A 115,343-nucleotide genomic window follows, 5' to 3' on the forward strand; every position below is an offset into this window, starting at 1 on the left:
CCTTTATTGGGTTATTCAAGCTTTTTAAACACTTTTTTTTGACCTTTTCTTAACTTTATCTTTAACTAACTGATATCATGTTTTTTGAAAGAACAAGTTTTTTAAACAAATCTACAATCTAATACACCTTAAACTCCTTTTCTTGTCAAAATCCCCTATTTCATTGCGGACAGATCGCTTTTTACTATCCATTACTATTTATACAATCTTGATGAATTCAAGCTTTATTGCCTTTTTTCCTATTTATGACTACGCTTTGCGACTTCAGATGTTACTTCCGTGCTATTATTCAAAAACATGATTAAGCTAACTAATGGTTTTGTCCGATACATTATATTGTACAAAATTGTACTGTTACTTTTTCACTCCTATATATAAGGTATTATAATATATCGTAAAAACAACAAAAAGCTATAGATTACATAGGTTTGCGTTAGGGATAGCAGCGGAAAGCCCACAGTCTCGCCTTTTTTTGGCGGGACGAGGACTTGAAGCGAATAGCCCGACCGTTTATATAAAAAGAGGCAATTACCCTGTAAGATAATTGCCTCTCTTTTATAAACGGTAACGCACAAATGAAAATCTAGTCGAAACGTATGGCTTTGACAGGTGAAATTTTGGTTATTATAAAGGATCTACTTTTCAAGGGCCAGAAACTTCAGGAACACAAAATCTCACCTTTACAGAAAAACCAGATTACGGAACAATACAAATATTGCTGGTTCCGATCAGTTATTATTGCTATGTAATCCGTATTCATCATCATTGGACGCTAATAAATTTATTAATGATAACATTGGTTCTGTAGAAACATCTATTACCAATGGAGCTAAAGACCAAGCAATCTATTTCTGGGAACATTACTCAACCAATAATACGCACAATTTAGGTGTTTACCAAGATGGCTGTAAAGTTTATAATAAAGCTGGAGGTGTAAAACCAAGTGCTACAAGAGTTGATTTCATAAGTGGTTCTAGATCTTCCTCAAAATTACTTCCGAAAAGATATATTCCAGTAGGACAAGGATTCTTTGTAATTGGAAAAATTGAATCTGCTAGAACTGTAACTTTTTATAATAGGCAACGAAAATTTATTAAAGAGGATAATGCCAGCCTTTCGCAGACTGTGTATAGAATTCATTCAATAGTTAAAGATTCAAATCATTGGACTGATAAAAGTGATGCTAAAATAGCAAATGACACATACGATGGAGTACGTTTACGCTTCAATTTTTACGATCAAAATTTTATCAGACAAGTACTTTCAGCTTTTATGGATGAAAAAGAAAATAATGAGATGAATGATGGTTCCGATGCCTGTAATATCGATGATTCTCCAAATAATATGCATTTGTTGAACGGGGAAAATGAGCGAACAATACAACGTGAAGATTATTTTGATATAGAAGCCTCCTACGCTATTGGTGTTCAATCTAACACAAAAGGAAAAATATCATTTGTTTTAGATGGTTTAGAAAATTTTGACGAAAGTCACAATATTTTTATTCATGACAACGAAACTAATACCTACAGTAGGATCAAAGAGCAAGTCTACGAAATAGAACTTCCGCAAGGAACCTTCAACGAGCACTTCTCATTACGTTTCACCGATAAAAGTCTTGCTACAAAAGATCAAATGTATGATAACGCTACTACCGTATTCTTTCTACGTTCAAATAATGTGATATATATTAAAAATAATGCCAATAATAACAACGTGTTAACTGCTTCATTATACAACATTCAGGGAAAATTAATTTCTACATGGGATGTGAAGGAATAAGAGCAGTCCAACATTAAAATACCTATTCAGGACAAAACTTCAGCTGTGTATTTTGTGAAACTCAAAACAGCTAAAGGAAACATTAGCAAGAAAATTATCGTAAAATAATTTTTACTCCGCTTTAATTTCAAAAAGATTTCTTTTAATCGGAAAGTATTTTTTTTTGTAAAATACAGTCCTGATACAAGCAAATCGAAAGCAGGAATGTTATTAAAAAATAGAAATAAAATCATCTGAAAAATGGTAGTTTCATTCTTTAATTAAATATTACACAACAGTAAAATGACTTTTATATTAATTTAAAAATAAACTTACATTTTTTTATTATTTATGTATTTCATCGACTTTATCTGTATTTAAACCGATTATTTCAAATGATTAATTTAAATTTAGTTTTCGAAAATATTTATGTTACGGCGCTTAACATTTTAAAACGAAAAATTAAACCATAATTAATTAAATACTGTGATTGAATTATGAAGAAAACTACTCCAATAAATAAAAAGCTGTTTTTTACAATCAATCTGCTATTTATTATAATTTACGGTTATTCCCAAACAACACAAACATACAGCACTTCTGGAACTTTTACAGTTCCCACAGGTGTTACCAGCTTAAAAGTTGAAGCTTGGGGAGGAGGGGGAAGTGGAGGTACTAGAACAACAAATGGAGTTAGCGGCGGCGGCGGCGGCGGTGCTTATGCTAAAAAAACAGTATCCGTCGTACCTGGAGAACAATATACTTATATCGTAGGTACTGGAAGCACATCAAATACATCTGGTGGCGATTCTTCATTTTCTTCACTTGCCCCAACAATTCTTTTACGAGCAAAAGGGGGTAATAGTGTAGCAGATAATACAACAACTGGAGCAATCGGAGGCTTAACTTCAGGTTGTATTGGCGATTTAAGCTTTAATGGCGGTAGCGGTGCAACAGGTAATGGTGGAACATTTAGCGGAGGAGGTGGTTCATCAGCAGGGACAGCTTCTAATGGTACTACTGCTACAAATCAAACCGGAGCAACAGCTCCTTTGAATGGAGGAAATGGTGGCTCAGGCACAAATACCAGTAATAATGGATTACCAGGAATTATTCCTGGCGGTGGCGGTGGTGGTGCGTTTCGTACATCATCAGTTAACAGAACAGGCGGTTCTGGCGCTGATGGAAAAATAGTTATTACTTGGGTGGCGCCTCAAGAAATAAACATTCTTGGAAATACTATAGCTATAACTGACGATGACGTCACTCCGAGTCCCACAGATTGGACAGATTTTGGGTCAATGGAAACCAGTACGGGAACTATCACAAAAAAATACACCATTCAAAATAAAGGGAATCTTGCCCTATCTATTGGCTCCATAACTATTTCTGGAACTAATGCTGCTAATTTTACACTTACCGCAAGCCCTAGTACTTCAATTGCTGGAGGAGCAAGTTCTACATTCTCTATTGCTTTTGACCCTGAAACTGTAGGAACAAAAACTGCCACAATTTCAATTATAAACAATGACTCTGATGAAAATCCATACAATTTTGCGATTAAAGGAGTGGGGATCCAAACCTTTTTTGACAGCGATGGAGATGGCGTTTACGACAATTTTGATATTGATGATGATAATGACGGTATTATGGACGCTACCGAGGAAATAAATTGCAATAGTTCAAAGGGACGTAAAGTAGATTATAAGTTTCTTAATGAAACCTTTGGAACAGGCGGTAGAACTTCAGACTTTACTGCAGCCTATAATGCAACAACAACCTATTGTTATGAGGACGGAATAGTTGGTTCTAATACAGCAACATGTCCTTTTCAAACAAGCAAAATATTAGATGATGGAGAATACACAGTGGTTTCCAAAATCACGGGAGCCGTAGCGAGCGATCCTGAAAATATTCATGGCGATTTAGCTTGGTACAATGGAGAAGATCATACCACAGGAGATATTAATGGAAGAATGGCAGTATTTAATGCCAGTTTTGAACCGGGTGTGTTTTATGAAACTACAATTACAGGCATATTGTCAAATCTGCCCATAACATACAGTTTTTGGGCGTTAAACATCATGGCATCATCTACGTACCCTAATTCAATTTTGCCCAATATAACCGTTGAATTTTTTGATTTGTCCAATAATCCGCTAGCTTCTTTCAATACTGGAGACATTGGGAGATGTTCCTCTAATACTTTAGACAATAGCTGTTCTCAAGGAGTCTGGCAACAATTCACCACTAGCGTTAATCTGGGAAACATCAATGCTTTTATCATCCGATTCAAAAATAATGCTCCCGGGGGTGGCGGTAATGATCTCGCTTTAGATGATATACTTATCTCACAAACCTTATGTGATTTAGACAATGATGGCGTTGCGGATATGTTTGATTTGGATGCCGATAATGATGGAATCGAAGACATTATTGAAGTGGGTTTAGGAAATTTAAGCGATGGTAAAGGTAAGATTGCTGTGGCTTGGGCCGATTCAAACGGAAATGGATTGCATGACAATGCCGAGCCAAGCGCGGCATTAGTAGCACTTGATTCGGATGGAGACAGCATTCCAAATTACTTGGATTTAGACAGTGATAATGATAGTGTTTTTGATGTGGATGAATCCGGTGCAGGAAATACTAGTGCAGCTGCAAGCTTTGTTAATGGGGATGGGGATATCAACGGAGACGCGACAGGAGACGGATTAGATACGGAAACTTTTAGGAGCAAAGACACTGACGGCAACGGAACTTCGGAACTTTTTGGCGATGGAATACTAGACATTTACGATTACGGTACCGGAGTCAATCAATACGGGAATTTGGGACAAGGAAGTACAGTTGCTCCTTTTCTGAATTATCTTTTGGATACTGATGGTGATGGAATTCCGAATTATATTGATGTAAAATCTAACGGACTAATATTTGATATCTCAAATACGTTGTTAATCTATGATTACAAAATTTTGGACAGTAACGGTAATGGTATTATTGACGGTGCTACTGATATTGATAAAGACGGAATTATGGATGCTTTTGATACCAATACCGCATATTTTGGTTCTCCTAGGGATTTGCGTACCAAATTATTTCTTGATTTTGATGGTCGAAACGATTACGGACAAAGTACTTCTATTCTTGGTGGTTTAACCAATGCTTCTTTAATGGCATGGATCAATTTGAATCCTGCTTTTTCAACAGATGGTGTTGTTGTGGGTCAGGATAAATTTCAAATTCGCGTTACTGCTGCCAAAAAACTGGAAGCAATAGTTAATGGGACAACAGCGACTTTTATTACAGCGCTGAATGTTTCTCAATGGTACAATGTAGCCACGATTTATGACGGAAATAATTTGAAACTATATCTTAATGGAGCTTTGGTGGCAACCCAAGCCGCGTCAGGAAGTATCGCTGCTGATCCATCAGTTCTCACTTTAGGAAAAAATCCAGTTGCAAACACAAATTATTTTAAAGGAAAAATAGATGAAGTACGTGTATTCAATATTGCGCTGACGGATCCACATTTACAAAGAATGGTGTATCAGGAAATTGAGGATAATAGTTCACAAATTAGAGGAACGATCGTGCCTAAAAACATTGCCTCTACTCCTGCTTCCCTGCCTTTTGCAAACGTACTTCGATATTACAGAATGGACAATTATAAAGATGATATTATTGATGATTTGACAACTCCTACAATTGATATTAGTGGAACAAAAATCTACAATCATAAAAATATTTATCTTCAACAAGCTCCATTACCTTTTTTAACGGAACGAACTGGAAGTTTTGCAACAGCAGTCAATAGCCCTTCCAAAGAAATTCGAGGAAATGACATTATGGAGAATGACTGGTCCATCGTAAAGGTTCAACATGATATCACCGAAACGGCCAACAACATTGATTTAGGAATGCTGGTAGCTACCGAAAAAAAAATTGTTATGAATAACAATACCAAGATACAAAATGACTGGTATCTAAAATTAGACGGAACAATCGACTTAACCGGAATGTCACAATTGGTGCAAACAACGGAGAGTACCTTAGACGTGGCCAGTACAGGTTTTATCGAAAGAGATCAGCAAGGACAGTCCAATTTGTACAATTATAACTATTGGAGTTCCCCTGTAAGTCCTGTAAATACCATGGCTAACAACACGAACTATACCGTAAATGGGGTATTCAAAGACGGAACAAATCCAGCAACACCAGCAAATATTACATGGATTGCAGGATACAACGGAGCTCCTTCAAGCCCTGTTAGTCTGGCACGTTACTGGCTTTATAAATTTGACAATTACGCCAGTGCTTATGCCAGTTGGGTCCAAATAAATGAAACCAGCCCGTTACGTGTAGGTCAAGGGTTCACCTTAAAAGGAAGCGGCGCGGCATCGGGTACACAAAATTACACCTTTGTAGGAAAACCGAATAATGGAACGATATTGACCAATACCGTCAGTGCCGAACAATTGTTGCTGACCGGAAATCCTTATCCATCCGCCCTAAATGCGTATGCTTTTATAAACGACAATCTGAATTCAGTGGACCGAGTTCAAGACGTTGGTTTAGATGGAACCATTTATTTTTGGGAACATTCCTCCAATAATAATACACATGTATTAAAAGATTACTTAGGTGGCTACGCCGTACTCAATTTGTCAGGCGGTTTACCACCTGTAGTGCCAGACTTGATCAGTGGTGTTGGGTTGAGTAATAAAATTCCAAAGCAACATATTCCAGTGGGACAAGGATTTTTTGTCTTTGGAAAAACAGGCGGTGGCGGAACAGTAATTTTTAATAATGGACAACGGGCGTTTCAGAGGGAAATTGATTCCACTTCCAATACCCTTTTTAAAATAAAAGCTAAAGCCAAAGCTGAAAACGCATGGGATACAAATACCAATGATCCAATACAAAAAGACACGTTAAAAAGAATTCGTTTGGGATTCAATTCTACTAATAATTTCCATCGTCAAGTATTGTTAGCGTTCATGCAGGAGAAAGCGACCAGCGCAATTGATTACGGTTATGACGGATATATTCTGGATAACTTCCCTAACGATATGTATTTTTTAAACGGAGCCGATCAACTGGTAATTCAGGGAGAAGGCTATTTTGATATGGAATCCTCCTTCCCTATTGGGGTAAAAAGCGACATAGAAGGAACCATAAAATTCATGATTGATGATGCAGAAAATTTTGAAACCAACCAACCTATTTTTGTGTATGATGACGAAACAAAAATGTACCATAACATCAGGAATAAAACTTTTGAAATCAATATTCCTAAAGGGGAATTCCACAACCGATTTTCATTGCGTTTTAAAGATAAAACCCTTGCTACAAATGAAGAAATCAGTAGTACAAATGATATTGTAATTCTGCATTCACAAAACAAAAATACGCTCGTAATCAATAATAAATTACTGGATACAACAGTTCAAGATGTCACCTTATTTAATATTCTTGGACAGGCCGTTGCCAATTGGGAGATTGAAAATCAAGGTCAGGAAAACATCCAGCTTCCTATAAAAAAAATAAGTTCAGGAGTGTACATTGCACTACTTAAAACGTCAACAGGAGTTCTCAGCAAAAAGATAATTATTAATTAATTCGTTTTTTCTGCGAAAAAATCAAATACAATTAAATACATATTAATGTAAATCGTATCGATTAATTTGAATTATTATTTATATTTGAATTGATATTCGATGTAAAATAGAAACCGATTTTAAAATTTAGATAATGAAAAAAATAGTAACATTTGTAGCAATAGTATTCCTTATCCTAAATGGTAGTGCACAGGAAGTCAAAACTGTAACTAAAGATCAAACGAAAAAAGAATCCTGTTGTACAAAAAAAGACTCAAAGTCAAAAGATATGACTGCAGCAGAACTTGAAAAATGCAAAACAAAATGCAAAGCTGAAGGAAAAAAATGCGATGCCACAATGGCTAAAGCAAGTGGAAAAAAATGTTAATCTAAAAGATTCTTATTTTATCTAACAGAAAATGCCTCTAAAATTTAGAGGCGTTTTTTATTGAAATATTTCGTGAGGGAATCCGCTTTTATTTTACCCTTACACTCCATTCAAAATCCATTTCAGATACCTGAATTCCTTTTTCATCGGTTCCTATGGATTTCATCCAGAAAGTTTGTCCTACTCCAGTGGTTATGGTTTCTTGAATTGCTTTTTCTATCAAATGCCCGTCATTACAAGTAAAAGTTATTCTGCCAGTCGCTTTTTTCGTAAAATTACCTTTATTATTGGCTACCAACATTGAGATTTTCCTCCCGCTTTTTTGAATTTGAAACATTACCAAAGCTCCTGTAGCAAGTTCAGCAGCCATGGCTTGTACTGCAAAATACATCGAGTTAAATGGATTTTGGTTGATCCAACGGTGTTTTACAGACACCACACATTTTTTCTCATCAATGGTTTTTACACGTACACCACAAATAAATGCCGACGGTAATTTGAACAATAGAAATTTATTAAGTTTTGATGCGGTAAGATTCATAAGTAGTAACTGTTTATTTTTTAAAGAAATATAATTTTGCCATTGCTTCTTATTATTGGGTTTTTAAATCCTGGCGGGTTCATAATCAATGGTTTTTTTGCTAAAATACAAAAAAATAGTATGCGTACATATAAAATTGTTTTGTTAATTTTATGTTAATTTTAGGTACTATGTGAAACAAGATACTGTCTTTTAGATATATATTTGCATAAGAAATTACTAGGTAACATATTTAGTAATTGCGCTGAAAGTTTTAATCATCATCAAAATCAAAAAAAATGGAAACAACTACTGAAAAAAACATCGCAACATTTACACATTTGAGTTCACTTACTCAATATTTCATTCCTTTTGGAAATTATATTTTTCCAATAATTCTTTGGAGTACCAAAAAAGAGGAATCCGAATTTGTAGATCATCACGGAAAACAAGTTCTGAATTTTCAATTGAGTTTATTACTCTACTCCTTAGTGCTGATTATGATTGCGATTCCTTCGTTTCTTATTTCAGCTTTCGAAAATGTTTCTTTCCAATCATTGGTACATCATAATGACATTACATTTTCGAATTTCAACTTCGAAGACAACATTGCACTATTAACGGTTGGATTAATTTGCGTTTTGATTTTCGGACTTTTGAAAGTGGCTGAATTCTTTTTAATTATTTATGCCTCGATCAAAACATCAAACGGAGAAAGATACAAATATCCAATAACGATTCCGTTCATTAAATAAGGAAGCAATCAGATTAAAAGAGAAAAAACGTAATACATAAAGCGAACAAACTAGCCCTGATTGCAATGGAAATCCTTTTATATTTTTTCTTTAAAAATATAAAAGATTGAAATGGAAAGCAGGAATTAGCTCCAAAAAAATTAAAAGAGTATCAGGCAATAGGAGATTGCTTCGTTCCTCACAAATACAAATCATCATCCGAGCCAGAAAGGCGAACTGGCAAAACAATCAAAAAATGAACGGTTTAATCAACACAAAATCAAAAAAAAGAAATTATGAACATTGAAAACACGAAAGCTCAAATGCGAAAAGGTGTTCTCGAGTTTTGCATCCTATCTGTTTTAAAAGAAAAAGATGCCTACACATCGGAAATATTGGACACTTTGAAAAATGCAAAATTATTAGTTGTGGAAGGAACCATATATCCGCTATTGACACGACTAAAAAACGATGGATTACTCAACTACCGTTGGGAAGAATCCACTTCAGGACCGCCAAGAAAATATTACGGTCTGACAGAAATTGGACAAACTTTTTTAAACGAATTAAATGGTACCTGGACTGAATTATCCGATGCCGTAAACCTAATAACCAACCAAAAACAATAGTCATGAACAAAACTGTAAATATAAACCTAGGCGGAATGTTTTTTCACATCGATGAAGATGCATACCAAAAATTGACACGCTATTTTGACGCGATAAAACGTTCTTTATCCAATTCATCCGGACACGATGAAATCATCAAAGATATTGAAATGCGTGTTTCGGAATTATTAAACGAAAAGCAAAAAACGGATAAATATGTTATCGGTTTAAACGATGTAGACGAAGTGATTGCCGTTATGGGTCAACCGGAAGATTATATCATTGAAGATGAATTGAAAGGAACAAATACCTATAACAGCACCGCAACGAGAGCTACAAAAAAATTATATCGTGACAAAGAAAAAGGAATGATTGGCGGAGTTGCTTCAGGATTGGGGCATTATTTTGGTATTGACTCCGTTTGGATCAGAATCGTACTTATTTTATTGGTTTTTGCTGGATTTGGAACTGGAATCCTGGCGTATATAATTCTTTGGATTGTGACTCCAGAGGCTCTCAGTACTACAGAGAAACTGGAAATGACCGGTGAACCTGTTACGATTTCCAACATTGAAAAAAAAGTGCGTGAGGAATTTGAAAATGTTTCTGATAAAATAAAAAATGTCGATTATGACAAATATGGCAATCAAATAAAAACAAGTGCCGGGAAAATAGGAAGCTCTTTTGGTGATTTCATCATGACTGTTTTCAAGATTTTCGCAAAGTTCTTAGGAGTACTTTTAATACTTGGAGGAGTAACTGTATTATTTTTTCTTTTAATTGGAATTTTTACCCTAGGTTCAGGTGCATTTATTGATTTCCCATGGCAAGGTTTTATAGAAGCGGGGAATTTTACAGATTATCCAATATGGGCCTTTGGACTTTTAATGTTCTTTACCGTTGGAATTCCGTTCTTTTTTCTAGCATTATTAGGTTTTAAACTTTTAGCCCCTAATATGAAATCAATAGGAAACATTGCTAAATACACCTTGCTGGCTCTTTGGTTAATCGCAGTTGCATTAGCAATATCAATTGGAATAAAACAAGCCAGTGCGTTTGCAGTTGATGGACGAGTGGTTAAGAAAGAAACTATCAATTTGAATCCGAATGATACGCTTTACATAAAATTCAAACACAATGATTATTTTGCTAAAAATGTGGAAGACCGTAATGATTTCATGGTAACACAAGATTCTACCGGAACTGATATTATTTATTCGAATGAAGTAAGTATCAAAATCGAAAAAACAGATAAAAAACTGCCTTACCTTCAGATTGAAAAAGAGGCGAGAGGAAAATCATTATCAGAAGCAAAACAAAGAGCTGAACAAATTAAATACGGTTATAAAATAATTGGCAATCAATTGATTTTAGACAACTATTTACTTACTGATTTAAAAAATAAATACAGAGATCAAGAAATAGAAATAACATTATACTTACCTGAAGGAACACTATTAAAACCAGATACTTCAATACAAAATTATGATAGATCTGATGATGAATATTTTAATTTGCACTACAGTTCAGGTAATTACATTTACAAAGTTGAGAATTCTCAAATAAAATGTTTAAATTGTCCTGCAAATGAAAACGAGTACAATGATGTGGACAGTGATACTGAAAACGACAGTACAGATGTGACAGTTACCATTAACAACGACGGAGTTTCAATAGAAAATGATACTATAAAATCAAACAATAACAATAAAGGATTGAAAATAAATAAAGACGGTATAATCATTAAAACGAATTAGTCATGTTAAAAATCATCACATTAATTACAAAATTCATTCTGGTTGTATTCAGTGCTTTGTTACTCGCTTCGTGCAACCACACTATCGAATTGAATTCAATAGAAGGAAGTGGAAATGTAACCACCGAGAGACGAAATGTTGAAGGTGATTTTAAAAGCATAGAAGTCAACAACGGCATAGACCTGGTTATTGAGCAATCAGATAAAACGGAAATAGTGGTTGAAGCTGATGATAATTTACAAAAACACATTACCACCACAGTAGAAAATGGAACCCTTATTATTTCTTGTAATAAAAATTATTTTTCTAATATAGGATCTAAAAAAGTTACTGTAAAAATGCCAATTATTGATGAGCTAGAGGCCACAAGTAGTGCAACGATAACGAGTAAGAATACACTGAAAGGGGAAAACATCCGATTAAATACTTCTAGTGCCGCCTCCATCGATGTGAGTATTGAATCTGACAATATTACTTGTGACACCAGTAGCGGAAGTAGCATCACGATTAATGGGAAAGCATTACAGATGAAAACGACTGCATCAAGTGGTAGCGAAATCAACGCTGATAAATTATTTGCAAATGAAGTTAGTGCCGATGTTTCCAGTGGAGCTTCCATAAGTGTTCATCCTATAGTCAGCTTAACTGCAAAAGCATCCAGCGGAGGGGATATTAATTACGATATACAACCAAAATCAATTCAGAAGAATACCAGTTCTGGAGGCAGTATTAGCAGACAGTAAAAAAAAATTCAAATTTTAAAAATAAACATCCACCAATCATGGGTGTTTTTTTCGCTTTAGTTAATCAAAAAGACCTAATCAACTCTTTATTTACAGTAAAATTTAAAACAAGTGGGCATTTTATAAATTAATGTCACTTCCTAAAAAAACAATACAGCACTTTTACCAATCATCAATCAAAATCAATAAAATCATGAAAAACAATCTCTTGAAGGCTGCATCCTTTGCCGCATTATTTTTTGGAGCTACGACGCTACAGGCGCAACAGAATCCAGCTACTACCCTATCGAGCAAGGCCGTATCAAAATACAATTATCACGATACTTTTGGCCCTAATTTTTACGCTAAAAACGGTACCGATTCCCGCTCCGCCAGTGGACAGCCCGGTCCAAAGTACTGGCAAAACAAAGCCGATTATAAATTATCAGCCACATTAAACGATAAAAACAATGAAGTTATCGGCTCGGAAATTTTAACCTACACTAACAACAGTCCAGATAAAATTTCTTTTTTATGGATGAATGTAGATCAGAATTTATTTAAAAACAATTCTCGCGGAAAAACCGTAATTCCAATAACTGGTAGTCGTAATGGAGATAAAGGACAAGTTTTTGACGGCGGTCACAAAATAAAATCGATCAAAATAGTTTCTGGGAAAAATGGAAAGACTGTCGAAACGGAAGCCAAATTTGAAATAATTGATACACGAATGCAAGTATTCCTTCCTCAGGATTTGAATCCAAATGGAGGAAGTATTAAACTTAAAATTGACTTTTCATTTATTTCTCCAGATTACGGATCAGACCGAATGGGGGTTTTAGAAACCAAAAACGGCAAGATATTTACAATGGCACAATGGTACCCTAGAATGTGTGTTTATGACGATGTCAAAGGTTGGAATACCTTACCTTATTTAGGCGCTGGTGAGTTTTATCTTGAATTTGGTGACTTTGATGTAACCATAACAGCTCCTGCAAATCATATCGTAGTTAGCTCCGGTGAATTAATGAATGCATCTGAGGTATATTCTGCTGAACAGCAAAAACGATGGGTAACTGCTTCTCAAAGCGACAAAACAGTAACAATTCGTTCTGCGGAAGAAGTAACAAATATTGCTTCAAGACCTATTGGAGAATCTACTTTAAATTGGCATTTTAAAATAAAAAATGCTCGCGATGTTTCTTGGGCATCTTCGGCAGCGTTTATTATTGATGCCGCAAAAATTAATTTGCCAAGTGGTAAAAAATCATTAGCCATTTCAGCCTACCCTGTTGAAAGCGGTGGTCAAGATGCTTGGAGTCGTTCAACAGAATACACAAAATCATCGGTTGAAAATTATTCTAAACGATGGTTTGAATATCCTTATCCCACAGCAACTAATGTAGCAGGAAACGAAGGCGGAATGGAATATCCCGCAATTGTGTTTTGTGATTGGCAATCAAAAGGCAAAGAGTTATGGAGAGTTACGGATCATGAATTTGGACATGGATGGTTCCCCATGATTGTGGGCTCTAACGAACGTTTATTTGCCTGGATGGACGAAGGATTTAATACTTTCATCAACTCATTGAGTGCCGAAGATTTCAATAAGGGAGAATATAAACCCAGACGACCTTCAGATATGCAAAGAATGGCAGATATGTTAACCAATCCGAAATTAGAACCTATTATGACCGCTCCAGACGGGATGAAAGAACATAATATGGGATTACTCGCTTACGAAAAACCGTCCTCAGGATTAGTTATGTTGCGTGAGCAGGTGCTAGGCAAAGAACGTTTTGATAAAGCCTTTAGAGTTTATACCGAACGTTGGGCTTTTAAACATCCAACGCCAGATGATTTTTTCAGAACTATGGAGAATGTTTCCGGAGAAGATTTAAATTGGTTTTGGAGAGCTTGGTTTGTAAACAATTGGAGTTTAGACCAAGGCATTTCTAAGATAAAGTATTTAAAAAATGATCCTAAATTGGGAGCGCTTATTTACATCGAAAATCTGGAAAAAATGGCTATGCCTGTCGTATTAGAAATTAAAACCAAAAGCGGAACTATTAGTCGTGTGCAACTACCGGTAGAAATATGGCAACGCAATACTTCCTGGTCATTTAAACATGCTTCTACTGAAGAGATTGACACCATTACTTTAGATCCAGATCACACTTTACCTGATACAAATACAACAAATAACGTGTGGAGTTCAGAGAAAAGTGAGCTGGAAAAAGCAGTTATTTTAGATGAATATTTGGGTGATTTTGTAAGTAAACAGATTTCAGTAAAATTAGCTTTTAGCGAAGATAATGGAATACTTGTAGTAACTCCAGAAGGCGAAACATCAATTCATTTTGACTCTATTGGTAAAGATACGTTTGGTGCTGATCAGGAAGGAGGGATTGAAATTCAGTTTAAGGAGAATAAAACAGAATTTACCTTAAAAATGGAGGGTCAGGAATTCTTGTTTACCAAGGCATAAAGAAAATGCGCTAAGAAAGAAGTTGTCCATAAAAAAAATCATTTTACTAAAATCAAAAAATCATCCATCACAAGCGGATGATTTTTTTATATTTGTGTAGACTCTAATCCAAATGACTATGAAAAAATATACGGCTATACTCCTGCTCCTTTTATCAACCACATTGACATTGGCACAAAATAAGGAAAAAATAAAAGGATCAAAAACGGTAACTGTGGAACAAAGACAAGTTGGTAATTTTGAAGCATTAATAGTCGAAGACAATCTCGAAGTTCATCTGGAAAGAGGAGAAAAAACAGAATTAAAAATCGAGGCCGACGAAAACTTACATGACATTATTTCTTTAGATTTAAGTGATAAAATATTGCGAGTTTATACTACAAAGCAAGCCACAAACTATAAAAAAATGATAGTCCGAGTGACGTATACGAATGATTTGAATCTGATTACTTCAAAAGATGAATCGACCGTCAATGCGATACAGGAACTTTTATTGAAAACCATTACTTTAAAAGCCCATGATGTTTCCAAATTATTTTTGAACGTTAACACCAAGGATTTCTTACTTCAGGCAGACGATAAATCAAAAATAGAACTCAATTTAAAATCAGAAAATACTATAATCGAATTAAGTAAAAATGCATCGCTGAAAGCCTTAGTTAACACTACCGATTTGAAAGTGGATATGTACCAAAAATCAGGTGCTACTCTTGAAGGAAACGCTGTAAATACTATGCTTCGACTGGACAACAATGCCTCATTTACTGGCAACAAGTTGACTACAAAAAATGCGGATGTAACGACCCAAAGTTATTCCAACTGCAGTCTATTTACTGAAACAGCCGTGATTATTGATGCGGCTGATAAATCAGAAATCCAACTGCTGGGCTCCCCAAAAATTGAAATACGAAAATTTGCTGATGAAGCTAAATTGATAAAAAAGTTGAAATAGGGAATCCTCTCTCTCCCGCGACCCCTTTAAAGGAGGGGAAGAAAAACTATTTTTGATTATTTAAAAGTTCAATCAAATGGTTTGGTATTTTTAGGGAACGATTCTTTTTTGCAGTTTTGTGAATTAGGGAAATACAATCACGGATTACAATATCGCTGTAAATAAAGGGGCAGAGCCTACATTTTTATCCGCACTAAATTGCAATTATGAAAGGCGCAGAGATTATGTTATCCAAAATAAATGAGATGGACAATACATTGAAATTTCAAGAGAAGGGAAATAGTCGGATGCAATCCCAACTTTTTTTGTCTAAAGCTTTAGATTATGAAACTATTCAATCAAAAATGAAAAAAATAAGATTGTATATGGTAATCAAAAAATCAAAACCATCTTTTTCTTTTGAACAAAAACACACCAAAAGCAGATAACAAAACGGATCCAGAAATGACAATCCAGATTCCATAGCGATTGTCTTGTAAATCATTGGGAACGTTCATTCCGTACAAACTTGCAATCAATGTTGGAATCATAAGAATTATCGAAATCGAAGTCATCTGCTTCATAATCGTATTCATATTGTTAGAAATCACAGAAGCATAAGCATCCATAGTCCCCGTTAAGATATCGCTGTAAATATTCGTAGTTTCTTGCGCCTGACGCAATTCAATTTCCACATCTTCCAGCAGATCCAAATCAAAATGCTCTTTTTGGGATTTTATATTCTTAATTCGGTGTAACAAAATATCATTCCCCTTCAACGATGTCATAAAGAATACCAAACATTTTTCTATTTGAAGCAACGCTTGTAATTCTTCATTCTTTATTGACTTCTCTAAATTGTCCTCGGCTAATTTTATTTTTTGATTGACTTGCTTTAAGTATTTCAAAAACCAAACACTGGACGACAGCAATAACTTCAGCACTAAATCGAAGTTATCTTTTATGTTGATATTTTTGCGTTTCGTGTAGGTTACAAAGTCAGTAATCATTTCCGTTTGATGGAAACTGATGGTGATGCAAACTTCTTCCTTAAAGACAACCCCGACAGGAATCGTATGAAAAGGCAACTTCACATCGTTGCTCTTTACAGGAATTCGCATGATAATTAAAGTCCAACCATTTTCAATTTCTATCCTTGGTCTTTCGTCAATATCTTCAATGTCATTATAAAATGCTTCAGGAATTTGTAATTCGTCGAGTAAATATTTTTTTTCTGCTTCGGTAGGGCATTCAATATTTATCCAACAGTTAGGAATCCATTCAGGAATGGCAATTAACCCGTTATTATTTTTGTAAAAAGCTCTCATTTCAAAATTCTATAGGTTTATTTACAGCGTCTTGAAAACAGTGCAAGAGCTGTATTAGTTTAATATTTCCGAATAATAATCGTCCATTTTAAAGGTCATTTTTAAGTGATGCAAAAGTATTCTTTAAATTCCGTTTTAGCATCAATCATGATAAATTTAAGCGTTTTTTAAGATAAAAAAAGCCTTAAACGTGTGTTTAAGGCTTTTAATCAAAACTATTTTCTCTATTTGTTTCTTTTCATTTCTCTTGCTAAAAGTGTATTTTTCAACAACATTGCAATGGTCATTGGTCCTACTCCACCCGGAACTGGAGTAATAAAAGATGATTTTTTACTTACTTGTTCAAAATCAACATCACCGGTGATTACATATCCTTTTTCATTAGTTTCATCAGGAACACGAGTAATACCCACATCAATTACAACAACTCCTTCTTTCACCATGTTCGCTTTTAGGTAATTAGGAACACCCAGAGCCGTAATGATGATATCCGCCTGAATGGTTATTTCTTCAATATTTTTAGTGTAACTGTGCGTTAGAGTTACCGTTGAATTTCCAGGAAATCCTTTTCTTCCCATCAAAATACTCATTGGTCTTCCCACTATATGGCTGCGACCAATTACTACAGTATGTTTTCCTTTTGTTTCTACTCCGTACCTTTCTAATAATTCTAAAATTCCGAAAGGAGTTGCAGGAATAAAAGTAGTCATGTCTAACGCCATTTTTCCAAAATTTTCAGGATGAAATCCATCCACATCTTTGCTTGGATCAACCGCCATCAAAACTTTCCGCTCGTCAATTTGCTCGGGAAGCGGCAACTGAACAATAAATCCATCAATAGCTTCATTCTCATTTAATTCCTTTATCTTTTTTAGCAATTCAACTTCAGTAGTTGTACTTGGCATTTTCACTAAGGTAGATTCAAAACCTACTCTTTCGCAAGCTTTTACTTTACTGCCCACATAGGTTAAACTCGCTCCATCATTTCCAACAATCAGCGCTGCTAAATGCGGAACTTTCTCCCCATTGTCTTTCATTTTTTGTACTTCTGCAGCGATTTCACTCTTAATATCTTCCGCTGTTTTTTTTCCGTCTAGTAGTTGCATTGTTATTTAGTTTTATGTATTAAAGCCGAAAGTCTTAAAATCATTACAATTTTAAGACTTTCGGCTTTTGACTCATTTTTATTTCATTCCTGGCATTCCGCCTTTCATGCCGCCCATCATTTTCATCAGGTTTTTTCCTCCAGGTCCTTGCATCATTTTCATCATCTTGCTCATTTGGTCAAACTGCTTCATCAACTGATTCACTTGTTCGATTTTAGTTCCGGAACCTTTTGCAATTCTGGTTTTCCTTTTTACATCGATTAACGCCGGCTTGCTTCTTTCAATTGGCGTCATCGAATGGATTATCGCTTCAATATGTTTAAAAGCATCATCTTCTATCTCAACATCTTTCATGGCTTTTGATGCACCTGGTATCATTCCAACCAAATCTTTCATATTACCCATTTTTTTTACCTGTTGAATTTGAGAAAGGAAATCATCAAAACCGAATTCGTTTTTAGCAATTTTCTTTTGGATTTTTCTTGCTTCTTCTTCGTCAAATTGCTCCTGAGCTCTTTCTACCAAAGTCACAACGTCTCCCATTCCCAAAATTCTTTCAGCCATACGAATTGGATAGAACACATCAATCGCATCCATCTTTTCCCCTGTACCTACAAATTTAATGGGTTTATTAACAACCGATTTAATCGAAATTGCAGCTCCACCACGAGTATCTCCATCTAATTTGGTTAAGATAACCCCATCAAAATTTAATCTTTCATTGAAGGCTTTTGCTGTATTTACAGCATCTTGACCTGTCATTGCATCCACAACAAATAATGTTTCTTGCGGCTGAATGGCTTTATGAACGCGTTCTATTTCGTTCATCATTTCCTCATCGACTGCTAAACGACCAGCTGTATCGACAATCACTACATTGAATCCGTTCGCTTTCGCATGTTTGATTGCATTTTGAGCAATTTCAACAGGGTTTTTATTTTCTGGCTCTGAATAAACCTCAACTCCTATTGAATCTCCAACAACATATAATTGTTGAATTGCCGCAGGACGGTAAATATCACACGCTACTAATAATGGTTTTTTATTTTTCTTTGTTAAAAGGTAATTTGCCAGTTTTCCTGAGAAAGTAGTTTTCCCTGATCCTTGCAAACCTGCCATCAAAATAACCGACGGATTTCCCGAAAGATTGATTCCGGCAACATCACCACCCATTAATTCTGTCAATTCATCTTTTACTAACTTCACCAATAATTGTCCCGGTTGAAGTGTCGTTAATACATCCTGACCAATCGCTTTTTCTTTTACCTTGGCGGTAAAATCTTTGGCAATCTTAAAGTTAACATCCGCGTCAAGTAAAGCTCTCCGCACCTCTTTGAGCGTTTCGGCTACATTTATTTCGGTGATTTTTCCGTGACCTTTAAGTACATGAAAGGCTTTATCTAGTTTATCGCTTAAATTATCGAACATAGTATTGATTTATTTTGAAATGCAAATTTAAGCATTTGATTTTGAAGTTGTATTCATAATATTATAAAAAAAACAGTCTTTTTTGAGACTGTTTTTAAAGTTTTACGAAATCGTGAAACACCATAAATTTATTTTTTTTTGAAAGTCAAATAATTGATTCCATCCACATTGACCGATTTACTTTTCAGCCGAACCTTAGTTTCTTCAATTTCAGTAACATCCCACTGCTCCGATAACTTCATTAATGTTTCAGAACTTGAAAATGAAATATCAAAATCCAAATCATCATTTGGATTATTATTGATATTGTTTGATTTTACGACAGACCACTTCCCAGAAAACGTATTGGCAGCATCGTTAGAAGTCAAAATTTCATTCGTTCCAAAAGTGAAATTAAATCCTGAATATTCACTTGTTAGATTACTATTTTTATCAATAAAATAGCTCACTTTCCAAGTGCCTTCACTTAGTATACCATTTACTTTTACCAAATCATTTTTTGCATTAGACACTATTTCGGGATCGTCAGCACAGCAAGTTCCGGCTACATTTAGCAAAAAAACACCAAACAAAAGTGGATATAAAAACAGTTTTTTCATGACTAAAGTGTTTATTTGATACTAAATGTATTAAAAAAACATTGTTTTCACAAAAAATAAGCCAAAAAAATTACATTCTTTCCGGAACATTAATTCCCAACAATTTAAATGAAGCAGCAATAGTATCGGCTACTTTTTTAGACAATTGAACTCTAAAAATTTTCTTTTCTAAATTCTCTTCACCGAGAATAGGAACCGCCTGATAGAATGAATTGTATTCCCGAACTAAATCATAGGTATAATTAGCAAGCAAAGCAGGACTGTGATGCTGCGCAGCATTTTGAATAACGTCAGGGAATAACTCTAATTGTTTCACCAATTCTTTTTCTTTTTCATGAAGCGTTGTAATTTTTGATTTATTCGAAAAATCAAAATTTGCTTTACGAATAATCGACTGGATTCTGGCATACGTATATTGAATAAACGGTCCAGTATTTCCAGCAAAATCTACCGATTCCTCCGGATTGAAAAGGATTCGTTTTTTTGGATCTACTTTTAAAATATAATATTTTAAAGCCCCTAAACCAATCGTGTTGTATAATTTTGCTTTTTCATCAGCAGAATAGGAATCTAATTTTCCTAAATCTTCTGCAATTTTTTGTGCTGTATCTGTCATTTCCTGCATTAAATCATCGGCATCGACAACCGTTCCTTCGCGGCTTTTCATTTTCCCCGAAGGTAAATCAACCATTCCGTACGACAAATGAAATAGATTTTTAGACCAGTCAAAACCTAGTTTTTTCAGAATTAAAAACAACACTTTAAAGTGATAATCCTGCTCATTTCCTACGGTATACACCATTCCTCCTACATCCGGATAATCTTTTACACGCTGAATGGCAGTGCCAATATCTTGTGTCATATATACCGCGGTACCATCTGAACGCAATACAATTTTACGGTCTAAACCTTCGTCTGTTAAATCAATCCAAACGGAACCGTCAGGATCTTTTTCGAAAACGCCTCTATCCAAACCAATTTGAACCACATCTTTCCCTAACAAATACGTATTGCTTTCATAATAAAAACAATCGAAATCAACACCAAGATTTTCATAGGTTTTGGCAAAACCATCATAGACCCATTGATTCATGGTTTTCCAAAGGGTAATTACTTGTTCATCTCCAGCTTCCCATTTTAGTAACATTTCCTGAGCTTCCAAAATGATCGGCGCTTGTTTTTTAGCTTCTTCTTCCGTTTTGCCGGCGCTCATTAATTGCGCTATTTCTTCTTTGTATGCTTTATCAAAAGCAACATAATAATTCCCAACTAATTTATCCCCTTTTAAACCTGTTGATTCTGGAGTTTGTCCGTTTCCGAATTTTTGCCAAGCCAACATTGATTTGCAGATATGGATTCCTCTATCATTAATAATTTGAGTTTTATACACTTTTTTACCGGAAGCTTTGATGATTTCCGCCACTGAATATCCCAAAAGGTTGTTACGCACGTGACCTAAATGCAAGGGTTTGTTCGTATTTGGTGAGGAATACTCTACCATAACCGCTTTATCATCTTCCGAAGGCGTTACAAAACCAAATTTAACGTCATCTTTTATTTCTCCAAAAAAATCTAAATAATAATCATCTGAAATAACAATATTTAAAAATCCGGAAACTACATTGAACCGATTTACCTCAACTAAATTTTCAACAAGATAGGCTCCTATTTTATTCCCTAATTCCACTGGATTGCTTTTCACTACTTTCAACAATGGAAAAATAACCATCGTTATATCCCCTTCAAATTCCTTGCGTGTAGTTTGAAATTCAGCTTTATCAATAGTAACGTCAAATAAAGCTTTTACAGCTTTTTTAATGGAGGGCGTAAGAATCTGTTGTAATGTCATGATGTAAATTTAAAAGTGCAAAGATAATTCTAATTCCTTAATTTGGTTAGAAAAGTTACTCAATTACGTCTTAAAAACACTAACAAATAAAAAAAGCCGTTGTACTGCTATATTTAGGATTGAGTTAACAAAAATTTAGTATTTTTTAAAAATGATAATTCAATTTTCACTATTTTTACTCTGCAAATTAACAACATAAGACATGAAAAAGACTCTTATTTTTATATTGTTGATGGCTTCATATGCTATTCATTCCCAAGCAGTTACCGTAAATACTACAAAATACACGATTGACCAATTGGTGAATCAGGTACTAGTGAATTCGCCATGTGTTCAGGGTACCAATGTAACTTCAAGAACAGGAACATTTTACGGATCGTCCAACGGAATAGGCTATTTTGAAAATACTAATTCTGCCTTTCCATTTTCCAACGGAGTTGTATTAAGTACGGGAGATGTTACTAAAATTCCGGCACCCAATACAACTATTTTAAGCGATGGTATTCCAGCATGGTCAGGCGATTTAGATTTGGAAGCTAATTTACTTTCGCAGTCGGGAATAACTCTTAATTCAATAAATGCCAGTTTTATTGAATTTGATTTTCAACCCAAAACACCCAATTTCGATTTTTCTTTTCTTTTTGCTTCTGAAGAATATGGGACTTCCCAATGCAGCTTCTCGGATGCTTTTGCTTTTCTTTTAAAAGATGTAACAGCCGGCGGTGCTAATGTAAATTTAGCCGTAATACCAAGCACAGCCATCCCGGTATCTGTTGAAACCATACGAGACACGGCTTACAATCCTAACTGTCCTTCCGCCAATCCAAACTATTTTGGTGCTTTTAACGGAGGTGGATTTGGCCCTGCCATAAATTTCAACGGACAAACAGTTTCAATGCTAGCTTCGGCAACTGGGTTAGACATTACGCACGTGTATCGCATTAAATTAGTTATTGCTGACGGAGGAAATAATACGGGTTATGATTCTGCTATTTTTCTACAAGCCAATAGTTTTAATATCGGGCAAGATGTTGTAGGACGGGATTATATAACGGCAAACAATGCTGCAATTTGTCCGGGAAACACGTTACCAATATTATCCGCCGCAGGTTTAGATTCCGGAACTACTTTCGAATGGAAAAAACAAGGAGTAGCATTCTCACCACCACAAACAGGGGTAACATTAGACCTCAACACAGTTATTCCACTGGTTAGTTCTGGAATTCATATTTACAGTGTTACATACAAAGAACCCGGTTGCAGCGAAGTCACAGATGATATCACGATAGAAATTTTTCCGAAGATCGGAGTAATTACATCTGTTCCCAACATTTATATGTGTGATTCAGGGCCTTCCTCTTATGATTTTAATCTCAGTAAAAACAGTTCAATCATTCTGGCTGGAGTTAACCAATCTACTAGCACAACTGGTGTTTTAGATGATTTACCCGCAAATACAATTATCACGTATCACTTTACTGATTCAGATGCTAGGAGAAATACTGCCGCAATCTCAATTCTTCAGACTATTTCGAGTACGGAAAGTGGCAAACAAATTTTTGTCAGAATTCAAAACCCTAACACGTTGTGCTATGAAATTAGATCTTTTCAATTGCTGATTGTCGCATCGCCACTAATTGCAAATATTCCTATTGATAATACATTGTGCTCCAGAAATTTATCTGAAACTCCTTTGAAAGCTAATTTTAACTTAACGTCACAAATTGCGTCCATTACTGGTTCCCAAAACACCTCATACAACATCCTCACTTTTCACTCCTCGGAAACGGGAGCAAATAGCAATACTAATAGTATAACTTTAAATTCGAGCAACCAATTATTATCGGCAAGCACAACATTATGGGTCCGATTACAAAATATTTCAAATCCCAGTTGTTTTGTTATTACCAGTTTTAATTTGATTGTCTCGCCTTTACCAGAAGTAGATATATTACCAGATGTATTTGTATGCACCTCTTACAAACTCCCACCATTAACAAAAGCTGGAGCGCAATACTGGACTGGAAATAACGGAACTGGAACACAACTTTTTGCCGGGGATGTTATTACCACTACCACAATGAACCTTTATGTTTTTAATCAATCTGGACTGTGTACCAACCAAGATTCTTTTAATGTTACCATTGCTGATTTAGACACAATCACACCAGCTTCTGAAACCTATTGTATACAATATTCCCTTCCAGCTTTACCGTATGCAAAATATTTTACTCAAAGCGGAGGTCCCACTACTCCGGGAAATATCCAGTTACCAGCTGGATTTATAGTAAATACTGCAGGAGTAAACAGAATATATGTATGGTTTGAAGATACTACTGTTACACCATCCTGTACGCAAGAAAACCCATTTGCTATAACTATAATTCCATTTAGTCTATTGCCTAATTACCCAAATCAATTTGCATGTACTTCTTACACGCTGCCCGTTGATCCAAATGGTGGTGTTTATTATACTGGTACTAATAAAAGTGGATCCCTTTTGTCAGCAGGAACAGTAATAAATACGACGACCATTATTTATGTGTATAAAGAGAGTGGTACGGTTCCAAAAAATTGTGTTGACGAAAAAACCTTCACGTTTTTTATTAGCGTGGGAAGTATTACACCTCCAACAGATGTAAATTCCTGTTCTGCCTACAGTCTCCCTGCATTGACCGTTGGAGAATATCGAACTGCTGCTGCCGGCAGAGGAAATATTGTTCCTGCTGGAACATTAATTAATGCAACTACAACTCTTTGGTTTTATGTCACAGGACAAACATGCACCGATAATTTAGACTTTACTGTTACTGTAAATATTGCTCCTTTACCAGTAATACCAGACACCACCCCTCAATGCGATGTCTATTATTTACCTACGGTGGCACATTCAGGCAACTATTATACCGGACCTTTAGGGACTGGACAACTTCGTCCAGTGGGATTTCCGGTTACCACAACTCAAAAAATGTACTTCTATGATAAAGCTGTAAGTGGACCTTGTTATGTTGAAGAAGAATTCCTAATTACCATTAATAGATCCCCTGTAATTGATGCAAAACCTGTAGAAGTTATTCGATGTGGTCAAAGTTATATTTTAGATGATTTAAGAAATGGGGAATATTACGAATTTGCCGGTGGTCCATCGCCAACGAATCCTGTTTTACCGGCTGGTACCGTTTTGACAACCTCAAAAATAATCTATGTTTATGTCGCAGCTACAGCACCAAATACCTGCGTTTCAGAATACAGCATAGACGTTTTGGTTACTTTTGTAAATGACAAAGAAGATCCGTATGCTTGCAATAGTTTTAACTTACCAGCCATCGTAGGTATGGGAAGTTATTACACCGCTCCAAGTGGTCCAAATGGAACTGGAGTACGATTGCTCCCTCCTTATTCCCCAATAACTACCACGACAACGATATATGTTTACGCAGAGAATAACAATAGAGTTAATTGTACTGATGAAGACCCTTTTACTATTACCATTTATAATAGCCCAACGATAACAACTATTGCGCCTGTAACAAGATGCGAATCTTATGAACTGCCATCCTACACAGCACCTGTAACAAGATATTTTACAAATCCAGGTGGTCCGGGAAGCAACAACACTGAAAAATTTCCGGGGGATTTCATCACTGCTTCAACCACTATTTATGCGTATGCCGAATCAGGAACATCTGCAACAGTTATTTGTCCTGTTGAAAGACCAATGGTAATTACTATCACCGCAAAACCAAAACCAGTACTTAACATTCCAGCCATTTGTATTGATATTGATACCGGAATCACGACTGATGCTTTTATTAAAAGTGGATTTACTACACCTCAATTCTCTTTTGAATGGAAAAGCGAAGACGGGACGTTAGTAGGTACCGAAGAAAATTTTTCAACAAGTGAACCTGGTAACTACACACTCACTGTTACCAACTTATCTATTTTTGGTTGTACCTCTGACATCGCCCCTTTTACGGTTATTGAATCTTCGATACCCGCTTCCGTAACATTTACAACCAGCGGATGGTTCACGGATAACCAAACCATAACTGTCAATGCCGTCCCATTTGTAGGAGATGGGAGTAATTTTCTGTATTCTTTAGATGGAGGTTCCCCTCAAATTAGTAACGTATTTAACAATGTAAGTTCCGGACTTCACGAAATATCGGTTAGCGATGCCAATTGCGGAACCTTCACCAGTCCAATATCGGTTAAGCTGATTAACAGTCCTAAATTCTTCACTCCTAACGGAGATGGTTTTAATGACACTTGGAATATTACTGGAATACCAAATAGCGAAAATTTAAAATTATATATTTTTGATCGCTATGGAAAACTGCTAAAAGAATTATTCCCAAATGGCTCTGGTTGGGATGGAACTTTCAATGGTTATGCGCTACCAGCGGATGATTATTGGTTTTCAATCTCGTATACTGAAGACACTGTCACCAAAGAATATAAATCCCATTTTTCTCTAAAACGATAAATATTACTCTATTCTCTAGAAGGGCTTTTCTAATCGAAAGCCCTTTTTTTGTTATTTAAATAAATAAAAATGCAGAATGTATGTAACAAAACTGAGCCTCATCAGTCTATTATGTAGATTCAAAATCAAAAAAATTATATTTATGTATAAAATAGTACTTTGTAATACATAATATTAAAATAAATATTTACCTTTGCATCATCAATCAATTAAATCACAATCAATCATGAAACTTAAATTAATCTTAATCTGCTTTATTGGAACATTGTTTTCAATGCAGGCGCAAACTTCGGTCAAACCGACACTTCTTAATAATTCCGGAAGTATTTCAGGAAAAATCACTGATAAAAAAACTAACGAGCCATTGCCATATGTGAATGTTGTGATAAAAGAAAACAGCAAAGTAATTACTGGCGGAATTACATCTGAGAAGGGAACTTTTCAAATCAAAAATTTAGCATTGAAAGATTATATCGTAGAGATCCAATTTATGGGATACAAAACGATTTCAAAATCGGCTAAATTAACGTTAGACAATAGCATCAACTTTAACACCATTGCTCTTGAAGAAGATGCAATTAAGCTGGAAGGAGTCGAAATTGTAAAAGAAAAATCTACCATTGAACAAAAAATTGACCGTAAGATTATAAACGTGGGAAAAGATTTAATATCTGCCGGAGCAACAGCTGCAGAAATAATGAACAACATTCCATCTGTGAGTGTTGATCCGCAAACAAACGCCATCAGTTTAAGAGGAAATTCAAATGTTCGGATCCTAATCGATGGAAAACCAACAAATATGGATGCCGCTCAAGTTTTGCAACAAATTCCATCCGCATCCATCAAACAAATTGAGTTAATCACCAATCCGTCGGCTAAATACAATCCGGAAGGAATGAGCGGAATCATCAACATTGTTTTAAACAAAAATAGCAGACTCGGATTTAACGGAAGTATAAATAACGGGGTAACCTTTGGGATAACACCAAAAGTAAATTCATCTCTTGACTTAAATTACAGAACAGGTAAATTCAATTTTTATGGGAATTATGGCTTTAATCATGGGAAATATTCGAACAACGGTTTTATAAACAGCAAGGAGTTGAATAATGAAAACACACAGACTTTTGACATGAATTCTAAAAATACGTCTCACTTAGCTAAACTTGGATTTGACTTCAATATTAATGACAAAAACACATTCTCTTTTTATACCAATCAAAATATTTCTCAAGGAAAAGATTTTGGAAATACAAAAGTCGATTACGTTTCGTCGGCTACCAATGGCCGCTTCCAATTATTTGACAATAAAAGCAAAAACAACTCTGAAACCTACAATTTTGACTACAAATTAGACTTTAAAAAGGAAGGACATAATTTAGAATTAGAAGTTAATTACAATAAAAATGACAGTCCTGAAAACGCATTGTACACTAATGTAAATGGCACTACTAATTCGTTTACAAACGATGTAAAAACGTTGGGAAAAAATACGATTATAAATCTTGATTATGTAAATCCGCTTTCTGAATCGACAAAATTAGAATTAGGTTTAGAAAGTAGAAATGAAAATACGGACAACAACTTGTTTTTGAATAATGCCTACAACTCTGATTTCACCTACGAAAGAACATTATATTCAGCGTATGCCACTCTTGGAAAACAATGGAAAAAATGGAATTTTAAGGCAGGAGCACGGTTAGAACAGTACAATGTTGAAGCTTTATTTAGAAAAGTAAGTGAAGTTGATTCGAAGTTTGAAGATGATATTTTAAGCATTTATCCATCGGCTTTTATAACTTACAACCCAAGTGACACTAACTCGTTCAGTTTAAATTACTCTCGGAGAGTGGACAGACCAAGCATATCTCAGGTAAATCCTATTAGAGAATGGAGCACGCCAACGATAGATTCTGAAGGAAATCCGTTTCTCGTTCCTCAATTTACCAATTCATTTGAATTAAATTATACCCGGAAAACTAAAATTGGTTCGATTACTTCTGGAATTTTTTACAGAAGAATTCAAGACGAAATCACACGTGTGATTTTTACGAATCCAAATGATTCCAACAAACAAATTATCTCTTATGATAATTTTGATAACAACAATGCTTATGGTGTTGAAGTTTCAGGAAACCTCGATTTCAAAAAATGGTGGAGTGCCAATATTAGTTTTGATGCTTACAATAAGAAAACCAAAGGAACAATTGAGGATACGCCGGGAAATTATGAATTTGTAGAAATCGATGTTACAACCTTCAACGCCCGAATCAACAATACTTTTAAAGCGACAAAAGACTTGCGTTTTCAATTATTCGGAATGTACAGAGGAAGAGATTTAAGTCTTCAGTTGGACAGAAGCCCAATGTGGAAAATGGATATTGGGACGAGTTATAACGTATTGAAAGGTAGCGGAACCATCAGTGCGCGATTCAGTGATATTTTCAAAACCATGCGATTTGCTTTTGATGGAGAACGTCCTTACAAAACAAATGGAGAATTCAATTGGGAAAGCAGAACCGTTTATTTAGGTTTTAATTACAGATTTGGAAGCGGAAAAAACAAAGCAGCCGCAAGAAAGCAGAGAGACAAGAACGAAACCCAAGGAGGCGGAGGGCTTTTGTAAAATTAGTATTAATAGTTAGTTAGTTAGTTAGTTAGTTGCAAAAAGAAAAACTCGGAGTATGCCAACTCCGAGTTTTTTGATTTCACAAAATTATGCGAATTATAAATGTGCCTTTATGGCTTGTATTTCTTCCTCATTTGCTATTTCCCCAACATCAATAATTGCTGATGAATGATAGAAAACAGCTTTTATTTTTTCTTTTAATAATTCAATATTTGATGAACGCAATCCGCCGCCTGGCATAATTACAATCCTATTATTCGCCTTTTCCACTAATCTAGCCAAAACATCAATACCGTCAACCACATCGGTCTCTTGGCCAGAAGTCAAAATAGTTTTAAAATCACATTCTATTAGAGATTCAAGTGCTTTCAATTTGTTTTTTATTCCATCAAAAGCGCGATGAAATGTGCAAGGCAATGGGTTTGCCAAAGCTACTAATTCCGCATTTTGTAGTTCATTTACATTACCGTCTTCTTTTAGAATTCCAAAAACAAAACCATCAACCTGAAGTTTTTTGAATGTCAAAATTTCTGATTTCATTTGTTCGAATTCAAAATCAGAATAAATAAAATCCCCACCACGAGGCCGAATCATAACATTCAAATCTATAGCTATTTTTTTACGAACAGTTTTAGTGAGTTCATAATCTGGCGTTATTCCGCCCTCTTTCATACTGGCACATAATTCTACTCTATCGGCACCATTTTTCTGTGCGATAATCGCCGATTCTAAATTAAAACACGCAATTTCCAGTTGTGCTTTTTTCATTTACTTTAAAAAATAATCGGCATCAATTAATCGATTTCCCATAGCATCATTGACAGCATAATTGAAACCGCCCTGAATACAATATGAACCATATTCTCCTTTTTTATTTAAAGCAATAAAACCAACTTGAATATCTTTTAAATTTTTATTCCTTTTTTTAGTCAAATTCACTATTCGAGCAACTGCCTCTTCGCAGGCTTTCTGTGGCGATTTCCCTTGTCGCATCAACTCTACCACCAAATGACAGCCGGAAATCCGAATTACTTCTTCTCCATGGCCCGTAGCCGTTGCCGCACCAATTTCGTTATCGACGTACAATCCTGCCCCAATAATTGGCGAGTCCCCTACACGTCCATGCATTTTAAAAGCCATTCCGCTTGTAGTACACGCACCGGAAAGATTACCTTCAATATCCAAAGCAATCATTCCAATAGTATCATGATTTTCTATATTAGCGATAGGCTTATAATTACTGGTTTTCAACCATTCCTTCCATTCTTTTTCGGATTCTTCCACTAACAAATTTTCTTTTACGAAACCTTGAGACAACGCAAACTGCAAAGCTCCATCACCAACCAACATGACATGCGGCGTTTTCTCCATCACTGCACGAGCCACAGCAATAGGATGTTTGATAAATTCTAAACATGCTACTGAACCAATATTTGCATTTTCATCCATAATGCAAGCATCTAGTGTGACGCGACCATCTCGATCCGGTCTTCCGCCATAGCCCACGCTTCTTTCAGTTGGATCGGCTTCAGGAATTTTTACTCCAGCTTCGACAGCATCTAGGGCTCGACCGTTAGCCCGTAAAACCTCCCAAGCAGCTGCGTTGGCTTGAATTCCAAAATTCCATGTCGAAAGCACAATGGGTTTTGTTCCTTTTTTAGATAAAAAATCATTTTCTTCCGCTGGTTTCCCTTCGAATGAATGCAACGCCACAGCTGCTGAAGCAAAAGCTGCTGTTTTCAAAAAATTTCTACGGTTTGTCATTTCGATTGTTTTAATATTGGCTGCATCTCATTTAAACTATAAATATAAAGGTTCCGCTTTAAATAAAAAAGCCTGCACAATAATTTGCGCAGGCTTAGAATATTTATCTTGAATCAACTGGAATCGACAACCGATTTATTAGACCATTTTTTACCATTTAATAATAGCACTTCCCCAAGTAAAACCACTGCCAAAAGCTGCCAAAACCACCGTATCTCCTAATTTTATTTTGCCTTTTTCCCATGCTTCAGTTAGCGCAATAGGAATAGAAGCTGCGGTAGTATTTCCGTATTTTTGAATATTATTGTACACCTGATCATCGGTCAAGTTGAATTTCTTTTGAATAAACTGTGAAATTCTCAAATTTGCCTGATGCGGAATTAACATATTAATATCTGAAACCTGCAAATTATTTGCCTGCAATCCCTCATTAATTACTTCGCTGAAACGAACCACAGCATTTTTAAATACAAACTGTCCATTCATGTACGGGAAATAACTTTCATCATCCGGATCATTATCCGCCAAAATATCCGTTATCCAGCGGCCTCCCATTCCTGGAGCTTTTACGATTAATTCTTCGGCGTGCTGCCCTTCAGAATGTAAATGTGTGGACAAAATTCCTTTTGTCAAATCTTCTTCTCTGCTCAAAACAGCTGCTCCGGCACCGTCTCCAAAAATTACCGAAACGCCACGTCCACGAGTCGTCATATCCAATCCGGTCGAATGAACTTCAGATCCAATAACCAATATGTTTTTATACATTCCGGTTTTGATATATTGATCTGCCACTGATAACGCATAAATAAAGCCTGAACACTGATTCCTGACATCTAATGCACCAACGGTTCGTAAACCCAAATCACGTTGTACTAAAACTCCAGGGCCAGGAAAATAATAATCAGGACTTAACGTGGCAAAAACTATAAAATCGATATCTTCTTTCGCAATGCCAGAACGTTCAATCGCAATTTTGGCCGCTTTTACACCCATAGAAGTGGTTGTGTCTTCTCCTTTTATAATATGTCTTCGTTCCTGAATTCCTGTTCTTTCCTGAATCCATTCGTCATTGGTGTCTATGATTTTGGATAAATCGTCATTAGTTACTACGTTTTCGGGAACATAATAACCCAATCCTGCTATTTTTGAATGATACATACAATTGTTATTTTATTATAAAAAGAGTTCAAATTTAAAACATTCTTAAAAATTTGAGCCGACAAATTACTAATTTTTTAGCAATTTACAAGTTTTATGGCTTTTGTCATCCTTTACAGCTTGCTTCAGTACTAAAATTATGACAGAACATAAATCAAAAACATAATCACAAGAAAGCAAACTGAAACCAACGCAAAAGTTAAAAAGAGATATTTATTTCCAAATGTAACAACATTGAATTATTTTAGACCAATTATTGACAATACCAACGCTAATTTAAAATCATTCAAATTATGAAATTAAAAATTCCATTTTTTTTATTTCTTGGACTAAGCTTAACCACTTTTGCACAAGAAAACTTAACCTATCAAAGACCATCTCAATCCATATTGGATTTGGCGGATTATGAAAGAGCGCCTTCGGTATCGATGGATACCAAAAAAGAATACATGCTGTTGACGTATAGAAATACCTATAAATCATTGGACGATTTAAACCAAGACGAACTTCGTTTGGGCGGATTGCGAATTAATCCAATTACGAATATTTCAAGTACAGTTACGTATGTGAACAACCTGAAATTACGTAAAATAAAAGACAAAAATGAAGTACAGGTTGCAGGTTTGCCAACGAATCCTCGCATCAGTAATATTGCTTGGTCACCAAATGATAAAAAAATCTCATTTTCCCACACCACAGCTTCAGGTGTTGAACTTTGGTTTATCGATGTTGCTTCGGCGAAAGCCACAAAATTAACAGAAGCGACAGTTAATGCCAATATAGGAAGTCCGTTCAGCTGGATGAATGACAACGAAACTATTTTGGTGAAAATGTTACCAAAAAACAGAGCGGCACTTTTGGATGCCAAAAAAGATTTGCCAACCGGTCCTATAATTTCGAATGCTGATGGTGCGAAATCCCAAAACAGAACGTATCCGGACATGTTGAAAAACAAGAATGATGAAATCAATTTTGAAAACATCATGACTTCTGAATTGTACAAAGTAAACTTGAACGGAACAACAACTTTATTCAAAAAAGCCGATATGTACGCCGGAGAAAGCTTTTCCCCGGATGGTAATTATTTGATGGTGACTACGATTCAAAAACCATTTTCATACATTGTTCCATTAAGTCGTTTTCCATCAAAATCTGTTATTTATGACATGGCTGGTAACGAAGTGAAAGTGGTTAATGAAGTACCGCTTACTGAGATTATCCCTAAAGGATTTATGGCAGTTCGAAAAGGAAAAAGAAACATGAGCTGGAGAACAGACAAACCGGCAACATTAGTGTATGCTGAAGCTTTAGATGGTGGTGATCCTGCAAACAAAGTGGAATTCAGAGATGAAGTTTTTCTTTGGAGCGCACCGTTTGATGGAGCAGCTACTTCATTGGTAAAAACTCCGCAACGCTACGATCAAATCATTTGGGGAAATGACAACACCGCCATAATTACAGATGAATGGTATGATACGCGTAATACCAAAACGTATGTAATCAATCCCTCGAATCCAAGTCAGGCGCCAAAAGTAATTTTCGACAGAAACTCACAGGATGTGTATGCGGATCCGGGAAATTTCGAAACTAGAAAAAATCAATACAACAGGTATGTTTTGGCGATCGAAAATGACAATGCGTATCTTATTGGGGACGGATTTACTAAAAACGGTCAATTCCCTTTTATCAGTGAATTTAATTTGAAAAACTTTCAAGCAAAACGTTTGTATACCTCAACGTACAACGATAAAAAGGAAGACGTTTTGGAGATTGAAGACTACAAAAAAGGAACTGTTTTAGTCCAAATCCAGTCTAAAAATGAATACCCTAATTATTACCTTAGAAATATCAAACAAAAAAATAAACTGACACCAATTACCTCGTTCAAAAATCCTTTTGAAAGTATCAAAAACGTGAGTAAGGAAGTGATAAAATACAAACGTAAGGATGGTGTTGAATTATCCGGAACTTTGTATTTACCAGTTGGTTATGACAAAGCAAAAAAAGAGAAAATGCCCTTATTGATTTGGGCATATCCAGCAGAATACAAAGACAAAAATTCAGCGGGACAAAGTACACAAAATCCGAATGAATTCACGTTTCCCAGTTATGGTTCGTTCGTATATTGGGTAACCAAAGGCTACGTAGTTCTTGATGACGCTGCTTTTCCCATTGTTGGTGAAGGAACAACGGAGCCCAATGATAATTTCATGACCCAATTAGTAGACAATGCAGAAGCCGCAATCGATGCCGTGGATGCTTTAGGATACATCAACAGAAAAAAAGTAGCTGTTGGAGGTCACTCGTATGGTGCTTTTATGACCGCTAATTTATTGACGCATTCTAATCTTTTTGCGTGTGGAATCGCCCGAAGTGGTGCTTACAACAGAACGTTAACTCCTTTTGGTTTCCAAACAGAACAACGCAATTACTGGGAAACTCCTGAAGTTTACAACACGATGTCGCCATTCATGAATGCAGATAAAATGAAAACGCCAATGCTTTTAGTTCACGGTGAAGCCGATAATAATCCAGGAACGTTCACTTTGCAAACCGAACGTTATTTTCAAGCTTTGAAAGGTTTAGGCGCACCGGCAAGAATGGTAATTCTTCCAAAAGAAGCGCACGGTTATGTAGCCAAAGAGAATATTTTACATTTACTTTGGGAACAAGATCAGTTCTTAGAAAAATATTTAAAAAATTAACGCTGAAAGTAGTGATCAGTGACCAGTTAAGAAGTGGTCAGAAAGCTGAACATAGCACAAAACCCCAAAATCAAAATGATTTTGGGGTTTTGCTTTTTTACTGAAAAACTTTTATAAAAATTAAAAGTGACTTAAGGTCCCTACCGTGATCAGAACTGGAAATCACTGAGAATTGATTACTTATTACTGAACACTTGTCCTCAGGATAACATCAAATATACCTCTTGATTTAATGCTAATTCCGAATCGTGTTCGAAAAAAATCGCTCTTCTTTCAAAAGCTGCTTTGACTAAATAATGACTTCCTTTGAAATAACATTGTTTAACGACCGCTTTCATAATGGCGTTGTCCACCACTTTCAATTGATGCGGATACAACAAAAGCGAGGAATCTTCGTCATCTTCAAGTGCTATTAACTGAGACAATTTTAACTCATTTACTTCCCCAAAAAGTGAAGCAATATATTTGTTAGCGGGGTTTTCATACAAGGATTTGGAATCACCTTTTGCTACTACTTTTCCGTTTTGAACCACTATAGTTTCATCCGAAAACGACAAAGCATCAGTACTGTCATGTGTGGCAATAATGCAGGTTACGCCTTTGTCTTTTAAGTAACGGAATAAATTGCGACGCAAAGAATTCTTTCGGAAAGAATCAATTTGACTGAAAGGCTCATCCAGCAAAATAATTTCGGGTTCCAAAGCTAAAACTCTGGCTAAAGCCACTCGCTGTTGCTGTCCACCACTTAGAAATTTCGCTTTTACTTTTGCGAAAGCGGTCATTTCGACCATTTCCAACAATTCTTGAACGCGGGCTTTCTTTTGTTCAGGATACATATTCGACAAGAACTTACCGACATTTTCTTCAACGGTTATGTACGGCATCAAATCGAAGTCCTGCGCTAAATATTTAATGTAATCTTCTCCCGGAACCAGGTTGTATTTAGGACCCAGAATAGATTTATCATTATAAGTAATTACTCCGCTATCCAAATCATATAATCCATAGATCAGTTTTAGCAACGTACTTTTACCGCAGCCGCTTTCTCCAATAATAGCGGTGTTCTGACCTTTGGCAATAGTGAAACTAACATTTTCAATTACGGACTTGTCAATGTAAGTAAACGATATGTCTTTTATCTCTAGCATCATCTTTATTTAAGTATGCAAATTTACAATGTTTAGTTTAAATAAAGACACAAAAAAAGGCTGCTTCTTAACGAAACAGCCTTTATTACCTAGTGTTTTTTGCTTAGTTTTTCACTTCAGCTTCTGCATCTTTAATCATTTTATCGTTTGCAGTGATAGCAAATTCAACACGACGGTTTTGGCTTCTGCCCTCAACCGATTCATTAGAAGCAATTGGATCAGCAATTCCTAAACCAGTAACTTGAAATCTACTTGAAGAAACACCTTTGCTAGCTAAATAATTTTTAACTGCCGCTGCTCTTGCTGCTGAAAGTTTCAAATTGTAAGCCGCTGCACCCGTATTATCAGTATATCCGTAAATTGTGATATCAGTATCAGGGTATTCCGCGAAAACTGGAACTAATTTATCCAAATTTGCTTTTGCACCAGCAGTCAAAGAAGACTTGTTGGTATCAAAACGCACTGCATTTTCATTTAAAACTAATTTGATTCCTTCTCCAATACGAACCACTTCAGCTCCTGGAAGAACAGCATCAATTTCTCTTGCTTGTTTATCCATTTTGTTACCAATAACTCCACCGGCAACTCCACCAATAACACCACCCAGTACTGCGCCCATTGCACCTTTTCCACCTTTCCCAAGATTGTTTCCAAGAACACCTCCAAGTACAGCTCCGGCAACTGCACCGATTCCTGCTCCTCTCTGTGTTTTATTTGTATTTTTCACAGCCTCACAGCCAGTAAACATTGAACCTATAACCATTATTGTTGCTATTGCAACTATCGAAATCTTTTTCATATCTTTTTTTTTACTTATTAATTAACTTTTTGAAACTGATACACAACGTCAGTCATTTTTCCACCTACATTAATTTTATCTATCAATTGAAAAGAAGATTCTGTTTGATTGGCTACATTTAAAACATATCCTTCTCTAACTTTTCTAGCTTTTTCTCCAGCATTAAGTACTTTAAGTACAAATTGCCCCTCTTTATTAATAAACCATGTAATTGGTGAGCTGAATGTCATACAATTCGCTTTTGTCAAAGCCATAGTTCCTTTATTGTTATTCGAAACAAACTTCCAATTACTTCCTACGAAACATTCTGAATCTGCAATTTGAAAAGTATTCACTTTTACATATTGTGAACCTGGGTAGGTTACAGAACTAATAACCCAATTTCCTTTAATAGCAACCTGAGATTTTCTATCTGTGTTTGTACCTGTCGCTGACGTAGACTTACATGCGAACATCAGAACCGCTAGCGTGCACAATAAAATAACTTTTTTCATTTTCTTAAATTTAATGAATTAATACTTACACAAAGATACAATTGGATCTAACAAGTTTGTTTCAGAATTAAATTATTTTATATCATAATTAACGCTTGCGACAATTTGTCACTACATTTATAATTGGTATTCTATTTGAAAGGCTTATGGATATTCAAATAAACTAAAAAAAATCAAAATATGACAACAGGTAAAATTAATGTTTCGGTAGAAAACATCTTTCCCTTAATCAAGAAATTCTTATACAGCGATCACGAAATTTTCTTGCGTGAATTAATTTCTAACGGAACAGATGCGACACTCAAATTAAAGCATTTAACAAGCATTGGTGAAGCCAAAGTAGAATACGGAAACCCAATCATCGAGGTGAAAATCGATAAGGAAGGCAAGAAACTGCACATCATCGATCAAGGTTTGGGAATGACTGCTGATGAAGTAGAAAAATACATCAACCAAGTGGCGTTTTCTGGTGCTGAAGAATTTTTGGATAAATACAAAGATTCAGCTAAAGATTCTGGAATTATTGGCCATTTTGGTCTTGGTTTCTATTCAGCTTTTATGGTAGCCGAAAAAGTGGAAATTATCACTAAATCTTTCAAAGATGAACCTGCTGCGCACTGGACTTGCGACGGTAGTCCGGAATTTACCTTAGAGCCTGCTGACAAAACTACTCGCGGAACAGAAATTATCTTGCATATTGCTGAAGATTCTCTGGAATTCTTAGAAGATTCAAAAATCAATCAGTTATTGAACAAATACAATAAGTTCATGCCAATTCCAATTAAATTTGGAACTAAAACGGAGAAAATTGAACAAAAAAAGGGTGAAGAAGTCGCTGTAGAAGATAAAGACAAAATTTTTACTGAAGTAGAAGTTGACAACATCATCAACAACCCAAACCCGGCTTGGACGAAACAACCAACGGAGTTATCAGATGAGGATTATAAAAATTTCTATAGAGAAGTATATCCAATGCAGTTTGAAGAACCGTTATTCCACATTCATTTAAATGTAGATTATCCGTTCAACTTAACCGGTATTTTATATTTTCCAAAATTAGGTTCTGATCTACAAATTCAGAAAGACAAAATCCAATTGTACCAAAATCAGGTATACGTAACGGATAATGTGGAAGGAATTGTACCTGAATTTTTGACTATGTTAAAAGGAGTTATAGACTCACCGGACATTCCGTTGAACGTTTCTCGTTCTGGATTGCAAGCGGATGCTGCGGTAAAGAAAATCTCCAATTACATTACACGTAAAGTAGCCGATAAATTAAAATCCTTGTTTACTGAAAACCGTGAAGATTTTGAGCAAAAATGGAACGACATCAAAATCGTTTTGGAGTACGGAATGCTTTCTGAAGATAAATTCTACGAAAAAGCAGGAGCGTTTGTCTTGTATCCAACAGTTGATGGGAAATATTACACGCTGGAAGAATTAAAAGAAAATCTTGCTGCGAATCAAACGGATAAAGACGGGAAATTAGTGGTTTTATATGCTGGAAATAAAGAAGCGCAACACTCTTATATCGAAATTGCAAAAGACAAAGGATATGAAGTATTGTTACTTGATTCTCCTATTATCTCGCATTTAATTCAAAAAATTGAAGGCGATAACAGCAACATGACATTTGTACGTGTGGATTCAGATCATGTTGATAATTTAATAAAGAAAGAGGAAACTACTATTTCTAAATTATCGGAGGAAGAGCAAACCAACCTGAAAACCGTTTTAGAAGCCATTGTTCCTAAACAAACGTATTCCGTACAACTGGAAGCTTTAGATAGTAATGCTTCCCCATTTATCATCACGCAACCGGAATTCATGCGTAGAATGAAAGAAATGAGTCAGTCTGGCGGCGGTGGAATGTTCGGAATGGGAAATATGCCCGAAATGTACAATTTAGTAGTAAATACTAATTCTGAATTGGCAACAAGCATTCTAAACAACAAAGACAAAGACGCTCAGGAAAGTTTGGTCAAACAAGCGCTTGACTTAGCTAAATTATCACAAAACCTATTAAAAGGAGAAGCATTGACTGCTTTCGTGAAAAGAAGTTTTGAGTTGATTAAATAAGCAGAGAAACCATTTTATGAAGTAAGTGTGAATCTTTTATTCTAAACTTGCTTCGGAATATCCAAAATATTAAAGCTGTCCAACCTTGGGCAGCTTTTTTTTTGGAGCAAAACGATTGTTTTCCAGAATCACTTTCGTCCCGCTATGCGCTGCAATCTTTGCTTTTAGCTCACGCTAAAGCAAAGGATTTCCACTCCTATCGGGGCTATTTACAGCTTTTTAAGGTTATAAGTTCGTTTAGCAAAAGGACTAACCAATTGATAATTTGTAAAGGATTATTTATATATTTATATTTAAACCGCTATTTAATAGCGACAATCTACCCAATTTTGGGTGCATACTGGCTATAGAGTAACGGGTATATACAAGTTATGGGTTACTTTAAAGGACAGACGATACATATGAGAAAAAATATATTGATTCTAATTTTGGCTTTCTTACTTTTTGCTTGTAATTCACAGACCGAAAAGAAAACAACGATAATTAAAACTGCTGACAGTTCTGCGGTGGTATTGGTTAATAAGAAATCAGAAAAATTCGTTCCTGAAACAAAGGGAACTGTAAAATTTGACACAATAATAGCCGACAGGAAGATACAAATTATTATTAAAAGAACAGACCTTGACAGTTACGTAATCAATGAATATGAAGAAGATGGTAACAAGCAAATTGACAAATACAGAGACGCTGAAATATCTCTGACAATTAAACAAAATTCGCAAATACTTTTAGACACTATATTTACAAAAAAACAGTTTTCGAAATATGCTGACAAAGGATTTATGGACATTGCAATTTTTCATAATTATTGGTTTAACAAGTTAGACAAAGAAAAAATTGAACTTTTAGGAGTAATTACGGAACCAGAAACCGACTATACAATGGACTTTTATCATTATTTTGATTTGACAAAAAGAAAACTAACTTTTGTTCAAAAAACTGAAGAAGATGAAGACTAAAAAAGCAACCCATAACAGTTAGGGTTTCGTTGCGTGCGCAGCACCAACAATGAAAACCGATCGCGCCGATATACCATAATTAGTTAGCGCAGTTTTGCAAACTGTGCCCATAATAGTGAGCAAACAATACAAATAATACAAAAAATGTCTACAAAGTATAAAGCCACAACAACCGAAGATGCTTATTTTATTTCTATTACTACAGTGGGTTGGGTAGATATTTTTACACGATTAAATCAAAAACAAATTATTATACAAGCGTTACACTATTGTCAAGATCAAAAGGGCTTAGAAATCTACGGATATTGTATTATGCACAGCCATATTCATCTGCTTTGCAAAGCAACAAACGGTTTTATACTATCCGATGTCATGGGCGATTTTAAAAAATATACATCTAAAAAAATTATATAGGCTATTATTGAACAGCCGGAAAGCAGAAGAGAATGGATGTTGGATTATTTTAAAAAAGCTTGTCAGCATTTAAAACAAGAACAACAATACAAAGTTTGGCAAAACGGCTATCATGCAGAACATATTTACAGCAATAAATTTATTAGACAAAAAATGGATTACATACACAACAATCCTGTAAATGAAAAAATTGTAACGATGCCGGAAGATTATTATTTCAGTTCTGCAAGAAATTATGCTACATTAGAAAATGAATTAGAGGTGGTTTTATTAGATTTATTTTAGTTGCCAATTGAAATGGGCACCGTTTGCAAAACTGCGCTAACGATTGTCTTTAAATAAGCGATCTGACAAAGGAAATTCGCAATTTAAAAATTTCAAAAAAAAGGATCGTAAAACATATTTAATTGATCACTGGAATCAGGTATTGCATCTCCGATTTAACGAAAGTTTCGAGATGGTTAGATAAAATTTCACCTTAAACTCTGGCGAAAAGAATTGAAACCTGCAAGCGCAAACTTGCAGGTTTTTTGTTTAAAAAATTACCATATTATGCGCTGCATTTAAACAACAATTAGTATGCTAAACTACACCGGATAAAGCACCATATTAAATATGACACAGCACAATTGAAAAATAAATAGGCATTCCAAAAGTAATGTTAAAAGGAAACGTTACCGCCAAAGCCATAGGCAAAAAGATCCCTGGATTCGCCTTTGGAACTGCTATTTTCATCGCGGCCGGAACGGCAATATAAGAAGCACTCGCCGCCAGGACAGCAAAAATAAAACGATTCCCAACATCATCGGTAACGAATTGACTTAAAAAAGCAACAATACATCCGTTTAGCAATGGGAAAACAATAGCAAAAAAGACGCTAAACCAGCCACTTTTGAAAAAATCATTTAATTTTCGTCCACTAACAATTCCCATATCCAATAAAAATAAAGCCAAGAACCCTTTAAAAATATCAGTAGTAAATGGCTTAATTCCTAAAGCCTGTTGCTCACTGGCCAAAAACCCGATAACCAAACTTCCAAGAATTAAGAGTACGCTTCCGTTGGTAAACGAGTGTTTAACAATCGTACTCATTTTAGTTTTCTGAACTTTTTCCTTACTAAATAATCGGATTAAAATTACTCCAATAATGATTGCAGGGGCTTCCATCAGCGCCATAACAGCAACCATGTGGCCGCTAAAATTGTAATTTTGAATTTCTAAGAAAGAGATGGCCGTTACAAAAGTAACTGCACTCACAGATCCATAAGCGGCGGCTATGGCACCGGAATTCTCAATGCTGTACCTTTTCTTTAAAATAAAAAATGTATAGAATGGAATTAATACCGCAATCAATACCCCAAAAACAATAGACCAAAGTATGTCAACAGTAAAGTGACTGTGCGCTAGTTCCTGTCCGCCTTTAAAACCAATGGAAAAAAGCAGGTACAGCGATATAAATTTAGAGGTATTCTCGGGAATTTCTAAGTCGCTTTTTACGTAGACTGCTATAATTCCCAACACAAAAAACAATAAGGCTGGATTAGTTAAATTATCCAGTAATAAACTAAGATTCATATTTTAATTATTTTAAAATTATTTTAAACATTTTGATTATCTTATCTTTTCAAATCGCAATCTTTTTCCTTTTATATCTGTCTTTACAAGTCCTTTTTCATACACCAAATTTCCATTTACAAAAGTTGAATTGATGCTACTTGTAAAAACCTGCCCTAAAAAAGGAGACCACTTGCATTTATATAAAAGAGAATCTGTAGTTACTTCCTGTTTTTTACTTAAATCGACTAAAACTAAATCGGCAAAATAGCCCTCCCTTATATAGCCTCGTTCTTTTATTCTGTAAATTTCGGCTACGTTATGGCTCATTTTTTCCACTACTTTCTCCAAAGGAATTTCGCCGCGATGAAATAATTCTAACATTGCTAAAAGAGCATGTTGCACTAATGGTCCGCCTGAAAGTGCCTGAAAATAATTCCCTGCTTTTTCGGCGATAGTATGGGGAGCATGATCCGTTGCAATAATATCTATTGAGTTATTGAGCAAATACTGCAGTAAACCTTTTCTATCTTGCTCTGTTTTTATGGAGGGATTCCATTTGATTTTGGAGCCCAGTCTATCATAATCGGCGTCTGAAAACCAAAGATGATGGACACAAGCCTCGGCGGTGATTCGTTTATCTCGAATGGGTACCGTATTATCAAATAATTTGGCTTCCGCCAAAGTTGAGATATGAAATAAATGTAAGCGAGTGTGGTATTTTTCAGCAATAGAAAGTACTCTCTTGGTAGCTTTTAGGCAAACTTCCTCATCCCGAATAAGGGAATGATAAAAAAAAGGAATTTCAGTTCCGTAAAGTCGTTTATAATCCTCCGTGTTCTTTTTTATCAGTGAATCATCTTCGCTGTGCAAAGCCACCAAGGTGTCGGTTCTTGAAAAAAGTTGCTCCAAAAATTCTGGATAATTGGCTAAAATCCCCTCATCATTATTAAAATAAAGCCCATCATCCGTAATTCCACATACATTTTCGGTATTTGTTTTTAAAGCTTCTTCCAAGTTATGCTTAGAAATTCCCATAAAAAATGAATAATTAGCAATTGATTTTTCAGCCGCCATCGAGTATTTTTCTTCTAATAACTCTTGAGTCAGCGTATTGGGAATCGTGTTGGGCATATCCATAAAAGAGGTAATGCCACCAGCCACAGCTGCCACAGATTCCGAGAAAAGAGAGCCTTTATGAGTTAGTCCGGGATCTCTAAAATGAACTTGATCATCAACCACGCCTGGCAACAGATAAAGTCCAGTTGCGTCAATTTCGATGATTTTTTTAGCTGGGTTTAAGACAATCGATGGAGCTATCTTTTCAATTCTTTCTGCTGATATCAACACATCCAAAACACGTATTTGACCTTCGTTAACTACAGTTCCGTTTCTTATAATAGTATCCATATTTTATTTTTGCGTGGCTCTTTTTAACCGGTCATTTATCGTTTTGCCTAAGCCAATATCTGGAAATCGTTCCGCTATAATGCAGTCGAGATGGCAATTATCCAATCGATGCAAAGCAGCATACAATTGTGAAGCTGCTTCTGCTAAATTTCCTGTTGGAGATAAAATTTCCTGTTGCACAATTTTTGGATCATCAATCCCTTTTTGGAATACTAAAACTCCTATTTTCTGATCCGGGAACGTTATCAGCTTCTTCTTCACATCAGCTGTCAAAAAAGTCGATGTCAAAGGCGCATAGTGCTTAGAAAACATTCCTGGTGCCGCTGGAGCAATATCATCATGGGTAATCATTTTTACCGGCCCTACAATTGCTTCAATATCCTCTATTGCCAAAGAACCCAAGCGGTATGCTACAGGCTCTCCGTTTTCAAATCCTATGATGGTCGATTCTATTCCCCTTTGACAAGCTCCCCCATCTAAAACCATAGGCAACACCTCTTCAAAGTAACCGGCGACATGTGTTGCCGTAGTGGGACTAATAGCGCCAAAAGGATTAGCGCTTGGAGCCGCGAGAGGATAGGCTATTTGATTCAGTAGTGCTAAGGCTACAGGGTGATTTGGAACTCTGACTGCTACTGTATCTTTACCAGCGGTAACTAAATCCGGAATGGCAATTTGCTTTTTTAAAACCAAAGTTAAAGGTCCCGGCCAAAAAGTTTTCGCTAACAAGGCAGCTTTTTCAGGAATGTCTCTCGCTATTTCAGAAAGAGAAGCTGCAGATTTTATATGAACAATTAACGGATTAAAAAACGGCCGTTTTTTAATCGAAAATATACGCTCTACCGCCTTAGAACTATAAATGTTGGCGGCTAAACCATAAACCGTTTCGGTAGGAATTCCTATGATTTGCTCCTGATTTAAAAGCGCAACAGCTTTTGAAATCGAACTACTGATTATATTCATATATTAAGGGTTACAGGAATCGCAGAATCCTGGTTCTTCGGCTATTTTTTGATGGGGATGCATTTTTTCAGAACTAAAAAAGCACTTTTTACAACTGTAAATAAAACTCAAGGTAGATCGTGTGGGCGCTGAACACCAGGAACAAGGTAAGCCCTGTTTCATATCTGTAACACTAAAACCTGGAGTTTTACAACTGGGACATTCGGTTTTTATAGTTTCCAGTAATTTTTGTGCCGCTACTTTTATCACACCCATACGAGTGGGGTTGTACAGGGCACGCATATCGGTTTCAGCATAAACACTACCATATACGTTCATAAGTTGCTGAAAAGTATCCTCCAATTGACTCATTACAGTAATCCCTTTACTTATCGCAGTACAGTCCTCCGCCTCGGTTCTCAAAATTATGGCATGTGACGGAAATTGAATCCTATTTGCAAAATTTAAAAGCATTTCTCTATTGTAGATTTTTTCTCCATAAAAATTAGTCTCCAAACTGAGTTCTCTGTCAATGATTTCTAAGTCGTTTTTTTTATCGATGAAAATTAAAAACTCATCATCGGCCTGCGCAAAAAAAATCGAGGGATGCGACCCAAAGGAACCTTCGCTGGCTATACCCAAATCGCAATCAAATTCCTCCATTGCAGCCAAACATTTAGCTCTGACAGTTTCCACTGCCGTGTTTTTTCGCTCCACTTCACCTGAAAAAGTGCCGAAAATATCCGAATCATAATTTTCAGGAACAAAACAGTGAACACCTAAACCTTTTTCAAAAATTGGAGCAATCACCTGCTCTTTGTGATGTTTAGTTGCAATAAGCAATTTCCTGTCTTTAAACATCCACTTCGGTTTTGCTTTTGGGTAGGAGCATTATTTGAATCACACCTTCAATTTTTAGCTCCATATTTTTTAAGGATGCTTCGCTGATGAGATCTTTGATATAATCTGAGGCCTCAGAAAGAGTTTCGAGCCTTGTTTTTGAATGCGAACTGTCTTCTTCAAATCGAATTTGATTACTAAATTTTTCTAAATTATGATAATTAATCTTATTATTGATTAACGAAAACAGTACTTTACCGGCTTCTGATGGTGCAAATTGACCTTCAACTAGCTTAAATTGATATTCTTTTTCCATAGCTATTTTATAATAATTTTTGAATTTTTGGTAATTTGTAAGTAGTAAAAAATATTCCGATTCCCAAAAACAAAGTAAAAAAGATGTTTTGAGGCTCAAGGAGAGTCAAGAGGATTCCACAGATGAGCCATATCGCTCCAATGAACAAACTAATATTTTTATTTTTCATAATAATTATTTTTTTTTCTTTAGCGAAAAGACTAGCAAAAACCTACTCCTATTAAATTCTTTCCCTATTTAATGATATATCCTTTCTCAAATAAATAGTGGCTAAATCATTTTTTATTGACCCTGACCCAATGAAAATGCAATTTTACCATCAAACTTATATAAATTTTCAGTTTTGATACTATCAATATCCGCGTCTATAAATTGCTGTAACAATTGAATAATTTCATTCTTACTAACTATTTTGCCATCCTCAGCTTTAAAACGACATCTCCAGTGATCCGTACAAAATGTTTGTTTAAATCCTTCTGGCCAAACTTTGATTCCTCTATTGGTAATCATATTCAGTTTTAAGTTTACAGTTCCTATATTTTTAAGCATCTCTGCTAATACATCAGGTTCAGTTCCATTCCAATGCACAAAAACATCATGACCGACCAATTCTTTTTTAGCAGCTGGTCTTTTCTTATATTTTGGTAGATGTAGCGGTTGACCATTTTTATAATCTACCGCAGCAAGCTGTTTCGGTTTTTGCCCTAAATTTAAGATAACTGCATCCGCAAATTCTGCAGTTCCAACTTTTAAACTACTTACCCCTTCTTTAAATATATCGTACGTATGGATACCGTCTTCAAGAGTTTTTAACCATGCGTTCTGTATTTTACTGGCTACCTCGTTTTGCCCCATGTGATTTAACATCATTACTGCTCCTTGTAACAATCCCGACGGATTCGCTACATTTTGTCCAGCCCTTCTCGGTGCTGATCCGTGAATAGCCTCAAACATGGCACATTCTTCCCCAATATTAGCTGAACCTGCCAATCCCACAGAGCCTGCAATTTGCGCGGCAATATCTGAAATCACATCTCCATATAAATTTAAAGTCACTATGACATCGAAATTTTCGGGTGTATCACTCATTTTCGCGGCCCCTATATCAATAATCCAGTGCTCGTTTTCAATTTCAGGATATTCTTTAGCTAACTCATCAAACACTTCATGGAATAATCCGTCAGTTTGCTTCATAATATTGTCTTTCGTGAAACAAGTCACTTTTTTTCTCCCATACTGTTTGGCATATTCAAAAGCATAGCGAACAATTTTTTCACACCCGGGACGGCTGATAATTTTCAGGCATTGGATAACCTCATCAGTTTGTTGATGTTCGATACCAGCATATAGATCTTCTTCATTTTCACGAATTATGACAATATCCATTTTAGGGTGCTTTGTTTCCACAAAAGGATGCAAACTCATACATGGTCTAACATTAGAATACAATCCTAAGAATTTTCTGGTTGTAACATTCAGACTTTTGTAACCCCCGCCTTGAGGAGTCGTTATCGGAGCTTTAAGAAAAACTTTATTGTTTATTATCGTTTCCCAAGACGATTTTTCGATTCCGGACGTATTACCTTTTAAGTATACTTTTTCACCAACTTCAATTTCATCAAATTCTAGCTGAGCTCCCGCAGCTTTGATGATTTTCAGAGTAGCATCCATGATTTCAGGCCCGATTCCGTCTCCTTTTGCGATTGTTATTCTTTGCATATCTTTATTATTTATTTTCTTCAAAGGTAAAATGGGCTATCCATAAATTTTTATTTATATTTGTAATGATTAACATTAAAATTATTTATGAATTATACGCTCCACCAACTACAGGTATTTCTAAAAATTACGCAAAATAAAAGTATCACTAAGGCGGCAATAGAACTGCATCTTACCCAGCCCGCAGTATCTATACAGTTAAGGAATTTTCAAGACCAATTTGATGTTCCTCTAACAGAAGTAATTGGACGGAAATTATACGTAACCGATTTTGGGAAAGAAATTGCTATTGCTGCGGAAAAAATATTAAACGAAGTGCATGCGATTAATTTTAAAACAATGGCATTTAAAGGACAACTGACCGGAAGATTGAAAATTTCCGTTGTATCAACTGGCAAATATGTAATACCTTATTTCTTATCTGACTTTCTAAAACAAAATCAAGGTGTCGAATTACTACTTGATGTAACCAATAAAACAAAAGTGTTAAAAAATTTAGAAAATAATGAAGTAGATTTTTCTTTAGTTTCCGTTCTACCAGAAACCTTACAAATTGAAAAAATAGAATTGATGCCCAATACTCTTTATCTTGTTGCCAACATTGATCAGCAAATAGGGAATGAAATTCAGGATAAAAAAATCATTGAAAATTTACCAATAATTTATCGCGAGCAAGGGTCTGGAACCAGATATATAATGGAAAAATTTATAGAGTATAACCAGCTAACGGTTCCAAAAAAAATGGTACTCACTTCAAACGAAGCGGTAAAGCAAGCAGTATTGGCAGGACTTGGATGTTCTATAATGCCCATAATTGGTATAAAAAACGAACTCAATAACGGCAGCCTGCAAATCATTCCAGTCAAAGGCTTACCTATTCAATCCAACTGGAATTTAATCTGGCTAAAAGGCAAGAAATTTTCACCTGTAGCAAAAGCGTATATCAAATTTATTGAACTAGAAAAAACGAGAATTATCGAGCAAAAATTTAACTGGATTATGTAATAAATTACTTTAATCATTACAGGAACAAACATAACCTTTGAACAAGATGATTTTGCAGATGGAAACTCTGGCATTTTTTTTGGTTTGCACTGTTGCATTAGCGACTTAAAAACGATTTTGATCATTGTACTCTTGGCAAAACAACAAAACATTCACCAAATCTCGCTTACCGTTGGAAATTCTCTATTTTTCTGTTTTTTATGTAAGATCATTTTCGTTTTTATAAATAGTTCCCTCTACAGTTTTATAGGCTTTAAAATATTCAATCGCCTCAAATTCAGCAGTTGTAATTTCTAAATTATCGGAATAATGATTTATCACCCAGTGATAGAAAACTCCTTTTAACTCTTACTTTGCATTTTGCTTTTTGTCTAAAGGGAGACAATTCCTTTCCTAAGACAACTACTTTTTCCTTTACGATTTTTAGCTTCCCTTTTTTGTATTGTAACAAGTTATAAATTTCAAGAAGATCCATTTCTTCAACTTGTTGAATCAGAATTGTCAAATTAAAAGAATTGTCAACTAATGATAAAAATAATCCAGATTGATCTAATGATTCTTTTAACGACAGTTGATCCTCCTTTCCCCACTAAAAAATCTGATCAAAGCAAAAGTCAACAAATTCTTCAAAATTAAATTCATTTACTTGTATTTTTTTAGACTTTAAAGTCCTAGAATCCGTAGAAGTAAATATTGGTAATGCTAATTTTTTTGCTATTTTCCCAAGTTGGTCTATCCAATTCAAACAGGTAGTTGGAGCATTAACCGCAAGAAAAATAGGTTTTATGGCAATATTTTACCAGTTTTTTATAATTCAAGCTTCTCAAATGACCCGTTTCAAATGGACTTATGATTTTTATTTAAAATTTATCTGGGTTTATTTTGGAATGTTTGTAAAACAGATTGTTTAAAACGCTTCAATTTTGCAGATACAACAGATTTATTTCTCTAACAATTTCCTATTTAATTCCATTTGTGATACTTGAAATATTCATATTTATACCTTAATAGCTAATCATATTAAAATAAGACAATCCCAAACAAAAAAATTCAAGAAGAGAGCCCATCAAAAGTATTAAAAGTAAAGAAGTTTGGTAAAAAAACGGAAATCAAATGAGGAAAAATGCACAACAAAATAACACCATAAATAATCCGAAAAATTATTGCATTTAAGATAATTCAATAAGAAATGACTGCAAATTAGGGATACAACTAAGATGATTCGAGCTGCATCAAAACAAAAATATTAAAGAAAGTAGATAATATAATATCAATAAGAATAGAGATGAAAATAGTAGAAACCGGAATCAGCCGATCATAAATTTTCATTTTTTTGATTTTGAATTTTATTTTAAAATCAACATAATAACCAATCGTCAATAAAACAGAACCAATAATAAACTCATAAATACCACTGGTAAATGTGCCCATTTATTTTATCTGATGTTGGAATATGTTCCTGATCCGCGGTCTAAATTTCAGTTTATTACTTTAAATTTCGATAAGTAAATTTAGCTTAAATAAGTTTTTTTCCGATGGATTTGCTTGCTTTGTACGTTAAATAGACTAATAGCCGATACAATAAAATTAGCAAAAACATAATAATATCTGTTAAAAGGAAGTTTTAACGGCTAACGTAAAAGAAGTTTTGATAAAATTTTAAACCATAAAAAACCTGCAAGCGTAAACTTGCAGGTTTTTTATGGTTTAAAATTGTCCAAGATTAAAAACAATATCTTTATTGATTCAAGATATTTCCCCCCTCTTCTTTTTTCTCTTTATTTAATAAATTAGGATCTTCTTTTGCCAATTTGTTTTTGGTTGGAATTTTATAATTTACACTGAACCCAAAACGACGCGTATCATTTTTATTCGCTAATAACAAAGGAGTGCCAACAGAACTAAATACAAATCGGTTGGAATTAAGGATATCGTCTGCACTTATGGAAACTGACAACTGGTCTTTAAAAAACTTTTTAGAAAACGTTAAATCAAGCGTATTGTTAAAAGGCTTCTCTGCTATGAAATAAAAATAATTCCCCTTCGACATGATGTAATTAAAGTTAGCTACAAACTTGATGTCTTTTGGCAACAAAATTTGAGACATCAAATTAAACATCCAGAAACCATTGGTCTTAATTTCAGGAATTTGATGAAACTGATACGCTGTGTACACATACAAAAAGTTCATTTTATCCGGATTAATATTCATTTTCATGGTTTCTTTAAGTCCTTCTGTAAACAACATATATGGAATAGGCATTCCCACATTAAAATTGTGAATTTTAATTTGAGGAACATTTATATTTGTATTTACCACAACATTATCTGTAAGCAACACTCTGTTGATTACCTGATTTTGAGCTGAACTTACGTTATAACCGATAAAAGCGTAATCAAAAGCACTTAATTTTGCTTCATAATTATCAAAAATAGTAGGTTGCAAATTAGGATTTCCAGAGTACTCTATATTTGGATTTTGATAATTAGTGTTGTTTGGATTTAGAGCAGAAGTGCTTGGCAAACTTATTTTTTTGTTGTAATTCACGTTAAAATAAACCGAATTACTAAAATTATATTGAGCGCTGGCATTTGGAAAAAAACGGAATTGTTTAAATGGAATTAAATTGGCGGTATTGGTTTTTCCGGTAATATTGTAATCCTCGGCTCTACCTCCCACAATAAAATTGAACTTGTCAAATTTTGATTGTAGCTCTCCATAAGCTGATGCTGTTTTTCGTTGATAATCCAGATTGACAATTTGCATGTTTTGGGCTTCAAAAAGAAGCGCTTCATACAAACCTCCAAAGCTGATTTTCCCTTCATCAGAAAATGCAATAGGTTGCGAATAATCAAATTTAGCATTGTACAACCGCTGTGTTGAAGCATTATCTAATATGGCAATGTTATTTGTTCTTGAATTCAGTGTGAAATCATTTTGATTACTGTTGTAATTAAATTTGAAGTCTAATTTTTTAGATTTATCCTCAAACTTTTTTTGGAAAGTAACAACAAAATCCTGACGTAAAGCATCTGTAAAGGAATCATCATTGGTAATGAAACCGGGACCATTACCTAATGTATTGCTATTATTATTGCTGTAGTTTACATCGTAATTAAATAACAAACGGTCGTTGCCAATATCAAACGTCAGTGCGGATTTCGCAAAATTAGTACGGCCGAAGCGATCTGCTTCAGTATTGGAAAGGATCGAAGTCGTACTGTTTTCTTTTGTAGTCAGTGAAGTCCACACGGCAGATTCTCTATAATTTTGTCCAACATTCAATTGCCATCCAAAATATTTATTCTTAGCACTTAACAACAAACTATTATTGATTCTCCATCTCAAATGGTCGTAACTAGTAAAATTAGTACTATTCGTATATGTGGCGCTTAAATAATTTTTAGCGTTTTTATTGGTGATGATATTCATGATCGCACCGCCCGAAGTCGCAGGAAACTCTGCCCCTGGTTGTGTGATGATTTCAATTTTTTCAATTGCATTCGCAGGCATTCCTTCCAGAAAAGAATTTAATTCATTTGAGGTGATATTAAGCGGTCTTCCGTCCATAAAAACATCCAACTGTTTGCCTTGATACATCATCCCGGCAACATCTGAAGCGATAAGTCCAGGTAATTTTTTGATCCCTTCTAATACCGATCCGGAATTTAAACTGGGCTGACCGGAAAAATCAAATATAGTTCTATCCGCTTTCTGTTCAATTGCTTTTTTAGTTTTTACAATTGCAACTTCATTCAGTTCTACTGCTTTTTTGGGTTCTTCTTGAGCTGAGAGTGTGAATATTGCTCCTAAAAAAAACATACTCAATAAATAATTCTTCTTCATCGTTTCTATTTGTGTTACTCTTTTAGTAGTACTAAGCTTCTAAACGTTACCAAAAAACGAACTGATTTTAGAAAATTGTTATTTTTCATAAGACTACAAGATCGATTTTAATACAGAATAACGAACTTTGTAATTCGTTTTAAATTACAATTCAAAACTAAATTAAAAATGATTTTACAAATAGAAACTCCTGCCTTACTTTTTGGTGCAACCTCGCTGATTTTATTGGCGTATACCAATCGATTTTTGACTATCGCCACAATCGTAAGAAGTTTAAAAAAAACGTATAAGGAAAAACAAAATGATGTGATTTTATTGGAAATTAAAAATCTGAATTTACGCTTAACTTTGATTCGCAACATGCAAATGGCTGGAGTTTTAAGTCTATTTTTATCTGTTTTTGCAATGCTGCTATTATTCTTGGAACAACAAACGGCTGGAATTTACCTTTTCGGACTAAGTTTATTAGCACTATTAATATCATTATTATTATCGTTTTGGGAAATCAGTATTTCCGTTAACGCATTGCGATTGCATTTAAGCGATTTAGCAGATCAAGAAGTAAAATAACTCGTTGGAACAATTATTTTAATTTGAAAAAATATAAAAAATAAACACATAAAAACATAGAAAAAAGATTGGTATAGCCCAATTCTTGGGTTCACAATGCTATGATTTACTGCAATTAAGTGTAATGTCTTGGTAGAAATGTATAAAAACTATGTTTCTATGTGTTAAAAAAACCTGATTTGTACGCAACGGATTAAAATAAACCCAGCATTCACCTGAGAATCCAATAGATTTAATTTAAATCCCCTCCTTGCGACTAATATTCATAACAGAATTAAAGTCTTAAATATTAACTTCTAGTTTATAACTCATAAAAGGAACTAAACCTTATCTTTGCCCGCTTTTTAAAATTGAAAAAAAATGATAAAGAATAATGTACTAAAAGGAGTTTTTCTGGTAGGTCTTGGCGCAACGAGTTATGGAATGCTGGCAACTTTAGTAAAAATAGCGTATGGAGAAGGTTTTACTACTCCCGAAGTAACCATTGCACAATTTGGGTATGGAATATTGGGAATGCTGCTTATCAACATGTTCCAAAAAGCTAAAAAAGGAGATGACGTTATAAAAGCCTCCAAGAAAAACATTACTCAACTAATGCTGGCGGGAACTTCCCTCGGAATGACGAGTATTTTTTATTATTTGGCGGTCAAATACATTCCCGTTTCTATTGCTATCGTTTTACTGATGCAAACCGTTTGGATGGGGGTTTTATTCGAAATGATTTTAGAAAAGAAAAGACCTTCCACTCAAAAAATCATCTCGGTAATTATAATTTTAGTTGGAACGGCACTTGCCACAAATCTTATACAAAGCAAAGCAGAATTAGACTGGCGCGGAATCGTTTTAGGACTTATGGCCGCCGCTTCCTTTACCACAACCATGTTTACCGCTAATCGTCTGGCAACGCACGTTTCCTCAGCGCAACGTAGTTTATACATGCTCCTCGGTGGTGCTTTTATCGTAACCGGATTTGCATTAGCAACACAAACTACTCCTTTCAATTTTGAGATTTTCATGAAATGGGGAATAATACTGGCGCTTTTTGGAACTATAATTCCACCTTTGTTGTTCAATGCTGGTTTCCCTCTTACCGGAATTGGTCTGGGAAGCATTGTATCTGCACTGGAACTTCCGGTTTCAGTACTGATGGCATACTTTCTTTTGAGTGAAAACGTGAGTTTAATCCAATGGATTGGAATTATTTTAATCATCGTGGCAATTGTGATTATGAACGTGAATTTTAAGAAAACGACTTAATTTCTATTTAAAAACATTTGTATTTATTTCATTAAAAATTTTATAAATTCGTATCAAATAACTTTATTATGAATTTACCTTGGCATATATATGTGATGGCTTTCGTTTACTTTATTGCAGGATTAAACCATTTCAGAAATCCGAGATTGTACCTGAAAATCATTCCGCTTTATTTCCCGAATCCAAAATTATTAAACTACATAAGCGGTCTAGCGGAAATAATTTTGGGAATTGCATTGTGCATTCCTGTACTTTCAAGCTACGCTGCATGGGGAGTAATCGCTTTATTAATCGCAGTTTTCCCAACTCATTTGTATATGTATTTCGATGAAAAAGCAAGAATGGGTTTGCCTAAATGGGTTTTGCTTTTGCGAATGCCTTTACAATTAGTTCTCATTTTTTGGGCCTACCAATACACATAAAGCTGTGAAATCACTTTTCGAATCCTTATCAAACCACATCTTTCTTGACTTGCCGGACGCTGATATTATTTATTATCCTCAGTTTTTTGACAAAGAGCAAGCCGATCTTATTTTTGCAGAATTAATAAAAGATGTCCCTTGGCAACACGATGAAATTCGGGTGTATGGAAAAATTCATCCGCAGCCGCGCTTGACGGCTTTGTTTGGAAACGAAGGAAAACCCTATTCCTATTCGAATATAACCATGGAGCCGCATCCTTGGAATTTGCTTTTGCAAAAGCTGAAAACGGAAATCGAAAAAGTTTCGGATACAATTTTTACAACTGTTTTACTCAATCAGTATCGCGACGGAAAGGACAGCAACGGCTGGCATGCCGATAACGAAAAAGAATTAGGGATAAATCCTGTAATTGCTTCGTTAAGTTTTGGCGTAGAACGCACGTTTCAGCTGAAACATAATTTGGACAAAGACCAGAAAAAAAGCATCGTTCTGGAACATGGAAGTTTACTTCTGATGAAAGGAACCACACAACATTTCTGGAAACATCAAATTCCAAAAACCGCAAAATCCATTGGTCCCAGAATAAATGCTACTTTTCGGGTAATCAAATAGATATTTTCTAAAAAATTTATTAGATTTGGAATAAATACTTAAATCATGGATGCTATTGTTACTTATTTTTCTACGATTCCTTCGTCACACCGAAGCTTAATTCTGGTGGGCGGAATCACTTTTTTTTGGTTAATAGAAAATGCTTTTCCGTTATTTAATTTCACGTACAAAAAATGGCATCATGCGGGTATTAACATTTTCATGACGTTCACGACTATTCTTGTCAACTTTTGTCTAGCTTTTATTTTATTGAAAGCAGCTGATTGGACTATTGCCAATAATTTTGGAATATTACAATGGCTTCCTGAAATGTCATTGTGGCTTTACGCTTTAGTCGGATTGCTTTTATTGGATTTGATTGGTGCCTATCTAGTACATTTAGTGGAACATAAAACCAAATTTTTATGGCGTTTCCATTTAATCCACCACACAGATACTTGGATTGACACCACAACAGCGAACAGGCATCATCCGGGAGAAAGTATAATTCGCTTCGCATTTACGGCAATCGGTGTTTTAATTATAGGAAGTCCCATGTGGCTGGTTTTTCTGTACCAAACGTTATCCGTTGTGGCTACGCAATTCAATCACGCAAATATTTCTCTTCCTAAAAAGGTTGATACTTTTTTAAGTTATTTTATCGTTTCTCCGGACATGCACAAAGTTCACCACCATTATGTTTTACCTTATACGGATAGTAATTACGGAAATATTTTTTCAGTTTGGGACAGGCTTTTCGGGACTTTCATGACGCTGCCTAAGGAAGATATCATTTACGGTATCGATACACATTTGAATCCTGAGGAACACAATGAATTAAAAAATTTATTAAAAATACCCTTTAAAAAAGCCGCTTTAAAAGAAAACAAGTAAAAAGAATAAAAAAAATGTCCAATTGAGAAAATCTAATTATTTTTTTTCTTAATATTGATATCAAATTAGAAATGAAATTTATTAATCATTAACAACTTATTTGAATTAATTTTCACGTGATGAAAAAGAGTAACCGAAAAGAATTGAACTGGGAGCAAACAGAAAAACTTGTTACAATGGCTTTAGAAGAAAAAAATCCTTTTGAAGTCATAAAAAAAGAATATGGTCTAGCAGAAAAAGAGATTCTTGAGATCATGAAAAAGAAGATGCCCGCAGAAAAATTCGAAATGTGGAAAAAGAAAGCAACTGCCAACAAACCAAAACCAAAACCCGTTAAGATTGATAATTTTGATGAAGATCTGGATGGTAAATACTATATAAAAAATAAATTAGATTAAAGAATGAAACTCCTGATATCCGGGAGTTTTTGTTTTTAAACAATTAACTTTTTTCCCACTCAATAATGGTTGCAATTACATCAGAAGACAACGAATTTATCTTTAACATTCTTGGAAGTCACAAATTTTGGGCTTTAGAAAATAAGATTAGAGTACCTAAAAATAAAATCATCAGAGCGTATCAAAGCAATGATGAGTTTACTTTTTGGATTGGTTGGAAAATGCCAGGTACCCAATTACCATGGGTAATTACTGCTGGAACTTACATAAAGAAAGGAAAACGTAATTTTTGGGATGTTTGCAATAAAAAAAATGCAATTATTGTCGAACTCAAAGATTCCTATTATAACAAACTAATCATTGAAGTTGAAAATCCTGCAATGATAATGAACTTATTAAATGAAAAATAAAATGAAGAAATTATTATTCCTATTGATGGTGTTTTTTTCAATACTAAGTTATTCCCAAACAGAAACTGTAGTTCAATCTTTTAATAAAGAAGAAATTGCTGTAAATCCATTGATAAATGGTTCGCTGTATTCGCCTTTAAAACAAAATAAGAAAACCAACCTTGTGATACTTATTGCTGGTTCAGGACCTACAGATAGAGATGGCAATCAAAAAGGGCTAACCAATAACTCTTTAAAATACGTATCCGAAGCATTAGCAAAAAATGATATTGCTGTTTTTAGCTATGATAAAAGAATCATTGCTCAAATGAAAAGTAAAACCGTGAATGAGGCAGCGCTAACTTTTGATGATTTCATTACCGATGCGACATCCGTTTTGTTATTTTTTAAAAATAAAAAAAAATACAACAAAATAATAATTGCAGGGCACAGCGAAGGTTCCTTAATAGGAATGATTGCCGCGAATGAAAAAGCAGACGCTTTTATCTCATTGGCAGGAGCGGGAAGAACTATTGACGCCGTTTTAGTAGATCAGATTACGAAACAAGCGCCTTTTCTAAAAGAAGAAACACAAAAAAATCTCGATATCCTTAAAAGTGGAAAAACTTTTGAATTAAAAAATCCGATGTTAGCTTCCATTTTTAGAGAAAGTATTCAGTCCTACATGATTTCATGGATACAATACAACCCACAAATTGAAATTGCAAAATTACAAATGCCGGTATTAGTAATAAACGGAACCAAAGATTTACAAGTAGCTGTTTCAGAAGCGGAACTGTTAAAAAAAGCAAAGCCCGAGGCTGAACTCGTTTTGATCGAAAATATGAATCATATTTTTAAAGTTATTAACGGAGATGACGCTGAAAACATGAAATCCTATTCTAATCCTGATATACCAATTGCTACAAAATTAACAAGCACCATAACAACATTTGTAAAATCACTTTAAGCTGTAACAATTGTACAACTGAGAAGACTAACAACAACAAATAAAACAAACAAAATGAAAAGAATACTTTATTCACTGGCATTTGCTTCGATTCTTTGGAGCTGTAAAACTGCAAACCCGGCTGTTGTTGCTATTAAAAAAGAACAAGTAAACGTTGCCATTAATTTGATCGATGTAAAAGATGACAAGGTTATGGTCGCTATTACATCGCCTAAAATTAATACTGAAGAAGTGACGTACAGCGTTCCTAAAATTATTCCCGGAACCTATTCAGTAGATGATTACGGAAAATATATCGAAGATTTCAAAGCTTTTGACAGCAAAGGAAACCTACTTGCCACGACAAAAACCGATGACAACACTTGGAATATCAAGAATGCGAAATCATTGGTAAAAATCACTTATTTGGTAAACGATACATTCGATACTGAAAAAGGCGGCGGTTTTGGTCAAAATGATATTTTCTCTCCTGCTGGAACAAATATAGATGCTGGTAAAAACTTTATGCTAAACATGCATGGTTTTGTGGGATATTTTCAAGACAAAAAAGATTTCGCCTACACCGTAAGCATCTCACATCCCGAAATGCTTTGGGGTGCGACTTCAATGACCGACTTGGATGCAAGTGCGACCAATGATGTTTTTAAAACGATGCGTTACGCTGAATTGGTTGAAAATCCAGTTATGTATGCTAAACCAGATTACACTACTTTCACAGTAGATGGCATGGAAATCTTGATTGGCGTGTATTCTCCTACCGGAAAAGTAACTGCCGAAAGCATCACTCCGGAGATGAAAACAATGATGATCGCTCAGAAAACTTTTTTAGGAAAAATTAATGCTACTAAAAAATACACTGTTTTACTGTATTTATCAAGCATGACGCCTACTGACGCAAAAGGATTTGGAGCTTTAGAACATCCTACAGCTACGACAGTTGTTTTACCGGAAATGATGCCTAAATCCGAATTGGTTAAATCAATGAAAGATGTCGTTTCACATGAATTTTTCCATATCGTAACTCCTTTAACGATTCATTCTAAAGAGATTCAGTATTTTGATTACAATACTCCCAAAATGTCAGAACATTTATGGATGTATGAAGGTGTGACGGAATATTTCGCCAATCTTTTTCAGATTAATCAAGGATTAATTACCGAAGAGGAGTTTTATACGCGTATGTCTGAAAAAATTGAACATGCAAATGCGATGAATGACACGATGCCTTTCACTACAATGAGTGCAAATGTGTTGACAGAACCTTACAAAGCTCAATACTTGAACGTATATGAAAAAGGAGCATTGATTGGAATGTGTTTGGATATCATCATCAGAGAAAAAAGTAAGGGCGAAAGAGGAATTCTTGATTTGATGCAAAAATTATCCAATGAATATGGTGTATCAAAACCATTTAATGACAATGAACTTTTTGCTAAAATAACGTCATTTACATATCCTGAAGTGGGCGATTTTTTGACTACTTATGTTTCTGGTACAACCCCAATTCCTTACGATGTATATCTGGCTAAAGTTGGTGTTACAAAATCTGTTGAAAAAGTTCCTGGAAATGTATTTCTGAAAGGGCAAACGCCATACATTACCGTAAACCAACAAACAAAAGAAATCTTTGTAATTCCAAATATGGAGTTAAACGCTTTTTACACTAATTTGGGTTTAAAAGGAGGTGATATTTTAGTATCCATAAATGACAAACCGTATTCATTAGACAACATTTATGAAATGATTATGGAAAGTCAAAACTGGAAAGAAAATGATGCTATCGCAATTAAAATAAAACGTGACGGCAAAGAACAAATCATCAAAGGACAAGTAAAATTTCCTTATGAAGAAAAAGAAGGCCTTAGAGCAACTGATGCGACAAAAAAAGCGTTGAAAGAAGCTTGGTTCAAAGCATAACTTCTACAATAATTTTAAGAAATCCCAATTTAGAAATTAGATTGGGATTTTTTTTGTAAAATTTGGATGCGTTACCAAAATCTTTCCAACAATTTTCTTTATTTTGCGCCAAAATAGAAACGCCAATTAAATCGCAATCGTTCCAATCAAATTACAACAAGAATAGCAATTCCTTATCCAAAACAAATTTTAACTACACATGAAAAAAATTATTATTGCATTCGTTGCATTCCTATTGTTATCCGCCTGCAGCCAGAATGAATCTAAAGGCAATGTACACATTACCGGAAATATTAAAGGATTAAAAAAAGGGACCTTGTACATTCAAAGAATCGTTGATACAACATTGGTAGCCATTGACACAATCAATATTGATGGGAGTGCTGCTTTCAAAAGCGATCTTGATCTCAAATCACCAGAGATGCTTTATTTATTCTTGGATCGAGGCGTGAGCAATTCTTTAGACAACAACCTGCCTTTTTTTGCTGAACCGGGTAACATCACTATCGAAACCACTTTAGACCATTATTTATCTGACGCCAAAATTACCGGATCAAAAAATCAGGAAATATACGAAGAGTATAAAAAAATTAATTCCCGTTTTACAAATGAGAATCTTTCGCTGATTGAAAAAAAATTCAATGCAATCAAAAGTCAAAACACTAAAGCTGTTGACAGTCTGGGTGCAAAACAAGATTCTAATATCAAAAGAAAATATTTATTTGCTACTAATTTTGCATTAAATAACAGAAAATTCGAGGTATCACCTTATATTGCCTTATCGGAGATTTATGACATCAATGTAAAATACTTGGATACAATTCAAAAAGCAATGTCTCCAAAAGTAGCAAAATCACTGTACGGTAAAAAACTAACGGAATATATTACCACAGTTAAAAATCAAAAATAAACGATTCCTTTTACAACAAAATAGCAAAAACCATCTTGATACAAACAAGATGGTTTTTTGGTTTATCATACAAATGTTTTCAATATTCGAATAAAAAACATTTGGCATCATTAAGAAGATACAGTTAATTAAGCATTATTAAATGACATTCCTGCAATAATCATCCCGATAAATATTAAAAAATAAAGAGCGAAAACAACCAAAGTCATAATTCCTATATACTTATAATGCGATTTTAGATATTCTAAAGAAGTAGTCAAGGTTTCGGAGTTATTATTTTTGAATGCTCTTTTAGTATTTGAGGCAAACTTATTCAGGTAATATACCGGAAAGAAATATAGCACCGCAATCAAAAAGTAAACAAAAGCCATTACGATTCCCAAAGAAGATCCCATGGCTCCCATTGCAGGATTCATCTTGCTCATGCTTGAGAAAAGTGTCCCGGCAAATAATGCCGCAAAAATAATAAAGCCTATTCCTATGAAACCCAAAATGGATAAAAAATAGGCCCACTTTGCGGTTTCCTTCAAAAAGTCTTTTGCAGACTCACTTAGTTTCAAATCGAAACTTTCAACAACTGAATGCTCTTCCATAATATATTTGGTTAAAGGTTAGATTTCAAATTTAACCAAAAAATTAGGACATTCAATAAAAGTAGAACTCATTTCTCATTTTTACCAAAAACAAAAAACCATCCCGCTTCTGACGGGATGGTTTTATTAAAGAGCCGGCGGAGGGACTCGAACCCACGACCTGCTGATTACAAATCAGCTGCTCTAGCCAACTGAGCTACGCTGGCGACTCATTACGGGTGCAAATATAAGTCTGAATTTCTATTTTCCAAAACAAATTCAAACTTTTTTTGCGTTTTCTTTAACTACAATTCGTTGATTTTAGCAATCAATTGATTAGCAGTTTGTTCCAATTCAACATTGATTTGTTTGAAGTGTGCCTTTTTATCTTCTACTTTTTTAACGTTCACTTTAGTGATCAAAGTGTCAAAAGCAGCGATAGCTTCATCAATTAAAGCATTAGTTTCTGTTGTTGGTTTTCCTGTAGTAGAAATTTCGAATAAGTAAACTGCTTCAATAATATCTCCTAAAACGTAGTTGATGTCTTTTTTTAAATTTTTAACGTTTGCCATTTTTATTTTTTTAAAATTTGAATTTTAATTTGCGTCTGCAAAAGTACACATAATCTTTCTATTACCGACTATGAAATGTAAATTTCTAAAATTGAAGCTTTTCCATTGAGAATAAATTCCTTCATAGCTGCTGGAATCAAAACAGTGTCTCCTTTTATGTAGTGCAGTTTTGAATTGTTGTTTTCTATTTCGAAAGATCCTTCCACGCACATGTAAACCGTAAAGCTTTCCCCGGATTTATAAACCGAAATTTCTCCGTCCAATGGAATAAAATTAGTTGTAAAATAAGGACAGTCAACAATTTCGTTTGACTCATTTACATTCTTCGTATACTCTTTTTTGGTTTGTACTTTATTATAATTGATGGCATCCATCGCTAAATCGACATGCAATTCCCTTGTATTTCCATTAATATCCACTCGATCAAAATCATAGATACGATAGGTAATATCTGAAGTTTGTTGAATTTCGGCAACCACCAATCCAGCTCCTATAGCGTGAACCGTCCCCGTTTCTAAAAAGAAAACATCCCCCACTTGTACTTTTACTGTATCGAGAATAGAAAGTAATGTTTTGTTTTTAAGATTTTCTAAATATTCCGCCGCATCCGAATCTTCCTTGAACCCTACAATAATTTTGGCGTCATTATCCGCTTGCATGACATACCACATTTCAGTTTTACCAAAAGAATTATGCCTTTTTTTGGCTAAAGCATCGTTAGGATGCACTTGAATGGACAAATCCTCGCTGGCATCCAAATACTTAAAAAGCAATGGGAATTGTTTTCCGAATCTGGCATGAACTTCCGTTCCTACTATTTCATCGGGAAACTCATTAATAATTGCCGTCAATGATTTTCCTTTCCATTCTCCGTTGACCACAACACTTACGTCACCTTCAACTGTAGACAATTCCCAACTTTCGCCAGTGTTATTAGTAGTAATTGGCTTATTAAGTACTGTTTTTAGTTTTTCACCACCCCAGATTCTTTCTTTAAAAATGGGTTCAAATTGTAATGGATAAAATTTCATATCAGGCTGGGTTTTTTTTTGAAAGTCAAATGTACAAAACCAATATTTTTTTATATGACTATTGACACATTTACTTCAATAATTAAAGCAAATTCACTACAGATTACAAAACAAGGAACAAATAAAAAAAATAGCTTATTCTACTTTGTTACTCTATGATACTATTTTTTTAATGGTTTCAAGGGCTTTTGAAATATGCTTTGTTGCCAATACACTGTCAAAAATCATTTGTATGACTCCATTTTTGTCGGTTACGTAGGTCACTCTTCCCGGTAATAACCCAAACATTCCGGCAGGGACGCCAAAGAGTTTCCTGATTTTTTTATCCGAATCCGACAAAAGAATAAAAGGCAACTTAAATTGTTTGCTGAATTTTTGATGGGAAGCGACGCTATCACTGCTAATGCCAATCACTTCAGCTCCCAAATCTTTAAAATCTTCATATTGATCCCTAAAACTGCAGGCTTGGGCAGTGCAACCCGGTGTATTATCTTTTGGATAAAAATAAATAACAAGCGGTTTTTGGCCTACTGCATTTGCACTGTCAAAATCATTTCCATCGGTATCTTTTGCGGTAAAACGAGGAATGGTGTCCCCTACTTTCAGTTCTTTCATTCTCCCTTGTAGGTTACAAAATTACGAGGCGTTTCATAAAGCACCACTTCCAATTCAAATTCCGCTTTAATTCTTTTTCTGATTTTATTCCAAATGACTACCACAATATTTTCGGCTGTTGGATTCAAATGTTCAAATTCAGGAACATCCAGATTCAGGTTTTTATGATCGAACTGATTCTCAACTTCCTCTTTAATAATATCACTTAAAAATTTTACATCCATGACATATCCTGTTTCAGGATCAATCTTACCGGTAACGCTCACTGTCAAATCATAGTTATGTCCGTGAAAATTAGGATTATTGCACTTTCCAAAAACAGCATCATTTTGTTCAAAAGTCCAATCTTTTCTGTGTAATCTATGAGCCGCATTGAAATGGGCTTTTCTCGAAATGGTAACTTTCATAAAATAGTATGAATTAAAGATTATTAACTGGAGCATTTGCCGACGAAGGGCTTTTATGCTCTTCCAGAAAGTGATAAAACTCGTCGAAAATTATTTTGAACCACACCGTATACAAAGCAGGCTGAAGTTCCATATCTGTTTTCACATCTTCAATTTTCATCCATTTCCAGTTTTCCACTTCCTCCGGATTGATCAACGGTGCTTCGTTATAATAGCCAATCATCACATGATCGAGTTCATGCTCCGTCAAACCGTTATCAAAAGGTGCTTTGTAAATAAAATGAAAAAGTTCTTTGAGTTCAGTTTTAAAACCCATTTCTTCAAACAATCGTCGGCTTCCTGCCTGAATATTTGATTCTCCCTCACGTTGATGGCTGCAACAGGTATTGGTCCACAGCAAAGGTGAATGGTATTTTTGATGCGCACGCTGCTGCAGCATAATTTCATTTTTACTGTTTAAAACAAAAACTGAAAAAGCACGATGCAAGACCGCTTTTTGATGTGCCTCAAGCTTAGGCATCAATCCTATCTGCTCATCTTTTTCGTTAACTAATATTACGTTTTCTTCTAACATGTGGTTTTATTATAAAGTCAAAAATACAAAAAAAGAACGGGTATCTGTGACGTTTTTGAAATTATGAAAAGTTTAACGAGTGTTGAATACGCCAATATTCTAATTTTATATCAACTAAAATACAAGCCTAATTTACTGCTTATCATACTTTGAAATTTTAAAACTAAAAGTGTCATTTTTTCGTAAATGTAAATAAGTTAGAATACAATAAAAAGAAAATCCACTTACAAAGTAGCTGACACTTTAAAATCTGAAAGTCAATTACATTTGTGATAAAAAAAATTAAAATGAAAACAAAAAATCAAGTGCTAAGCGCATTATTTCTCATCCCATTATTCATGTTTACAGCCTGTGCGCAAAAAACAAAAAAACAAGGAATTATCAAAAAAACTATTGCAATGGAAAACACTATAAACAAACCCGGAAATCCGTATTACTCCAATACAGATACGACAAAACTTAACGTAAGTGATGCCGAATGGAAAAAAGTTTTACCCGAAGATGTGTATGAAGTCACCCGTAATGCGGATACGGAACGACCTTTTACAGGAAAATATTGGAACACAGATGACAAAGGAACCTATTATTGTGCGGCCTGTGGCAACAAATTATTTCGTTCCGGCGCCAAATTTTCAAGCAATTGTGGCTGGCCAAGTTTCTTCGAACAAGACAATAAAACCAGTGTGGTTTATAAAACCGATAACTCTCTTGGAATGGAAAGAATCGAAGCACTATGCGGAAGATGTGATGGTCATTTAGGGCATCTATTTGATGACGGACCAGAACCAACCGGAAAAAGATACTGTATGAATTCTATCGCACTTGACTTTATCCCTGATACTAAATAACATGAAAAAACTATTTTTACTGTTCATTTTAGCAACAAGCAGTTTGTTTGCGCAAAGTCAAACACCGAAGCAATCCAATCTTGAAACCATCACTTTAGCTGGAGGTTGTTACTGGTGTGTTGAGGCTGTTTATGAGAATCTTATTGGAGTACAATCGGCAATCTCAGGATATGCAGGGGGCAAAAATGCGAATCCTACCTATGAAGATGTGTCGACCGGAAAATCGGGTTATGCCGAAGTCGTAAAAATCACCTACGACAAAAATGTAACAAATCTGGATGAAATTTTTAAAGTCTTTTTTACGGTGCATGATCCAACCACATTAAACCGTCAAGGAGCGGACGTCGGAACTCAATACCGTTCAGCCATTTTTTACAAAAATGAAGCACAAAAAAAATCAGCGCAAACGATAATCAATGCAATGAAAAAAGCTAAGATTTATGATAGTCCAATAGTAACAACTGTAGAACCACTCAACAAATTTTACAAAGCAGAAGATTACCATCAAAATTATTATGCCAACAATAAAAATCAACCCTATTGTCAAATGGTAATTCAACCTAAAATGGAGAAATTCGAAAAGCTTTTTAAAAGCCGATTGAAAAAGCAAAAATAAATTAGTAAGCTACCGCCTTGTTGTCACAAACAAGGCGTTTTTTTTTTATATCCTACTCAACGAAAGATATTTTACGCCAGTATTTAAAATTGCTGCAAGGCAAAATAATTTTGCTATATTTGTTTTCACCTGAGCTTGTTTAATACCGTAACAGACCACATTTCAATTGAAATAGACGCTAATCATGACCCAAAACTTACACCACAACTAATGAAAAAAATTATTTTTTTTACTTGCTTATTTACGTACTCCATTTTTGTCTCATCGCAAAATACCGCATTAAAAGCTACCGTTGCTCAAAAGGCTGCTTCTTTAGAATCCAAAGTTATTTCTTGGCGCAGAGACTTTCACCAAAACCCGGAATTAGGAAATAGAGAATTTAAAACTTCTGAAAAAATAGCTACGCATTTACGTTCTTTGGGCATCGAAGTTCAAACCGGAGTGGCAAAAACAGGCGTGGTGGGGATATTAAAAGGAGGAAAACCTGGTCCTGTAGTCGCTCTTCGGGCCGACATGGATGCCTTACCGGTTAAGGAAAGAGTAAATATTCCTTTTGCTTCAAAATCAATGGGCGAATACAACGGTCAGGAAGTGGGTGTCATGCATGCTTGCGGACACGATTCGCACGTAGCCATGCTGATGGGAACTGCTGAAATTCTGGCATCTATCAAAAGTGAATTAAAAGGTACTGTCAAATTCATATTTCAACCTGCAGAAGAAGGAGCGCCAGAAGGAGAAGAAGGTGGAGCCGCATTAATGGTAAAGGAAGGCGTCCTTCAAAACCCAAAAGTAGACGTGATTTTTGGTTTGCACATCAGCGCACAAACCGAAGTTGGTAAAATCAATTACCGTCCAAAGGGAGCGATGGCTTCATCCGACTGGTTCAAAATAAAAATAAAAGGAAAACAATCGCATGGAGCCAGTCCATGGCAATCCGTGGATCCGATTGTTACGGCTTCTCAAATAATTTTGGGTTTGCAAACTATTGTGAGTCGCAATGTAAATCTAACGGAATCAGCTGCTGTGGTAAGTGTTGGAAAAGTGACCGCTGGTGTAAGAAGCAATATTATTCCGGAAGAACTCGAAATGGCCGGTACGATTCGTACACTGGATAAAAAAGTACAGGAAATGATTCACAACCGCGTGAAACAAATAACTACCAGTATCGCGGAAAGTGCGGGAGCCTCTGCTGAAGTAAGCATTACAAAACAAACATTGATCACGTACAACGACCCAACACTGACCGAAAAAATGGTACCAACACTGGAAGCTGTGGCCGGAAAAAACAATGTAGTCTTAACACCCGCAGCAACTGGAGCGGAAGACTTTTCGTACTATCAAGACAAAATTCCTGGTCTTTTCTTTTTCCTTGGCGGAATGCCTAAAGGCAAAAATCCAACTGAAACTGCCTCTCACCATACTCCTGATTTCTATATTGACGAGAGCGGTTTTGTATTAGGAATGAAGGCAATGTCTAATTTAACTTTAGATTATATGGAAATAAATTCTAAAAAATAAATCCCTACAAACAAAAAAATTTTAAAAAATAGCAAGCGAAAAAAGATTTCCTGCTTTTTCTGTTTTTGATAAATATCAAAATAAATAGCTGATTTAAAGCAACTTAAAATATATTATACACCGTTTTTTAGTAAATTTACTTTATTATCCGAAATTATAGTTTTTTCCAGCATATAAGAAACGAACTGCAATAAATTTATGGAAACACGATCAACTATAGCGCTGTTAAATGAAAGCATTGGAAACATATTTTAAAAAACGAAAAAAAGCCATAAACCTAATCTTGGAGAAAGCTCCCGACTGTTATACAGTTGAAACTTTTCATGAACTGCGGTTGGAAATCAAAAGACTCAAGGCATTATTTGAATTAATTGCCTTTTGTTCCAAGAAATTTAAGCTTCAAAAAGCCTATAAACCTTTCAGAATTATTTTTAAAAAAGCCGGAAAAATTAGGGAAATTCAATTGGAACAAACCCTTATTGAGAAACAGCCCAATTTTCATTTGCTTAAAAAATACCCTAATCGATTAAAAAAACTAGAAACCAAAGAAATAAAAAACTTCTTCACGACAGCAAATAAGCGTTTAATAAAAAAGTTGAAGGGGAAATATCGTAAAATTATACGTTTTTTCACGAAAACAAGTAAAAAAAAGGTAAATCGCTACAGAAATAAAGCGAGAAAGGAGATGAAAAGATTAATCCAGAAGAATGATTTCAAAAAGAAACAAATCCACGATTTTCGAAAACAATTAAAAGTATACCAGTATAATGAGAAAATCCTGCATCCTAATCAAAAAAAAATAGTTCCTGATCAGCATAAGATGTCGGATTTGCTAGGGAAATGGCACGATTACGATGTCGTTATTCTTCATTTAAAAAAAATAATTTCTACCTTTAAAAAGGATTCTAATGAAAGAAAACAACTCAGAATCATTAAAGTAACTATGACTTCTAAAAGAGCATTCCAATTCGTTAAAATAAATGCCGCTTTACCTTATCAGAGTTTTTTGTAAAAACTATGATTCTCAAATACTGAGAAAATAAGTTCACTATGAAGATATGCGTGAAACAGGCTGCAAATTAAACAATGGTTATTGTTAAAACGTACTTGCATCCTGACTCTTATAACTCATTTATGCTTAAAATTGACTTACAATCGAAGGATGAAATGATGAATAAGGAAACAAAAATGCTGCTACATAACTTTAATCCGATACTAAACTTTCCAAGTATGCTAAGAATCTGGATATTATACCCCTGCTATTCTCGTTCGTTAAATTTTTTTTTTCGACTTTTTCAAATTCGTTAAAAGTAGAAATAAAGAACGCCGCGAAGCATAAAATCACCACGCCTGTCATGATAATTAATTCTAAATTTTCCATATTATTTTTTAAGTTTTAAATTTAAAAATATCAAAAGACCAAGGATTGTTGGAGGCCATAATCCAATAAAAATAGCGCGCTGTGGATCTTTTAATACAATATAAAAATATTCAGAAGTAAAAATTAACGCGATAACCAATACCAAAATCAATATTTCAGATTTTTTAAATTTTTCAAACATTTTTTTATTTTTATCGTTCACTTACAAATATAGTAGAAAAAAATCATTAACGATACAATATTAGGAAGCTTGATAACAATACTATTCTTTTCTTCACAAAAAAAAGCTTAATTATACCATTTTTAAATAAGAATTCTTAACAATAAAAATTTGGATAGAATAAAAATGACATTTTTAAAAGAATGTTAAATTTTACAAAACGTAGTAAAACATGCTTTGTGTAATTTTTACTTTTTTTTAAAGACACACTATCGATTACTCTTTTTGATTTCTATTTATTCAAAATCGCACCAATCATCAAAGCACATTTTTCGCCATCAATAGCGGCAGATATAATTCCGCCGGCATAACCCGCACCTTCTCCGCACGGATACAAGCCTTTTATTTGAACGTGTTCGTATGTCAATGGATCTCTCGGGATTCGCACTGGCGATGACGTTCTTGATTCCGGAGCATGAAGTATGGCTTCGTTTGTCAAATAACCACGCATAGACTTTCCAAATTCAGTAAATCCTTCTCGCAATATTTGCGTTAAAAATCCGGGAAAAACCTGCCCCATTTCTACTGAAGTCGTTCCGGGAACATAAGACGTTTTAGGAATATCCGAGGAGACTCGGTTCTGTGTAAAATCAATCATGCGTTGCGCAGGAACTTTTTGGGTTTCGCCTGCCAAATGCCACGAGCGTTGCTCAATACTTTTTTGGAATTCCATTCCGGCCAAAGCACCAAATTTCGCAAAAGGTTTAAAATCTTCCAGTTGCAATTCAATTACAATTCCGGAATTAGCGGTAACCTGATCTCTTTTAGATGGTGACCAACCATTGGTTACCACTTCACCGGGACTAGTGGCACAAGGCGCAATCACACCTCCGGGACACATACAAAACGAATACATTCCTCTTCCTCCTACTTGTTTCACAATAGAATACGGAGCTGGAGGTAAAAATTCCCCACGATAATCACAGCTATATTGAATACTATCTATCAAAGATTGTGGATGCTCCGCCCGTACGCCCAAGGCAAAAGGTTTCGCCTCGATAAAAATCTTTTTTAGATCCAATAATTCAAAAATATCACGCGCCGAATGTCCAGTGGCCAAAATGAGTTTATTGGCAAGGATCGTGTCTCCTTTTTGAGTAACGATACCTTGAACTTCATTATTTTTTATTAAAATATCCGTTAGTCGGGTTTCGAACAAAACCTGTCCGCCACATTCAATAATTTTTTCTCGAATGTCCTGAATAATTTGGGGCAATTTATTTGTTCCAATATGTGGATGTGCTTCAATCAGGATATCCTCGGAGGCTCCAAAAGCGACAAACAATTCCAAAACTCGTGTTACATCGCCTCTTTTTTTAGAACGGGTATACAATTTCCCATCAGAATAGGTTCCTGCTCCGCCTTCGCCAAAACAATAATTAGAATCTTCATTTACAAGATGATCCACATTAATGGCTTTTAAATCTCGACGTCTGCCTCGAACATCTTTTCCACGCTCGATAACTATGGGCTTCAAACCCAATTCTATCAATTGCAAAGCAGCAAAAAGTCCGGCAGGTCCGGCACCAACAACAATTACTTCTTGAGCTCCAGCCACATTACCATAATCCGGGAGTTGTATTTTTTGATCTTGAAAAGGTTCTCCTTTTAAATAAATTACAACTTTAAGATTGATTTTTATAGCTTTTTGACGGGCATCTATAGATCTTTTTAAAATAGAAACATGCTGAATTTCATTTACAGAAACCTTAATTTGTTTTGATAAATGATTTTTCAACAACAAATCGTTTGCTGCAATTTCTGGAGAGACTTGTAATAAGAGTTCTTGAGGCATTTTGTTAGATTATTCGATTTTAAGATTATTAGACTTTAATAAACTGTCCAACAATTTAGGTACAAAAGTAGTATTTTGAAGTGACTTCTTCTAAATGAAAACAAAATCCATTTTCAATTTTTTACATTGACCAATTTTCGAATTAGACTTTGTAAATTTGTACTCTAAAACAGGTAAAACAATTAAACCGTTATCCAATTAATCTTAGAAAAAAAATGTCTAGAAAAATAAAATTGATTTGGGATTTCCGTGGTCTGGCTTCCGCAAAAACAGCGGAACACCACGAAATTCATTTAAAAGAATACATCGCTATTGAAAAACTACCATTGAATATCACTGGATTTGAGATTCAAAACGAGATGCAAGCTATTGCTTTTATGGTTGTAACGGATGAAAACATGATTCAGGTTCGAGATGTTTTGAAACCGCATCGAGGAGAATTGTTTGAATAGGGTTTATAGTTTTCAGTCGCAGTTGACAGGACGAAACCTAAAAACTGCGACTAAAAACTGAAAACTAAAAACTTTAATTTGCCACTTCGCTGATAAATTTGATGCGCATCAAACGCAATTCATCTATATCATAATCTCCATCAAATTCTTTAAGTGCATTTTCTATATTATCGGATTCAGATTCCATAAAATAATCGTGGATTTCTTCTTGCTGATCATCGTCAAGCATATCATCAATCCAATATTTGATATTCAGCTTGGTTCCGGAATAAACAATCTGTTCCATTTCTTTAATTAGAGCATCCATGTTAATCCCTTTGGCGGAAGCAATGTCATCGAGCGATAATTTTCTGTCAATATTTTGAATAATATAAAGTTTATTCACTGAATTGACACCGGTAGATTTTACCACCAAATCATCCGGACGAATGATGTCATTTTCGGCAACATAGCGGCTGATTAATTCTAAAAATTCCTTGCCGTATTTTTTAGCTTTTCCTTCACCAACCCCATGAATATTGATTAATTCTTGTTGAGAAACAGGATATTTCAAAGCCATATCTTCCAGCGATGGATCTTGAAAAACTACAAATGGAGGAACGCCCACTTTTTTGGCTACTTTTTTACGTAAATCTCGCAGCATTCCCATCAGCAATTCATCTGCAACTCCTGTGGATTTAGATGCAGTTACAATAGCTTCATCGACAGTTTCGTTGTATTCATGATCCTCTGACATCATGAAAGATTCAGGTTTCTTTATAAAATCTAATCCTTTATCGGTAATTTTTACGATGCCATACGTTTCAATATCTTTTGATAAATATCCCGCTACCAGCACTTGTCGCAATAAAGCCATCCAGTATTTTTCATCATGAGCTGAACCACATCCAAAAAAGGATTGTGTATCCGTTCTGTGTGCTTTAATTACCGCATTTACGCGACCAATCAACGTAAAAACAACCTCTTTTGATTTGTATAAATGTTTTGTATCTCGTACTACTTGCAACAATTGCACTACTTGATTTTTAGCCTCAATTTTTGTTTTAGGATTTCTGACGTTGTCATCCATATCGGCTCCTTCGCCGGTAACATCGTCAAATTCTTCTCCGAAATAATGCAATAGAAATTTTCTTCTGGACATCGAAGTCTCGGCATAAGCCACTACCTCCTGCAACAAAGCAAATCCAATTTCCTGCTCGGCAACGGGTTTCCCAGACATGAATTTCTCTAATTTTTCAACATCTTTATAAGAATAATAAGCCAAACAGTGTCCTTCGCCGCCATCACGACCGGCACGACCCGTTTCTTGATAGTAACTTTCCAGTGATTTAGGAATATCATGATGAATTACAAAACGCACATCCGGCTTGTCAATTCCCATCCCGAAGGCGATAGTTGCCACCACTACATCAACATCTTCCATTAGGAACATGTCCTGATGTCTGGCACGGGTTTTAGCATCCAATCCCGCATGATACGGCACGGCACTTATTCCGTTTACTTGCAAAACTTCGGCAACAGCCTCGACTTTTTTACGGCTCAAGCAATAAATTATGCCTGATTTTCCTTTATGTTGTTTGATAAACCGAATAATATCCGATTCGATATTCTTGGTTTTAGTACGTACTTCGTAATATAAATTGGGTCTGTTGAATGATGCTTTAAAAGTTTTAGCATCGGTCATATCTAGGTTCTTCAGAATATCTTCCTGTACTTTTGGTGTCGCCGTAGCAGTCAAACCAATAATAGGTACATCGCCCAATTGCTTGATGATGTGTTTTAAGTTTCTGTATTCAGGTCTAAAATCATGTCCCCATTCTGAAATACAATGGGCTTCATCAATAGCCACAAAAGATATAGTAACGTTTTTCAGGAAATTTACATACTCCTCTTTGGTCAAAGACTCAGGCGCTACATAAAGCAACTTGGTGAGTCCGGAAGTAATGTCTTTTTTAACTTGGGCAATTTCAGTTTTAGTCAGTGAGGAATTTAAAACATGAGCGACACCATTTTCAGAAGACAGACTTCTAATGGCATCCACCTGATTTTTCATTAAAGCAATAAGGGGCGAAACTACGATGGCGGTTCCTTCCTTAATTAGAGCAGGCAGCTGATAACAAAGTGATTTTCCTCCGCCTGTGGGCATGATCACAAATGTATTTTCTTGATTTAGAACACATTTTATGACTTGTTCCTGTAACCCTTTGAATTGGCTAAAGCCAAAATATTTCTTTAATTCTTTGTGTATGTCAATTTCGTTTGGATTCATTCTTTATTATGTGGTATTTTGTATAAATTTGCAATACCTAAAGGTACAAATTTCTTTTACACACACAAATTTTAATCATTCTGTTTTGATGACTAAAGAAAATATATTGGCCAGTGCCAAAAAAACAATCTTATCGGAGAGCCAATCAATAGCTAAACTAATTGATTTTCTGGATGAAAACTTTATTGAAGCGACACAAAAAATTTATAATTCTAACGGAAGATTAGTCGTAACCGGAATAGGGAAAAGTGCTATTATCGCTCAAAAAATGGTAGCTTCTTTTAATTCCACAGGAACGCCTTCGCTTTTTTTACATGCCTCTGAAGCCATTCACGGCGATTTGGGCATGATTCAAAACGAGGATGTGATTGTTTGCATTTCAAAAAGTGGCAACAGTCCCGAAATAAAAGTCTTGGTACCACTCTTAAAACGTTTTGGAAACACTTTGATTGCAATAACCGGAAACATAGACTCCTTTTTGGCAAAAGGTTCTGATTTTGTTCTCAACACCGCGGTCGATGCTGAATCTTGTCCTAATAATCTGGCTCCAACAAACAGCACCACCGCACAACTGGTAATGGGCGATGCCCTTGCCGTTTGCCTGATGGAAATGCGCGATTTCAAACCCGAAGATTTTGCAGTTTACCATCCCGGAGGCGCATTGGGAAAAAAATTACTGTTGCGTGTCAAAGACATGTTGGAACACAGCCTAAAACCTACGGTTGCTCCAGATGCATCCATCAAGCAAGTTATTTTTGAAATTTCCGAAAAACGTCTTGGTGTAACTGCTGTAGTTGAAAATGAGCAAGTAATTGGAATTATCACTGATGGTGACATTCGAAGAATGTTGAGTGACAGAGACACTTTTGCCGATTTGACCGCAAAGGACATCATGACAAAAAACCCAAAAATGACGACTTCTGACGCTATGGTGGTGGAAGCATTAAATATAATGGAAGATTTTTCCATCACTCAATTAGTAGTGATTGATGGTACAGAATACAGAGGCGTATTGCATTTGCACGATATTTTAAAAGAAGGAATAGTATAATGGCGAAAAAAAACTTAAACGAAATGTCGTTTTTAGATCATCTTGAAGAATTAAGATGGTTACTGGTTAGAAGCACGATGGCGATATTAATCTTGGCCACCATCACTTTTTTTGTAAGTGATTATATTTTTGACGTGATTATTTTTGGTCCGACAAATGCTAATTTTATCACGTATCGCTTCTTTTGCGATTTATCCAATCAGTTGGGTTTTGCCGAAAGCATTTGCGTAACTGAAATGCCTTTTATTATCCAAAACACGAATATGGAAGGCCAGATTAATGTTTTGATTTGGACTTGTATAACCGCCGGATTCATTCTTGGATTCCCATTCATTCTCTGGGAAGTTTGGAAATTCATCAGTCCTGCTTTGTACGAAACGGAGAAAAAACATGCGAAACTTTTTATTTTTTCGTCATCATTACTGTTCTTTATGGGCGTATTGTTTGGCTACTATGTAATTGTACCGATGTCTGTTAACTTTTTCGCTACATTTACCATCAGTGCTGTTGTAAAAAATCAGTTTAGCATTGATTCCTACATTGGACTGGTAAAAACAAGTGTAATTGCTTGCGGATTGTTTTTTGAATTACCAATAATTATCTATTTCCTGACTAAATTAGGATTAGTAACTCCAGATTTCTTAAGGAAATACTGGAAATATGCCGTAATTATCATCTTGATTGTGGCAGCAATTGTAACACCTCCGGATGTAGTGAGTCAAATCATTGTAACCATTCCGATGTTATTAATCTATGAAGCGAGTATTTTAATTTCAAAAATAGTAGTAAAAAATCAAAAAAAAGTAAATGGCTGATATAATAGAAGAATTCAACGAGTACCGTTCGAAAATGAACGAAAAATTATTGGCAGACAATAATAAAATTGTAAAACGTATTTTTAATTTAGACACCAATGCATACGCAGCTGGCGCTTTGGACGTGAAAACCAAAGAATTACTGGGATTAGTAGCTTCAGCAGTTTTACGTTGTGATGATTGTGTAAAATACCATTTGGAAACCAGCCATAAAGAAGGTGTTACTAAAGAGGAAATGATGGAAGCTATGGGAATCGCAACACTTGTTGGCGGAACTATTGTTGTACCTCATTTACGCAGAGCTTATGAATTCTGGGAAGCATTGGAAGAAGCCGCGACTAAATAATTTGTTAAGAAGTTTAATCGTTTAATTGTTTATTCGTTTATTTGACAAGAATGAACGAATAAACAATAAACGCGTTTAAACGATTAAACCAAAGAATATGAAATTAAGAGCCGAAAATCTAATCAAAACCTATAAAGGACGCAGTGTTGTGAAAGGCATTTCGGTAGAAGTGAATCAAGGTGAAATCGTAGGTCTTTTAGGGCCAAATGGTGCAGGAAAAACAACTTCTTTCTATATGATTGTGGGATTGGTAAAACCCAATTCAGGAAATATATTTTTGGACGATTTGAACATCACTGACTACCCGATGTACAAAAGAGCACAACAGGGAATTGGATATTTGGCACAAGAAGCTTCAGTTTTTAGAAAATTAAGCATTGAAGACAATATACTGAGCGTTTTACAATTGACTAAACTATCCAAAGTGGAACAAGAAGCGAAAATGGAAAGCTTAATTGACGAGTTTAGTTTGGAACACATTCGTACTAACAGAGGCGATTTACTTTCCGGTGGAGAACGTCGTCGCACTGAAATTGCACGTTGTTTGGCCACCGACCCAAAATTCATCCTGTTAGACGAACCTTTCGCAGGTGTTGACCCTGTTGCCGTAGAAGACATTCAGAGAATTGTAGCACAGCTAAAAAATAAAAATATCGGTATTCTGATTACGGATCACAATGTACAAGAAACGCTGGCTATCACAGACAAAACCTACCTGATGTTTGAAGGTGGAATACTGAAAGCAGGTATTCCGGAAGAATTAGTCGAAGATGAAATGGTGCGTCGGGTATATCTTGGACAAAATTTCGAATTGAGAAAGAAGAAATTGGAGTTTTAAAAAAAGTGGTCAGTGGTCAGTCTTAAATACAGTGGTCACCTGAAGAAGGTGGTCAGTGGTCAGTGTCTATTTTTAGAAACAGTAACTATGAAATACCAAAACTTATTAGCGTACTAAAAGTCCTTTTCATTAGCCATCAAAATCTTTCCCAAAAGAAGAAATGTATTCTTAAACAGACCAAATCATAGGTTTCTTTAGAAGTGTCCTCGCTGATTTTGCAGAAGCCTATAGAAAAAGAGTTTATCCCAAATATTTTCAAAGCAAATTACCTGATTCCGATGCTGAAAACTCAGCAACATAAGTATGGCTGAAATTTGCAGTGAAGTGTAATTATATCAATGACAATACTCATAATTAGTTATTAAATGAAAGCAAATCAGTTGGTAAACTAATCAATTACCTGATCTTAGATCCTCAAAAATTCGGCATAAATATTTAAAAGTTTAGCCTTACTACTAAATCAACGTTCACTTTATCCTGGCAGCTAAATACTGAGCACTGAGCACTAAAATTTACTCCACCGTAATAAACTGCAATTGCTGCAAATCTCCATTGTAAATATTAACATCTACTTTCCCTTTAATTCCTGGAACCGATGCTTTTTCTGTAAATTGCCAAAACAACCAGTCTTCATCAATTTCCTCCCTGTAAAAATTATAATTAGCGATCCAAAAAAGATAATCGCTGAACTCTTCTTTTAAAAAATCATCATAATAACGCTCACCTGTATAGATAATTGGCTTAACACCGTAATGGGATTCTACAGCATGCAACCAGCGCTTCAAGCCTAATTTAAGATTGACAATCGACTGATTTTTAGGCAATTTTTCAATGTCCAAAACAGGAGGTAAATCTCCTTTGTGAAGGGTAACCGTTTTTATAAAAAGCGCAGCTTGCTCCAGCGAATTTTCATTTGGGCGATAGTAATGATAGGCTCCCCGAATCATTTTATTTTCTTTGGCGCCAAGCCAATTCCTATCAAACTGACGGTCTTTTCTGTCTTTCCCAACCGTGGCACGGATGAAAACATAATGCAATGGATATTTTTTTTCTAAAGTATCAACGTAAGACCATCGGATTTTGCCTTGATATTCCGAAACATCAATACCAATACTTTTCCCTTCATGTTTTTCTAAAACCTGATAATTTCGAACATCTGAAATGCGTTGGGCTTCTCTCTCAGCCTTAATAATTTTATCCGACTTAAAACCAAAATAATAGGCTAAACCGTTTCGATAATGAAAACCAATTCCGGCGAGCAATACCACAAAAAAAGTAATAATAGCATAGCGTAGCAACTTTCCGGAGAAAACAGCTGCTTTCTTTTTTGGTTTACGAATTACATTAGTTTTTCTTCGAACGGTTTGTTTTCTCATTCAAAAACTATTTTTTGAGCACTTTGTTATTCACAACCGATAACAATACATAAAATAGTATTAACAATGGAATTCCTAAATAGCGAAAGAAAACTAACAATAAAAGAGAACAAGTTAAAAAGACGATTTGAAGTGCGTTTTCTTTGAAACTGAACTTCTTGATTTTCAAAGAGAATAACGGAATTTCTGCATTCAGCATGTAAGCACTTAATAGCGTTACCACCAATAGAAACCATGGATTGGTCAATAGCTCAACGATGAATATAGAATCCGTATATTGTAAAACCAAAGGAAGACTTAGAATAAACAGCGCATTAGCAGGTGTTGGCAAACCAATAAAAGAATCCGTTTGACGGGTATCAATATTAAAATTAGCCAAACGATAGCAAGATCCCAAGGCAATGATAAAACCTAAATACGGGAAAAACTGCAAATGACCAGTCGCTGCGGTAGACGAATGACTAATCATCATTTGAAACATTACCAAACCCGGAACCACACCGCTGGTTACCATATCAGCCAAAGAATCCAATTGCAATCCCAACGGACTGGAAACGTTGAACAATCGCGCAAAAAAACCATCAAAAAAATCCAAAAATATACCCAGACAAACAAAATAAAAAGCCATTTCAAAATCTTGGTTGAAAGCGAATACCAATGCGATACAACCGCAAAAAAGATTCAGAAGCGTAATTAAATTCGGGATATGTTTTTTAATAGTCATCATAATAAAGTTTAAGGAATCAAAGTCGCAAATTTAGCATAATAAGTCAATGAAAAGTACGTTTTTTAATAGAGATTTTTTAACAGCAAAAGACAACATCAGCCGTTTTGATGGTAATTATTCTGTTCTCAAATTTATTATGTTGAATAAGCAACCACAGGAAAAAATTCTATTTTAAAAAAATCAGCGAAAACTAGCTTCATCTCTGTCATCCGAGTACCATTTTAATCTGTAGCAACACTACTTTAAAACTAAACCGTGCGGCCAACACAGTAAATTAAACAGCAAAATGAAATAACCTCAGTAAAAAATTATATTTTTGATAAAAATTAAACAGACATTTCGTTTGTAAAAATGACACCCTTGAAAAAAAGCTTTTTAGCAGCAACCCTTCTGATGAGTACCCTGATGCACAGTCAGGTCGTTAGGAAATACTCGAATGAGTTTATGAATATCGGCGTGGATGCTGCAGCATTAGGTATGTCAAATACTGTTGTGGCTTCAACCAATGATGTCAATTCAGGATATTGGAATCCTGCCGGTCTCATCCGTCTGGAAGACCATCAGGTGTCTTTAATGCACGCAAATTATTTTGCGAATATCGCGCAATACGATTACTTGGCGTATGCCAGTCCTATAGATGATCGCAGCGCTTGGGGAATCTCATTAATCCGTTTTGGAGTTGATGATATTTTGAATACTACAGAACTAATCGACAGCCAAGGGAATATTGACTACAACCGAATCAGTTTGTTTTCAACTGCTGATTACGGCTTCACTTTTTCTTATGCGCGAAAATTACCGGTTCCCGGATTTCAATATGGCGTGAATGCGAAAATCATCCGACGCATTATCGGGAAATTTGCCAGTTCTTGGGGATTTGGTTTTGACGTTGGATTACAATTCGAAAAAAACGACTGGCAATTTGGACTGATGCTTCGCGATATTACTACTACTTATAATGTTTGGAATATTGACGAGGACGAGTATCAGAAAATTGCAAATGCGATACCCGGAGAAAATCAGGAATTACCGGAAAGTACCGAGATTACGGCTCCAAAAGCACAACTGGGAATTGCTAAAAAATTTATTATCCGGTATGATTACAGCATTCAGGCTGCAGCCAATGTGAACATGCGTTTTGCCAGAACCAATGATGTAATTGCAACTGATTTTGTGAGTATCGACCCGGCTTTGGGATTGGAATTTGGCTATACTAATTTAGTTTTTGTTCGTGCTGGAGTGGGAAATTTTCAAAATGTACAGCAATTGGACAGTACAGAAAAAGTAGGTTTCCAACCCAATATTGGCTTAGGATTTAAATACAAAGGCATTCAGATTGATTATGCGCTGACTGATTTAGGCAATCAAAGTGCCACCTTATATTCAAATATTTTTTCGGTAAAAGTAGATTTGGGACTGTTTAGAAATTAATTTAGAAGGACACTTAAAATTAAATAGCAACATTGAATTTGAAACAGTTTTTTCGAACTTCATACCAAGTTGCAATAACCCGTTTCAATTACAACAGTTTCTGGTTTGACAAAAAACCTTATACGTCTTTTTTCTTCCTGTAAACCCGTTGGGTGTAATTCAAGTTTTTTTTAACGCATAGAAACATAGTTTTTACGTATTTCTATTAAGACGTTTCACTCTTTTATCTTAAAACATAGCTTTGTTACCCTAAAATTGGGCTATCCTGCTCTTTTTTTCTATAATTCTATGGGTTTATTTTTAAATTATTTTCGGACTTCTTAACTTTAAATAATTGTACCCAACGGGTTTTCTTTAAGTATCTTTGTAAGACAAATTAAATCAATGGAATCGTAAATCAGTTCAATCTGTGCCATCCGTAATCCATATTTTAACATTCCCCTACATGCATAAATCTTCTTTCAAAAAAATAGTTTTACTCTTATTCTTATTTCTAACGGTACATTTTAGTTTCGGACAAAACATTCAATTATCAAAAAACACCCACGTCAGCGTAATCACTTGTGGAGCAGGCAATGAATCCTATTCGCTTTTTGGACACACGGCAATTCGAGTACAGGATACAACCAACGCCATTGATGTAGTGTATAATTATGGCGCTTTTGACTTCAACACGCCAAATTTCGTGATGAAATTCATAAAAGGAAACTTGCAATATTTTGCTGTAGCACACTCCTATCCTAATTTTATCAATCAATATCAGTTTGAAAAAAGATCCGTTTATGAGCAGGAACTGAATATTCCTCTCAATTTAAAACAAAAACTCTTTGACAACCTGAATACTTCTTTGGCTTCCGGTGAAAGTCATTATACCTACAAATTCATCGACAAAAATTGCACCTCGATGGTGGTTGACATCATCAATAAAACATTGGACACTGTTGCCATTGTAAAAAATACCGATACTGATATCACCTACAGAACTATATTATACCCGTATTTTGACGGTCATTTTTATGAAAAATTAGGAACCAGTATTATTTTTGGTCAAAAAGTAGATCAGTTAGGAAGCAAAATATTTCTCCCGTTTGAATTACAGAAAAGCCTGAAAAAAGTTTCTTTTCAAAACCAACCATTGGCAAAGCAAAACAAAACCATAATCGAATTCAAAAATGATGTTCCTATGTCTAGTTGGAATAATCCCTACACGTATTTTATACTGCTTAGTTTTATCGTTTTTATAAACAAGAAAAGCATCGATTTGTTCTACCTCAGCATCATGGCAATACTTGGAATATTCTTTGCGTTTGTTGGGTTTTATTCGCTACATCCGGAATTAGGATACAACTACAATATTCTACTTTTCAACCCATCATTATTAGGATTTCTTTATTTTTATTGGACAAAAAACAAAAAGGGAATTTATAATTTGGCGCTGTTCAATATACTATCATTAGTAGTTTATTTCTTCTTTATAATCAACAAAGCACATTTGGTGTTAGTATTGCCATTGGTAGTTTGTAGCGGAGTTGTTTTAGTGAGAATGGCTATTCAAAATAAGAAACGCATTCCTATCATTATCTAAGCAACCGTTTTAATACTTTTAGTAAAATTCCTTTTAACAATTAGTATTCAACTGCTAATTCGCTAATTTTTTTTAATGTATGAATTCGTGTACTTCATGACTGAAATAATTATTTTGTAGTCGGTACAGATAGTCCTAAAATAAATCACCATTTTGAATTTAATTCGTTTAAATCTGTGGTAAAAAACCGACAAAACTGAACTCCAAAATAAATAATAATAATAATAACTACTGGCCCCTATAAAACAAAACGGTAGTTATTGTTTTAAAAGCAATGTTCAAATCCAGATAAATACTGCGGTGCTTTATGTAATAAAGGTCATATTGCAGCTTGATTAAACTATCATCAATGGTTTCCCCGTACGAATAATTGACTTGCGCCCAACCGGTAAGACCCGGTTTAATAATGTGTCTCGTCTCATAAAAAGGCATTATTTCAGCAATTTCTTTTACAAAAACAGGACGTTCCGGACGCGGACCAATAACAGCCATGTCACCTTTTAAAATATTAATAAACTGAGGAAATTCATCCATTCTGGTTTTGCGTAAAAATTTTCCAAACACAGTCACTCTGGAATCATTGGTAGCGGTAAAAACAGCACCATTAGATTCGGCATTTTTAACCATCGTTCGGAATTTCAAAATTTTAAAAACAGCTCCGTCTTTTCCTACACGCTCTTGCGAATAAAATAAACATCCCCTATTCCCGATAGCATTTCCCACCAGTATCAATGGAAACAAAAACGCACCTATAACAAGACCGGACAAAGAAATGGCAATCTCAAAAATACGCATGGTCAATCGGTATAATTTATTTTGATTGCTTCGACTGAAGGGGAAAAAGCGATAAAAATCGCGAGACATATACTGTACTGGAATACGTTGCGTTTTACTTTCGTAAACCTGGGTGTATTCTCGAATAATATTTCCAGACTCTAATAAATGCAGCAATTGCTGGTACAACTCAGGAGTGATCCCCTCCGTTTTTTGGGAAGCAATAACAATTTCAGAAATCCCATTTTCCTTGACAAAAGAAAATAAATGATCTCTTTTGATGTGTTGTACATAATGATATTCTTCCATTTCCTCTTCATTGGCATCCGTATTAACAAAACCAATTATTTTATAATGCGGATCAATATTTTCTAGGCCTAAAATGAGCTCTTGGACCTGTTCCTGATCACAAATTAATATGGCTTTCTGAAAAAATCGGTTGGAGGCTAAAAAAGCAACATACATCATTCTCCAGATGAACAATGCCAGAAAAATGACCAGAAAAAACAATAGAATTTGGAGTCGGTTGGAAGGCAGTTGCGGGGAAAAAAATGGGGTCAGCAAATACACTAAAACGGTGGTAGAAACAGTAATAAGTGTACTTCTCAACACTTGATATTGGTTGCTGGCCACCTGAAGATTGTACATTTCGAAAATAGTACCAAATACATTAATGTAAATTGCCAAAACGATAACCCAATAATAATTTGTGGCAGATACCGTAAAATAATCAAAAGCAAATACGTTTCCGGTAACGTACAAAGCCGTCAAAACGAACAAAACATCAAAAAGCCGAAGAATCATCTTTCGCTCTGATATTTCAAAATGCATTTTGTCAAATGAAAACATTTGTGTATTGGGGTTTTGACGCAATTTAGTACTTTTGTATCAAATTAAAATTATGATATATTAATTTTTTTAACAAAACTTACTTTTTAACCTAATAAATTTTTTAATTGCAGAAAATTGACAATGAAATGCTACAAAAAATCCGTCAAAATGCATAAAAATAAGGTTTACGAACATTAATCGGTCTAATCTTTTATCCAATAAAATCTATAAAGTATCATTTAAAAAGTTAGTTACAAATTTTCGGCTCCCTTTAAGCTATGGTAAAACGAAAATATCAGCAATCAAAATAATTTTCAACTTTCTTTGGGATTAGGACAAACCGAAAAAATTTAGCAATTATTTCTTAGTTCTATATTCCCTTTAATTTCTATTCTCTACTCTTCTTCTACAATACTCTTTTTCTTGGGAAATCCCAACTGCACATTCAACAGAGATAAAGAATACACAAAAGCTGGTGCGGCGGTACGCATCGCAGCATGATTAATCGTCAAAAACCAAAAGGCAATAAAACACAACAAAAACATATTAAACTTATTTTCCAAATACAAAACCAGCGGCGTAAAAAACAAAAGTAACAACGCTACGATACCCAACGAACCATGCTCCGCTAACATCCGCGTAATTTCGTCATGCGATAACACTTTAATTCCAGTTTCCTGCTCACGAACTTCAGCCCCCTTTCCGACTCCTACCCCAAAAATAGGGTTCTTTAAAAATGTATTTATCTCGTTTTGGGCAACTTCTTCTCTACCAGTAAATTGACTTTTTTTAACCCTTCCAGCAGCATCTTGATTAGCATACCGTTTGTCAATAAGACCACCTGTTTGAAATGAGGTATAGGACCATGTTGCGATCATGGCTCCCATTAATAAAACAATAATATAATTTAACTTAACCCTTCCTCCAAAATTAGATTTAAAATACAAAAATACCAGTAACAGAATGATCATTAGGAAACCCGTTATCATTCCACCTCTAGAAAATGTCAGCATCCCACGGTAGGTAATATTTGAGGCAATAATCAAATTAAGTATCACTTGGAATTTTGTTTTAGAATCCAGTATTAATCTGGAAAAGAAAATAAACATACCCAAACCTAAAATGGTGGCCACCTGATTGGGACCATAACCTCCAGAAGTTTGAAAATTAGATTGCGTTCCGGTTACAACATCCTGAACATTGGGAGTATAAAAAGTAAGGTACACCATACAAGTAATAATAGGCAATCCCATACTTAACAATACACTGTTGATTTCTGCTAATGCAATTTTACGCCGGAACGTATACAAGGAAGCAAGCCCCAAACAAACGGGACCGGAAATATTAAACGCAATGGCCTTTCGAATATTAGTATCAAAATTCAATGTGAAAGTCGAAATAATGACACTTGGGACCAACAATAATAGAAAAATCCAGTAGGGCACCGCACCTTTAGAAAAACCACTGTAATACATCCCAATCAAAATAAAGACCATCACCCCATACTTAGAAATCTCATAAAGTGGATTACCACCGGTCATCCTCAAAAAAACTTCACTTCCTACAACATACGCCGCGGCAATCAACGCTTCGTTATTTCTATTCTGTTTTTTTATTATGTAATAAACCCCGTAAATAAAAATCGAATACCCATAAATCTTTGCTGTAAAAGGCAACAAAAAGCCCAATGCACCAACCACTACGTGGAATAGAACTAAATAGAGATAAGGTTGATCTTCTTTTTTCATTGGTAACTATTTTCTAAGCAATTATTATTTTTTTAAATTAGTTTCTTAAGCTCTTTAAAGCCACTAATCTTGCTCGTTAAATCAAAATAACTTTCAATAAAAATACCCGAACCATAATTTTTAATTATATTTTTCTTCAATCCAATTGCCTTTTTATTAGCTAATTCTTTGTTAAAAAGAGCCTCTTTAATAGCAGATGCTAACGCTTCAGGTGATTTCGGAGGAACAATCCATCCATAAACTCCATTTCCTAAAACTTCTTTACATTGACCAACATCGGTACAAACAACAGGCAAACCAGCCAAACCATATTCCAAAAGTGCAACTGGCAATCCTTCACTAACAGAACTTAAAACCCCAACATCAGCTTTACTTAGAAGTTCAGAAATATTTATGACAGAACCCAAAAAAAACACCTCTTCACTAAGATTTGAAGAAGCAACCTTTTTTTTAACTTTTTCTACCCAATATTTATCTTCTAAAGAACCGGCTAAAAATAATTTAAAAGTAACTTTTTGACTTTTCAATAAAGCGCAAGCCTCAACTAAATTTAAATGATCTTTCTGGTTTCTAATATTTGCTAAGCATAATAATATTGGAATATCGTTTTGAATCCTTTGCTTTACCTGAACCAATGGAAAATTAGGGATGTAAATAATCTGTGATTGGTTAACTTTTAAATTTCGGATATTCCATTCTCTTATTTTAACATTCACACAGACTACACCATCTATTAAAAAAGAAAAAAACTTAATTGTTTTTCGGTCAGAATCCTTTAATAAATCGCTAAATCCCCAATGATCATGCCAGATCAAAATAATTCTTGGAGATAGTAATTTTAAAATAAACCCCCAATAGATGGACGTTTGATGCACATGAATTATTGAAGGCTTGATTGCTCTAATTAATTTGAAGAGCCTGTAAAAGGCAAAAAAATCTATAGTGTTTTTTTTGTGCAAGAATAACACATTACTTTTTTCAGTGATAAAATTATAAATAGGGCCTGCTTTTCTTGAAACGACCAAATAATTTTCAATGCCACTTGCAGTCAGTGTATTATAAATATTAGCACTCATGCGCTCGGTACCGCCAATCTCAAGTGAATCTACAATTTGAAGTATTATTAAATTATTTCTCATGGCCATAATCAATTCCTTCGGCTATAATTATTAAGCTGATTCCGAAAATTCTGGAATACAAATACGGATTAGCTTTTAATAAAAGGTACTTAAAAGGATATGCCACTTTTTGTAAGATTGTTAATTTATTGGAAGGTGCATTAATTGATTCAATAGAATAATCATAATCCACAATTTTTAATCCAGAATAGGTGATTAAGTTTACAGCACTATTAATATTTAAAAAAATTAAATGCCCTGGGTCTACAATTTTTCTTTTTTGCAAATTTCTAATATTGACGGACAAACAGTCTTCTAATGGAATATGCATAACGACATACTTTGCCCTCTTACCAACTTCTGTCAAAAAAGATATTGGATTAACAACATGTTCAAAGACATCATTTAAGGTAACTAAATCAAAATTTTCATTTGATTTAGTAAAGTCTTGCAATAAGAAATCTACATGATCGTCTTCTAATTTTTCGACATGGGGTGAAACATCAAATCCTTTTAAGACTTGGAGTGTATGAAAGTTTAGTTTTAATTCTTTCCCTAATAATTTAATTATTTCTCCTGAACCACAGCCAACATCTGCATAAGAGGAAATCTGTATACTATTTTCTTTTAAATATCTAAATAATATTTTTTTGATAGCTTCGACCTTATAGGTAGCATCTTCACTATGGCGATTTGGATCTTGAAAATAAACACCCTCTTTATACATTTAAATTAATTTTGTTAAACAAAAATAGCAATATACACTAATTTGCCATTAAACGATTAATTTTTTGTTCAAACAAATTCAAAGTAAATTGTTGAGACCATTTTTCTGCTGCGATTGACATTGTAGAATAAAGAGTTTCATGGAATATACAGTCCGAAATTTGTCTTATATCATTGCCTAAATCCAAAGTTACTAAAACTCCTCTTTTCCCATAATCCAACATAAAAGGCACACAGGAAACTGCCGTAGCTATTGGAACACAACCCCAAAACATGCCTTCTGCAATAGCTTTTGGCCAACCTTCACTGTCAGAGGGCAAAATCACAAAATGACTTTCTTGATAGGCCTTTTTAACGGTTTCTTGACTATGATTCCCTTCTAAAGAAATATTTTTTTCTAACTTATTTTTTAAAATATAAGATTCTAATAATTTGCGTTCAGCTCCTTCACCATATAAACTTAGATGAACATTATTCCCTTTTTTAGCTAGTGCCTCTATCAATTGAATAGCATAGATCGGATTTTTCCCTTTTACTAAAGCACCCACAAAAATAAAATTAATTCGTTCTGATATCACTTTTTTAGAAAAAGGTAATTTATCTGCTTCGGTATAAGTTGCCGTAAAAAAAGATTTAATATTTATGGAACTCCCTTTCCATTCTCCATACACCAAAACCTGCATCTTCCGCGTCAGAAAAGTATTACTCAAAATACACTGCTGTAATTTGTACGTTTTAGGCTGCTTTGATTTGGGATCCCAATTGCCGGCATATTTAGCTGTTTTTATTTTCTTAGGAAATGCTATTTGAATAATAGTACCTAAAAGACCCGCATTACCAGGACATCGCAAATGAATGTGATCTGCCTCTTGCATGGCTTTAAAAATAGACCAACTAACTTTAGGTATTTTAAAAATAGTTTTTAAAGTAGATTTTAAATTTAGAATATCAAAATTTTCAATAGCTACAAATTTAATGGTATCATGGTCATACGCAACATCTATAACAGTTCTTTCTGTATATGTTTTAGGAGCTACAATAATTATACGATCGGCATATTTCGTCCAAATATTCATTTCTCTAACATAAGGACCATAAGCAAAATACTGATTTTGCGATAGGATATGGGGCACATGAGTAATTATAACGAAAGTCATTACTTATTGATTTTTGGTTTATTAAATAATAAACTCCACCATCCCACTGTTCTCCCTAACGCTTCGCTAAAGGCTGCCGCCCTTCCCATCGTCGTGAAAGCATTGCTATAGCGTATTAGAGTTAAAAGGATAGTAATGGAATGCCATTTCAGTTTCGCGTTGAAAAGTGGTTTTGGATTCTTTGTACGCCATACATACCATCCATTACGCACCACCATTTTACCGTATTGATATTGATTCGGTCTTCCCAAGTCATCATGAAAATGATTTAATTGGGCTGAAGTATTTAAATATAGCTTTCCTATCTTCGCTACGCGCAACGTAAAATCAGCATCTTCATACAACCCATAGCCCTCAAAATAAGTAGAAAATTGCAAAGTTTCAAATACTTTTTTTCTAAAGGAAGAAACACCTCCCATCAGCATTTCTACTTGATATATTTTACCACTGGGCGGCAAAAAGCCAACGCTCCGTCCATGCGAAAATAAGGTCGAAAAACCAGGTAGACAATCACTATCCAACCCTAGCTTCTTTCTAAGTACAAATCGACTGCCATCAACACGTTTCCAGCCGTCATAATAATATTCATCTATTTTTGGAGAATAATTCTCCCCTACAAACTCGCATTCTGACTCATTTATGATATAACCGCCAGCTCCTAAAGCTTCGGGATAAATTTGATAGGTTTGTAAGAGTTGCTCAAAATAATCATTTTTTAATACAGTATCATCATCGAGAAAACAAACTGTTTCCATCTCATTTCCTACTCGCTCTATTCCATAATTCCTCTGTTTGGTTAGCCCACGGTGTTCCAGTGGAACCAAAAAATATTTTAAATTTTCAAATTGATTTTTTTTTAAAACAATACTCGTTTCCTCGTTTGTTGAGCCATCTATGATTAAAATTTCATTTGGATATAGGGTTTGTTCCCGAACGGATTGCAACAATTTCAACAATGGTTGCGGACGCATGTAAGTGCAGATTATTAAGGAAAATTTCATTTATACTTTTTCTTTAAAAACGGAATATATGGTTGTGAAGTATGCTTCTCTATTTAAATGATTTAACCATAAATTTCGGTTATTAGTTTGCATTTTCTCAAAATCTTCATGGCTTATTTTTTGATGAAATTCAATCAATGCGTCCCTTAAATTTTTACCTGAAACAATAATACAATGTTTTTTCCAATTAACAATTCCTTCCAAAGGTAACCTAAAATCAGTGTCAACTACGAAAGGAATTCGTCCCATAGCTAAAGTCTCATAAAACCGTACTGAATAATTTCCGGCACCTCTAAGGCAAAACGTATAAGGATTTGCTTCTATATTTTCGAAAAAGGCAAGAGTTGTCTTGTTTTTATCTGCTTCAGTTTTGACACCAGCTCTATATTGATTCCTGAAAATAAAATGAGTCCCTATTTGGTCACTTTTTTGCAATAAAGATAAGAATTGATACCTTTTTATACTTGAAGGATAAAACGGTTGATAATCCGTATAGCGCTGTTTAGTCACCCGTTTATAATTATGAAATAAATACAATAATGCTTCTTTTATCCATTTTGAAGCCGAAGGGCTTGCATGACCTACAAAACCAACTTTAGGCAATAACGTTTTTACAATAGGTCTGAATTCTTTTTGAATTCTAGTATACGGATCCTCGATAAATGATGGCAGAATAAAGGTGTTAGAATCAAATTTCGAATTAAACCCACTCATTCTAAAAGTAAATACTGACTTATTGATACTATATCCAAAATCTCCTGCGGTATATACCCAAACTTTTTTTTGCAGTCCAAGAGCTGTGTCTATAAACGCATAAAGCCATTCTTTCTTATTGCTTTCAATAAAATGTATAATATCTACAGGAACAACTACTATATCGCAATCGTCAATATGAGATACCATTTGATACTTTTCTAAAAGTTTCAAATTATTGGTGTAACACAAATCAAAAAGTAAAGGAAAAACAATCCGCCGGTTCGCTGGAGTAATGTATTGATTATCTGTATATAATTTAAGCATTTAATACCATTTTATTTTTGTCTCAAATTTTTATAGGTAATTAATCCTCTTTTAGATTTGTTATATAAGAAACATTCTAAATACAATCGTAAAGCACGCCCTACTTTCAAATATGATTTATTTATTGTGAAAATTTTGTTATCCCGATTAGATTCATGGGCCAGTACCGAGACACTGCCCTCAATTAATGATGCTAAGTTTTTTTTTGTTATAGCAATTTTAGCATCCGATTTTAAAATTCTTATAGCATATTCTGTTTCTCCATATCTTCCTGAAGTATTTTCAAGATAAGTCCCATATCTAAGATAAAAACTCTTTTTAATAATGAAAGGATGATCGCTGTATTGATAATAATTCAATAAAAAATTTCGGAACGAAAATTTTGGAATTAAAGAAACTGCAGCGGTTAAAGGAATTAATTTATTGAAAGGTGAATTAGATGTAAATCGAATCATATCCACTTTCCGTGAATCTAATAGCTCTAAAAATTCTCGCAAAAGATTACTAATCTGAACATTTAAAACAAAATCTTCCTGACAATAAATAATATACTCCCCTTGGCAAGCTTTAATGCCCTTGTTAATATTAGCAGCAAGTCCTTGATTCGTTTTAGCAACAATTAACTGATCAATTTCGTAGTCTTTTATTGTTTCTAAATGTTTGTCCTGACTTGCATCGTCACATACTACAATTTCAGAATCTGAAATATTAAGGCTTTTTATTGCTTTTAAACATTTCAATAAATCTAATGGTCTGTTGTAATGTGTGATTAGAAAACTGATTTTCTTTCTACTTATTTTCATTAATTATAATTTACTGGCCCAATATTGACTCTTCTCCCATTTTTTTTGATATTCTTTTAGAAAGACGAAATAATTATAAATTGATTGTTTTTTTAATAATTTAATAAATAAAACTAGTTTATAACCTAAAAGTTGTTGTTGTGTGTAATGTTTAAAAAAAACATACATGATGGTAGCCGATGGTTTAGGCTGAACAATTTCAGCATCCCACAACTGTTTTACTTTAATTCTAAACCCTCCCATAGGCGCTTTAAGGTGCAAAATACGTATTTCTGGGAAATAAATAATATCAAACCCTTTGTTTCTCAATTGCACCCCAAAATCAATATCTTCACCATAACCAAACTCTAACGCCATATCAAAAGAGACGGTAGTCAGACAACAGGCTTTTACAAAACTATTACCGGAACCAAAAATCCCCGATTGATTGATAATGCCGTAGCGTTGGGGTTCATTTTTCTGTAGATAAGCAGTTGTAAGTACTGAAATCCCAAACTGCTGTATTTTACTCAAAACGGTTTCCACCAACCTTTCGCCGAAACGATTATCATCATCATTCAAGAATACCCATTCACTTTCTACCTGGCTAAAGGCCAAATTACGGGCATTACAAGCACCAGCTTGATGGGTAAAAGTATGTTTAATGATAAAAGGCCAAGTTTCATTTGTCAAAAAATCCAATTCTGAAATACTGCCAGGCTGTGGATTTTGCTCTATAATAATTACATGAACTGGCAGATGAGTTTGTTGCGCCAAATCGCATAAAACGTCATGTAAATAAGGTTTCCGACCAATGGTGGGAATGATTACATCAATCGTTTTTTTATCAATAACTGTCAAAGTGGACTGTACTGGAATAATATCTAGGTTGAGTGCTATTTTTTTTCGGCTTTTAAAAAACAAAGAATATAACAATGGTAAAAGGGGAAATCGTTTTTCGAAAACAAGTAAATTCAAAAATAACAACACTATCCAACGCTTTTTATAGTGTTGTTTCACAAAACGAAATAAAACAAATAAATTGGCTTTTTGAAAAATAGGATGTATTGCGTTTTTCAATAGCAGTTGAGGCTCAGAATAACACAACAAACCCAAAATCATCCCAACTTTTGCCACTGAGTTTAAAAAATAATCAAAATTAGCGTCGGCTTTTATAGTACTTCCTATCAATTTTAACACTGAAGCATGAATCACTCCAACCTCACTACTCATTAACCAAGTAGGATAAGTACACTTGTTATTGACTTTAATAAAAGGGGATTCTTCCACAAAACCTATTCCATTTCCTAAGAAACGAGTATTAGTTTCAGTATAAGAAAGCATCATTTTATTATGATGAAAAAGCGTTGCAATCTTTTCAATATTCAAGCTATTTTCCAGCAATTGATGACACCACACAATAAGCTCCTCAGGAAACTGATGGGCTAATTTCATAAGCACGGCAGCAACGCTAGAATCCATATCAAAAGGAATCAATTCATTGTGAGTAGATACAACTTTAACTATACGGTTATTTTGATGATAAACAACAATCACGATTGGCCTATTATAGATTGATAAAAAAGGATGTTTTGCTGTGCAATTTTTTCTATGTCAAAAATTGCTTCCACACGTTTTCTGGCGTTTCCTCCCATTGTCAGACAAAGGTTAGAATCCGCTAAGAACTCTAATATTTTATCAGCATAAAGAGTATGATCTTTCGGATGAACCAAAAAACCAGTTTCGCCATCTGCAATTAATTCTTGTGCCCATCCTATATTAGTATTAACCACTGGTTTTTGTAGCGCCATTGATTCTATAGTAACCATCCCCAAGGTTTCTGCGAAGCTGGGAAATATGCAAACGTGTGCTTGCTTTATGTAGTTTTGAATATCCTGATAGGGTATTTTCCCAAGGTAAGTTACTTTTTCTAAATCATTAGTGTCAAATTCTTTTTGAAGCATTTGCCAAGTCGAATGACTGCCTGTTTGTACATCCGACGAATCTCCACCAATCAAAACCAGTTTCGCCTCCGGAAATAGCAATCTAACTTTTTTAAAAATTTCAGGCAGTTCAAACACGCCTTTCTTACGTATTACCGTACCTATATACAATAACAGTCCCTTTTCAAAAAGCGCAGGATTTGGATTTTCAAAACGGTTCAATTCAAGTCCGTAATGGATAGTTTGTACCAGTTTATTTTTTATCCCGAATAATTTCTTAGAGATATTTCCCGCATAAGTAGTAGGCGCAATAAAAGCTTCGGCATTCTTAACAGCCAGCTTTTCGAACCAATAATTTTTCAATTTTTGATGACGCTTTTCAATATGGCAAAAATAAGTATCACTTCCATGAAACCGAATTACCAATGGCACTTTTAAACGCATAAAAGCAGTAATTCCAGTCCAATCCGGTACTTCTACAGCATCAATTTTTTTAGTAAGTATTTCATTATTGAGGTAGTTTTGAAGGTATTTTCGATGCCAATACCAACCCATGAATTTATACTTTCTGTATTTGATCAAATGAATTGTAATTCCATCTTCGGTAAACACAGCATCTTCTTGCTGTCCATACACAAAAACCGAAACTTTAATTTTTTTTTTAGCCAAAGTAACAACTAAATTTCGGATACTGGTACCAATACCGGCAGCGTGGGCTACTTTTTCATGAGGATATTCAGGAGTAAGAAAGGCAATATGCATAGTTTATTTATTACAATTATTAATTGAATTTTACATAAACATCTCCAAATTGAGTATTTAAAAATGCATCAGTAGAAACCAACATAATTATTTCATTAAAATCAACCCATTGTGGCAAAGAAAATTCTGTATTTTCTGTTATACAGTAATTGAACAAAATCTTTGAATCTGACAAGTTATTTAAATAAGATAAACAATCTATTAATGCCTCTTTACGCTCAGGAACGGTATATTCTAATGATAATACATTTACATTTTGAGTAAGTCCTTTGAGCACTTCCAACTCAAAACCCTCAACATCAATTTTTATAAAATCTGGATTTCCGTATCTTGCGATTAAAGAATCTAAGGTAATCATATCTATAGTTCGAGTTTTATCCCAGCTAATCTTTTTAAATCTTCCACTATTTTTAGTTGAATCAATCCATTCTCTTGAGAAGGAAGATAAAATATTCGCATTAGTGGATATATACATTAATTTGGTTTCAATGTCTTGACCAACACCATTTTGAAGTATTGTTATTTTTTTTCCATATTTTTTTCTTAGATATCTAACGCATTCTATTTGCGGTTCAATCGCAATAATTTTTATGTTATTATTTATTAAAGGCTCAATTCTGTTGCCATAATTTGCGCCAATATCAAAAAAAATGCTGTCTGATTTAAGAAATTGAGCATAAAATTTACGTCTTTGGTCAATAAGCATCTTCTCATTTGAACTTCTATACCAAGATTTAATAAATTTTATATTAGTTATACCAAATGCATTTTTAATTAAATTCTTTATATTCATAGCTTCATTATTTCCTAATTATCATTATATATTTTTTAAAATATTCTCAGAGGATTTACTGGTTCTTCTCCGAGTTTTCCATTTAAGAAAATCCGTAATAGGCTTCCTTTATGTTTTATACATCCTCAGGTTTATTTAAAAAAATCATTTAAAATTATTGTAGTAAACTTTTGGGCCCCTACATCATTCATATGTCCACAAGAAGAAAAATATTGATCACCTTCTACCACATTTTCATAATTATGAATTTCAGGATAGATTGCCTTTACTTTCTCAAAATAATTTAATCCTTTAGTATTGGAACACATAGGCGTCATAACAGCTATCAGGTTAATATGATTCGCTTTACAAAGATGCTTTATTTCTTCGTAATATCTATTGTGTAACGGTTTTAGATTCGTTAAATCATTTTTCATATTCGCATTCGGATTTTTGCCTAAAGGATAATACCCTAGATGATCCAACAGTTTTGTTGGTTTTTGCATTACCATATTACACATTTCCCGAAAACCAATTTGTGGGTCAAAAACAATATACCTGTAAAAAGGAATATAATAGTTAGCCCAAAAATGAGGCTGTTGTATAAAGTGTGCTTCAATCACTTTAGAACGGTGTATGTAGGGTAAAAATTTAGAAGCTACACTCTCAGACTCCTGTTCATTAGCTAAATTCAAATCAGCTTCCAGTATCACATTTTTTATTTTATAATGACGCTCTGTCATTAATTTCAATAATAAAGAAGCTTCAAACAAATGCCCCCCACTCATGCCGTAATTAAAGGTTTTCAATCCTTTTTGTTCAAATAGTGGTGCTACAAAATGATTATTCGCCCTCGAAGATCCTAAAATCACCACGTCATAATTTCGAGCCTTTGAGTTGTAAACATAATCAATTTTCCCTCTATTCGAAGACTGTAAATAAACAGTGGTGTACAAAAAATCCAATACCACCAACAGTAAAAGTAGTAACACGAGGGTTTTGAGTGAAAAAATTAAAAACTGCTTCATTGTTGTTTTATTCTGTATTATTATTCTAGTATTTTAACGTATAGTATTTGACACCTCGATTTGACAAACCAATCTTTTGTCACGTCGAGCGTAGACGAAGGACTCGATTTGATAATTAAACTTCTCACTATGTCACGTCGAGTGCAGTCGAGACGCTTTTATGTCTTTATGAATCTCGACTGCGCTCGATTTGACAATTAAACTACTTTCTTTGTCACGTCGAGCGCAGTCGAGACGCTTAGTCAAACTATTCTTCTATATCTTCAAAATCCGATTTGTATTTATGATGCGTTGCATTTCTACATTCTGATAAATCTTGTAATTTGTCAAAATTTTCATCAATTAGCGCTTGTTTTTTCATCCTACTCCATTTTTTTATTTTTATTTCAAATTCGATAGCCTGATTAGGATCGGTAAAATCCTGATAAAAAACTAATAAAACCGGTCTTCTACTGTACGTATAGGCTTCTGGATATTTACCCATATTATGTTCCATAACTCTTCTCTCAATATCAGAAGTCAAACCTACGTATAGTGAATCGTCAATACAACGAAGAATATATACATAGTAGAATTTCATATACTGTTTTATTTTAAATTAAACGAATCTCGACTATAGCTTGTCCTGAGCGTAGACGAAGGACTCGATTTGACAATTCGACTATAGCTTGTCCTGAGTGTAGACGAAGGACTCGATCTGAAATCGTACTCATTCTTGTCACGTCGAAAGTTTATACTGAGCGAAGTCGAAGTACAGTCGAGACGCTTTATCACTTCGAAAGTTTATACTAAGCAGAAACAAATTACAATCAATTTCCTTATTTATATCAAAACTGAAAATAAATAAATTCTTTATAATCGGAATACGTTCCCAACGCTACAATTGCTGCAAAGCATAACGTTAATTTCAAATAACTGTATTTCCCGGAAATGGGTTCTGTTTGCATACGGCTGTTCCATTCCACAATAATAAAAGCAAATATTAAAATAATGATTTCATAATTGTAACGCTCGTTTTCCAAATACTGTGATTCAAAAATTCTATTGGTAAAAATACGACCAATATATTCAAAAGCATCTCCTATCGATTTTACCCGGAAGAAAATCCACGCCAAGCAGGTTAATGCAAACGTACTAAAAATGCTAAAGAAAACTTTAACGGAGACTACATCCCAATCTAAGGATACTGTTTCCATGTTAGTCCGATTCCGTTTCAAAAGTAACAACGGTAAAAAATACAAAGCGTTAATGAAACCCCAGGCAATAAAAGTCCAATTGGCGCCATGCCAAAAACCACTGACCAAAAAAATTATAAACGTATTGCGGATTTTCATCGCCGTACCACCACTGCTACCGCCCAACGGAATGTATAAATAGTCTCGAAACCAAGACGAAAGCGAAATGTGCCAACGCCGCCAAAACTCGGCAATATCTCTGGAAAAATACGGATAATTAAAATTACGCAATAAATCGATGCCAAACAATTTAGACATTCCCAATGCCATATCCGAATAACCTGAAAAATCACCATAAATCTGGAAGGCGAAATAAACGGCGCCAAGAATCAGTGACAAGGAGTTCATCGATTCGTAATCATCAAAAATCGCATTGGCATAGGTCGCACAGGTATCCGCTATAACCACTTTTTTGACCAATCCCCAAACAAACTGAAAGATTCCTTCTTTGGCTTTTTGATAGTCAAAACTGCGTTTTACTTTCACTTGAGGCAATAAATGCGTCGCTCTTTCAATAGGCCCCGCCACGAGTAATGGAAAATAACTGACAAATAAAGAGTAATCTACAAAATTATATTCTGCCTTAATTCTTTTTAAATAAATATCAATTACATACGATAATCCGTGAAACGTATAAAAGGAAATACCCACTGGCAGAATAACGTTCAGTAATAAGGGACTTGTTTGCAGCCCGAATCCATTTAACAATTGGGAGAAAGAATCTGCAAAAAAATTATAATATTTAAATACTCCCAAGAAACCCAAATTTACACTGATACTCAACCAAAACCAAAATTTTCGTCCAAGTTCTGTCTTGGCTTTTTCTATCCGAATACCGGTATAATAATCTAAAAAAGTAGAGAAAACCAGCAAGAACAAAAAACGCCAATCCCAACAGGAATAAAAATAATAGCTCGCAATAATGAGTACTGCATTTTGAGTGCTTTTGGTTTTATTAAAAACAAACCAATACAACACAAATACAATAGGCAGGAAAACGGCAAAAGTTAAAGAGTTGAAGAACATGTTGTTTTTATTATTTTTTATTATTTTTAAATAGTTCCTCTGCAAAGATTTCAGTGAATTCAGTTGCACCTAACTCATTCAAATGAAAACAATTCACAAACAGCGAACCCTCTTGTATGACAGTAGAAAAATCATATAGATCTGGAATTTTAGTTTTTAGTTTTTTGACATAATCCAGATTTTTGACATGCCTGCAAAAAGGAGCACAAAAGAAGACAATTTTTATATTATTTTCGGCGCCAAATTTTTTTATTTTTTCATAGTAGAGACTATGCGATGCAATAGAGGCTGGTAAAGAAGAATGGTTTTTATTAATACTTTCATTAGCTTGCCCTGTTAAAGGACTATATCCCTTTTGTTCTGCTACTGCGGTTTTACTGCCAACCAAATTTGCTAAAAATTCTCTAAAACCAATCTTTTGATCACTCCCTAAATACCTTGTGAAGGGAACATAATATACACTTGGATCTTTTCCTACATAATCAAGCAAATAGTTCTTGGTTACTTTATTGTCTCTGATAAACGGAGTCATTTCGTATGGTAAATTAATCGATTTTCCTTTAATATCAAAAATATAATCGACTTGAATAAACACAGTATCTGTGGCAATAGAATAGGATTTCAACAATTGCAAAACCGTATAAATATCACCCAGTTTGGCTGCCTCATATCCTAAATTGATACACTTTTTTTGAGTTTTACTTATTATGATGAATGGATCAATTCCATTTTCCACTCTGGAAGAACCTAAGAAAATATAATCCACTTTAGTATTTTTCAAACTTCTTAAATACTGAAATTTAGTTCTTGGGACAGAATTTTCATAAACAGTTGTATAAGTAAAATCTAAGAGTATAAATACAATTAAAAAAGTAATTAAAATCCCAATTGTATGAATTATAAATTTTTTCATATTAGACTACAATTTTCAATTACTTAAAATTGCATCTATACTTTTCCATATTTTCTCTGAAGCTTGAGTTGGGGTTACACCAGCCACAATTTCATACCATTTTTTCCCTTCTGAAACATTGGATAATTCACCTTTTAGGATTTGGTTTACCAAATGTTCCAACTCTTTTTTATCCGTACAAAAAACAGCTGCTGCTGGACTGGGCATACTTCTAAAATGAACATACTTGTAATTTTGACCGATGTCTCGAATTCCTTTTCTTAATTGAGGTTGCTCGTAATTGAAGTAAATACACGATTTTTCATGAGCCACAAAATCAAAAACTGTTGAGGAACATACATTGGTCACAAATTCAGAATGGGCACAAACATTATATAATAGTCCTAAATCTTTTTTCGTAGGCAAAATTTCATTCCATTGTTTCCCCATCGGTTTCCAGACTGGGTCTATAACAGCAATAATATCGGTATTCGCCTGCAAAACAGCATCATATCGATTAGTGGTATCAACGGGACATTTTCGGTAAATAATGCCCAAGTTTTTCCCTTTGCTGTTTAAGCTGCGTACTGCTTGAGCCAAATCCTGTAAATAATACTGATCCAAAGGCGAAGTGGTTTCATCATCACCAGAATAACAAATGTATTTTTTTTCAATATCTAAGTTATGCTCAGCAAAAAAAACGGCTCTTTCTTGCAGCAAATGGCTATCATAATGAGGTTCAAACTGAGGTGTTCCAGTAACTATAACTTGAGATTCCTGTACAAAAGGATAATATTTCAAAACTTCGTCTTTCATTAGATCACTCCAGACAAAGTAGTAATCCGTTTCCACAACCTGCATGGCCTTAGGCACATTATCCCAGGAATAGACGAAAGCCACAGTAGGAATTCCTAAATCTTTGGCCGCCAATAAAGCACTTATAGATTGCGTGGCGCGTTGTGTGGTGCAAAACACCAAATCCGGTTGATGCTCTTGTAACTGTGCTCTACAATACTGGTATTTTTCAGTCGACCTTTCTAAACTACAGATTCTTTTTCGGATGCGGACAATCCCTTTTTCCGAAGAATTCAATCCTATTAACAACTTCGTATAAAGTGTTATCAATGTGTTTTTTACACCAGTATAGCTAAAAGGAAATTTATAAGTAGGATACACGTCATCCTTAAACTTCTTTTGCGAAACATTCAACTCAATGTGTTTTCGAATGCGAGAATAGATTGGCGTTAACCGATTTATTTTATGGTTTTCTATTGTAACCTCATCGTAACCCAACTCCTCTTGAAGAGAGAAAACGGTATTGTTCCAATAGACAATTTGGTGTCCTTTTTGCACTCCTAATTCTTTAAACTGCGTAAACGCAAAATTACGCAACCCCACTCCATCGGGAAAAAAAATAAATATTTTTTTACTCATAAATTAATGCCCAAACTATTTTGGTATTCTTCAAGATTTTTAAACGAAGTCTACTTTGTAGTATTTTTCTTTATAAATTCATATTCTATTCTAATAGCAAAATTGAGAAAAAAAAGAAGTTTAAACTCAATTATAGCAATTGTTCTTGTGAAAATTTAATTCTATAATTACAGATACTTTAAAACGAAATAAAGAATAAATCACACAAGACTTAATCTATTGTAATTTCGAAATAAGACAAATCGTACAATAAGAATAACAATAGTTACTTCTAATCGTTGACGCAAAATAGGTATTACCTAGAAAGAGTAACAACAAAAAACTACAATTTCCTATTTTTCAACTTATCCCTTTGCACTTGCTCAATAGGCAAAATATCCGTTGATTTAAAGGATAAAGCACCATGAACTGCGTTTAAGTCTCGTGATAATTTTCGCAATCCCATAGGCTCTAATGACGCAGCATGATCGGTCCCTTTCCACGTGCGATCGATCGTATAGTGTCTTTCAATAATGTTAGCACCCAGTGTGTAGGCTGCTATATCTACCGCTATTCCTAAATGATGTCCGGAAAAACCAATATGTTTTACGGTATCACCATATTTTTGCTTCAGCAAAGTAATATCTAACAAACATACATCCTCAAAAGGTACAGGATAACCTGAGGTACAATTGTATAGGACTAAATCCTTATTTCTGCCTTTTTCAACAAAATAATTAACCAGAGTATCTGTTTCATTTTTAGTGGTCATTCCTGTAGAAATATGAATTTCCCCTCGGTAATGATCACAAAGCCAACCTAACATATCAAAATTATTATTACAGGCTGAAGGGATTTTAATAAATTCTGGCTTAAGCGATGCAATTTCTTTGGCTGATGTCGTATCCCAAACAGAAGTCGAATACGTAATATCTATTGATTCACAATAATCCTTTAACTCTTGGTGTTCATTCGCATCAAATTCTAAAAATTCCCTATGCGCACCATACGTATCCCCGTAAGAGTTGCTGGCATTAGGATGTGGTGCATTGTATTGCGCTTCGGTCAATAATTCGGTATTGTTCCTCTTTTGAAACTTAACCGCATCAACATTACAAAATATCTTAGCAATCTTTATCAATTCTTTTGCAATTTCTATATCTCCTTTATGATTACATCCAATTTCAGCAATTACATAAGGTTTTTTAAACTCAGTCATATCTTTTATTATACTTTAATAACGTTTCACAAACTTCTCTGATAGCTCCGGCTCCCGAAGCACTACCAAGCACAAAATCAGCATTTAATTTCACAATGGATGTAGCATTTGCCGGAGCAAAAGACCAACCTGAACTGCACATATTCGTCAAATCATTCACATCATCACCTACATAAGCAACAGCACCAAAACTACTATTTTTAGTGGCAAGAAATTGTTTTAAAAAAGAATATTTATCTTTAATGCCAAAAAAAGCCTCTTTAATTTGAAGTTTTTCCATACGCTCTGCCACCAGTTTAGAATTTTCAGAAGTCAATGTGATCACTTCAACATTATTTTCTCTTAAAATCTCTAATCCCATACCATCACGCATGTCAAATTTTTTTGCCATTTCTCCATCTTTATTATAATATACTCCTCCATCTGTAAAAACACCATCTACATCCAGCACTAAATATTGAATCCTTTGGTTTGTTTTCATTGCTTTTTGCCGCCCCATTAATAGATTTTCAACAATATTCCAGTCAGCCAGACTATCAATCTCCATCAAAGTTTCTTCTGACATGGTCACCAAGCCAATGTTCCCGCTCACTCTGTTTTTAGAATCTAAAAAAAGTTCTTTGTTAGTAGCGTAAACTGCACCATTTTCTATTAACAATCCCTCAAAATCTTGTCTTCTGGGCCTGTTGAAAACATCATAATTTTGCGGGGTTCCATCACTGTTCCAGGTAAATCGATGCGTATTGACCACAGTGAGGGCACTATCGTATTTTTCGGTGGTGATTTTGTCCAAAACGGTATTAATATCCGCTGCCAAAGTCAAGGGAGAAGTCGCTTGTAATAAACATAAAACATTGTAATCGTGATTGATTTCCTCAGAAAACTCTAGCATAGTGCTTTCTGTAGAAGCGGTATCATCTGCATTTTCTTCACTACGCAACAAGGCAAAAACCTTATCGGTCCAATAGTATTCCCGTTCTACATAACTAATTATTTCCGTATCGTTTGTAAATACATAAACGGCATCCAAATCAGAAAAAATAGCTTCAGTAAGGACCCATGAAAACAAGGGACGACCCACCATTTTCTTTTTATTTTTCCCTGGAATTCCTTTAGAATCTTTACGTAGTGGAATGACACATATTTTTTTCATAATTATATACTATTTATTTTATTGAAAAAATCTAAAAAAAACAATACCCAATTTAACTAAAACAATACTTATATTTTAGAAATGGACTCATATAATTTTATTATTTCAATTTTATTTTTGTCTCTATCGTACCTTTCTTTTATAACCTTTATATTGTGTTCAAAAGCTTTTTCAATCATTGCTGGATCCAACAATGCTTTTTTAATCAATCTTTCAATATCTTTATAATTTAATGCATCTTGAATCAGAAGTCCATTATATCCATCAATTATAAGTTCCTCAGTTACATTACCCGGATTAGATTGAATTGGAAAAGCTCCCATGCCCATTGCCTCTATCATTGAGTTGGGCAAACCATCTGACATGCTATTTCCAATATAAATATAGCTTTCTCCCATCATTTTTAACAGCGCATTATTTTCAATAAAATCTGATCTTAAATTGATTCTTATATTCGCTTCTTTAAATCGATCTTGATTATTTATATAATCTTGAATTTCATGATCAGCTCCAAACACAATAATTTCATGATTTTTCATCAAAACTAACAATTCTTTTGTCAAAGCTTTAATAATATTAATACCTTTCCCAATACAATTGTTATAACCTTTAATTAAAATTATTTTTCTCAGCGAAACTGGAAGCATTATTCTATCTTCAAAATAAATTCCACCATTACCTGGAAAAACACCTAAAAACTGATTCGTAAATCCATTTTTTTTTGCAATTTCAAAATCTCTGAAGCAATCGGTAATCAAATAATTAATTCTTTTTAATGTTCTATTCCTTAAAAAATCAGAAATTTGTAACTGTTGTGTAAAAAACATATCACTTCCCCAAGATGAAAAAACCCAGTTAACGGAGTTATATTTCTCCATCACAGAAAGAATTGGTAAACACGAAATTTGCATTTCAAAGCTGTGTACCACATCAGGCTCAATTTCTAATAATTTATGTTCGAAAATTATTGCTGTATTTCGTTCATTGAACTTTTGTACAAAATCATAAAGCCTCGGAAATTTGTTTTTCATAAAATAGCGTCCTGGATAATTCCATCTTAATCTCCAGTCAACAATTTGATTTATCCAACTAATCTTTGACACTTTTTGTTTACTGTCAATCACATCAAACCAATATACTTCATGTCCAGCGTTTTCCAATTGCTCTGCCCATTTAAAAAAATGAAGCGAAGCCATAGAGACCATTAGAATTTTCATAATTAGAATTTTATTTTAAGTACAATAATTCCTTTATCTTGTTCATAAACATATTGATAGGGATGGTTTCGAAAATTAACAATCAATGTTTCTAAAAGTTCATTATTAACTTCATCAATTTGATAATACTCAAAAAACTTTTTTCCGATCAGCTTCCTTATATAATTTCTAAAATTCTTTTGAAATGGGCTTTCTGTAACTGTAAATTGTAAAACCATATCCTTACTATTAAACAAACTCCCTTTTAAAAAAGCATCAATTTCATCTTTTTCATTCGTTAAAGTAAAAAAATGGGTGGGAATTGCTAAAGTTTTATAACTATTTTCCTCTGGAGAAATCCCCCAACCAAAATTATTATTTACTTTTGATATTCCTAGATTTCGAGTTTGCTTCAAATAGCATTGATTTATTTTCTCCAGACTATTATGAAATGGGGCTATACTATTTTTTGTTCGATAGGCTTTTTGATGCCATTGGTGCAGCATTAGGACTTCTAATTCATAAAATCGCACTTTAAATCCTGAATTTATCAAGCGTACATGAACATCCGTATCTTCAGCTCCCCAACCGTGATAAAACTCATCATATCCGTTTATTCTCTTTAAAATATCAGTGGGATATAAGGTCATTCCTGTCGCCTCTTCAGTAGAATAATGTTTCACTTTATATGTTTCAAAAACACACACTTTTGCAGACTCTTTTTTACTTAAAAAACCAACTTTAAAATAGATTACTTCATCCAGAGATTTCAATTGAGACAATTGCGCGATGAAATCTTTTCTAAAAAGCATATCGATATCTGCAACAAAAAAATAAGGAGAATTACATTGCTGCAAAGCAATATTAATAGCTCTAGACTTATTCCACAGTTGCCCTTCAACTGGACATGATATCAATTGTATAAAATCATAGCCTTTTACTAATTTCTTTAAATTATTAGCAAAAACAGCTTCACTGCCATAATCTACCAGAACAACATGAAACAAATGAAGCGATTGTTGATTCAAAGAATCCAAGCACTTTTTTACAATTCGCAAATCTCGGTTACGGTAAGTTAATACTAATGTTATCATTTTTTAATACAATTAAACCCATAGCATATATTAGGCTGTACATTTTTCAAATTACAAGCATTTTTTATTATTTCAACTATTTTAAAAAGCTTAATTTCTCTTTTCAAATGTTCGATATATAGAATACAAATATAACTTTGCAACTTGATTCTTTTGTTTGTAATTCAACATAATATGGAATAACATTTTAAGCGAAGCCAGATATTTTTTTTCCCTATTTAAACTTGCCATTACATTTTTTTTAGCTCTAAAGATACTTTCATTTATCGCAGCTCTTTTATGTTCAAAACCGTTATCGTTGGCAATACATTTTAAAATATTCAAATTAACTTTTACCACATCACTATTCACTTTTCTGATCCTCGAAGAAACACCTATATCTATTCTATAAATAGCTGTTACCTCATCTAAAAAATAGATTTTACCTTCGTCTTTAATAGTCCAAAGATAAGTAGGCCAATCACCATAAGGAAAATGAATCAACCAAGAAGGAATTTTTTCGTTTTTTTGATTGTTTTTAAATAATACGGTAACCGAAGGTATAAAATTATTAAAAATTAAATCTTCAAAAGTTGTGCAACTTTTTTGATTTTCCATAATCATCTCTTTGAATTCTCCATTAGAAAAAAGTCTCTTTATTTTTGTAAATACTATTGAAAAATCTGGGTGAGATTCTAAATAATCAACTTGTTTTTGTAATTTTAATTCATCAATCCAGTAATCGTCTCCATCACAAATAGCGATGTATTTCCCATCACATGCTGCTATGGTTCTCATATAGTTGGCAATCAAACCAATATTTTTTTCTAATGACAGTAACAATTTTATTTTTTGAGGATAATGAGTAACATATTTTTCGCAGATAATTCTGGTCGTATCTGTACTACAATCTTCTCCTATTACCAATTGATAGGTGAAATTTGTTTTTTGCATCAAAATACTCTCAATAGTTTGTGCTATAAATTGCTCTTGATTGTATGTAAGCATAAAAATACTGACCGTAATATTATTCATTTAAAAACTAATTAAAAAGAATTAATATCATCCGTAATGATCTCTTTGGTCGCTTCTAAATACCCTTTCCCCCATTTCTGGCAGGGTTCCAGATGATTGCCTTCAGCCCATTCATTCCAAGCATTAATAAATAAAAATCGTTCCGGCATTTTATCCCAAGGATAGCTGTCTTTGATATGCTTCAGCCAAACTTTATATTTATCGGGTGAAGCATTATGCAGGATAAAAAAGTTAACTTTCCTTCTTGATGAATTATCCCACATAGGAGTAATTGCGGGATAACAATCCCGTTTAAAACCAGAATCCATTTGCATTTTGGCATATTGTTCGTAATCATAAACGGCTTCAAACTTATTTTTTATTGAAATCTTCACTTTTTTCAATAACCTTTTTATTGTCTTTTTAAAAAAAGTATTATTTATTATACTGGGTCTTACACTGAAATTAGGTTGAAATTCAAACATAAAATCAAATCCTTTGCTTTTGGGTTCATGATCGTATTCAGATGTATGTGCAAATCCAATGTAAATGTCCGGAAAACCTGCTTTTTTTACTTCTTCACGCCATATTTCAATTGTTTTTTCAACATTTGGAAACAGTTTGGGTCTGTAAATAATAAACATCGGTTTACCTTCTACTTTAATATAATTATCATCTTTAAAATAGTCTATTAAAACTTTGATATGATTGTAATCGTCTTCCTTTGAATATTCCTGTTTCAACAATACATCCGATTCTCCTCCATTCCAAATTCTTGTCCAATTTTCATTAGCCCAACACATCATAAACGGGAAATCTTCTTTAGGATTTTTTAGTTTTCTGTTTAATGGTTCCTCAAGCACTCGTTTTCCGTTGAACCAATAATGGTAATAGCAAAAACCATGTATCCCATGTGATTTTGCTAATTCTTCCTGAGCGAGTCGTGTTTCATGTAAACGCAAATCATAAAAACCTAAATCTGCCGGTAAATGAGGTTGAAAATGCCCCTCAAATCTAGGAGTGGCTTTAGTTACATTAGTCCATTCTGTAAACCCTTTACCCCACCATTGATCGTTTTCAGGTATGGGATGAAACTGTGGAAGGTATATTGCTATTGGCTTTATTACTTTTGACATATTCTATAGAAATAAATTAATTTACCGATTAGTCGCGCTTCAATTTTTTTTAAAAAGGGTTTTTTATTTTTATTTCTTATTTCGTTTTGTTTTATGCGAACCGCATTAACCAAATCTTTTTCTTTTTTTTCTTTAAAATAATACAAAAGAATTTTAGCTCCTTCCTTAAAACCATGCCTCATCAAAGCGTAATTTGCTGTCATCGAATCATCTCTTATTCGATAAAGAGCCAAAACATTAGTATTATTTTTAATCTTTTTTGAAACATAAAACAATTGCGACCAGAAAACCCAATCCTCATGATTTGGCAGCGTTTCGTTAAATAAAATTTCATTGTCTACTATTAATTTTTTTTGAAACAAAACGGAATGACATGGAATGGACATTCTATATTCCCAATCTAAAATAATTTCTTTTCTAAAATTTGTCTCAGAAACAAATGGAGTTAAATACCGGTAAGGTGCTGCTAATTCAATATTCCCATCTACAAACGAAAAGTAATTTGAAATAGAAACTTGAGCGTCTTGCAAATCTATTAGCTGCTGTTCAAATTTACTTGGTTTGATTAAATCATCCCCATCCAAGAATTGTACATAATCTCCTTCTGCAAGCCTTAATCCAGCATTTCTTGCACTACTCAAACCACCATTAAACTTGAAAAAATATAAAAACCGTTCATCAAAATCACACCATTTTAAAGCAATTTCTTTTAAACCATCTGTACTACCATCATCAATTATAATACATTCCCAATTTTTATGTGTTTGTTTTAAAACAGATTGTAATGTTTCCTCTAAAAAAAGGGCTTGATTATAGCACGGTATGATTACAGATATCTTATTATTCATTTTGATTTCTTTAAAATAATACTATTAGGCCTTATTTCAACTTGTTAACATTCATTATTTTGATTAAAACAATAGTGTAAATCATAGATTATTCCGCACAGCAAAAATACTTGACCAATGCTTGGAATCCTTCCAAACAATAAATCCTCTATTTTCAATAATGGCTAGAAATTCGCTGAGATCATTATTTCGATCCAAATGCATTTCAATATTCATCGCACCCACTTTGTCCATCCAGCTTAAATCCTCAGATTCGAGAATCGCTTTCTCGGCACCTTCAATATCCATTTTTAAATAATCAATATGCGTAAGATTATGATTTTTTATGATACTTGACAGTTTGAGTGACGGCACCTCTATTAACTCATCTGCATCTTTTTTTTCTGTGTCATTTAAAATGGCATACGAATCGTAATTTGCAGTATTTCTATACGTTACTGTCGCATCTTCTATCCACACAGCTGTATTAACTACCATCACATTATCATAAAACTTGGTGTTTCGTTTAGCAAGAAGATAATTTTCTTTATTCATTTCGTATCCAATAATCTTTGAAGTAGGATAGATTTGTTTCATATGTGCTATTGTAAGACCAATATTACTACCTAAATCAAGAATTACAGGATTAGCTGAAATTTTTGACAGTGTGGGAGGCAAATGATATTGATCTTGTAACACATAGTGCACAACTTCTTTGTCAATAAAATTTTTACGAATTTTAATCGTATGCAACCAACCTTTGGGCTTTAAATAAATGAATCCTTGTTTATTACTATCTCTTTTGATCTTTGATAATTTAAATTTATCAATGCTAGAAAATAAGGGATGTGGCGCTACTAAATTTTTTATCCTAAGATATTCTTTTTTTAGGGCTTGGAGTGCTTTTATAAACATTGTTTGTGTTTTCATATATTCATATCATACCAGTGTTAATCATAACCCAAAAGAAGAGACTACTACTTAAATTAATATTTCATTTTTAAATAGTAAAGCTTTCTTTAATATTAAATGCTCGCAAACAAAGTTGATTTTCATCACTTTCCAATAATGGTTCTACAAGAAAACTTACCTCCAATAAGACAACGAAAAAGCGTAAAAAATCGAAACTGTTTACTATAATTTTTGATACGGATGTCAAAACCGCTTTGGTTTATTATTATTAAATCATTTAGTAGCAAAACCATATAACCCAGAATACATTTGTCCGTTTTTAAAGGGTAATTGCTGCGATTTATTATCTTTCTTAATTAAAAAATTTGCAAATATGCTTACAAATGGCTTCATAATATTTCTATATTTCTTAGAAAATCTAAATTCAAAAAACAAGGCTATTGATAAGGCAAAATGATAATAAAACCCACCTAAAGGTTTAATTATTGATGAAGTATATTGGGCTCGTTTGAAATGCTCTTCTAATGCAAAAGGAGTAAATCTATGATAGTCGTATGGCTCTTCATGGAGTGGCCAAATTCCAGGTACTGTAAAAAAGAAGATACCTCCTGGTTTTAAAACTCTTTTAATTTCTTTTAAAATAGTAGCGGTATCAAAATAATGCTCTAAAAATTCAGTAGCCAAAACAAAATCTACTGATGAATCTTCTAATGGAATTTCCAACCCGTTCCAATAAAAATCAGGTTTTATATCATGATGGTATTCGCTTGGCTCTAAATCAATACCTACATAATTTTCAATTTTATCAGATTTTAAAAATTCTTTATAGGGCATAATTCCACATGCTAAATCAAGTACTTTACCATTCAATTTAGGTTTCAACTCAGCGACAGCAGCTAACAATGACTTTCTTATAATATAAACGGAAATGGGCAAGATTTCAGGTTTCAAATCAATGAACCACTCCTTTTTATATTTTTTAATATCTATTCTCATCAAATTTATTTATGATCTAATTTTATCAGGATTATAAAGTATCAATATTCCTGTAGGGTTAAAACTCTTTTAAATTATTCTATATCTCATACCTGTACAACCTAATGTAAAATGAAAAATCTCTTTAGTTACTCTCGTTGTATGATTTCTGCTTCTTCCAAATGAGAAAATAGCTAAATTTATTCGCAAATACTAATGCTCTAAACTATCACTAATTAATTAAACATTTACAATCTTTTCATAATCATTTTCAAAACTTATCTGGCTTATTATAAATAAATTTAACCAAATATAAAAAACGTAAAATCATATACCTCAAGTCTAAGATAAAAGATTTTATTAAATAAAAAACACCCAGCGACAATCCTTTAATAGCATGCAATAAACTAATATCTTGATGCCACAACTGATAATTTCCTACTATATCGTTCTTGAATCGAAAAAATAATTGCCTTCGGCTTCGTTTGATTTCATAGCTAAATATTGCCTCTACAAAATCAATTTCATATCCTTCTTTTAAAATTCTGGTGGTCCATTCCTTATCTTCAAAGGTAGCCACATCCTCTCTAAAAGGATGTTTTTCCCAAATTGCTTTACTAAAAGCCGAGCCTGAGAAAATCAAACCTGATTTATTAGGATCAATTACTGCTGGAATCTTATTGATAAAATTTTTATAATCATTAGTATTGTGCAAACACCGTAATCCAGCTAAATTAAGATTATTTTCAAATTTCGTTTGTATTAACTTAAAAAAGTCATGGCTGACAGGATACGAATGTGCACTAAAAATAACCACGACAGGAAATCGAGCTTCTCTAGCACAAACATTAGCACTTTTGCCAAAGCTAAAATTTTTGATACTAACGAAACGTGCCCCAAATTGTTCCGTAACTTCCTTGCTGGAATCAGTTGAAAGATTATCTACAACAATAATCTCCGCAATGTCATACCAATATCTTTCCGTCAAATTTTTTAACAAAAAAGTGAGCGCACCGGATTGATTTTTATTTCTTATAACAACTGAAATCATTAAAAATTTATTTATTTTTCATTATCTTTTGTAATATCCTAAAGGGCTTGGTAATTATTATTGAAATTTTATATTCTAATGAATTTTTAGCTTTAATCTCTGATTGCCTGTACAAATTAATTAAAAAGAAAAGATACTCCATCGTATTTTCGAAATGTCCTATATAAATTTCTTTATGTTTTTTTAAAACATATTCTAAAATATTTATTCGATGATTTTTTAATGTATCAATTAACATTGATGTTTTTGATTTTCTGTAGAAGAATAAATATTCTTCTACAAACTTAAACTTACGACCCGCCTTAGTAACTGCAATCCAAAATTCCCAGTCTTCAAAACCATGTTTCATATTTTCATCATATCCGCCTACTTCTACCCAATATTTTTTTCTATACATCGATGAAGGCATCAAAATATTTTCAAAAATCAAAGCATGATAAGTAGTACCTACTGCTTTTTCGTGAAAGAAAACATTTGTTTTATTATCCCGAAAAAAAACTCTATAACTAGAAACTATGGCAAGAGATTCGTCATTTAATAATTCGGGTAATAATTTAATTAAATAATCTTGATGCAGTATATCATCTGCATCTAAAGCAACAATAAATTCTCCTTTACAAATTGCAATTCCTGCATTACGCGCATTGGACAAACCTCCATTTTGCTTATATAAATAGCTAAATCTGTTATCCTTTTCGCACCACTGTTTAGCAATTATAGCTGTATTGTCTGGACTTCCGTCATTGACAATAATACATTCCCAATGTACATAAGTCTGATCGAGTACTGATTGTAGAGATTCTTTTAAAAAATGTGCTTGTCTAAAACAAGGAACAATAATAGATACAAGTGCATTCATTTTAAAATTTATTTAAAAAACCAAGTTGAATTAACCCCCTAATTATTCTTGATCGTCTTAGACTATGAACTATTGTCATATATTTCAGCACATCCTCTAAATCTTGCATGTATGCCGAATAATCAGATTGTAATACTTCCTGTTTTTCAGTATCAATAATTACCTTATTTTCTGGTAAAGAACTGATTCCATCTAAATAAAAGGTCGTCAACGTATTGTTAATATGAAGATATGAAGCATTATGCTTACAAACACTATCAATAAAGAATTTCCAATCGGCAACAATTTTAAAGTCCTCTTTAAATAATCCGACAGTTTGAAATAATTCTTTCTTTATAAATATTGATGGATGTGGCAAATTATCTTTTAAAAAATAAGCAAATGATAATGTATCAGGATACTCTTTAATTAATTTTTTATTCTCGCCACTCACATGCATATTAAAATAAATTAGATCATAATCTTTTAAGAAATGTTGGTTTTTTTCTAATACTTTCTTTTTATAAAAATGATCGCCACTGTTCAAAAAAAGTAAATACTTCCCGGAAGCTTTTGCGACTCCTTTGTTCATGGCATGATAAACACCTTTATCTGGCTCACTTACCCAATACGCGAATAAGGACGTTTTACTTTCAATATAAGCCAAACTCCCATCCGTGGAACCACCATCAATGATGATATGCTCAAACTCTTGCCAAGTCTGACTGGAAACTCCTGCAATCGTTTTTTGTAACCCTTCAAGATTATTATAGTTGACGGTAATTATGGAGATTTTAGGTTTCAAATACTAGTTTTTAATTCTTTGGGTACAAAAATGGAAAAAGGATTTGTCTTTGTCTAATAATTGGAAAATATTTGACACTTAAATACGTAAATAAAAGTTTTGGATTCGTAAAAAATATGGAAGCCCAATACAAAGTATCAGTAATCAAGTTGTTTTTTTCCCTAAATTTAAAAACCCACAACCAGTTTAGAGTGCTATCAATGTGCTGCATCGAAATGCTGTTTTCACAACTCCAGGAAATAATAGATTCATACAACTTGATTTTGTATATTTTATAAATACCTTCTTGATTGAAAATATTAGTTTCATGAATACCTCTTTTGGCTAAAGGAACATTAATAATTCCAGATTCTAAACAACACTTTAAAGCCATTTTATAAATAATATCCGAATCCTCAGCTACTGGCAACGATTCATTAAAATATCCAATTTTATCAAAAACAGATCTTTTAACGGTCAATCCATCTAAATGCAAATATCCAAATTTACTCGAAATAACGGCGTCAAAAAGAGCTTCCGGTTTTATTTTTTGAGAAATTGTGTTTAATTTAAATGTTCCTTCTTCCAATGGATTTAGTGTTCTGTAAAAATGAAATCCAACGGCATTGTATACTCCATCACATTTTGCGTCCTGTTGAAATACCTTTTTATCATTAGAGAACCTATTGGGTAAGTAAAAATCATCCGCGTCCAAAAATGCTATATAATCTGCACTCACATTTTTTATTCCTAAATTTCTAGTGGCAGAACGTCCTTTGTTAATATGATTTTCATGATGGTAAATTTTAATTTTAGCATTGAAAACTTGCAAGGCTTTAATAATCTGCAGTGTGTTATCTGAACTACTGTCATCAACAACAATAACTTCACTCACTTCAGGCTGCTGTAATGCAGAAACAATTGCTGTTTCTATAAATTGTGCCACATTGTAAGCCGGAATAATTATTGATATTGAAAAAGGCATTTTATTTTTGGTTTATAGTTTTGGGATACAAGAATGGAAAAAGTGCTTTTCTAAGCCTAATTACAGGGAAATATTTGATACTTAAAATTGAAAAAAACAGTTTTGGATAGGGATAAAATAATTTTGCCCAATACCCGATATCCTGATACAGTTTGTTTTCTCCTTTAAACCTTATAATCCATATCGTTTTTAATAAAACATCAATCGTGTGAGATGTAACTTTGTTTTTACAACACCATTCTAGCAATGATTCATAAAGTAACATTACATTCTTTTTATACAAATCCGCTTGGTCAAAAACATTTTTATCATGCACCCCACGAATGGCTACCGGCTGGTCAATAATTCCTGTAAACAAGTTACATTTCAACGCCATTTTCCAAAAAATATCGGTATCTTCCATGACGACTAAAGCCTCATTAAAAAAACCAATCATATCAAAAACTGATTTCTTAACCGTTAATCCGTCTATTGAAAAATGACCTTTCTTTCCTGAAAACAAGGTTACAAAAAGTTCCTCTGGTTTTATTTTTTCCGTGACCATATATAATCCGATTCTGTCACGTTCCAAGATGCTAACCTCCTTATAAAAATGTGCTCCAATAGCATTATAAACCCCATCACATTTGACATTTTCTTGAAAAACTTTGATATCATTGGTAAACCGATTCTGTAAAAAATAATCATCGGCATCCAAAAAAGCAATATAATTTCCAGTGGCTTTTTGTATTCCAAGATTCCTACTGGAAGAACGGCCTTTATTTACTTTATTTTGATGATGATATATTTTAAGAATGGAATTTTGTTTTTGCAATTGATCTAAAAGTAATGCAGTAGTATCAGTGCTGCCATCATTTATGACAATAATTTCAATCACTTCGGGTTGCGAAATTACTGAGGCTATCGTTTTCTCGATAAAGCGCTCACAATTGTAAACCGGAATAATAACCGAAAGAGTAAAATGATTATCCATATCAACCTTAAAATTTATCCAACAAACCTAACTTAATTAACAAATTAATTTTTCGTGATTTTCTTAGATTCCGAATGATTCTTTGCAGAACAAAATATTCGTTCAAATCATTCATCAGTACCGGAAATTCCTCTTGTAAAACCCGAGCTCTTTCAGCTTCTATAATGGATTGATTTTCTGGCAAGGAACTTATTCCATCTTTGTAAAAAGTTGAAAAAACAGCATTTACCTTTCGGTAAGTGACGTTGTGTTTTAATATGGCCAGTATCAACAATTTCCAATCAGCCACTATTTTCAAACTTTCATCATAATTCCCTACTCTGTCAAATACGGATTGATGTATAAATGTACATTGATGGCAAGGTAAATTGTTATGCAAATAAGAAAACGACATTACTGTAGGATTCTCTAATACATAAGAACTTCCATTATCTATAACATCAATATTAAAATAAATAACACCATCATTAATGAGATGCTTTTGGACTTTTTGTAACGACAAAGAATTAATAAAATGATCCCCGCTATTCAAAAAAAGTAAATATTCTCCGCTAGCCTTTGCAATCCCTTTGTTCATCGCATTATAAATTCCTTTATCAGATTCACTAACCCAATACGTAATTTTATCATTTTGACTTGCTAAATAAGCAGCACTTCCGTCCGTTGAACCACCATCAATAACATAGTAATCAAACTCTTGCCAAGTTTGGCTCGTGACACTTGCTATCGTTTTTTGCAAACCAAGAAGGTTATTATAGTTGATGGTTATGATGGAGAGTTTAGGCATTATTTATTTTAAATATTTTTTTGCTACTTTATTAATGAATGGTGGTAAAATATTACCCAACACAACCTCAAATAAACTCTTTTTTTTAACCTCTTTCTCCTCGATGTTAATATAATGACATTTAATTTCTGAAAAAAAAGCTATTTTATTTTGTATTAATTTATAATGATATTGATTATATAATTCAAATATTTCCTTTGACAATACTACAGAATTATATCGATCATAGTATTTCGAGAACAATTCTGGTTTTTTGTGACTATAAGAACTAAAATGATAAAATACTAATTTAGAATTATCACTCATAATATATTCGTCATCATTTCTATGTATTGAATTTCTTTCATGCAAATTCCATGGAGCAACATTAAAACCATACTCTTGTAAGACCTTGATATTATTAAAAAATATTGGTGCCAAATTAATCCACAACTGATCTACAAATAAACCATCTGAAACTCTGTTAAAACCAATTCTTAAAGTTTTATCTTCCCACCATTCCAATAAATCTATTGCATTTTTACTTTTTGGATTTAGGGCTAAAAATCCTAAATTATAAATACCATAATTTAAAAATATATTTTCAGAAGGTTGAAAATCATCAACACTTATTGGATTTAAAATATGAGGTGTTAGTAAAACATCACTATCTTCTAAATATTTTTCTAATAAAAACAAATTATTAAAAATTTGAATATCAGGATCAAAATAAATGATAGTCTCTAAGTTCTCATATTGATTACT

At 34.1% G+C, this 115,343-nt stretch carries 101 protein-coding genes, 1 tRNA gene and 1 pseudogene (1 of these 103 running past the window's edge); 39 read left to right on the forward strand and 64 right to left on the reverse strand.

The genetic code is table 11. From position 1 onward, the window contains the following. Positions 1 to 765 precede the first annotated feature (765 nt). The 4 genes from ACP7AT_RS13475 (at position 766) to ACP7AT_RS13490 (ending at position 7,746) form a co-directional block, all read left to right on the forward strand. Positions 766 to 1,782 carry a hypothetical protein gene (locus tag ACP7AT_RS13475; RefSeq protein WP_426064887.1) on the forward strand — a complete coding sequence of 339 codons (1,017 nt, stop codon included), beginning with the start codon at positions 766 to 768 and terminating at the stop codon, positions 1,780 to 1,782. Positions 1,783 to 1,800: 18 nt separating this feature from the next. Beyond that, entirely contained in the window at positions 1,801 to 1,890 is a 90-nt protein-coding gene (locus ACP7AT_RS13480) for a T9SS type A sorting domain-containing protein (RefSeq protein WP_426065039.1), read from the forward strand. Between the two features lie 368 nt (positions 1,891 to 2,258). Further along, complete coding sequence (locus tag ACP7AT_RS13485) at positions 2,259 to 7,379, forward strand: choice-of-anchor D domain-containing protein (protein WP_426064888.1); 5,121 nt, start codon at positions 2,259 to 2,261, stop codon at positions 7,377 to 7,379. Positions 7,380 to 7,512: 133 nt separating this feature from the next. Beyond that, positions 7,513 to 7,746, forward strand: coding sequence for a hypothetical protein (locus ACP7AT_RS13490; RefSeq protein ID WP_426064889.1), 234 nt, complete (start codon positions 7,513 to 7,515; stop codon positions 7,744 to 7,746). 88 nt (positions 7,747 to 7,834) lie between these two features. Here ACP7AT_RS13490 and ACP7AT_RS13495 read toward each other — a convergent pair whose 3' ends face one another. Continuing rightward, positions 7,835 to 8,287 (reverse strand): DUF4442 domain-containing protein, encoded by a 453-nt coding sequence (locus ACP7AT_RS13495; protein WP_426064891.1) that lies wholly within the window; start codon positions 8,285 to 8,287, stop codon positions 7,835 to 7,837. Positions 8,288 to 8,565: 278 nt separating this feature from the next. Between ACP7AT_RS13495 and ACP7AT_RS13500 the strand changes: the two genes are divergently transcribed. The 7 genes from ACP7AT_RS13500 to ACP7AT_RS13530 all read left to right on the forward strand — a co-directional run bounded on the left by ACP7AT_RS13500 (position 8,566) and on the right by ACP7AT_RS13530 (position 15,527). Beyond that, entirely contained in the window at positions 8,566 to 9,021 is a 456-nt protein-coding gene (locus ACP7AT_RS13500; protein ID WP_426064892.1) for a DUF4870 domain-containing protein, read from the forward strand. Positions 9,022 to 9,127: 106 nt separating this feature from the next. Further along, on the forward strand, positions 9,128 to 9,307 hold the full coding sequence (locus tag ACP7AT_RS13505; protein ID WP_426064893.1) for a hypothetical protein: 180 nt from the start codon (positions 9,128 to 9,130) through the stop codon (positions 9,305 to 9,307). Further along, positions 9,297 to 9,629 (forward strand): PadR family transcriptional regulator, encoded by a 333-nt coding sequence (locus tag ACP7AT_RS13510; RefSeq protein WP_091205948.1) that lies wholly within the window; start codon positions 9,297 to 9,299, stop codon positions 9,627 to 9,629. The genes ACP7AT_RS13505 and ACP7AT_RS13510 overlap by 11 nt, the downstream gene beginning before the upstream one ends. A 2-nt stretch (positions 9,630 to 9,631) precedes the next feature. Then, positions 9,632 to 11,365 carry a PspC domain-containing protein gene (locus ACP7AT_RS13515; RefSeq protein ID WP_426064895.1) on the forward strand — a complete coding sequence of 578 codons (1,734 nt, stop codon included), beginning with the start codon at positions 9,632 to 9,634 and terminating at the stop codon, positions 11,363 to 11,365. A gap of 2 nt (positions 11,366 to 11,367) precedes the next feature. Continuing rightward, the gene (locus ACP7AT_RS13520; protein ID WP_426064896.1) at positions 11,368 to 12,108 is read left to right on the forward strand and encodes a head GIN domain-containing protein; all 741 of its coding nucleotides are present in this window, start codon (positions 11,368 to 11,370) and stop codon (positions 12,106 to 12,108) included. Positions 12,109 to 12,301: 193 nt separating this feature from the next. Further along, complete coding sequence (locus ACP7AT_RS13525) at positions 12,302 to 14,575, forward strand: M1 family metallopeptidase (RefSeq protein WP_426064898.1); 2,274 nt, start codon at positions 12,302 to 12,304, stop codon at positions 14,573 to 14,575. A gap of 118 nt (positions 14,576 to 14,693) precedes the next feature. Then, a complete protein-coding gene (locus ACP7AT_RS13530; RefSeq protein ID WP_426064899.1) occupies positions 14,694 to 15,527 on the forward strand; it encodes a GIN domain-containing protein in 834 nt (277 codons plus the stop codon). A gap of 380 nt (positions 15,528 to 15,907) precedes the next feature. Here the strand turns inward: ACP7AT_RS13530 and ACP7AT_RS13535 are convergent, their stop codons facing one another. The 5 genes from ACP7AT_RS13535 to argS all read right to left on the reverse strand — a co-directional run bounded on the left by ACP7AT_RS13535 (position 15,908) and on the right by argS (position 21,816). Then, on the reverse strand, positions 15,908 to 16,834 hold the full coding sequence (locus tag ACP7AT_RS13535) for a magnesium transporter CorA family protein (RefSeq protein WP_426064900.1): 927 nt from the start codon (positions 16,832 to 16,834) through the stop codon (positions 15,908 to 15,910). A 224-nt stretch (positions 16,835 to 17,058) separates the two neighbouring features. Continuing rightward, a complete protein-coding gene (locus ACP7AT_RS13540; RefSeq protein ID WP_426064902.1) occupies positions 17,059 to 17,940 on the reverse strand; it encodes a bifunctional 5,10-methylenetetrahydrofolate dehydrogenase/5,10-methenyltetrahydrofolate cyclohydrolase in 882 nt (293 codons plus the stop codon). Positions 17,941 to 18,018: 78 nt separating this feature from the next. After that, positions 18,019 to 19,368 carry a signal recognition particle protein gene (gene ffh / locus ACP7AT_RS13545; protein WP_426064903.1) on the reverse strand — a complete coding sequence of 450 codons (1,350 nt, stop codon included), beginning with the start codon at positions 19,366 to 19,368 and terminating at the stop codon, positions 18,019 to 18,021. A 128-nt stretch (positions 19,369 to 19,496) separates the two neighbouring features. Beyond that, a complete protein-coding gene (locus ACP7AT_RS13550; protein WP_426064904.1) occupies positions 19,497 to 19,967 on the reverse strand; it encodes a hypothetical protein in 471 nt (156 codons plus the stop codon). A gap of 70 nt (positions 19,968 to 20,037) precedes the next feature. Next, positions 20,038 to 21,816: an arginine--tRNA ligase gene (argS, locus tag ACP7AT_RS13555; protein WP_426064905.1), complete on the reverse strand. Its 1,779-nt coding sequence runs from the start codon at positions 21,814 to 21,816 to the stop codon at positions 20,038 to 20,040. Positions 21,817 to 22,018: 202 nt separating this feature from the next. Here argS and ACP7AT_RS13560 point away from each other — a divergent pair, with 202 nt between their 5' ends. Then, positions 22,019 to 26,305: a choice-of-anchor L domain-containing protein gene (locus ACP7AT_RS13560; RefSeq protein WP_426064906.1), complete on the forward strand. Its 4,287-nt coding sequence runs from the start codon at positions 22,019 to 22,021 to the stop codon at positions 26,303 to 26,305. A 226-nt stretch (positions 26,306 to 26,531) separates the two neighbouring features. Beyond that, on the forward strand, positions 26,532 to 28,931 hold the full coding sequence (locus tag ACP7AT_RS13565; protein WP_426064907.1) for a TonB-dependent receptor domain-containing protein: 2,400 nt from the start codon (positions 26,532 to 26,534) through the stop codon (positions 28,929 to 28,931). Between the two features lie 99 nt (positions 28,932 to 29,030). Here the strand turns inward: ACP7AT_RS13565 and ACP7AT_RS13570 are convergent, their stop codons facing one another. The 3 genes from ACP7AT_RS13570 to ACP7AT_RS13580 form a co-directional block, all read right to left on the reverse strand. Beyond that, positions 29,031 to 29,702 (reverse strand): copper homeostasis protein CutC, encoded by a 672-nt coding sequence (locus ACP7AT_RS13570; protein ID WP_426064908.1) that lies wholly within the window; start codon positions 29,700 to 29,702, stop codon positions 29,031 to 29,033. Next, the gene (locus tag ACP7AT_RS13575; RefSeq protein ID WP_426064909.1) at positions 29,703 to 30,698 is read right to left on the reverse strand and encodes an isoaspartyl peptidase/L-asparaginase family protein; all 996 of its coding nucleotides are present in this window, start codon (positions 30,696 to 30,698) and stop codon (positions 29,703 to 29,705) included. A 150-nt stretch (positions 30,699 to 30,848) separates the two neighbouring features. After that, positions 30,849 to 31,856 carry a 3-oxoacyl-ACP synthase III family protein gene (locus ACP7AT_RS13580; RefSeq protein ID WP_426064910.1) on the reverse strand — a complete coding sequence of 336 codons (1,008 nt, stop codon included), beginning with the start codon at positions 31,854 to 31,856 and terminating at the stop codon, positions 30,849 to 30,851. Positions 31,857 to 32,149: 293 nt separating this feature from the next. On the opposite strand from ACP7AT_RS13580, the gene ACP7AT_RS13585 reads away from it, so the two are divergent. Then, entirely contained in the window at positions 32,150 to 34,561 is a 2,412-nt protein-coding gene (locus ACP7AT_RS13585; protein ID WP_426064911.1) for a prolyl oligopeptidase family serine peptidase, read from the forward strand. 200 nt (positions 34,562 to 34,761) lie between these two features. Here the strand turns inward: ACP7AT_RS13585 and ACP7AT_RS13590 are convergent, their stop codons facing one another. From ACP7AT_RS13590 to ACP7AT_RS13600, 3 genes are all read right to left on the reverse strand, one after another. Continuing rightward, positions 34,762 to 35,709, reverse strand: coding sequence for an ABC transporter ATP-binding protein (locus ACP7AT_RS13590; protein WP_426065040.1), 948 nt, complete (start codon positions 35,707 to 35,709; stop codon positions 34,762 to 34,764). A gap of 103 nt (positions 35,710 to 35,812) precedes the next feature. Next, complete coding sequence (locus ACP7AT_RS13595) at positions 35,813 to 36,508, reverse strand: OmpA family protein (protein ID WP_426064913.1); 696 nt, start codon at positions 36,506 to 36,508, stop codon at positions 35,813 to 35,815. Positions 36,509 to 36,525: 17 nt separating this feature from the next. Further along, on the reverse strand, positions 36,526 to 37,002 hold the full coding sequence (locus ACP7AT_RS13600) for a lipocalin family protein (RefSeq protein WP_426064914.1): 477 nt from the start codon (positions 37,000 to 37,002) through the stop codon (positions 36,526 to 36,528). Between the two features lie 180 nt (positions 37,003 to 37,182). On the opposite strand from ACP7AT_RS13600, the gene htpG reads away from it, so the two are divergent. The 3 genes and pseudogenes from htpG to ACP7AT_RS13615 all read left to right on the forward strand — a co-directional run bounded on the left by htpG (position 37,183) and on the right by ACP7AT_RS13615 (position 40,742). Then, positions 37,183 to 39,084, forward strand: coding sequence for a molecular chaperone HtpG (htpG, locus tag ACP7AT_RS13605; RefSeq protein ID WP_426064915.1), 1,902 nt, complete (start codon positions 37,183 to 37,185; stop codon positions 39,082 to 39,084). Positions 39,085 to 39,485: 401 nt separating this feature from the next. Continuing rightward, entirely contained in the window at positions 39,486 to 40,043 is a 558-nt protein-coding gene (locus tag ACP7AT_RS13610; RefSeq protein ID WP_426064917.1) for a DUF4738 domain-containing protein, read from the forward strand. Positions 40,044 to 40,187: 144 nt separating this feature from the next. Continuing rightward, positions 40,188 to 40,742: pseudogene (locus ACP7AT_RS13615) on the forward strand (REP-associated tyrosine transposase). Between the two features lie 324 nt (positions 40,743 to 41,066). Here ACP7AT_RS13615 and ACP7AT_RS13620 read toward each other — a convergent pair. The 6 genes from ACP7AT_RS13620 to ACP7AT_RS13645 all read right to left on the reverse strand — a co-directional run bounded on the left by ACP7AT_RS13620 (position 41,067) and on the right by ACP7AT_RS13645 (position 47,238). Beyond that, positions 41,067 to 42,032, reverse strand: a complete 966-nt coding sequence (locus ACP7AT_RS13620; RefSeq protein WP_426064918.1) for a sodium-dependent bicarbonate transport family permease — start codon at positions 42,030 to 42,032, stop codon at positions 41,067 to 41,069. Between the two features lie 36 nt (positions 42,033 to 42,068). Continuing rightward, positions 42,069 to 43,421, reverse strand: coding sequence for a dihydroorotase (locus ACP7AT_RS13625; RefSeq protein ID WP_426064920.1), 1,353 nt, complete (start codon positions 43,419 to 43,421; stop codon positions 42,069 to 42,071). Positions 43,422 to 43,424: 3 nt separating this feature from the next. Continuing rightward, positions 43,425 to 44,384 (reverse strand): L-threonylcarbamoyladenylate synthase, encoded by a 960-nt coding sequence (locus ACP7AT_RS13630; RefSeq protein WP_426064922.1) that lies wholly within the window; start codon positions 44,382 to 44,384, stop codon positions 43,425 to 43,427. Positions 44,385 to 44,387: 3 nt separating this feature from the next. After that, positions 44,388 to 45,224: a DUF6671 family protein gene (locus ACP7AT_RS13635; RefSeq protein WP_426064923.1), complete on the reverse strand. Its 837-nt coding sequence runs from the start codon at positions 45,222 to 45,224 to the stop codon at positions 44,388 to 44,390. Continuing rightward, positions 45,217 to 45,519 carry a hypothetical protein gene (locus ACP7AT_RS13640; protein WP_426064924.1) on the reverse strand — a complete coding sequence of 101 codons (303 nt, stop codon included), beginning with the start codon at positions 45,517 to 45,519 and terminating at the stop codon, positions 45,217 to 45,219. Before ACP7AT_RS13640 ends, ACP7AT_RS13635 begins: the two co-directional genes overlap by 8 nt. Before the next feature lie 282 nt (positions 45,520 to 45,801). Beyond that, positions 45,802 to 47,238 (reverse strand): NADP-dependent isocitrate dehydrogenase, encoded by a 1,437-nt coding sequence (locus ACP7AT_RS13645; protein ID WP_426064925.1) that lies wholly within the window; start codon positions 47,236 to 47,238, stop codon positions 45,802 to 45,804. 87 nt (positions 47,239 to 47,325) lie between these two features. Between ACP7AT_RS13645 and ACP7AT_RS13650 the strand changes: the two genes are divergently transcribed. Next, positions 47,326 to 48,243, forward strand: coding sequence for a LysR family transcriptional regulator (locus ACP7AT_RS13650; protein WP_426064926.1), 918 nt, complete (start codon positions 47,326 to 47,328; stop codon positions 48,241 to 48,243). 1,212 nt (positions 48,244 to 49,455) lie between these two features. On the opposite strand, the gene ACP7AT_RS13655 is transcribed toward ACP7AT_RS13650, so the two are convergent. Beyond that, positions 49,456 to 49,674: a hypothetical protein gene (locus ACP7AT_RS13655; RefSeq protein WP_426064927.1), complete on the reverse strand. Its 219-nt coding sequence runs from the start codon at positions 49,672 to 49,674 to the stop codon at positions 49,456 to 49,458. Positions 49,675 to 49,981: 307 nt separating this feature from the next. Further along, positions 49,982 to 52,090: a TonB-dependent receptor domain-containing protein gene (locus ACP7AT_RS13660; RefSeq protein WP_426064928.1), complete on the reverse strand. Its 2,109-nt coding sequence runs from the start codon at positions 52,088 to 52,090 to the stop codon at positions 49,982 to 49,984. Positions 52,091 to 52,258: 168 nt separating this feature from the next. On the opposite strand from ACP7AT_RS13660, the gene ACP7AT_RS13665 reads away from it, so the two are divergent. The 10 genes from ACP7AT_RS13665 (at position 52,259) to ACP7AT_RS13710 (ending at position 60,409) form a co-directional block, all read left to right on the forward strand. Beyond that, the gene (locus tag ACP7AT_RS13665) at positions 52,259 to 52,660 is read left to right on the forward strand and encodes a DUF2721 domain-containing protein (protein ID WP_426064929.1); all 402 of its coding nucleotides are present in this window, start codon (positions 52,259 to 52,261) and stop codon (positions 52,658 to 52,660) included. A 360-nt stretch (positions 52,661 to 53,020) separates the two neighbouring features. Next, positions 53,021 to 53,917, forward strand: a complete 897-nt coding sequence (locus ACP7AT_RS13670; RefSeq protein ID WP_426064930.1) for a DMT family transporter — start codon at positions 53,021 to 53,023, stop codon at positions 53,915 to 53,917. A 68-nt stretch (positions 53,918 to 53,985) separates the two neighbouring features. After that, positions 53,986 to 54,339 carry a DoxX family protein gene (locus tag ACP7AT_RS13675; protein WP_426064931.1) on the forward strand — a complete coding sequence of 118 codons (354 nt, stop codon included), beginning with the start codon at positions 53,986 to 53,988 and terminating at the stop codon, positions 54,337 to 54,339. Positions 54,340 to 54,343: 4 nt separating this feature from the next. Further along, on the forward strand, positions 54,344 to 54,952 hold the full coding sequence (locus ACP7AT_RS13680) for an alpha-ketoglutarate-dependent dioxygenase AlkB family protein (RefSeq protein ID WP_244281793.1): 609 nt from the start codon (positions 54,344 to 54,346) through the stop codon (positions 54,950 to 54,952). 45 nt (positions 54,953 to 54,997) lie between these two features. After that, a complete protein-coding gene (locus ACP7AT_RS13685; RefSeq protein WP_426064932.1) occupies positions 54,998 to 55,825 on the forward strand; it encodes a sterol desaturase family protein in 828 nt (275 codons plus the stop codon). Positions 55,826 to 55,944: 119 nt separating this feature from the next. Then, positions 55,945 to 56,223 carry a DUF2805 domain-containing protein gene (locus ACP7AT_RS13690; protein WP_426064933.1) on the forward strand — a complete coding sequence of 93 codons (279 nt, stop codon included), beginning with the start codon at positions 55,945 to 55,947 and terminating at the stop codon, positions 56,221 to 56,223. Between the two features lie 65 nt (positions 56,224 to 56,288). Then, entirely contained in the window at positions 56,289 to 56,633 is a 345-nt protein-coding gene (locus ACP7AT_RS13695; protein ID WP_426064934.1) for a hypothetical protein, read from the forward strand. Position 56,634: 1 nt separating this feature from the next. Then, positions 56,635 to 57,582: an alpha/beta hydrolase gene (locus ACP7AT_RS13700; protein ID WP_426064935.1), complete on the forward strand. Its 948-nt coding sequence runs from the start codon at positions 56,635 to 56,637 to the stop codon at positions 57,580 to 57,582. A 54-nt stretch (positions 57,583 to 57,636) separates the two neighbouring features. Then, on the forward strand, positions 57,637 to 59,499 hold the full coding sequence (locus tag ACP7AT_RS13705; RefSeq protein WP_426064936.1) for a peptidase M61: 1,863 nt from the start codon (positions 57,637 to 57,639) through the stop codon (positions 59,497 to 59,499). 199 nt (positions 59,500 to 59,698) lie between these two features. After that, a complete protein-coding gene (locus ACP7AT_RS13710; RefSeq protein ID WP_426064937.1) occupies positions 59,699 to 60,409 on the forward strand; it encodes a DUF4369 domain-containing protein in 711 nt (236 codons plus the stop codon). A 128-nt stretch (positions 60,410 to 60,537) separates the two neighbouring features. On the opposite strand, the gene ACP7AT_RS13715 is transcribed toward ACP7AT_RS13710, so the two are convergent. The 7 genes from ACP7AT_RS13715 to idi all read right to left on the reverse strand — a co-directional run bounded on the left by ACP7AT_RS13715 (position 60,538) and on the right by idi (position 64,180). Then, the gene (locus ACP7AT_RS13715; protein ID WP_426064939.1) at positions 60,538 to 61,002 is read right to left on the reverse strand and encodes a hypothetical protein; all 465 of its coding nucleotides are present in this window, start codon (positions 61,000 to 61,002) and stop codon (positions 60,538 to 60,540) included. A gap of 132 nt (positions 61,003 to 61,134) precedes the next feature. Then, positions 61,135 to 61,208 (reverse strand) — tRNA-Thr (locus tag ACP7AT_RS13720). A 78-nt stretch (positions 61,209 to 61,286) separates the two neighbouring features. Then, a complete protein-coding gene (locus ACP7AT_RS13725) occupies positions 61,287 to 61,553 on the reverse strand; it encodes a hypothetical protein (protein WP_091205856.1) in 267 nt (88 codons plus the stop codon). Between the two features lie 68 nt (positions 61,554 to 61,621). Continuing rightward, on the reverse strand, positions 61,622 to 62,584 hold the full coding sequence (locus ACP7AT_RS13730) for a type I phosphomannose isomerase catalytic subunit (protein ID WP_426064941.1): 963 nt from the start codon (positions 62,582 to 62,584) through the stop codon (positions 61,622 to 61,624). A gap of 153 nt (positions 62,585 to 62,737) precedes the next feature. Continuing rightward, entirely contained in the window at positions 62,738 to 63,199 is a 462-nt protein-coding gene (locus ACP7AT_RS13735) for a peroxiredoxin (RefSeq protein WP_426064942.1), read from the reverse strand. Continuing rightward, positions 63,196 to 63,606, reverse strand: coding sequence for a 6-pyruvoyl trahydropterin synthase family protein (locus tag ACP7AT_RS13740; RefSeq protein WP_426064944.1), 411 nt, complete (start codon positions 63,604 to 63,606; stop codon positions 63,196 to 63,198). The genes ACP7AT_RS13735 and ACP7AT_RS13740 overlap by 4 nt, the downstream gene beginning before the upstream one ends. A gap of 13 nt (positions 63,607 to 63,619) precedes the next feature. Beyond that, positions 63,620 to 64,180, reverse strand: a complete 561-nt coding sequence (gene idi, locus ACP7AT_RS13745) for an isopentenyl-diphosphate Delta-isomerase (protein ID WP_426064945.1) — start codon at positions 64,178 to 64,180, stop codon at positions 63,620 to 63,622. A gap of 287 nt (positions 64,181 to 64,467) precedes the next feature. On the opposite strand from idi, the gene msrB reads away from it, so the two are divergent. The 4 genes from msrB (at position 64,468) to ACP7AT_RS13765 (ending at position 68,174) form a co-directional block, all read left to right on the forward strand. After that, positions 64,468 to 65,028: a peptide-methionine (R)-S-oxide reductase MsrB gene (gene msrB, locus ACP7AT_RS13750; protein ID WP_426064946.1), complete on the forward strand. Its 561-nt coding sequence runs from the start codon at positions 64,468 to 64,470 to the stop codon at positions 65,026 to 65,028. A gap of 1 nt (position 65,029) precedes the next feature. Continuing rightward, positions 65,030 to 65,644 (forward strand): peptide-methionine (S)-S-oxide reductase MsrA, encoded by a 615-nt coding sequence (gene msrA / locus ACP7AT_RS13755; RefSeq protein WP_426064947.1) that lies wholly within the window; start codon positions 65,030 to 65,032, stop codon positions 65,642 to 65,644. A gap of 210 nt (positions 65,645 to 65,854) precedes the next feature. Continuing rightward, entirely contained in the window at positions 65,855 to 67,162 is a 1,308-nt protein-coding gene (locus ACP7AT_RS13760; RefSeq protein WP_426064948.1) for an amidohydrolase, read from the forward strand. Between the two features lie 229 nt (positions 67,163 to 67,391). Continuing rightward, on the forward strand, positions 67,392 to 68,174 hold the full coding sequence (locus ACP7AT_RS13765; RefSeq protein WP_426064949.1) for a CHAD domain-containing protein: 783 nt from the start codon (positions 67,392 to 67,394) through the stop codon (positions 68,172 to 68,174). Positions 68,175 to 68,544: 370 nt separating this feature from the next. Here ACP7AT_RS13765 and ACP7AT_RS13770 read toward each other — a convergent pair whose 3' ends face one another. Together ACP7AT_RS13770 and ACP7AT_RS13775 are read right to left on the reverse strand one after the other, a co-directional pair. Beyond that, positions 68,545 to 68,724, reverse strand: coding sequence for a hypothetical protein (locus ACP7AT_RS13770; RefSeq protein WP_091205832.1), 180 nt, complete (start codon positions 68,722 to 68,724; stop codon positions 68,545 to 68,547). 271 nt (positions 68,725 to 68,995) lie between these two features. Then, positions 68,996 to 70,558: an NAD(P)/FAD-dependent oxidoreductase gene (locus tag ACP7AT_RS13775; RefSeq protein WP_426064950.1), complete on the reverse strand. Its 1,563-nt coding sequence runs from the start codon at positions 70,556 to 70,558 to the stop codon at positions 68,996 to 68,998. Between the two features lie 215 nt (positions 70,559 to 70,773). Here ACP7AT_RS13775 and ACP7AT_RS13780 point away from each other — a divergent pair, with 215 nt between their 5' ends. After that, positions 70,774 to 71,010 carry a hypothetical protein gene (locus ACP7AT_RS13780; RefSeq protein WP_426064951.1) on the forward strand — a complete coding sequence of 79 codons (237 nt, stop codon included), beginning with the start codon at positions 70,774 to 70,776 and terminating at the stop codon, positions 71,008 to 71,010. Positions 71,011 to 71,083: 73 nt separating this feature from the next. Here the strand turns inward: ACP7AT_RS13780 and recQ are convergent, their stop codons facing one another. Beyond that, positions 71,084 to 73,279 (reverse strand): DNA helicase RecQ, encoded by a 2,196-nt coding sequence (recQ, locus tag ACP7AT_RS13785; protein ID WP_426064952.1) that lies wholly within the window; start codon positions 73,277 to 73,279, stop codon positions 71,084 to 71,086. Positions 73,280 to 73,364: 85 nt separating this feature from the next. On the opposite strand from recQ, the gene ACP7AT_RS13790 reads away from it, so the two are divergent. The 4 genes from ACP7AT_RS13790 to lptB all read left to right on the forward strand — a co-directional run bounded on the left by ACP7AT_RS13790 (position 73,365) and on the right by lptB (position 76,329). Beyond that, on the forward strand, positions 73,365 to 74,330 hold the full coding sequence (locus ACP7AT_RS13790) for a KpsF/GutQ family sugar-phosphate isomerase (RefSeq protein ID WP_426064953.1): 966 nt from the start codon (positions 73,365 to 73,367) through the stop codon (positions 74,328 to 74,330). Then, positions 74,330 to 75,145 (forward strand): twin-arginine translocase subunit TatC, encoded by an 816-nt coding sequence (tatC, locus tag ACP7AT_RS13795; protein WP_426064955.1) that lies wholly within the window; start codon positions 74,330 to 74,332, stop codon positions 75,143 to 75,145. Before ACP7AT_RS13790 ends, tatC begins: the two co-directional genes overlap by 1 nt. Then, positions 75,138 to 75,491: a carboxymuconolactone decarboxylase family protein gene (locus ACP7AT_RS13800; RefSeq protein WP_091205817.1), complete on the forward strand. Its 354-nt coding sequence runs from the start codon at positions 75,138 to 75,140 to the stop codon at positions 75,489 to 75,491. Before tatC ends, ACP7AT_RS13800 begins: the two co-directional genes overlap by 8 nt. A 97-nt stretch (positions 75,492 to 75,588) precedes the next feature. Beyond that, positions 75,589 to 76,329, forward strand: coding sequence for an LPS export ABC transporter ATP-binding protein (lptB, locus tag ACP7AT_RS13805; protein WP_426064956.1), 741 nt, complete (start codon positions 75,589 to 75,591; stop codon positions 76,327 to 76,329). Positions 76,330 to 76,841: 512 nt separating this feature from the next. Here the strand turns inward: lptB and ACP7AT_RS13810 are convergent. Further along, positions 76,842 to 77,705 carry a glycoside hydrolase family 25 protein gene (locus tag ACP7AT_RS13810; protein WP_426064957.1) on the reverse strand — a complete coding sequence of 288 codons (864 nt, stop codon included), beginning with the start codon at positions 77,703 to 77,705 and terminating at the stop codon, positions 76,842 to 76,844. Positions 77,706 to 77,712: 7 nt separating this feature from the next. Further along, positions 77,713 to 78,429 (reverse strand): CDP-alcohol phosphatidyltransferase family protein, encoded by a 717-nt coding sequence (locus tag ACP7AT_RS13815; protein ID WP_091205974.1) that lies wholly within the window; start codon positions 78,427 to 78,429, stop codon positions 77,713 to 77,715. 447 nt (positions 78,430 to 78,876) lie between these two features. Between ACP7AT_RS13815 and ACP7AT_RS13820 the strand changes: the two genes are divergently transcribed. Beyond that, on the forward strand, positions 78,877 to 79,863 hold the full coding sequence (locus ACP7AT_RS13820) for a PorV/PorQ family protein (protein ID WP_426065041.1): 987 nt from the start codon (positions 78,877 to 78,879) through the stop codon (positions 79,861 to 79,863). Between the two features lie 445 nt (positions 79,864 to 80,308). Continuing rightward, a complete protein-coding gene (locus ACP7AT_RS13825) occupies positions 80,309 to 81,448 on the forward strand; it encodes a DUF4105 domain-containing protein (protein WP_426064958.1) in 1,140 nt (379 codons plus the stop codon). A 228-nt stretch (positions 81,449 to 81,676) separates the two neighbouring features. Here ACP7AT_RS13825 and ACP7AT_RS13830 read toward each other — a convergent pair whose 3' ends face one another. The 32 genes from ACP7AT_RS13830 to ACP7AT_RS13985 all read right to left on the reverse strand — a co-directional run. After that, on the reverse strand, positions 81,677 to 83,071 hold the full coding sequence (locus ACP7AT_RS13830) for a sugar transferase (RefSeq protein WP_426064960.1): 1,395 nt from the start codon (positions 83,069 to 83,071) through the stop codon (positions 81,677 to 81,679). 377 nt (positions 83,072 to 83,448) lie between these two features. Further along, entirely contained in the window at positions 83,449 to 84,801 is a 1,353-nt protein-coding gene (locus tag ACP7AT_RS13835) for an O-antigen ligase family protein (protein WP_426064961.1), read from the reverse strand. A 32-nt stretch (positions 84,802 to 84,833) separates the two neighbouring features. Continuing rightward, complete coding sequence (locus tag ACP7AT_RS13840; protein ID WP_426064963.1) at positions 84,834 to 85,946, reverse strand: glycosyltransferase family 4 protein; 1,113 nt, start codon at positions 85,944 to 85,946, stop codon at positions 84,834 to 84,836. Beyond that, a complete protein-coding gene (locus ACP7AT_RS13845) occupies positions 85,930 to 86,646 on the reverse strand; it encodes a class I SAM-dependent methyltransferase (protein WP_091205800.1) in 717 nt (238 codons plus the stop codon). The genes ACP7AT_RS13840 and ACP7AT_RS13845 overlap by 17 nt, the downstream gene beginning before the upstream one ends. Positions 86,647 to 86,683: 37 nt before the next feature. Further along, on the reverse strand, positions 86,684 to 87,802 hold the full coding sequence (locus ACP7AT_RS13850; protein WP_426064965.1) for a glycosyltransferase family 4 protein: 1,119 nt from the start codon (positions 87,800 to 87,802) through the stop codon (positions 86,684 to 86,686). Then, positions 87,802 to 88,803: a glycosyltransferase family 2 protein gene (locus tag ACP7AT_RS13855; RefSeq protein WP_426064967.1), complete on the reverse strand. Its 1,002-nt coding sequence runs from the start codon at positions 88,801 to 88,803 to the stop codon at positions 87,802 to 87,804. Before ACP7AT_RS13855 ends, ACP7AT_RS13850 begins: the two co-directional genes overlap by 1 nt. After that, entirely contained in the window at positions 88,804 to 89,823 is a 1,020-nt protein-coding gene (locus ACP7AT_RS13860) for a hypothetical protein (RefSeq protein WP_426064969.1), read from the reverse strand. It abuts the gene before it with no gap. An 11-nt stretch (positions 89,824 to 89,834) separates the two neighbouring features. Further along, the gene (locus tag ACP7AT_RS13865; protein ID WP_426064971.1) at positions 89,835 to 90,626 is read right to left on the reverse strand and encodes a glycosyltransferase family 2 protein; all 792 of its coding nucleotides are present in this window, start codon (positions 90,624 to 90,626) and stop codon (positions 89,835 to 89,837) included. Between the two features lie 3 nt (positions 90,627 to 90,629). Continuing rightward, positions 90,630 to 92,162: a glycosyltransferase family 2 protein gene (locus ACP7AT_RS13870; protein ID WP_426064972.1), complete on the reverse strand. Its 1,533-nt coding sequence runs from the start codon at positions 92,160 to 92,162 to the stop codon at positions 90,630 to 90,632. Next, complete coding sequence (locus tag ACP7AT_RS13875) at positions 92,159 to 93,310, reverse strand: glycosyltransferase family 4 protein (RefSeq protein WP_426064973.1); 1,152 nt, start codon at positions 93,308 to 93,310, stop codon at positions 92,159 to 92,161. Before ACP7AT_RS13875 ends, ACP7AT_RS13870 begins: the two co-directional genes overlap by 4 nt. A 19-nt stretch (positions 93,311 to 93,329) precedes the next feature. Continuing rightward, a complete protein-coding gene (locus ACP7AT_RS13880; protein WP_426064975.1) occupies positions 93,330 to 94,103 on the reverse strand; it encodes an FkbM family methyltransferase in 774 nt (257 codons plus the stop codon). Between the two features lie 131 nt (positions 94,104 to 94,234). After that, positions 94,235 to 95,074 carry a hypothetical protein gene (locus ACP7AT_RS13885; RefSeq protein ID WP_426064976.1) on the reverse strand — a complete coding sequence of 280 codons (840 nt, stop codon included), beginning with the start codon at positions 95,072 to 95,074 and terminating at the stop codon, positions 94,235 to 94,237. 283 nt (positions 95,075 to 95,357) lie between these two features. Beyond that, positions 95,358 to 95,690, reverse strand: coding sequence for a GIY-YIG nuclease family protein (locus tag ACP7AT_RS13890; RefSeq protein ID WP_426064977.1), 333 nt, complete (start codon positions 95,688 to 95,690; stop codon positions 95,358 to 95,360). A gap of 247 nt (positions 95,691 to 95,937) precedes the next feature. Beyond that, positions 95,938 to 97,371, reverse strand: coding sequence for an MBOAT family O-acyltransferase (locus ACP7AT_RS13895; protein WP_426064979.1), 1,434 nt, complete (start codon positions 97,369 to 97,371; stop codon positions 95,938 to 95,940). A gap of 10 nt (positions 97,372 to 97,381) precedes the next feature. Then, positions 97,382 to 98,284: a hypothetical protein gene (locus ACP7AT_RS13900; RefSeq protein WP_426064980.1), complete on the reverse strand. Its 903-nt coding sequence runs from the start codon at positions 98,282 to 98,284 to the stop codon at positions 97,382 to 97,384. Positions 98,285 to 98,299: 15 nt separating this feature from the next. Then, on the reverse strand, positions 98,300 to 99,697 hold the full coding sequence (locus ACP7AT_RS13905; RefSeq protein WP_426064981.1) for a UDP-glycosyltransferase: 1,398 nt from the start codon (positions 99,695 to 99,697) through the stop codon (positions 98,300 to 98,302). A gap of 322 nt (positions 99,698 to 100,019) precedes the next feature. Continuing rightward, positions 100,020 to 100,895, reverse strand: a complete 876-nt coding sequence (locus ACP7AT_RS13910; RefSeq protein ID WP_426064982.1) for an N-acetylneuraminate synthase family protein — start codon at positions 100,893 to 100,895, stop codon at positions 100,020 to 100,022. Beyond that, positions 100,888 to 102,048, reverse strand: a complete 1,161-nt coding sequence (locus tag ACP7AT_RS13915) for a cytidylyltransferase domain-containing protein (RefSeq protein ID WP_426064983.1) — start codon at positions 102,046 to 102,048, stop codon at positions 100,888 to 100,890. Before ACP7AT_RS13915 ends, ACP7AT_RS13910 begins: the two co-directional genes overlap by 8 nt. Positions 102,049 to 102,116: 68 nt before the next feature. Further along, a complete protein-coding gene (locus ACP7AT_RS13920; RefSeq protein WP_426064985.1) occupies positions 102,117 to 103,265 on the reverse strand; it encodes a glycosyltransferase in 1,149 nt (382 codons plus the stop codon). A gap of 2 nt (positions 103,266 to 103,267) precedes the next feature. Then, the gene (locus tag ACP7AT_RS13925) at positions 103,268 to 104,338 is read right to left on the reverse strand and encodes a glycosyltransferase family 2 protein (RefSeq protein ID WP_426064987.1); all 1,071 of its coding nucleotides are present in this window, start codon (positions 104,336 to 104,338) and stop codon (positions 103,268 to 103,270) included. 90 nt (positions 104,339 to 104,428) lie between these two features. After that, positions 104,429 to 105,352: a glycosyltransferase gene (locus tag ACP7AT_RS13930; protein ID WP_426064989.1), complete on the reverse strand. Its 924-nt coding sequence runs from the start codon at positions 105,350 to 105,352 to the stop codon at positions 104,429 to 104,431. Positions 105,353 to 105,363: 11 nt separating this feature from the next. Continuing rightward, positions 105,364 to 106,467: a glycoside hydrolase family 99-like domain-containing protein gene (locus ACP7AT_RS13935; protein WP_426064990.1), complete on the reverse strand. Its 1,104-nt coding sequence runs from the start codon at positions 106,465 to 106,467 to the stop codon at positions 105,364 to 105,366. Next, on the reverse strand, positions 106,455 to 107,315 hold the full coding sequence (locus tag ACP7AT_RS13940) for a glycosyltransferase family 2 protein (protein ID WP_426064991.1): 861 nt from the start codon (positions 107,313 to 107,315) through the stop codon (positions 106,455 to 106,457). Before ACP7AT_RS13940 ends, ACP7AT_RS13935 begins: the two co-directional genes overlap by 13 nt. Positions 107,316 to 107,396: 81 nt before the next feature. Next, positions 107,397 to 108,224, reverse strand: coding sequence for an FkbM family methyltransferase (locus tag ACP7AT_RS13945; RefSeq protein ID WP_426064993.1), 828 nt, complete (start codon positions 108,222 to 108,224; stop codon positions 107,397 to 107,399). 255 nt (positions 108,225 to 108,479) lie between these two features. After that, positions 108,480 to 109,202 carry a class I SAM-dependent methyltransferase gene (locus tag ACP7AT_RS13950; protein ID WP_426064994.1) on the reverse strand — a complete coding sequence of 241 codons (723 nt, stop codon included), beginning with the start codon at positions 109,200 to 109,202 and terminating at the stop codon, positions 108,480 to 108,482. 250 nt (positions 109,203 to 109,452) lie between these two features. Continuing rightward, positions 109,453 to 110,232: a glycosyltransferase family 2 protein gene (locus ACP7AT_RS13955; RefSeq protein WP_426064995.1), complete on the reverse strand. Its 780-nt coding sequence runs from the start codon at positions 110,230 to 110,232 to the stop codon at positions 109,453 to 109,455. Positions 110,233 to 110,239: 7 nt separating this feature from the next. Next, on the reverse strand, positions 110,240 to 111,091 hold the full coding sequence (locus ACP7AT_RS13960; protein ID WP_426064997.1) for a glycosyltransferase family 2 protein: 852 nt from the start codon (positions 111,089 to 111,091) through the stop codon (positions 110,240 to 110,242). Position 111,092: 1 nt separating this feature from the next. Continuing rightward, complete coding sequence (locus ACP7AT_RS13965; RefSeq protein WP_426064999.1) at positions 111,093 to 111,875, reverse strand: glycosyltransferase family 2 protein; 783 nt, start codon at positions 111,873 to 111,875, stop codon at positions 111,093 to 111,095. Between the two features lie 10 nt (positions 111,876 to 111,885). Next, positions 111,886 to 112,839 (reverse strand): glycosyltransferase family 2 protein, encoded by a 954-nt coding sequence (locus ACP7AT_RS13970; RefSeq protein WP_426065000.1) that lies wholly within the window; start codon positions 112,837 to 112,839, stop codon positions 111,886 to 111,888. Between the two features lies 1 nt (position 112,840). After that, positions 112,841 to 113,812, reverse strand: a complete 972-nt coding sequence (locus ACP7AT_RS13975) for a glycosyltransferase family 2 protein (RefSeq protein ID WP_426065002.1) — start codon at positions 113,810 to 113,812, stop codon at positions 112,841 to 112,843. A gap of 7 nt (positions 113,813 to 113,819) precedes the next feature. Beyond that, positions 113,820 to 114,599, reverse strand: coding sequence for a glycosyltransferase family 2 protein (locus tag ACP7AT_RS13980; protein WP_426065003.1), 780 nt, complete (start codon positions 114,597 to 114,599; stop codon positions 113,820 to 113,822). A gap of 3 nt (positions 114,600 to 114,602) precedes the next feature. Further along, on the reverse strand, positions 114,603 to 115,343 hold the 3' portion of the coding sequence (locus ACP7AT_RS13985) for a hypothetical protein (protein ID WP_426065004.1). 267 nt of this gene lie beyond the right edge of the window; only the last 741 of its 1,008 coding nucleotides appear in the window; its start codon lies off the right edge, out of view — the gene reads right to left on this strand; it ends in the stop codon at positions 114,603 to 114,605.

It is taken from the genome of Flavobacterium sp. DSP2-3-1 (assembly GCF_049896865.1).
Taxonomy (GTDB): domain Bacteria; phylum Bacteroidota; class Bacteroidia; order Flavobacteriales; family Flavobacteriaceae; genus Flavobacterium.

Excerpts from the sequence above, each read along its gene's own strand:
- ACP7AT_RS13485 (WP_426064888.1), top strand. The coding sequence starts at position 2,259 with ATGAAGAAAACTACTCCAATAAATAAAAAGCTGTTTTTTACAATCAAT.
- ACP7AT_RS13490 (WP_426064889.1), top strand. The coding sequence starts at position 7,513 with ATGAAAAAAATAGTAACATTTGTAGCAATAGTATTCCTTATCCTAAAT.
- ACP7AT_RS13495 (WP_426064891.1), bottom strand. The coding sequence starts at position 8,287 with ATGAATCTTACCGCATCAAAACTTAATAAATTTCTATTGTTCAAATTA.
- ACP7AT_RS13500 (WP_426064892.1), top strand. The coding sequence starts at position 8,566 with ATGGAAACAACTACTGAAAAAAACATCGCAACATTTACACATTTGAGT.
- ACP7AT_RS13510 (WP_091205948.1), top strand. The coding sequence starts at position 9,297 with ATGAACATTGAAAACACGAAAGCTCAAATGCGAAAAGGTGTTCTCGAG.
- ACP7AT_RS13515 (WP_426064895.1), top strand. The coding sequence starts at position 9,632 with ATGAACAAAACTGTAAATATAAACCTAGGCGGAATGTTTTTTCACATC.
- ACP7AT_RS13520 (WP_426064896.1), top strand. The coding sequence starts at position 11,368 with ATGTTAAAAATCATCACATTAATTACAAAATTCATTCTGGTTGTATTC.
- ACP7AT_RS13525 (WP_426064898.1), top strand. The coding sequence starts at position 12,302 with ATGAAAAACAATCTCTTGAAGGCTGCATCCTTTGCCGCATTATTTTTT.
- ACP7AT_RS13530 (WP_426064899.1), top strand. The coding sequence starts at position 14,694 with ATGAAAAAATATACGGCTATACTCCTGCTCCTTTTATCAACCACATTG.
- ACP7AT_RS13535 (WP_426064900.1), bottom strand. The coding sequence starts at position 16,834 with ATGAGAGCTTTTTACAAAAATAATAACGGGTTAATTGCCATTCCTGAA.
- ACP7AT_RS13540 (WP_426064902.1), bottom strand. The coding sequence starts at position 17,940 with ATGCAACTACTAGACGGAAAAAAAACAGCGGAAGATATTAAGAGTGAA.
- ffh (WP_426064903.1), bottom strand. The coding sequence starts at position 19,368 with ATGTTCGATAATTTAAGCGATAAACTAGATAAAGCCTTTCATGTACTT.
- ACP7AT_RS13550 (WP_426064904.1), bottom strand. The coding sequence starts at position 19,967 with ATGAAAAAACTGTTTTTATATCCACTTTTGTTTGGTGTTTTTTTGCTA.
- argS (WP_426064905.1), bottom strand. The coding sequence starts at position 21,816 with ATGACATTACAACAGATTCTTACGCCCTCCATTAAAAAAGCTGTAAAA.
- ACP7AT_RS13560 (WP_426064906.1), top strand. The coding sequence starts at position 22,019 with ATGAAAAAGACTCTTATTTTTATATTGTTGATGGCTTCATATGCTATT.
- ACP7AT_RS13565 (WP_426064907.1), top strand. The coding sequence starts at position 26,532 with ATGAAACTTAAATTAATCTTAATCTGCTTTATTGGAACATTGTTTTCA.
- ACP7AT_RS13570 (WP_426064908.1), bottom strand. The coding sequence starts at position 29,702 with ATGAAAAAAGCACAACTGGAAATTGCGTGTTTTAATTTAGAATCGGCG.
- ACP7AT_RS13575 (WP_426064909.1), bottom strand. The coding sequence starts at position 30,698 with ATGACAAACCGTAGAAATTTTTTGAAAACAGCAGCTTTTGCTTCAGCA.
- ACP7AT_RS13580 (WP_426064910.1), bottom strand. The coding sequence starts at position 31,856 with ATGTATCATTCAAAAATAGCAGGATTGGGTTATTATGTTCCCGAAAAC.
- ACP7AT_RS13585 (WP_426064911.1), top strand. The coding sequence starts at position 32,150 with ATGAAATTAAAAATTCCATTTTTTTTATTTCTTGGACTAAGCTTAACC.
- ACP7AT_RS13590 (WP_426065040.1), bottom strand. The coding sequence starts at position 35,709 with ATGCTAGAGATAAAAGACATATCGTTTACTTACATTGACAAGTCCGTA.
- ACP7AT_RS13595 (WP_426064913.1), bottom strand. The coding sequence starts at position 36,508 with ATGAAAAAGATTTCGATAGTTGCAATAGCAACAATAATGGTTATAGGT.
- ACP7AT_RS13600 (WP_426064914.1), bottom strand. The coding sequence starts at position 37,002 with ATGAAAAAAGTTATTTTATTGTGCACGCTAGCGGTTCTGATGTTCGCA.
- htpG (WP_426064915.1), top strand. The coding sequence starts at position 37,183 with ATGACAACAGGTAAAATTAATGTTTCGGTAGAAAACATCTTTCCCTTA.
- ACP7AT_RS13610 (WP_426064917.1), top strand. The coding sequence starts at position 39,486 with ATGAGAAAAAATATATTGATTCTAATTTTGGCTTTCTTACTTTTTGCT.
- ACP7AT_RS13620 (WP_426064918.1), bottom strand. The coding sequence starts at position 42,032 with ATGAATCTTAGTTTATTACTGGATAATTTAACTAATCCAGCCTTATTG.
- ACP7AT_RS13625 (WP_426064920.1), bottom strand. The coding sequence starts at position 43,421 with ATGGATACTATTATAAGAAACGGAACTGTAGTTAACGAAGGTCAAATA.
- ACP7AT_RS13630 (WP_426064922.1), bottom strand. The coding sequence starts at position 44,384 with ATGAATATAATCAGTAGTTCGATTTCAAAAGCTGTTGCGCTTTTAAAT.
- ACP7AT_RS13635 (WP_426064923.1), bottom strand. The coding sequence starts at position 45,224 with ATGTTTAAAGACAGGAAATTGCTTATTGCAACTAAACATCACAAAGAG.
- ACP7AT_RS13640 (WP_426064924.1), bottom strand. The coding sequence starts at position 45,519 with ATGGAAAAAGAATATCAATTTAAGCTAGTTGAAGGTCAATTTGCACCA.
- ACP7AT_RS13645 (WP_426064925.1), bottom strand. The coding sequence starts at position 47,238 with ATGCAAAGAATAACAATCGCAAAAGGAGACGGAATCGGGCCTGAAATC.
- ACP7AT_RS13650 (WP_426064926.1), top strand. The coding sequence starts at position 47,326 with ATGAATTATACGCTCCACCAACTACAGGTATTTCTAAAAATTACGCAA.
- ACP7AT_RS13655 (WP_426064927.1), bottom strand. The coding sequence starts at position 49,674 with ATGGGCACATTTACCAGTGGTATTTATGAGTTTATTATTGGTTCTGTT.
- ACP7AT_RS13660 (WP_426064928.1), bottom strand. The coding sequence starts at position 52,090 with ATGAAGAAGAATTATTTATTGAGTATGTTTTTTTTAGGAGCAATATTC.
- ACP7AT_RS13665 (WP_426064929.1), top strand. The coding sequence starts at position 52,259 with ATGATTTTACAAATAGAAACTCCTGCCTTACTTTTTGGTGCAACCTCG.
- ACP7AT_RS13670 (WP_426064930.1), top strand. The coding sequence starts at position 53,021 with ATGATAAAGAATAATGTACTAAAAGGAGTTTTTCTGGTAGGTCTTGGC.
- ACP7AT_RS13675 (WP_426064931.1), top strand. The coding sequence starts at position 53,986 with ATGAATTTACCTTGGCATATATATGTGATGGCTTTCGTTTACTTTATT.
- ACP7AT_RS13685 (WP_426064932.1), top strand. The coding sequence starts at position 54,998 with ATGGATGCTATTGTTACTTATTTTTCTACGATTCCTTCGTCACACCGA.
- ACP7AT_RS13690 (WP_426064933.1), top strand. The coding sequence starts at position 55,945 with ATGAAAAAGAGTAACCGAAAAGAATTGAACTGGGAGCAAACAGAAAAA.
- ACP7AT_RS13695 (WP_426064934.1), top strand. The coding sequence starts at position 56,289 with ATGGTTGCAATTACATCAGAAGACAACGAATTTATCTTTAACATTCTT.
- ACP7AT_RS13700 (WP_426064935.1), top strand. The coding sequence starts at position 56,635 with ATGAAGAAATTATTATTCCTATTGATGGTGTTTTTTTCAATACTAAGT.
- ACP7AT_RS13705 (WP_426064936.1), top strand. The coding sequence starts at position 57,637 with ATGAAAAGAATACTTTATTCACTGGCATTTGCTTCGATTCTTTGGAGC.
- ACP7AT_RS13710 (WP_426064937.1), top strand. The coding sequence starts at position 59,699 with ATGAAAAAAATTATTATTGCATTCGTTGCATTCCTATTGTTATCCGCC.
- ACP7AT_RS13715 (WP_426064939.1), bottom strand. The coding sequence starts at position 61,002 with ATGGAAGAGCATTCAGTTGTTGAAAGTTTCGATTTGAAACTAAGTGAG.
- ACP7AT_RS13725 (WP_091205856.1), bottom strand. The coding sequence starts at position 61,553 with ATGGCAAACGTTAAAAATTTAAAAAAAGACATCAACTACGTTTTAGGA.
- ACP7AT_RS13730 (WP_426064941.1), bottom strand. The coding sequence starts at position 62,584 with ATGAAATTTTATCCATTACAATTTGAACCCATTTTTAAAGAAAGAATC.
- ACP7AT_RS13735 (WP_426064942.1), bottom strand. The coding sequence starts at position 63,199 with ATGAAAGAACTGAAAGTAGGGGACACCATTCCTCGTTTTACCGCAAAA.
- ACP7AT_RS13740 (WP_426064944.1), bottom strand. The coding sequence starts at position 63,606 with ATGAAAGTTACCATTTCGAGAAAAGCCCATTTCAATGCGGCTCATAGA.
- idi (WP_426064945.1), bottom strand. The coding sequence starts at position 64,180 with ATGTTAGAAGAAAACGTAATATTAGTTAACGAAAAAGATGAGCAGATA.
- msrB (WP_426064946.1), top strand. The coding sequence starts at position 64,468 with ATGAAAACAAAAAATCAAGTGCTAAGCGCATTATTTCTCATCCCATTA.
- msrA (WP_426064947.1), top strand. The coding sequence starts at position 65,030 with ATGAAAAAACTATTTTTACTGTTCATTTTAGCAACAAGCAGTTTGTTT.
- ACP7AT_RS13760 (WP_426064948.1), top strand. The coding sequence starts at position 65,855 with ATGAAAAAAATTATTTTTTTTACTTGCTTATTTACGTACTCCATTTTT.
- ACP7AT_RS13765 (WP_426064949.1), top strand. The coding sequence starts at position 67,392 with ATGAAAGCATTGGAAACATATTTTAAAAAACGAAAAAAAGCCATAAAC.
- ACP7AT_RS13770 (WP_091205832.1), bottom strand. The coding sequence starts at position 68,724 with ATGTTTGAAAAATTTAAAAAATCTGAAATATTGATTTTGGTATTGGTT.
- ACP7AT_RS13775 (WP_426064950.1), bottom strand. The coding sequence starts at position 70,558 with ATGCCTCAAGAACTCTTATTACAAGTCTCTCCAGAAATTGCAGCAAAC.
- ACP7AT_RS13780 (WP_426064951.1), top strand. The coding sequence starts at position 70,774 with ATGTCTAGAAAAATAAAATTGATTTGGGATTTCCGTGGTCTGGCTTCC.
- recQ (WP_426064952.1), bottom strand. The coding sequence starts at position 73,279 with ATGAATCCAAACGAAATTGACATACACAAAGAATTAAAGAAATATTTT.
- tatC (WP_426064955.1), top strand. The coding sequence starts at position 74,330 with ATGGCGAAAAAAAACTTAAACGAAATGTCGTTTTTAGATCATCTTGAA.
- ACP7AT_RS13800 (WP_091205817.1), top strand. The coding sequence starts at position 75,138 with ATGGCTGATATAATAGAAGAATTCAACGAGTACCGTTCGAAAATGAAC.
- lptB (WP_426064956.1), top strand. The coding sequence starts at position 75,589 with ATGAAATTAAGAGCCGAAAATCTAATCAAAACCTATAAAGGACGCAGT.
- ACP7AT_RS13810 (WP_426064957.1), bottom strand. The coding sequence starts at position 77,705 with ATGAGAAAACAAACCGTTCGAAGAAAAACTAATGTAATTCGTAAACCA.
- ACP7AT_RS13815 (WP_091205974.1), bottom strand. The coding sequence starts at position 78,429 with ATGACTATTAAAAAACATATCCCGAATTTAATTACGCTTCTGAATCTT.
- ACP7AT_RS13820 (WP_426065041.1), top strand. The coding sequence starts at position 78,877 with ATGAATATCGGCGTGGATGCTGCAGCATTAGGTATGTCAAATACTGTT.
- ACP7AT_RS13825 (WP_426064958.1), top strand. The coding sequence starts at position 80,309 with ATGCATAAATCTTCTTTCAAAAAAATAGTTTTACTCTTATTCTTATTT.
- ACP7AT_RS13830 (WP_426064960.1), bottom strand. The coding sequence starts at position 83,071 with ATGTTTTCATTTGACAAAATGCATTTTGAAATATCAGAGCGAAAGATG.
- ACP7AT_RS13835 (WP_426064961.1), bottom strand. The coding sequence starts at position 84,801 with ATGAAAAAAGAAGATCAACCTTATCTCTATTTAGTTCTATTCCACGTA.
- ACP7AT_RS13840 (WP_426064963.1), bottom strand. The coding sequence starts at position 85,946 with ATGGCCATGAGAAATAATTTAATAATACTTCAAATTGTAGATTCACTT.
- ACP7AT_RS13845 (WP_091205800.1), bottom strand. The coding sequence starts at position 86,646 with ATGTATAAAGAGGGTGTTTATTTTCAAGATCCAAATCGCCATAGTGAA.
- ACP7AT_RS13850 (WP_426064965.1), bottom strand. The coding sequence starts at position 87,802 with ATGACTTTCGTTATAATTACTCATGTGCCCCATATCCTATCGCAAAAT.
- ACP7AT_RS13855 (WP_426064967.1), bottom strand. The coding sequence starts at position 88,803 with ATGAAATTTTCCTTAATAATCTGCACTTACATGCGTCCGCAACCATTG.
- ACP7AT_RS13860 (WP_426064969.1), bottom strand. The coding sequence starts at position 89,823 with ATGCTTAAATTATATACAGATAATCAATACATTACTCCAGCGAACCGG.
- ACP7AT_RS13865 (WP_426064971.1), bottom strand. The coding sequence starts at position 90,626 with ATGAAAATAAGTAGAAAGAAAATCAGTTTTCTAATCACACATTACAAC.
- ACP7AT_RS13875 (WP_426064973.1), bottom strand. The coding sequence starts at position 93,310 with ATGCATATTGCCTTTCTTACTCCTGAATATCCTCATGAAAAAGTAGCC.
- ACP7AT_RS13880 (WP_426064975.1), bottom strand. The coding sequence starts at position 94,103 with ATGAATATAAAGAATTTAATTAAAAATGCATTTGGTATAACTAATATA.
- ACP7AT_RS13890 (WP_426064977.1), bottom strand. The coding sequence starts at position 95,690 with ATGAAATTCTACTATGTATATATTCTTCGTTGTATTGACGATTCACTA.
- ACP7AT_RS13895 (WP_426064979.1), bottom strand. The coding sequence starts at position 97,371 with ATGTTCTTCAACTCTTTAACTTTTGCCGTTTTCCTGCCTATTGTATTT.
- ACP7AT_RS13900 (WP_426064980.1), bottom strand. The coding sequence starts at position 98,284 with ATGAAAAAATTTATAATTCATACAATTGGGATTTTAATTACTTTTTTA.
- ACP7AT_RS13905 (WP_426064981.1), bottom strand. The coding sequence starts at position 99,697 with ATGAGTAAAAAAATATTTATTTTTTTTCCCGATGGAGTGGGGTTGCGT.
- ACP7AT_RS13910 (WP_426064982.1), bottom strand. The coding sequence starts at position 100,895 with ATGACTGAGTTTAAAAAACCTTATGTAATTGCTGAAATTGGATGTAAT.
- ACP7AT_RS13915 (WP_426064983.1), bottom strand. The coding sequence starts at position 102,048 with ATGAAAAAAATATGTGTCATTCCACTACGTAAAGATTCTAAAGGAATT.
- ACP7AT_RS13920 (WP_426064985.1), bottom strand. The coding sequence starts at position 103,265 with ATGAAAATTCTAATGGTCTCTATGGCTTCGCTTCATTTTTTTAAATGG.
- ACP7AT_RS13925 (WP_426064987.1), bottom strand. The coding sequence starts at position 104,338 with ATGATAACATTAGTATTAACTTACCGTAACCGAGATTTGCGAATTGTA.
- ACP7AT_RS13930 (WP_426064989.1), bottom strand. The coding sequence starts at position 105,352 with ATGAATAATATTACGGTCAGTATTTTTATGCTTACATACAATCAAGAG.
- ACP7AT_RS13935 (WP_426064990.1), bottom strand. The coding sequence starts at position 106,467 with ATGTCAAAAGTAATAAAGCCAATAGCAATATACCTTCCACAGTTTCAT.
- ACP7AT_RS13940 (WP_426064991.1), bottom strand. The coding sequence starts at position 107,315 with ATGAATAATAAGATATCTGTAATCATACCGTGCTATAATCAAGCCCTT.
- ACP7AT_RS13945 (WP_426064993.1), bottom strand. The coding sequence starts at position 108,224 with ATGAAAACACAAACAATGTTTATAAAAGCACTCCAAGCCCTAAAAAAA.
- ACP7AT_RS13950 (WP_426064994.1), bottom strand. The coding sequence starts at position 109,202 with ATGAGAATAGATATTAAAAAATATAAAAAGGAGTGGTTCATTGATTTG.
- ACP7AT_RS13955 (WP_426064995.1), bottom strand. The coding sequence starts at position 110,232 with ATGATTTCAGTTGTTATAAGAAATAAAAATCAATCCGGTGCGCTCACT.
- ACP7AT_RS13960 (WP_426064997.1), bottom strand. The coding sequence starts at position 111,091 with ATGAATGCACTTGTATCTATTATTGTTCCTTGTTTTAGACAAGCACAT.
- ACP7AT_RS13970 (WP_426065000.1), bottom strand. The coding sequence starts at position 112,839 with ATGCCTTTTTCAATATCAATAATTATTCCGGCTTACAATGTGGCACAA.
- ACP7AT_RS13975 (WP_426065002.1), bottom strand. The coding sequence starts at position 113,812 with ATGGATAATCATTTTACTCTTTCGGTTATTATTCCGGTTTACAATTGT.
- ACP7AT_RS13980 (WP_426065003.1), bottom strand. The coding sequence starts at position 114,599 with ATGCCTAAACTCTCCATCATAACCATCAACTATAATAACCTTCTTGGT.